This window comes from Psychrobacter sp. 72-O-c (assembly GCF_904846605.1).
GTDB lineage: Bacteria > Pseudomonadota > Gammaproteobacteria > Pseudomonadales > Moraxellaceae > Psychrobacter.
The window spans coordinates 1-115,343 of record NZ_CAJHBI010000003.1; the positions used below are offsets into that span (position 1 = coordinate 1).

Consider the following 115,343-nt stretch of genomic DNA (forward strand, 5'->3'; position numbering starts at 1 on the left):
ACGTTAAGACGATTACCTCTGACAATGGTAAGGAGTTTGCTGAGCATAAAGAGGTGAAAGAACGCCTCTACAGTATGTTCTACTTTGCTGATGTTTATGCGTCATGGCAACGAGGAACAAACGAGAATACCAATGGTCTAATCAGAGAGTACCTGCCTAAAGGCTGTGACTTTAGACAAGTATCCGATGATGAGGTACAAGCCATTGAGGACAGATTAAATAGCAGACCAAGAAAACGATTGGGATTCAAAACACCAAATCAGGTATTCTATGACATCATTTAGCGTTGCACTTGGTGTGTTAATCTAGGATTTAATTGTTATCACGAAGTACTAACTAGTGGGCGACTTTTGCATCAACATGCCAATTGCGAAAATACCAAGAATAGTTCCCGATATCCATCTTTGAATACGCATTGCAAGTGGATTTTTTGATAGGATTGTGCTGACTGATGCTGCCGCAACGAAATAGCGCCATTAATAGTAATAGCTATCACTAGCTGAACCATTCCCAGTTGTATAAACTGTTCAAATGTAGAGCCTGCTGTGGTATTGATAAATTGTGGAATTAGTGCAGCATACATTAGCGCGATTTTAGGGTTCAATAAGTTAGTTACGAAGCCCATGATAAACAAGCGTAGTGGAGAATGGTAGTTAAAGTCTAAAAAAGTAATTAGTAGGTTAACAATAACGTAATTCAACAAACGGTAATGCGAAGGGAATATCATTTATAATATAAATAGCCTAAGCAATAAAATTTAATTACTCGGAATATTTTAACCACTTTATTACTTGTCGAACTCTGTCATATTTATTCCCGCCAATCCGTCGAAACTGCTTGTCATGACGAATCAACTCATTAGCAAAACATACACTTATCTCTTCGCGTTCATGCGGACTATCACGTAAGTCATCAGCGACCCACGGGATGTCGACTTTGGTGAGTAAAATTAAGTCATAATGATGTATTAATGCAGCTTGCGTAATGGCATCAGGGCAATCACCATAATACCAGTTGGCATAAACCATCAGCTCAAACAGACTGGTATCACAAAACAAATAGCCAGTAGTTTGTTCGGTCTGTTTCGCTAGTTTGTTTTCTAAGTCTATTTGACCTTGGGCGATGGGCAATAAATCGTCCCAGGTACAGGTTTTTTGCTCGCTGTCCCATTTTTCCTGCAAATAGGTGCGCATATATTCTGGTACCCAGTGGCTATCAAAATGCGCAGCCAAATCACGACATAAGCTGGTTTTGCCAGTACTTTCTGCGCCCAAGATGGCAATTTTGATCACCGATTTAGGCGTATGCTGCGTTAAATTGAATGCGGTAGCGTCGTTGCCATTCATAATATGCCCAGATTGCAATGAGAGTGAATACTACGTACTGTAGTGCGGTAAAGGTCAGTCCTTTATAAAAATATAGCGGTACTGAAATAGCGTCGGCGACAATCCATACTAACCAGTGTTCGATTTTACGACTTGCCATCAGCCACATCGCCATTAAAAACAGAGCGGTAGTCAGCATATCGGTATAATCGACCCAAGTAAATAAGTGTAGACCTAACACCGCGCCATCAAAGCTAAAGTTGTTATTGATTACTGGTCGGAAATAATAAATTAAAGCGACAAACGCTAATGTTGCAACGGCAAGCCCTGCCAGAATGGGTATGTCGCGTGACTGGATATGCTCAATGCGTACTTTGTTTTGAGACTGTTGGTCTGGCTGTTGACTGTTGCCCTGACTCACTTTGGCTTTCTGACTGATACTGGTTTTGCTCTTTGACCAATTGACCCAGCCATATAAGCTCATTACCGTGTAATAGGCATTGATGAACATATCGCCAAACAGCTGCCATTTCCATAACAAATAAACGAAAATAGCGGTACTCACCAAGCCGATAGGGAAGACCAAAATATTAGTCTTGCGGGCCAGCAGCACACTTGCTATGCCAAACACCACTGCAATCAGTTCCAGCACAATAAACAGCGTGGGATAATCAGAATACTGTCCGAATAGCCAATCAAAAAGCCCTATCATTGCATCTCCTTATTATTATTTGTAAAACCCAAGGTTTTAATTTTTGGTAATTATATAGTAGGCAAGCCAAAATTAAGCCAATCTTTACCCGTTATCTGCTTGAAACAGATTATTTGTAACAAAGTATTAGAAAAAATATAATATTCAGGCATAATAAAGGCATTGATTTTAAGTTTACAGTTATTCACCGAACCATTATTCATTGAAAGTAGCCTGCGCTATTTTCTCTCCCTTTTATGCTTATTCATAAGCAACACAGTAGTAGACAAGGAAGCTTATCATGACGACTTGTATCACCGGCACTGGCCTGTATATTCCCCCTTATAGCATCAGTAACGAAGAGCTGGTATTGTCATTTAACCAGTATGTCGATAACTATAATGAACAACATGCTGACGAGATAGCCGCAGAGACGGTTACGCCGATTCAGCATTCATCGGCTGAGTTTATTGAAAAAGTATCTGGTATTCAATCACGCTATGTGATGGAAAAAGACGGTATTTTAAACCCTGAAATTATGGCTCCAGTTATTGCTTATCGCAACTTAGGCGAAGAGCTTTCCATCATGGCTGAAATGGGTGTAGCAGCGCTTAGAGACGCGCTAGCAGATGCCGGACTAGAAGCCAATGATCTAGACGGTATTATTCTTGCCTGTTCAAACTTCCAGCGTACGTATCCAGCAGTAGCTATCGAGATTCAGAACGAAATCGGTATGATTGGCGGTTTCGCTTATGATATGAACGTAGCTTGTAGTGCCGCGACCTTCGGTTTATCACAAGCACACGGCTCAATAGTATCTGGTCTTGCCAAGCGCGTTGCGGTGGTTAATGTTGAAATTACTTCCGCGCATCTTAACTGGCGCAATCGTGACAGCCATTTCATCTTTGGTGATGTCGCTACGGCCTCGATTGTAGAAGAGCTGGATACGCCAAAAGGTTATGAGATTCTCAACTCTAAGCTATTTACTGAGTTTTCGGTCAATATCAAAAACGAATACGGTTTTATGGATCGTTCAGAGTTTTTAGCGGCCCAGACAGAAATGTATCCGGATATCAAAGAGCCGGTAACAGACAAGCTATTCTTACAGAATGGTCGAAAAGTGTTCCGTGAAGTTTGTCCGAAAGTCTCTGAAGTCATCACCGAGCACTTGCATGAAAATGACTTGCAAGCGAGTGATGTAAAGATGATGTGGCTACATCAAGCCAATGCCAATATGTTGGACTTAATTTTACGCACTGTGGTTGGACGTGATGCGGATAAAGCCATTGCTCCAAGCGTAATTGCTGAATTTGCCAATACCAGTTCAGCCAGCCCAATGATTGTATTCCATCGCTACAAAGATTCACTACAATCAGGTGATTTAGGGGTGATTTGCTCGTTTGGTGCTGGCTACTCGATTGGTTCAGTCTTAGTACGTAAAGTTTAAAATTTGAGACCATAAGCTTAAGTAAGTAACTTACTTACTCGCACTATCAAAACTGAAGCGCACTATCAAAATAGCCAAGAGCAATCTTGGCTATTTTTTATGGTTTGTATTTTTATTATTATTGCATGTTGAGGATAGTTATTGAGCTTATTTAGAGACCTTTAACGATATAAGCGCTAAGTTTACGCAGTGGTTTTAATTTAACCGTAAAAATTTGCTATAATCGCGGTCTTATTTTCATCATTTAGATAAAGTTGAGTTATGAAAGAATCCTTGCGCCTGCGTTTAGACCAAATGGTAGATCGTTATGAAGAGGTTACCGCCTTATTATCCGATCCTGGTGTCATAAGCGATAATAATAAATTCCGTGAATTGTCCGTTGAGCACAGCGATTTGATGGACATCACTACGCTGTGGTTGAACTATGGCCGCGCAGAAGCCGACCAAGCAGACGCCGAAGCGATGTTAGCAGACGCCTCAGATCCTGAAATGAAAGAAATGATGCATGACGAGATTGAAAATGCGCGTGATACCATTGTAGAGATGGAAGAGGCGCTCAACGTCATGATGTTGCCTAAAGACCCCAATGATAAAGTTCCAGCATTTTTGGAGATTCGTGCGGGCACTGGTGGCGATGAAGCGTCGATTTTCTCAGGTGATCTGTTTCGGATGTACCAAAAGTACGCACAGACTCAAGGGTGGACAATGGAAGTACTGTCAGCCAGTGAAGGTGAGCATGGCGGTTATAAAGAGATTATTACCCGTGTATCGGGTAACAGCGTCTATGGCCGCTTAAAGTTTGAATCCGGGGTGCATCGTGTTCAGCGTGTGCCTGAGACTGAAAGCCAAGGCCGCGTGCATACCTCAGCCTGCACCGTCGCGGTAATGCCAGAAGTTGAGATTGATGATACAGTAGATTTAAATCCTGCAGACATTCGTTTTGATACGTTTCGCTCGAGTGGCGCAGGTGGTCAGCATGTCAACACGACTAACTCAGCCGTACGCTTAACCCATATTCCAACTGGTACTGTAGCAGAGTGTCAGCAAGAACGTAGCCAGCATAAAAACCGTGCTCAAGCCATGAAAATGCTGATCTCAAGAATTCAACAAGTCAAAGTGCAAGCTCAGGTGGATGCAGCAGATACCATACGCCGTGATTTGGTCGGTAGCGGCGATCGTAGTGAGCGTATCCGCACTTATAACTTCCCGCAAGGGCGCATGACTGATCACCGTATTAATCTAACGCTATATAAGCTTGATGCCATTTTGGAAGGCGATATGGATGAATTGCTTGATTCACTATTACGTGAGCACCAAGCAGATTTGATGGCCAGTATTGGTGGTGAGTAAGTGCTCTACTTAAGCCGTTCTTGAAAACGCCCTTTTTATTTTATCGTTAACTTTTAAAAATTATTCAACCATTTTGAGAAATTTATGTCAAAGCAAAACAATGAAGAAAAAGTCCCAACTTTAGAAGACGCAAACGAACTTATTGCTCAACTGCAAGCTAAATTAGATGCTATTAGTGCTTCTGGTAAGCAGCCTTACCCCAATCAGTTCAAACGTACCGATTACGCTCAAGACTTACAAACGGCCTTTGACGGTATTCCAAAACAAGAAATTGAAGATAACGCTGCTAAGGGTGAAAAAACTCAGGTTAATATCGCTGGTCGTGTCATGCTCAATCGTGGGTCATTTATTGTTATTCAAGATATGAGCGGTCGTATCCAATTATACGTTGCACGTAAAGAGCTGGACCCAGAGATGCTTGCTAGCATTAAGTCATTAGACCTAGGTGATATCGTTGGCGTATCTGGATATATTGGTCGCTCAGGAAAAGGCGATTTATATGTGCATATCGAAGAATTACATTTACTGACTAAGTCACTACGTCCAATGCCAAACAAATTTCATGGCTTAGCGGATGTTGAAGCCCGTTATCGTAATCGTCATCTAGATTTGATGACTAACGAATCGACTCGCGATACCTTTATTGTCCGTAGCCAAGTAGTAAGCGGCATCCGTCAATTTATGTTGAATGAGCGCTTCATGGAAGTTGAAACGCCAATGATGCATACGATTCCTGGCGGTGCGGTAGCGCGTCCGTTTGTGACCCATCATAATGCCCTAGATATGCCCTTGTATTTGCGTATTGCACCTGAGCTGTATCTTAAGCGTTTGGTCGTTGGTGGTTTTGAAAAAGTGTTTGAGATTAACCGCAGCTTCCGTAATGAAGGGGTTTCAACCCGCCATAACCCTGAATTTACTATGATTGAGTTTTATCAAGCGTATGCGGACTACCATGATTTGATGGGTTTAACTGAGCGCTTGTTTAACCAGCTAGCGACTGATATTTTGGGCAGTACTGAGCTGACTTATCAAGAAGAGAACATCAGTCTAAAAGCGCCATTCGCACGCATATCAATGTCTGATGCTATCGCGCAATATGCTGAAGGTTTTGATATGGCGCATATTGATGACCGCGATTACTTAGCCGACTATGTATCGAATACGCTTAAGCAGCAAGTGAAAGACGTCTTTGGGGCTGGTAAATTAAAAACGATCGTTTTTGAAGAAACGGCTGAGCATCAATTGCGTCAGCCTACCTTTATTACGGAATACCCAGCTGAGACCTCACCGCTGGCTCGCCGTAATGATGACAACCCTGAGATTACCGATCGCTTTGAGCTATTCATCGGTGGTCGCGAATTGGCTAATGGCTTTAGTGAGTTAAATGATCCTGCTGATCAGGCGGAGCGTTTCCGCGGCCAAGTTGCCGAAAAAGACGCGGGCGATGTTGAAGCCATGCACTTCGATGAAGACTATATCGAAGCTTTATCTTATGGTTTGCCGCCAACGGCAGGCGAGGGCATCGGTATTGATCGCTTAGTGATGCTATTTACGGATTCAGCCAGTATTCGCGATGTGATTTTATTCCCGCACATGCGCCGTAAGCCTGCTAAAGATTAAGGTTAGTTAAGCAAATACAAACCTGTTTCAGAGTTAGACTTGCTTAGTGTACGACATTTAAAATCTTGGCTGGTCTTTCTTGTATTAGGTTTATATTTAGTGCACTACGGCACTTAATTATGCATACTTGCTGACCCTTTGTTAAACCTGCTCAAAGCCAGACGTATGCGCTGGCTTTTTGCTATAATAAGCACTCTAAAATAAGTACTCCTAAATAAGCAATCTAAGCCACTTGGCAAAATGGATAGATATGACGCAGCAATATCAAGTTTTAGCCCGTAAATATCGCCCCAAAAACTTCCATGAGTTAATTGGGCAGACGCATGTCTCGCAAGCGTTGATCAATGCGATTGATTACAATCGTCTGCATCATGCTTATCTGTTTACTGGCACGCGCGGTGTGGGTAAGACGACTATTGCGCGTATTTTATCCAAGTGTCTGAACTGTGATATGGGCGTGACCAGCACCCCGTGCGGCGTATGTGATAATTGTGTGGCGATTGATCAAGGCCGCTTTATCGATTTGATTGAAATTGATGCGGCTTCTCGTACCAAAGTTGAGGACACGCGTGAGTTGCTCGATAATGTTCCTTATGCGCCAAGCCAAGGACGTTATAAGGTTTACCTCATTGATGAAGTGCACATGCTGTCGACGCACAGCTTTAATGCGCTCTTAAAAACGCTAGAAGAACCGCCTGAGCATGTCAAGTTTTTGCTGGCAACTACCGATCCGCAAAAACTACCGATTACTATTATTTCGCGCTGCTTGCAGTTTGTGCTGCGTCCTCTGCCGCAAACTCTGCTCAGTGAACATTTGGCAAATGTCTTAACCCAAGAACAAGTCGCCTACACTCAGCCGGCATTATGGCAGCTGGCAAGTGCGGCAAAAGGCTCAGTACGTGATGCTTTGTCATTAACCGATCAGGCAATTGCCTTTGGTCAAGGCGCGCTTGATGATGTGACGGTTAATGCGATGCTTGGTTTGATTGATGCGGCCGACTTGGTGCGCTTAATTACTGATATCTATAACCATGATAAATCTGCAGTTGCGGCCCATATTGAGCAGATGCGTGCGCAAATGGTTGATGCTTCCAGTATGTTTGATGGACTTGCTGAGCTACTGCATCAATTGGCATTAACCCAGCTGCTGCCTAAAGTTGCCCTCAATGTAAATGAAGCACAAGCGCAAACTATAAACACGCTCGCGCAGCATATCAGTCCTGATGTCTTACAGTTGTATTATGAGATTGTCGTAAAAGCGCGCGAAGGTATTAAGCTTGCTAGTACGCCGATGCAAGCGCTTGAGATGTGTATTTTGCGCCTATTAGCGTTTCGTCCGTTGCCTGTTGATGAGATGTTAGTAACCACTGCTACTGAGGTTTCAGATTCTGCAACTTCTACCGGGCATGTCGCAACGTCAGCGCCTGAGTCCCAACCTTACAATGTTGATTATGAAGTTGCTAATAACGTTGAGTATGACGACGTTGCTCATGAAGTTGTTAGGCAAGAGGAAACTAGCGCTACGCCAATAGATGACGTAACAGCGGTAAGTGAAGCAGAATCTAGTTTGTTGACAAGCACTACAGACAATAATGAACATTTAGATATCAGTGATGATATTAGTAATAACATTAGTAACGATATTACGGTTAATGATGAGTCTAATGACATTCATCAAACTGATGAGCCAGCCGCTGATAACGATACTGTAGAACCAGAACCCATTGCAGAACCCATTGCAGAACCCATTGCAGAACCCATTGCAGAACCCATTGCAGAACCCATTGCAGAACCCATTGCAGAACCCATTGCAGAACCCATTGCAGAACCCATTGCAGAACCCAGCGGAAATGATTCTCAGTTAATACAAGAGACTGACGACCCACGTATCTTGTTGCGCTGTTCCCCACAACAAATGACCGGCGAATGGACACCGGAAAAGTGGGATTATTGGCTCCAAACAGCTCGTGAAGACGACATTTTAGCGCAAGATGAGCTGGCCTTAGCGCGCCAAGGTATGATGACAGGTGTATGTAATGGCAAAGCAGTATTTATCACTGGTGTGGATAGTAAGCACTTGCAAGCGACTTTTCAACAGCTTGCGGAAAAATTGCAACAGCAATTTACACAAGCAGAGATTAGTTTGCAAATTGATAGCAGTGTCATGATAGCCGATGACAAAACCCCTGAGCGTCGTCAACGTCAGCGATTGGTACAAGCGACAGCGGTAGCAGAATCAAGGTTACTCAACTCACCCGTGATGCAATACCTGACTGATCGCCGCGAAGGAAAAATGGGCAAGGTTCAGTTATATTAAACAGTCAATAAGGCTTTCAATAGTCCTCTTTTTTAAATTCAATCATAAATGAATGTTTATTTTTGCTATCGACATAGTCTCGTAAATATCTATAACCTTGATATAGTTGACTTTATTTTATATTAAGCACGATAATTATGACGTGAGAGATGTATTTAAAAACTGTAAAATTAATCAAAATCAGCTATAATGGTTAAGTTATATTAAAAACTGTAAAATAGCTTAGGTGAAAGTATGATAGATAATTTACGCGGTATGGCCGTGTTCGCCAGTGTGGTCGGACACGGCTCTTTCAGTGGTTCAGCTCGCGAGCTTGGTATCACAACCAGCGCGGTCAGCCAACAAATTAGAGCACTAGAAAATGAGCTGGGTGTGGTATTACTACATCGCTCGACTCGTAAGCTGAGCCTAACGGAAGCGGGCGCGAGCTTTTATGACGCCGCAAAAGACGTGGTCAGCGCGGCTGAGCAAGGTAGAATTAAAGTTAATCAGCTGCGTGATGAATTAGCAGGTAGTTTACGAATATCTACGACGCCTGAGCTTGGGGTTAATCATATTTTACCGGCTTTATCCACTTGGATGGCGGCACATGACGATCTGAGTATCACTTATTTGGCAGACAATCATTATATTGACATGATTGATGAGCGTATCGATATTGCCGTTCGTATGAGCCCAAATATCAATGACTCAACCTTGAGCAGTCATCCACTAACTGATGTACGTCAAATGCTGGTCGCCTCGCCACAGTATTTACGTCAACACAAAAAGATCGAAAACCCCAAAGATTTAGCCGACCATCACCTAATTTGTATTGATATTATGAAAGATACCAATCAAGTTGATTTGACGCAGACTGAAACAGGCAAAAAAACGCGGGCAAAAATGACTTCGCGTATTCATACCAATAACGTCTTTATGGCGACTACTTTGGCCAAAGAAGGTCATGGTCTGGTTAGAATGATGGAAATGGATGTTAAAAAAGAGCTGGAAAATGGCGAATTGGTTGAAGTGTTGACTGGTTTCCAGCTCCCAAGCTTTGTGCTATATGCCGTCACTTTGAACCGTGAGCAACAACCAGCAAAAATTACTCGTTGCCTAGAAGTATTGAAAAAATACTTTCATGCCAGCTAAATTTATTACCGTTTAACTTAATAGCAGTATTAATAACGAAGAATATATATAAAATGAAAAAAAGCCCCGCAATAATTTTATTGCGGGGCTTTTTTTTGACTAAATTGTCATGAATACTGTCAAAGCCGTTGTTTTGAAAACTTCTATTTAGAATAGGGGTTTTAACAATTCTAGCAAACGATCAACCACTTGTTCGCTTTCATCACGGCTCATATTGAGTGGTGGTAGCAAACGAATGACATGCCCGCCGGTGACGTTGATAATCAGTTTTTGCTCATCACGCGCGCGGTCAACCAGCTGGCTACAATCCATGGTCTCAGGTAGCACAATACCGATCATCATCCCAGCCCCGCGACTGCTGACGCCATATTGGCCTAGCGCATCAGTCATGCTGTCACGGATAAACTGTCCCTCAGTGACAGCATTTTCCATGATGTTACTATTGGCTAATACGTCATAGACACTATGAACTACTCGGCTTGCCAGCGGCGTACCACCATAAGTAGAGCCATGACTACCCGCACCAAACAGGCCATTGGCTCGTCCGCGTACCATACAAGCACCGACTGGGAAACCGTTACCAAGCCCCTTTGCTGTGGTCAATACATCAGGACGAGCATTGCTATATTGATACGCAAAGTATTTTCCCGTACGTCCGTTACCCGTCTGTACTTCATCCAGCATGAACAACCAGTTATGAGCATCACATTCAGTTTGTAATTGTTCTAAATAAGCAAATCCATTGGCAGCGGTATTGAGACCGCCTTCACCTTGAATAGGCTCTACAAATATCGCGCAGATGTCATCGTGTTCTTTCGCTACTTTTTGAATCGCTTCAATATCATCAAAAGGCACACGGATAAAGTCGTCCTCTAAGGTAAAAAAGCCTTCACGCGCCTTAGGGTTGGCAGTCGCTGATAATGATAATAAGGTACGGCCATGGAATGACTGTTCCATCACAATGACTTTAGGACGTTTAAAACCTTGCTGATGGGCATATAATCGCGCCATTTTTAAGGCTGCTTCATTCGCTTCAGCGCCACTATTAGCAAAAAATACACTGTCCATTTCTGCCGCACTACATAAGGCTTCGCCGGCACGCTCTTGCCAATCGATACCAAATAAATTACTGGTATGTACCAAGGTCGCTGCCTGTTGCTGAATAGCCTGCGTTACTTGCGGATGGCAATGGCCCAAGCCGCAAACTGCAATACCTGTCAGCGCATCTAAATACGGCGTGTCATCCTGCGTATAGAGCCAACTGCCCGCACCACGAGTAAAGCTAATCGGCTGACGGTTATAAGTAGGCATCAGATAAGTAGCTGACATAGTAACATCCTTAAGATAGTAAAATGGAATAAGTCATACAATAATAATGATAGCTATAACAGCGAGCTGCTATTTTAGTAGCGGTTATAGCTCATCAGAAAATGGCGTAGAATCGGCAGGTAGGGTATAGTCTTCGTTTGCCCAAGCGCCTAGGTCTATAAGCTTACAGCGCTCACTACAAAACGGCTTGAATTTATTATCTTGCCAAGCTGTTTTCGTACCGCAGCGTGGGCAAGGATAAGTTTTGGGTAGGGGATTGGGGGTCGGTTGGGTCATAAGAAAATGAGAGTATCCTCGGATTCATCAGTGAATAAGAATGGTTATAATAGCACGCGATTATTAAAAGACAAATATAGACAAAACACAAATATAATGCCGCGCCTATATCTTTAATTAGTAACCTTAGCAAGGGTGGCGTAGATAAGGGCAAGTACCTCTTAGGTTTTTCTATTGTACTTGTAAGCGGATGGGAAAGTTTTAGCGATTAACATCGAATGCCAGTTGATATTCAACATAAGCGCTTTAAAAATAAATAGCTGGCATGATAACAGTTCTAGCGGTAGCTCACCTTGCAAAGACTTAGAAGCCATAATAGCCTAAGTAAATAAAATAAAGGCACAAAGGACATGCGATTAGATATAACATCAAAGCCTACCTATATAAAATAGCCTAAGTAAAAAAATGAATTAATAAAAACCGCCGCTAAAGGGCGGTCAAAAAATCTGCCTACTATTATGCTAAAGAAAAGGTTTTACTAGCTTATTTGAGTCAGTGTGGGCATCAATTACCGTTAAAAACGTATAGGCTCCAATAAACTTACGGCTAATAAACATAAACTCTTTGGGAGGTAAATTAAACTCAAAAGATTGTATCGCACGGGTAGCAGACGCTGAAAGTCGTGAATGCAATCTACTACTCGCCCAAATATAACGTTGTTGATCATCCAAGCAGTTAACAGGGATGTCAGGATTGATTACGGAATTACTAAAAGGTTCGGTAGCCAGTAAAAACAACGAGGCGACATCAGTACGGACCTTATCACTCATGCTATCAAAGAAATCATAACCCGTCATAGCTAACGCCATTGCCTGATGATCATGATAGTAACCTGCTCGTAATAGGCCACGCGCAATCGTTAATAGAGTGTTATCAAATTGACGAATAGCACCAAAATCCAGTAAAATTAACTTATCGATCTCAGCATCATCATCTTGGTCGTTATTGCCGATACGCACTAAATAGTTGCCAAAATTTGGATCGGTTTGCATCTCGCCCCACACAAAAATCTCTCGCATCATAATTTCGATGGCAGCTTGACCAATCGCATTGCGACGCTCGTGAGACACTAAGCTCAGCGCTTCAGAAACAACCGAAACTCCTGGCTCATAAGACATACATAATAAACGCCTACTTGAATAAGTACGATTTATTTTGGGAACCACATAGCGCGGATCATCAAGTAGGCGTTCATAAAAACGTTCTGTCGTCGCAGCTTCTGCCTCATAATCCACTTCATGATGGAGTAGATCACGTATTTCCTCAAACCAAGTATCAAGTGAGCGCGTTTGTGGGACGATATTACTTACTTTTAACAAGCGTTTGAACAATGCCAAATCCGAATCAATAGCGTCTGCCACCCCTGGATATTGAACTTTTAACACCACTTGTTCGCCAGTAGCCAACACGGTTGCACGATGAACTTGGGCGAGGGAAGCGGTGCCAATAGGAACAGGGTCAACGTCAAGTTCGCTTAGCTTGTCACCCAAGATACGCTGTAACGTTTGCTCTATTTTTGACCAAGTGAGTGTTGCAGTATCATCATTGAGTGTTTGCAGCGCACGAGTAATTTCAGGCGGCAAGACGTGCTCACCATACATAGCTAACATCTGACCAATTTTGACTACCGAACCTTTGAGCTTGCCAAGCTCTACTGCAACATAATTCGCCTGTGCTTCCATAAAGGCTTGATTGCGTACCGTGCGTGCTTTTTTGTCTAAAAACATACCAGAGACACTATTGCCCGCCCAGCGGCGACCAATATTCAAGGAGGTTTTAGCAATCGACAATCGACGTTCGAACCCTGAAGTTTTTAGGTTGTCAATCGATTGTTTATTATTAGAAGGTTTAGACGGATCATGTGCCATAAAGATCATCATTCATCGGGGTGGTATTGATTTGCGGGTTACAGACCAGCAATACAAGCCAGTAATAAAAAGAATATGCAACGTGAGTATAAGAAATTGTACCATACAAAATGATATCGGTTGATGAGCCTTAGAGGGCTTATAACAGTTACTTTGTAAGCTCAAGTTTTGCTATTGAGACTAGATAAGGCCATCAGACAATTAATAAAATATCAAAAAATTCGACCTAGTATGGTACTAGATCGAATGAGGATTAATTCTAGAAAATCTCACTTTTTATCAAAAAGTATCAAAATGTCAGGAAATGCACTTCTATTAAGTTGTTAATAATTTTCACGTGCGATAGCATGATGACCAATATCACGGCGATAATGAGCACCATCAAAACTAATCGCGCCAGATACAGCGAGTGCTGCTTGCTGCGCTTCCAATATATTGTCTGCCAATGCAGTGATACATAATACACGCCCGCCATTGGTAACAACGGCTTGGTCATCATTTTCATCAATCGCCGTGCCAGCATGAAAAACTTTTACAGTGTTATCACGTTGGGCAGCAAGCTCTGGCAATCCAGTAATGATATCGCCTTTAGGAGACGTTTCTGGATAGCCTTTCGATGCCATCACAATGCCTAATGCAGGGCGTGCGTCCCAATTGGCTTGATTGGGTAACTTACCGGTTAACCCTTGGGCAACCAAATCTACCATTGAGGACTGCAGGCGCATTAAAATTGGCTGCGTTTCAGGATCACCAAGGCGACAATTGAACTCAATCACAAATGGATTACCAGCTTCATTGATCATCAACCCCGCATACAAAAACCCAGTATAAGGATGACCTGCAGCTTTCATGGCATCAACGACTGGCTGAATAACTTGTGCCATTACTTTATCATGGACGTCTTTGGTAACCACGGGAGCAGGGGAGTATGCGCCCATGCCACCGGTATTCGGGCCGGTATCCCCTTCAAAAGCACGTTTATGATCTTGGCTAGTGGCCATTGGTAAAATGCTCTCACCATCAATCATACAAATAAAGCTGGCCTCTTCACCGCTTAAAAATTGCTCGATGACCACGCGGCTACCCGCATCGCCAAATTTGTTGTCCGACAGCATATCATCAATAGCTGCATGCGCTTGTTCAATGGTTTCGGCAACGATGACACCCTTACCAGCTGCAAGACCGTCAGCCTTAATGACAATTGGTGCGCCTTGTTTATCAACATACGATTTAGCGCTGGCAACGTCAGTAAAGCCTTGATATTCGGCAGTGGGAATATTATTTTGTGCCATAAATTCTTTGGCAAAGGTCTTAGAGCCTTCTAATTGTGCACAATAAGCCGTTGGCCCCCATGCTTGAATACCAGCATCACGGCAGGCATCTACAATACCGATGACTAGTGGTGCTTCAGGGCCAACGATGACCATGTCTATGGCATTATTTTGGCAAAAGTCTATGACCGCACTGTGTTTTCCAGAACTAGATTTTCCAGAACTAGGCTCGCCTGCACCAGCAGTAACTTCTAAAATGACGTTTTGACACTTAGGTTCAAGGGCAGTACCTGCATTGCCAGGGGCGACGTAAATGTGCTGTACCTTGTCATCTTTTGCACACTGCCAGGCTAATGCGTGTTCACGACCACCTGAGCCAATCACCAAAATATTCATCATACGTTTTGCCCTTAGCATTAATTGTTAGTAGCCAGTTAGTAAATTACTGTTAAGCATAATGCTGTATTCTAGCAAAAAAGTCGCATTGATTGCCATGAGTATCCCTGCCAGCACGCAAAGGTTGCCGTAGTAACCATTCAGACGGTTCAATAATAGCGTAGACTACTCATTATAGATAAGCCAATAGGTTAATCTTGTTTAACCACCAGCCAGTAATTGTACTAAAACTAGAACTGATGGTGTTATTGATAGATGGTTTCATTAGTAAAGGTTATCGACCTGATGCTGATCCATAAAATGATTGTGCTATTGCTAGGCGAGCAGGTGCGTTACAATTCATCGGACGAGCGCTGTCACTATCATAAGCACTACTATAACCAGTCGCCTGCCAGCATAAGAAAAGAAAACACACGGAAGAATAAGTTATTAGTGAATAACGTTGATCAACAGACGTAACTTTTAAACAAACCTCTTAAATACAACCCTAAGAATCAAACTTATAAAAAAGGAAGAACAGACGCGATGCCAAATTCCCTAAGTATAACAACAGAGCGTATTAGCCAAATAAGCGATATTGCCACCAGTTATGTGCAAAAGGATAAATCGCTACTTGATCATTTTATTCATAGCTATTATCAACCGCTACATCAGGAGACGGCAGGAGCCATCAGTGATGCCGATCTTGCGGGTATGGTGCTGCATCATTTTACCTTGCTAACCGCCTATGATGGCAAAAAGCCGCAGCTGGCGGTTTTAAACCCTATTGCTGAAGAGCAACACTTTCATAGCTCGCATACTATTATCCAAATGGTGGCGTATGATCGGCCATTTTTGGTAGATACTTTATTGATGACCCTCGAGGTGCAGGGTGTCGATGTACATCGTACTTACAATACTATTATCAATGTACAGCGTGATGGTGCCGGTACAATCACCCAAATTGATAGTGCACCCGAAAGCGCGACTTCTCATATGTCATTGATTCATTGTGAGATTGCTTATCAAGATCATGATGAGCTTGCAGCCCTGCGCCAGTTGTTATTAGACAAAGTTGAGACGTTAGATACGGTGGTCGGTGACTGGGAGCATATGCATGCTCAGCTGACGGACATCAAAGCTGAGCTGTTACAAAAACCGCTGCCTGAGGGTTTTTATTCACATCAAGAAATTCAAGCATTCTTAGATTGGATATTAGACGATCACTTTATCTTTTTGGGCTATCGAGAATACCGCCTAGAAGGGGGCAATCATATTGCCGTTAACAACGATAAGACGAATGAGAACAAAAAAGGTGGCGCCAACATGGGTGCTGACCTAGACTTATTTGCAATTGGTAACAGCGGTCTTGGCTTGCTGCGCGGTGCTGAAGAAGACCGATTATCAACCAGTTTTGATAATCTACCTACTGAACTCAAGCAGTTATTGACCGTGCCTCGCGTACTGATGCTATCTAAATCAAGCCGAGTGTCACCTGTCCATCGTTCGGTATATATGGATTTTTTGGGTATTCATAAGTTTGATGACAATGGCAATCTAGTGGGGGAATATCGCTTTATTGGTCTGCTAACGTCACAAGCTTATCAGTTAAGCGTGCAACAAGTCCCACTACTACGCGAAAAGTCCAATAAAATAATGGCCATGGCAGAATTGCCACGTGATGGTCATGCCTATCATAAAATGATGTATGTGATTAATACCTTACCACGTGATGACTTGTTTCAAGCCAGCGTCGAGGAGCTATATCCTATTGTCTCTGGTATTAGCCAACTACAAGACAAAAAAAGTCTGCGTTTATTCAGCCGGATCGACCCTTATCAGCGCTTTGTGTCGTGCTTGGTTTATATTCCGCGCGATAAGTTCAATACTGAACTGCGTATTAAAGTACAAAACGTCTTAAAAGAAGCTTATGGCGGCACGTCATCTGGCTTCACAACTGAGTTCAATGAATCAGATCATGCCCGCGTCCATGTGCACGTGCGTACCGTACCGGGTCACGTTAATGAGGTAGAGAATAGTGTACTTGAGGCCGAGCTGTCAGCACTCATGCAGTCATGGAGCGATCACTATCAAAAAATGCTGCTCGACAATGTAGGTGAACAACAAGCCAATGCTTTAATGCGCCGGTTTTTGCATTACATTCCGGCCGCTTATCAAGAGCGTTTTGATGCCCATACTGGGGTCGAGGATACCAAACGTCTGGCAAAATTGACGGATGAGCAGTCGATGATTTGGCATCTGTATCAGTCAACAGGTGATGCCAGAAACCAGTTACATCTGAAGCTGTATGGTCGTCAACAACCGGTGATTTTATCTAAAGTATTGCCCATTCTAGAAAAATTTGGCGTTTCGGTCATCTCAGCACAAACGTATGAATTTGATTTGCCTGAGCAGTCTATTTGGATGCAAGAGTACGAGTTGACTTTGCAGCATGTGGATACGGTTGATATGCAAGTGGTGCGCGGCCAGTTTGAGGACAGCCTCAAACAAATCTGGGCAGGGCGCATTGAGAGCGATACGTTTAATGAATTGGTGTTAACCTCCAATCTTGATGCTTATAATGTGGTGGTACTGCGTGCGTTATCACGCTATATGCGCCAAGCTCGTGCGCCATTTTCTAAAGATTATATTCAAAAAACAGTGGTGAAGAATAGCGCTATCAGTGTGGCTTTGGTCAATCTGTTCGATGCGCGTATGAATCCTAGATACGGGAATGATGGCCGTATGGAAAAAACAACGCAGATTCAAGCGCAGATTACCAAAGCACTAGCAGGTGTCGATAGCTTAGATGAAGACCGTATCTTGCGCTGGTACTTAGACTTGATTAACGCTATGGTACGGACGAACTTTTATCAAACCGAAGCTGATGGTCAGCGTAAAGACCGGCTGTCGTTTAAGTTCTTAGCAGCAGATATTCCAAATTTACCCAAACCTAAGCCGATGTTTGAGATATTTGTGTATTCACCCCGTGTTGAAGCGGTGCATCTGCGCGGCGGAAAAGTCGCCCGTGGCGGCCTACGCTGGTCAGACCGCATGGAGGACTTCCGTACTGAAGTGCTCGGTCTCGTCAAAGCGCAAATGGTCAAAAATGCGGTGATTGTCCCTGTGGGCTCTAAAGGCGGCTTCATTGTGAAGACCAAAACCATGGCCGACGGTCGTGATGCTTTCCAAGCCGAAGGCATTGCCTGCTATCAGATCTTCCTGCGCGGTATGCTCGATGTCACAGATAATATTGTCGATGGCATCATTGTCCCGCCAGCAGATACCGTGCGTTATGATGACGATGACCCCTACTTAGTAGTCGCGGCAGATAAAGGCACGGCAAGCTTCTCTGATATTGCCAATGCCTTAGCCGCCGAATACAACTTTTGGCTCGATGATGCGTTTGCCTCCGGTGGTTCGGTCGGTTATGACCACAAAGCAATGGGTATCACGGCACGCGGCGGTTGGGAATCAGTGAAGCGCCACTTCCGTATGCGCGACATGGACATCCAAGACCGTGATGACTTCACCGTTGTCGGTATTGGTGATATGAGTGGTGATGTATTCGGCAACGGTATGCTGCTCTCAACCCATATCAAGCTGGTTGCTGCTTTTAATCACCTCCACATCTTTATCGATCCAAATCCTGATACGGCCGCCTCGTATGCAGAACGCGCCCGCTTATTTGAGATGCCGCGCTCGACATGGGAGGATTATGAAAAATCATTGATTAGCCAAGGTGGCGGTATATTCTCACGGAAAGATAAAACTATTGCTATCAGTGCCGAGATGAAAACGCTGTTTGATATTAGCGATGACAGCCTTGCGCCCAACGACTTAATCAGCGCCTTACTGCGTGCACCAGTTGACCTGATTTGGAACGGTGGTATCGGCACTTACGTGAAAAGTACCAATGAAAGTCATGCCGATGTCGGCGACCGTGCCAATGATGTGTTACGTATCAATGGTAATGAGCTGCGCTGCGCCGTCGTTGGCGAGGGCGGTAACTTAGGCTTCACTCAGCAAGGGCGTATTGAATACTCTCAGGCGGGCGGGCGTATCTATACCGATGCCATTGATAACTCAGGCGGCGTCAATTGCTCAGACCATGAGGTCAATATCAAAATTTTACTCGGCAAAGTGGTCGAGCAAGGTGATATGACACTAAAACAGCGTAACGAGTTGCTCGAGAGCATGACCGATACCGTCGCGGAATTGGTATTGCGTCAAAACTATCTACAACCGCAAGCCATTGAGCTCAGTCAAATTCGTGCCGAAGCAAATATCAGCGATCATCAGCGTTTCATTCAGCTGTTAGAAAGTGAGCAGCGCCTTGACCGCACGATTGAATATCTGCCATCAGATGAGGAGATTGTCAAACGCCAAAAAACAGGTGCTGGCTTGACCCATCCTGAGCTGGCGGTCGTCATGGCTTATGGCAAAATGTGGGTCTATGACAATCTGCTATCATCAGATCTGCCTGATGAGCCGTACTTCATCAATGAGCTGCGTAAATACTTCCCCGACGAGTTAGTGGGGCGCTACTTTGATGAGATGACTGAGCACCGGTTACACCGTGAGATTATTAGTACTTATTTGACCAATAGCGTGGTCAACCGCTTAGGTATCGAAGCACTGTTCCGCTTATATGAAGAAACGGATCAATCACTGGCAACCATCATTCGTGCTTATGCCATTACGCGTGATGTCTTTGATGTCTCAGTCGCGTGGAAAATGCTGGAATCACTGGATAACAAAGTCGATGCCAAGCTACTTCTCAATCTTGAGCTGCGTCTGCGTGATGCGCTGGAGCGCGGTGTGGTCTGGTTTATCAACGCCTTTGGGCAAAATCTACAAGTTGCGGATATGATTAACCGCTTTGCACATAGTGTTAAACAGTTGACTACAGTAGGCGGTTTTATTGAACAACAGTTTTCCCATAATCTACAAGAAGATACCGCAGGCTTGACGCAAAATGGACTGACGGATAGCGATGCCACCCTGTTTGCTATGCTGCCTTATCATGTCGATGCCCTTGATGCCGCGCTGCTCGCTGAGCAGTATGAACGGCCGGTTGATGAGATTGCGGCATTATACTTTGAAGCCTATCAAGTCTTGCAACTCGATTGGATGATGGACAACATCGCCACTTTACCGCAGCAAGATTATTGGGATCGCCGCGCCCGTCATGCACTAGTCAATGAGCTATCGCGTAGCTTGCGTCTGCTAATGGATGCGGTATTGTCACAGCCTGATGCCAAACAAGCCTTCAATGATTGGAAATCGCGTTATGAGGCCCAGCTTGTATCCATCACCACTGAGATGCAAAAACTAGATGGAAATGATGAAAAGGTCGTTAGTCTGTCGATGTTGTCGGTACTGATGAGTGAGTTGAGTGGTATCGTGATTAAGTAACCTGCTTACTATAAAGCGCTCAATAAGCTAGAATTTCAATAGTATTAAAAAAACCATCTTTATATGTAAAGGTGGTTTTTTATTGTCTGATCAATTGTCTGATGATGAGCGCGACTATAGCCTAACTTAAGCATGTTTGGTGGTCGCACATGCCAGCAAATATTCGGTAAGTGCATGTACGCTTATTTCCACTTTAACTATTCTTCACTAGCCACTTTAACTCGCGATTTCATGACAGCCTTGACCGGTGATTTCACTAAAACCGCCAGATATTTTCTTCACCTGAATTTGAGTCATGATCCGTTCTTTTAAGGCCTGAACATGAGAGATGATACCGATAAGCTTGCCCTCTTGCTGTAGGCTAGTGAGCGTATCAAGGGCAATATCTAACGACTCTTCATCAAGCGTACCAAAGCCTTCGTCCAAAAACAGCGAGTCCACACGAATATTTTGACTGGCCATCTGTGATAGCCCTAGTGCTAGTGCGAGACTGATAATAAATCCTTCGCCACCGGATAAGTTTTTGGTGCTGCGAATGTTACCGCCTTGATAGTTATCAATAACATTGAGCTCTAGCGCGTTGCTATCATCATGAATAAGGAGATAGCGGTCGCTCATCTTTTGCAGCTGCATGTTGGCATGGCTAATCATCACCTGAAAGGTCAGACCTTGCGCGAAGGTGCGATACTTCTTGCCATCAGACTGACCAATCAGCTGATTAAGCTGCTCCCAAATCTGACTACTTTGCTGCTGCTCATCGATGGCGCGTAGCTGCTCAGTATGACTCTTTTGATTGGCATTATGGTCTGATAGCACTTGTTGTAGACCGCCTATTTTTAGCCCTATATCATCGTATGCTTGCAACATATCTTGCTGCTGAAGCTTTAATGTATCTAGGGACTGGTCTGCCAAGTCCTGACTGTCCTTGTGATTAATGGTTTTTTGATGGAGAGTCGCTTGGTTGTCATCGATACGAGTTTGTAGTTGTGATACGTTATCATTTAATGATTTATCACGCTGTAGCAGCGCATCGCGCTCAGATTTATCTAGCCTTGCTGCTGTAAAGCTACTCTCGTCAGTGAATTTTTGCTCACTGAGTATTTGTACAAACTTATCATTGAGTAATTGTAACTGCGCCTCTGTATTTTTAATGTCTATGACCAGCTTATCCAGAGAGTTGTGCGTATATTGCAGTTTATGGCGAGCATTATCAGCCTGCTGGCGTGTTTGAGCGAGTATATCATTCGCCTGTTTTACAGCGTCTTGTAGCTGCTGCGCTCTGGCATCAATATCTGGCTCTTTGGATAAATGATTGCGCTCGTCAGTAAGCGTATCTCTATGCTGCTGCTCAGTGCTAATCTTATTATCAAGCTCAGTCAGCTGCTCTATTAATTCTGTAACCTGATGCGCCAATGAATCACGCGCGGCGCTTAATACATTAATTCTCTGCGCCGCAAGGTTCAAACCTTCTTGTGCTTGCGTCCACGCTGTAAGTTTGTCTTTTAAGCGGTAATATAACGTTGTAAGCTCAGACATACAGGCGTTAACCGCTTCTAGCTCTAATTCTTTATGTGTTTCTGAATTTTCTAGGAGCTGATTGGGTAAAGCCAATCCCAGTGGCTCTAACAATCCAGCCATCTGTGTTTGTAGGATACTTATTTCATTACCAGTAATCCCGAACGCTTGCTGCTGGCTGTCTATGCGCTGCTGGGCAATAGAGCGCTCAGCTTGAGAGTTTATTTGATCTTGCTTAAGCTGTACCTGTTGTTCCTCTATTTGCTTTAAGCCTAGCTGCTGAGTATCCATCTCGCCTTCTAATTTTTTCCAATCTTCTAAACGTTTATGAATATCAGCCGTTATAAGCGTCAGGCTGTTTTGATCCTCTTTTAGCTCAGCAAGTAGGGCTGTTAGCAATGGATAAGACAGGGGATTGGTATCATCTGACCCCAGTACAGAAGACTGATCTAAGATCTTAAAATTGATGCCTTTATCGACACCTTTATGATCAGCGCCATAATTAATATTTTCAAAACGACTGCTATCGACCTCTAGTTTGAGCTGATTAGTAGCGTCATATGCTTCAGTCTGCGCGGTACTTTGCTGCTCCTGTAGTTTTTTGATCTGTTGTTGCAACGACTGAAGCTCACTTTGAGCACGAATATGCTGTTCTTGATTGCGGCGTAACGCGGCGTCTTGCTTGTCAATATCTTGCTCAAGAGTGGTTATAGCATGAATTACGCGTTGCATTTGTTCATGCTTGGAGATATCTTGACCGAGGCTTGCGGCTTGGAGTACTTGGGCAAATTCAGCGGGCGGATCGTCATGATAAGGATGGCTGGTCGATCCACATAGAGCACAGGGCTTGCCGTCCTGTAGCGCTAAAAAGTAATCTTGTAGTTGAGCCAGCGCTTGCAGGGTCTCTAAGTGATCTTGCTGCGCACGTTTTTGCTGTTGTAAGCTTACAATAGCTGTCTCTAACTGGGTATATTCTTGGCTATACTGCGTGCTAGTAGCGATTAATGGATCGATGTTGGTGGTGGATTTTGTTATATCCTCTGTCAAAGACAGTGCTTGTTGATAATGGCTGTTGATAGTGTCTAATAACTGTCGTTGGCTACCTAAGTGAGTAATATATTGATGGTGCTGGTTGGGTGATTTGCCAGCTAACAAGGCTTGTCGTTTAACTTCAAACTGAGTAAGCCTCTCTTGTGCTTGATTACTGGCAATCTTATTATCGCTAAGCTGAGTAGCTAGAGTAGCAAGCGCCTGATCAAACTCCGTTAACTTTGCACGGTCAGTCTTATTTTCACTCAGGCGCTGAGCATTACTAGTGAGCTGTTTTTTGAGCTCGCCAGCATCACGGCCAAATCCGGCCAGTCCATAGTCGTTATTAGCAAGGATCGCATCTTGTGCATGCTTGGATAAGTAGTCTTGCTGCTGCGCTTGTTGTTTACGTAGGTCTGTCAGCGCGGTTTCTTTGGCCATCAATTCTGTATTGCGCTGGGATAATCGCTCAGACACGCCAGCGCGTTGATGTTGCTTATCCGTTAAAGCTTGGCGGACACCATTTAACTTTTGATCAAGCGTGCGCACTTGAGCAATAATAGGACGTTCACGCTCCCATTGCGTACTGGCTTGCTGTTCCTCATTTTGGGCGCTGACTACCTGATTATCAGCCGCGGTTAACTGGGTTTTCTGCTGTGGAAGCTCAGTTTCAACCGCATGCTTTTGTTGTTGTAAATCTTTTAAGTACACGCGCTGAGCCTGTAGTTTGCCAAAGTCTGCGTCAATCTCTAAGGCACGCATTGCTGCCTGTAATCGGGATGCCTCAGGGGCGAACTGCGCTTTAGCATCCTTAGCATGGGTCAGTTGCGCCTGTTGATCCGCTATGGTCTTATTCAATGCTTCGATATCAGTAAGCCAATTAATATGCTGGGTCAGAACCTCTAATTGGGTTTTATGTTGCTGCTGATCGCGGCGTTGTGTTGCAAGCTCTGCGTTATAATCACTGATCTCAGTAGGCGTTAATAGTTGTAGACCACTAAGTTTGGCTTGCAACTTTCCCAACTCAGATTTTTCGTCGCGCAATTGTTGAAACGTGCGCATAGAGATGGTGGCATAAATATCGGTGCCAGTGATTTTTTCTAAAATATCAGCACGCTCATCAGGCTTAGCCTTCAAAAATGCGGCAAAGCCACCTTGAGCCAATAATATAGAGCGCGTAAATTGCTCAAAATCCATACCCGTAATGGCTTGGATACGTAACTTTGTTTTCTTCAGCGCACTATCTAATATTTTATCAGTATCCGCATCAGCGATTTCATGGGTGGCATCTTGCAAATTACCTTCAGGCTTATCATGCGCGCGGCGCTGTCCCCAGCGGCAGCGATAGCGCGTCTCGTCGATTTCAATCACTACCTCGGCAAAACAATCACCAGTTTGGCGGGTCATGACCTCATTGCTACTTTTACTGATGATTCCAATACGCGGTGTTTGTGCATAGAGTGCGAGACAAATGGCGTCTAAAATAGTGGTCTTGCCAGCCCCTGTTTGCCCTGTAATCGCAAATATGCCGTCATTCAGGTACGCAGGAGTCGTGAAATCAATGTGCCATTCACCTTTTAGCGAGTTTAAATTTTTCAAGCGTAGCTCTAAGATGCGCATGGTAGTCAGTTACTCTATTGCAGTGTTAGGGTTTAAGGATTAAATGGTGAGAGAGGGTAATAAAAAAACCAAGGTAAACAAAGATATTGCAAAAGTACAGGGGCGCATACTTATTCAGCCTTATTCAGCATTGGCATCATTTTGTGCAATCATCTGCAAGATGTGCTGATAGGCATCACGTAGGGCAGGCTTTTGCGTGTCTACAATCTCATGAGCGCTTAGGCAACGCTCAAATACCTCATCGCAGCCCAAATCTTGTAGGGCTTCTTGGTTGTGCGCTTGCATCATGACCCTATCTTTAATTTGCTTGTTACTGATTTTTAACACGACAATTTGACTGTCCGCAACCAAGTCATTAATGCGCTCGCGCAAGTCTGTGACAATCTCCGCACCGTTATAAATGACCTCAAGCCAGATACTTTGTGGTAACTGGACAAGAGCCGTCAGCTCAGCGCTTATTTTCGACCAATCACCACTAATTTGCGCCAGCTTTTGAAAGCAAGGCACAGGCAGAGTGTTTACTTGCATGGCCTTATTAGCGTCATAAAACATCTGTCCAGCGTCTGTTTTAGGCGGTGGCGACTCTTGTTGGTTGTCTTTAGTGACACTGGGGGTATTGATAATATTGGTAGTGCTGCTAGTCTGCTCATCATTGACAACATCAGTGTTTTCTTCAAAATCAGCAAATAGATCTAGCGTCACATACTCAGAACGTATAGCAGCTTTAGAGGTTTTAGGAGACTTGGAGGAAGGAGTAGATACTTTAGAAGTGATGATATTTTCCATGCTTATATTTTTGATGTCAGCACTTGCATCAGTGTTAAGACTATTAACACCATCAGAAATAGCGTCACCAAACTGAATCAGTAACACCTGTTTTTGTTGCCTCGCTTCCCCAAAGCCCATCGCGATTGGCGAGCCGCAGTAGCGAATGTGCTCATAGCCGCCTACTTTTTGCGGGACATGTAAGTGACCCAGCGCCACATAGTCGATAGCAGAATCAAAAATGTTTGCTGATACCGAACCTAACGATCCGACATAAAGATCGCGCACACCATCATCCTCTGTAGTGCGCCCGCCAGCGGCAAATAAATGGCCCGTTGCAACGATGGGTACATGCTGTCCATAAGTCGCAAGTAACGAGGCCTGCTCAGCAAGCGCGCAATCCGTCACCGCCCGATAATGCGCTTCTATACCAGCAATGACATTGGCATCTTTAGTACGGCCAGACTCACCAGCTTGACTGCTACGCACGTCACGATCGCGCAAATAGGGAACGGCGGCAATCAAACATAGTGGCAAGCTATTTTCTGTATCATCAGATGATAATAGTAGCACCTCATCATTGGGGTCTTCGCATGCTGTACCGACTACTTGTACATTTAGTGCTTGTAGTAAGCCTTTTGCTGCATCCAAAAAAGTAGGCGAGTCATGATTACCCGCCACAATGACCACATGCTGGCAGTGTGTTTTTACAATCCGAGTCAAGAAGTCATAATATAAACTTTGCGCGCGATTGCTTGGGGTCATGGTATCAAATATATCACCAGCGATGATTAACACATCAACCTGCTGGGTGCTAATCGTGTCATGGAGCCAGCTTAAGAACGCTTCAAACTCGGCATAGCGCATATGCCCATACAGCCTGCGCCCCAAATGCCAGTCGGAGGTGTGCAATATATTTAAAGGTCTAATATGAGAAGCGGGAGACGAAGATGTAGTAGCGGTAGATACGGACATAAGCAGGCTATAGATATGGTCAATAGAAAGTGTTTATTCTAGCAAGAATTAGCGGGGTTTGCTGTATTGAACTTTGGTTTGGTAGTATTACTACGTTTTGATGACTTAACCCTTTGATAAAAAAACCACACTAGCCCTTCAGCTAGTGTGGTTTTTTATTTATATGGCAAACTTAATCAATCACCAACTGCTCTAAACTGTCATCTTCCTGCCGCTCAGCGATACTGGCTATCATAGACAGCGCATGTGCTTGCTGACTGGTAGGCTGATAATTAGAAGATGTTAACTCTTTGGGCGTGGCAGCCGTACCCCCACGTAGCCAATTGTTAGTAGTATCGCTCACGTTTTCATTGTGCTGCTGATTATGTAGACGGTACCAAGCCAAGTCATGATGTAGACTGACAACGTCACCCATGATTAACAATGCTGGGGTTGGTAATTGGGCTTTTTCTTGTAACTCGGCAATGGTAGCTAGCGTACCCGTTAATACTTGCTGATTGGGCATACTGGCATTGGAGATAACAGCGATAGGAGTATCAGCGCAGCGCCCCGCCTCAATTAGGCCTTCGGTCAAGCGTGGTAGCGAATGTAGTCCCATATAAAACACCACGGTTTCATCGGTATCAAGTAGGTTTTTAAAGTTATCGTTCGGTGCACCCGCCTTTAAGAACCCAGTGACAAAACGTACTGATTGTGAATGGTCACGGTGGGTCAGCGGAATACCCGCATAGCTTGCCGCAGCATTGGCAGCGGTAATCCCTGGAACGACTTGATAGGGTATCCCATGAGCGCGTAAGCTCTCAATCTCTTCACCGCCACGCCCAAAGATAAACGGATCGCCACCTTTTAGCCTTACTACGCGCCGACCTTGCTTAGCTTCATTGACCAATAGCTCATTGATACCTAATTGCGCCACCGCATGATTGCTGCGTTTTTTACCGACGAATACTTTGTCAGCGTCACGGCGACATAAATCTAGCACTTGCGGGGACACCAGCGCATCATAAAACACAATGTCTGCTTGCTGCATGAGTCGTAGTGCTTTAAAGGTTAACAGCTCTGGGTCACCTGGTCCTGCGCCGACGATATAGACTTCACCAACAGGCTGCACTGTTTTGGTCTCTGTGTCAGCATCAACTGTAATAGACGATGCAGCCTGCTCAGTAGTTGGTATGGGAGCAAGTGTAGCGTGGCTATTTTTGTCGATTTGTGCAGCTGTACTGTCCAAGTCTGCTTGTAACTGCGCTGCTGCTTGGGTTTCATTTCCAGCAAACATCAGCTCACTGACTTGACCCTCAAATGCACGCTCCCAAAACTGCCGCCGTCCGGTAAGGGTTGGTATCTTAGTTTTAACCTCAGCGCGAAAGTCACCTGCCAGTTTGGCAAGCTTACCGTAACCCTGCGGGATTAAGGTTTCTAACCGTGCTCGTAATAGACGCGCTAATACCGGCGCTTTACCATTTGATGAGATACCAATAACGATAGGGTTGCGGTCAACGATAGCAGGAAAGATAAAATCACATAAGGGCGGGGTATCGACCACATTGACTGGAATATTCAACTCAGTGGCATCGGCGTGGACTTGATGATTGAGCGTTTCGTCATCGGTCGCGGCTATGATCACGCGAGCGCCTATCATGTAGGTCTTATTATAATTTTCATATACTAATGTGTGCTTGTTATCTGACTCAGTATCTGTTTTGCTATTTGTGAGCAGCGCTTGCAGCTCAGCACAAATGACGGGTGCAAGAACAGTGATACACGCGCCAGCACGGCTGAGCAAATCGGCCTTGCGCAGTGCCACATCGCCGCCGCCAACGATAAGCACTTTGCGGCCTTCTAATTTAAAAAATAGGGGAAAGGTGTTCATAGCGTCACCATTAGTTAGTTGCGGTCAATTACAGTTAATTTATGACACCATTATGGGGCATTGCGCGTGTCTGCTCACGTAGCGTATTGGCATTAGTATATTCTTTTTTGATATGACAACGGTGGTTTTTGGTGAAAAAAGGAATAGCAGTATAAAATAATGACGGGCATAAAAAAACCCGCTTACTGTCATAAGCGGGTATAGGCGAGGTTTTATCAGATTACTTTTCGTCAAATACAATTATGTAGTTGGCTTATTATAGCTGGGTGTGCAAACCACATTCGCGACTTTCTTCTACTTTAGTCGGATCAAAGTAATCAAGCTCATTCGGTAGGCCATGCTCAGTCAGATAGCCATCTAAATCAGCATCGGTTTTTTCGAATAATGGCGCAACTTTTAACACGCCATCTTTTGATAAGCTTAGCACATCAAGACCTTGACGGAATTCGGTTTGATCTTTACGAATGGCATTGAACCAGACGTCAGGCTTTAGTTCGTTAAGCGCACGGCGGAAGGGCTCAAGTTTCACTTGCTCTGTGAACTCATCATGTTGTGGATTATCAATACCTGGGATGCCGTTCATAGTCGCGTCGCGGTGGGCAGCCGTTTGCTTAGGGATATAAGTGACGACATTTAAGTTTAGGTCACGAATAAGCTTGTTAGCAAATTGATAAGTAGCGTCAGTGTTGTAGCCTGAATCTACCCATAGTACGGTGATGTCAGGGCGCTGCTTTGCGACCAAATGTAATATAGCGGATTCATAAGGGCGGAAGTTAGTAGTTATAATTGGGTTTTTAGCTTGGGTAAGTGCCCACGCGACGATTTCTTCTGGCGACTTGCCTTGTAGGTCTTTATTGGCTTGGTCAATATCTAAGTTAGGGTGTAATTGGCTCATTATGTTGTCCTTGATAGCAGTTAAATTAAAGAATTAGTAAACCGTTAGATCAGTAAATAATTAGTATGAAGTTTTGGCATTCTTAAAAATAGAAAACAAAACGCCAAATATGATTATGCACCAGCAAACATCGGTAAAGCGGCGGCATTTTGACCATCATAGGCACTAGCAAGCGCACTAAACGCTTGGCTTATGTCAAAATTAGAGTCAGAGTTCACATCATGTTCGCTCAAAACAAAGCTGTCTGCGCCGACACGTAAAAGGTAGGCAATTTGATCACGGCCAAATGCACCTGCCATCCGAATCTCGCCGGTATAGCCAAGCTGACGTAGCGTTTGCACGAAGCTAAAACCGCGACCATCGGCAAAGGAGGGCACATGAATGACAATCAAGGCTTGCGCCAATAAAAACTCGGTCAATCCTGGCAGCGCATCGGTATCGGTATTTGCGGTAATCCACACACCTAACCGGCTGCTATGCTGGATTAATAACTCATAGACTTGTTGTAATAGTCCGCCGGCAAGTGTGCCTTTGTTGTTCAATAAATCAGTAAGTGGTACCAGTACATCAAGCTTCTCTTGTTTGTGCAGCAGCTCAAGCAAGGTGACGTGCGTAAGCGCAATACCATCTGGCAGCTCAGCAGTGGTAAGCGCATGCCAAGTGTCTTTACTACTAATATCAATGCCGCTGCTATTTAGCACATGATGATTACCCATAGACCTTCTCCTTGAATGGGGCTATGCCAACCCGGTCGATCACATCGCCAAAGCGCTCAACATCGTCTTCACTTTTAGCGCGCAGCTCAAGATAAACGTCCAAAATAACTTGTAAAGTACTGGCAACATCAGCAGCAGGAACGGCTCTGCCTAGTATTTTGCCAATCTTAGCGTCATCGGTGGAGTTACCGCCAAGACTGATTTGATACCAATGTTCGCCTTTTTTATCCACGCCTAAGATACCGATATCACCAACGTGATGGTGGGCACAAGCATTCATGCAACCGGACATATTCAGACGAATATCCCCTAAATCGTATAAGTAATCAAGATCGTCGAACTGCTTTTCGATTTGTTCAGCGATATTGTGGGTGGTGGCATTAGCAAGAGAGCAAAAGTCCCAGCCTGGGCAAACAATCATATCGGTTAAGGTGTTGATATTGGCGCGGGCTAAATTCAAAACCGCTAATTGCTGCCATAATTCGTATAAATGGCTGGCTTGTACATCGGCGAAGACTAAGTTTTGCTCATAGGTAGCGCGCAGCTCACCAAAGCTATACTGGTCAGTCAGATCCGCAAGTGCGTCCATTTGGTCAGCGTTCAGATCACCTGAGGGCACGTACGTTCCATCTACTAAGCCTGCTTTTAAAGAGATAACCACCGCGCGGTAGCCAGCCACTTTATGTGCAACGGTATTTTGGGTGTACCAGTTGGCAAAGTCTTGATCGGCGCTCAATAGTTTTTGCAGCTCAGATTGTACTTGCAGCGCATCGACTGAGATATAATCAGGGGCGCTAAAGTAGCTACTGGCGGTCGCAAAATTATCCTCTGTTAATGTGAGTGCGCCATCTTTGGTATGCGCCTCCCATTCTGCATCGACTAATTTGGCAAAATCATGCCCGCCCATGCTCTCAACCAATATTTTGATACGGGCTTTGTACTTATTATCACGGCGACCATGTAAGTTATAGACCCGCAAAATGGCATCTAAATAGCTGAGCAGATGCTCGCGAGGTAAGAATTCATTGATGACTTTACCAATGATAGGCGTACGTCCTAAGCCGCCACCGACCAATACTTCAAAACCAATCTCACCTTTATCATTGGTCTTTACATGCAGTCCGACATCATGCACTTGGGTCGCGGCGCGGTCATTTTCTGTACCGATAACGGCAATCTTAAATTTACGTGGTAAAAAAGCAAACTCAGGGTGAAAGGTTGACCACTGACGAATAATTTCGCAATACGGACGCGGGTCAGCAATCTCTTCTTGATGAATGCCCGCGTAAGGGTCGGTTGTGGTGTTACGAATACAGTTGCCTGAGGTTTGAATGGCATGCATTTGCACTGAGGCCAGATGCGCCAAGATATCAGGAACATCTTCAAGGTTCGGCCAGTTCAGCTGGATATTGGTACGCGTAGTGAAATGCCCATAACCTTTGTCGTAAAGGCGGGTGATCTCAGCCAATTTGCGCAATTGATAGCTGGCAAGTAGCCCGTATGGAATGGCGATACGCAGCATAGGCGCATGACGCTGAATATAAAGCCCGTTCTGCAAGCGCAGTGGTAAAAACTGCTCTTCTGGCAGTTCACCTGCCAAAAATCGCTGAGTCTGGTCGCGGAATTGTGCAACCCGTTCCTCAACCAAAGCTTGGTCGGCATAGTTATATTGATACATGGCGTAATCTCAATTTCGAATTTTAAAAATAAAAAAAGCAGCGTTAAGTTAATCAGATACAAGATTTAGATATGAAGTTTAGAGGTAAAAATAATTTGTGTATGTAGTGGCGTTTCAAATACAGCCACAAAACAACATAGCTTTACATGATATAAGCTTGAGCGTTGAAACATAAATTCCTTTAAGTCATATCCATATCCAAACACAGCATAAATTTTCATAACGAAAGTTAGGTAGCCTATCCTTATTAAATACACAGCATCATCACTAATATCCCATTCAAGCTCAATACACGATTTTCCTGCGGGGCTCTTTATTATTTAAACCTCTCTTTTTTTCGTTTTTATTTCGTTACTACTTATCTGAGGTCTCTGAGATTAATATGACACAACTTGCATCAGCCGCATCAAAACTCGAGTCTAAATCTAAACTAGTCCCGCCACATGGTAGCGCGACTCTTAAACCGTTATTATTAACCGGTACTGAGCGCGAGCAAGCACTAAAACTTGCCAGTACCTTGCCACAAATTATCTTAAGCTCACGTGAGCGCGGTGATTTAATTATGCTAGGGATTGGTGGCTTTACCCCACTTAATGGCTTTATGAATCAAGCCGATTGGCAAGGGGTGGTCGATGACATGCGCTTGCAAACTGGTGACAACGCTGGCTTGTTTTGGCCCATTCCCATTACTTTATCTGCGCCGAAAGTCACTGCTGATAGCTTAACTCAAGATGACAAAGTGGCATTGGTTGCTGAAAATGGCGAAATCATGGGCGTGTTGACGGTAGAGGAAACTTACACCATCGATAAAAACCATGAGTGCCAGCAAGTCTTTACCACTACTGATAGCGAGCATCCGGGCGTGCAACAAGTGTTGAGCCAAGATGAGGTTAATATTGCCGGTAGCGTAGAAGTGCTAAGTGAAGGCGAATTCCCAACTTTATATCCAGAGATTTATAAAACCCCAGCTGAGACCCGTCAAATATTAGCCGACAAAGGCTGGCAAAGTGTCGCCGCATTCCAAACCCGTAACCCAATGCACCGCTCGCATGAATACTTAGCCAAAATTGCCATAGAAATTTGTGATGGGGTACTAGTGCATTCATTGTTAGGGGCGCTGAAACCCGGTGATATCCCGGCTAATGTACGTCAAGAAGCCATTAAGACTTTAATCGACAATTACTTTAAACAAGATACCGTTATTCAAGCAGGTTATCCGCTAGATATGCGTTATGCCGGCCCGCGGGAAGCGCTACTTCATGCGCTATTCCGTCAAAACTACGGCTGTAGCCATCTGATTGTTGGGCGTGACCATGCGGGTGTGGGTGATTATTATGGCGCGTTTGATGCCCAGACTATCTTTGAGCACTTAGACAAAGACGATCTTATCACCCAACCATTAAAGATTGGCTGGACGTTTTGGTGCGACGCTTGTAATGCGATGGCCTCTGATAAGACCTGCCCGCACGATGCCACGCAACATGTCAAAGTATCAGGAACTAAGCTGCGTAAGGCATTATCGGACGATGAAGACGTACCAGAGAACTTTAGCCGTCCAGAAGTGTTGCAGATTTTGCGCAATTATTATGCAGGTATCGCCCGTGAAGAACGTGCCGAAGTGAAATTAACCGGTGCTTCTGCGGTTTAAGAGACACGTAGCCCTCGTTAAAAAGCTGTTAAAAAAAGGTGCCAGACGGTAAATCTGGCACCTTTTTCTATTTATTGAGTCTTAGCCGTCAGTTTTAGGTCATTTAGCTGATGTTTAAATGACCTTCAAGCTTTTGGTAATCTCCGGCGAGCGTGCCACCACCGGAACAAAAGTAGTTCAACGCATACTTGTCTTGGCTGTCGATAGTCAGCAAGCCATCTTTAAACTGTAAAAAGGTCACGCTATCATTGGCTATAGTCTGAAAGATAACACCGTGAGCGTCATCCTGACCCAGCAGAGTTGCCTTACCATCAAAATGACAACTGGGCTGTTTAATATCGCCCCGAGCGCGAACTTTTACTTCTATCTCGGCAACGCCGTAAGGCTGGATCATAACACCCACCCAATCATAGCCTTGCTGCCTCTTATCGTAACCGTCAGACGCATAATCACCGACCACGGTTTGTACCGCTGGGGTGATCGCTGTTGCGGCCTGAATCTCTGGTACATTCTGGCTATTGGGCGTTACGGTACTACAACCTGTTAAAGCCACAAGGACAGGAGTCGTCAACGTGAAAACCGCAGCAGGAAAAGATAAACGTTGGTACCAAAGTCTGCTCATATAGTTGCCTTGAAATAAATAAGAAAGGGCGCGCTGATGGTCGGTTTCTAAATAAAAGGGGTAGGTACATAATAAATATATGCTTTAGCTAATAGCCCAACCCATACCCCAATTGGCTTATAACCTTGTTACACAACCATTTAACAAACATAGATGTCAAATAATATCTAAAAAAAGTACTTATGCCAAGTTAATAATTTGATAAGCGCTTTCATCACTAAGCGTTGTCCATACAAGCTGATAGCATGGCTGTCATCATTCATAGCGTTATCAGATGTGGTACATCAATAAGTATCGCAATAAAAAACGGTTCAATAAAACTTATATTATAAATGCAACCTTATAGAGAGCTATCATGCAAAAGACAACCGGTTTATCCCGCCAAACTGAAATAGGTATGTTGCCAACTAGCAAGTCACTGACCAGAAGTCTAATGCTTAGTAGCGCATTGTCTGCGGTCATGTTACTTGCTGGCTGTAGCCCTACTAATGCCAACCAAGCAGGCGAGGCGAAAAGCGAAACTAACGACGTTAGCCTGCTGAATGTCTCTTACGATGTCTCGCGCGATTTTTATAAAGAATATAACGACTTATTTAGCAAGGCTTATAAGGCAGAATATCCAAATAGTAATGTCAGTATTAACCAGTCACACGGCAGCTCAAGTAAACAAGCACTGTCCGTTGCCAATGGTTTACAGGCGGACGTGGTGACCTTAAACCAAGAAAGCGATATGAATATGCTGGTGGATAAAGGTCTGGTAAAAACCGATTGGCGCCAAGCTTTTCCTAACAATGCCGTTCCTTATACTTCCACTATGGTTTTGCTGGTTCGTAAAGGCAATCCGAAGCAGATTAAAGACTGGCAAGATTTAGCCCGTACTGACGTCGAGGTGGTTATGCCAAACCCGAAGACTAGTGGCACCGCGCGCTATGCCTTTTTAGGGGCCTATGGTTATGGGCTGCATCACTTTAAAGAGTCTGTCAATCAACCGCAAAAAACCGATGGCTTTATGGAGAAAGTGCTGGCAAATGTTATTACTTATGACAATGGTGCACGCGCCGCTACTACTAGCTTTACCCAGCGCGGGTTAGGCGATGTACTTATCACTACCGAAAATGAGGCGCATTTGGTCGCCACACAACACGCCAAAGATAAGGTTGATATTGTTTATCCTAGTTATTCTATTACTATCCATAACCCCGTTGCTGTGATCAGCTCAGTGACCGACAAAAAAGGCTCCAAGGAAGCTGCAACCGCATATCTCAAAACGCTTTGGGACAAGCCTGCTCAAGAATTGATGGCTCAGATGTACCTGCGACCCAGTGACAAGCAGATTTTGGCTGCTCATGCAGGAACGTTACAAAACATTCAAACCTTTGAGCCAGTTGAAGTCTTTGGTGATTGGGACAGTATTATGGATAAGTTTTTTGTTGATGGTGGACTGTTTGATAAGCTTGCTGTGCAACCCAACAGCTAAGTAAAAACTAAGTAAGGGACTCAGCCTTACCCGTAATGAAGATACTGTTAGTCAAAATCAGCCAGAAATGGGATAGATAAGCGACATGACAGCGGTCTCAGTAAGGATGAAAAGCCCCTATATATTCCATTTTGGCAATAACATACACATATTCGTCATTAAACATAATAAGCTGGCGCTGTTAGCATAACTGCATTACATCTTATATCCCTGTATATAACTTTAGAGGCACTTATGACATCTTACGCAGCAAGCAAAAAGCTCAGTATAAAGAACAGCCCCTACAAAAACAAAGCGCTTAGCGTGTTGAGTATTGCAGGCGTTGCGATGACCTTGGGACTTACTGGCTGTAGCAATAGTGAGCAGGTAGACACGACTGTCAATGCTGATGGCACGCCAGCAGCGGGTCAAAACATCGAGTTGTTAAATGTCTCTTATGATGTGGCGCGCGATTTCTATAAAGACTATAACCCATTATTTGTTGATCATTATAAAACTGAAAACCCCGATACTAATATAACTGTCAATCAGTCTCATGGCGGCTCGAGCAAACAAGCACTATCAGTCGCTAATGGCTTGCAAGCCGATGTAGCCACTATGAACCAAGGCTCAGATATTGAGCTACTTGAGAAAAAAGGCTTGGTTGACGCGGATTGGGAAGGGCAGTTCCCTGATAACGCGGTACCTTTTACCAGCACTATCGTCTTCTTAGTACGTAAAGACAATCCAAAAAATATTCAAGACTGGGAAGATTTAACCCAGCCGGGTCTTGAGATTGTAATGGCCAATCCGAAAGTTACCGGTAATGGTCGTTATGCATTCTTAGGCGCTTATGGCTATGGCCTGCACGCCTTTAATAACGAAGAAGCTCCTGCTAAAAACTACGTTAAAGAGATGCTCAACAACGTCAAAGTTTATGAAAATGGTGGACGTGCAGCAACCACTACCTTTGTCCAGCGCGGTATCGGTGATGTGTTGATTACCTTTGAGAATGAAGCCAACCTTGCTGCTACTGATTTTGGTAAAGGTGAAGTTGACATCATTTATCCTGAGTATTCTATTAAGTCTGAAAGTCCGGTTGCTATTGTGAAAGCGGTCACGGACAAAAAAGGCACCACTGCTGCGTCAAAAGCTTATCTTGATTACTTATGGAGCGAGCCTGCACAGCAATTAGCAGCTGACCTTTACTTACGTCCTAGCGTAAAAAGCGTCCTTGATAAAAATGGTGATAAATTACCACCGATTGATACCTTCCGTCCGAATGACGCTTTTGGCTCATGGGATGAAATTATGGGTACCTACTTCAGCGATGGCGGTGTTTTCGATCAGTTAGCGATTAGCGCTCCGGAGTAGTTATCGTAAGTTATCGTATAGCTGCGCCGCTTTAGAAAAAACACAGTATGGCTGGGAAAAGCTTTTACCAGTTATACGAAACTATATGAAGGACATGGCCACCCGCGCTATGTCCTTTATACCGTAAGCCTTCTAATAATACCTGTACAACAGGGTTTTTACGATAAACACCATCAGTTAGGCAATAGGACATCACTATGAGTGCAACAACTTCTCCTGCCAGCAACAAACCTAATAAAAAAGGCTGGATGACTCGCATGCGCCAGCGTAATGTGCTGCCAGGGTTTGGGCTGAGTATGGGTATTACCGTCTTTAGCTTATCGTTATTGGTGGTACTACCGTTTGCAATGATGGCCTATACCACAACCCAGATGGGCTGGACGGGATTTTGGGAAACCATTACCCAGCCGCGGGTCACCGCTGCTATCAAACTGAGCTTATGGATGTCGTTCTTAGCGATGTTAACCAATATGGTATTTGGTACGCTGGTGGCGTGGGTGTTGGTGCGTTATGAGTTTTGGGGCAAATCCTTGATTAATGCCCTGGTTGATTTGCCTTTTGCGCTACCGACCGCAGTGACGGGTATATCTCTTGCGACTTTATATGCGCCGAATGGTCTTATTGGGCAGTGGTTTGAAAAGTTCGATATACAAGTGGCTTTTACCCCTATAGGTATTTGGTTGGCATTGGTGGTGGTAAGTTTTCCATTCATTGTGCGTGCCGTCCAGCCAGTATTGGCAGAGCTATCAGTTGAATTTGAAGAGGCGTCCGCGGTACTAGGAGCGAATCGCTTAGCTACTTTTCGTAAGGTTCTTTTACCGGAGATGCTACCTGCATTACTGATGGGCGCTGGCATGATGTTTGCGCGCGCAACTGGCGAGTATGGTTCAGTGATTTTTATTGCTGGTAATATTCCAATGGAGTCTGAGATTCTGCCGCTTATCATTATTGGTAAACTCGAGCAATTTGATATTCAAGGCGCCTCAGCAGTGGCGTTATTTATGCTGATGATTTCGTTTGTGATTCTATTAACCATTAATATAGTACAGTGGAAACTGTCGCGACGCGTAGGAGCCCGCTAAGATGCAAATAGCCAATAGCTACGACTACCAAAGCAATCCGGCAACCAAAGACACACCATGGATCAGACGCACCTTTATTGTCATTGCCGTCTTATTTATGATTATCATGTTAGTGGTGCCATTGCTAGCGGTGTTTTATGAGGCCTTAAAAGGCGGCTGGCAGCTTTATATTGCCTCGCTTGTCGACCCAGAAGCGTTACAAGCGATTAAACTAACCCTAATTACTGCGGCTATCGTATTACCTATTAATATGGTGATGGGGGTGGCGATAGCTTGGCTGGTGACCCGTTATCAATTTAGAGGTAAGCAGTTAGTCACGACCTTGCTTGATTTACCCTTTTCGGTATCGCCGGTAGTCGCTGGGTTAATGTTTATCCTATTGTTCGGTCTCAACTCTACCGTTGGTGGCTGGCTGGAAAGCATGGGAATACAAATCATTTATGCGGTTCCTGGCATTGTCTTAGCAACGTTGTTTGTGACCTTTCCCTTTGTCGCTCGTGAGCTGATACCCTTGATGCAAACCCAAGGCGATTCTGAGGAGCAAGCGGCATTGACCCTAGGGGCAACTGGTTGGCAGACGTTTTGGCATATAACTTTACCTAATATTAAATGGGCCTTGTTATATGGTTTGATTTTGACTAACGCACGAGCGATGGGTGAGTTTGGGGCAGTGAGTGTGGTCTCCGGCCATATTCGCGGTGAGACCAACACTATGCCGCTATTGGTTGAGGTTGCTTATAACGATTATAACTTTACCGCCGCCTTTGCCTTATCAAGCTTACTGGCTGGTTTAGCACTGATCACGCTGCTAGTACAGCAATTGATGACTAAGCTACAAGAGCGCAAATTTGCTAAATCTGAGCGGCTGGTAAGTGCGCCTGAGCTACCAGTGAGCGCCAATGCGACGGTTGATAAAAAATAGCGATGCTGACTGAGAGCTTAAAGCATCAACAACAGCTCCGTCCTTAGTCAGTTTTCACACTATTTAACTGTTAATCAAACCATTTGCTAGATCATAAAAGCTAACAAAAGAATCAATAAGAGACATTAAAAGAGATATTGCTATGAGCATCGAGATTAGGAACGTTAATAAAACATTTGGCGACTTCACCGCCCTTAATGATATCAATGTTACCGTACCAACCGGTAAGATGACTACCTTATTGGGGCCTTCTGGTTGTGGTAAAACTACTTTGCTGCGTATCATTGCAGGGTTAGAATATGCAGACTCAGGGCAAGTATTGTTTGATGAAGTCGATGTCACTAATACGCCAGTACAAAAGCGTCATATCGGCTTTATGTTTCAGAATTATGCGCTGTTCCGTCATAAAAATATCGCCGAGAACGTCGCATTTGGTCTGACTTTATTGCCCAAAAATGAGCGACCGAGCAAAGCTGATATTAATAAGCGCGTTGCCGAGCTATTAGAACTGGTACAGTTACCGCAAATTGCCAATGCTTATCCGCATCAGTTATCCGGTGGTCAGCGGCAGCGAATTGCGCTGGCACGTGCGCTCGCGGTAAAGCCGAAGCTATTATTACTCGATGAGCCCTTTGGCGCGCTCGATGCTAAGGTACGTAAAGAGCTGCGCACTTGGCTAAAAGATATCCATCATGAGCTGGGTATTACCAGCATCATGGTTACTCATGATCAAGAAGAAGCGCGTGCCGTATCCGATGAGATTGTGGTCATGAATCAGGGCCGTGTTGAGCAAGTAGGGACTCCAGAGTCATTGTTTCACAATCCATCCAACGCCTTTGTCAGTGACTTTTTAGACTTGACGTAGCTTTTGCTTTAGCGACGAATTTAACCATAAAAAAAGACCTAATTAATTTAGGTCTTTTTTTATGCGGTATAGTTTTTATGCAACGCAGAATAAATGTGCTAAAAGCCTAAGCCAGCCACTTATGTTTATCTGTTTGTTCAAGTAACGTCTGATAAGTGATCTCTAGGACATCTTGACACCATACTGGTAGGTCGTCTGCCACCTCATACCACATCCAGGTACCATCACGAATACAATGAAGAATGCCTAGCTTTTTGAGATGATTCAAGTGCCGAGATATCGTCGGCTGCGGCTGGTCAAGCATATCAACCAACTCACCCACACAGCGTGCTTGTTTTTTGAACAGAATTTGAAAAATCCTTAGGCGAGTTGGATCAGACAACACTTTAAATAAATCAAGAGGCTGAATGGTAAAGTTATTGTCAGGCATAAGAAATTCCAAATATTAGTTGTATTGCAACGCCCAGTGATCTCTTACCATTAGCCATTTTGTCTATCGGTTAAATGACTGGAAAACTCAAGAAGAGAGCGTATCGAATGCGATGAAACATAAAAAATTGTAATGAAGAATATGACGATTGGGATTACTAGATATATTATATTATAGCGTGTAAGACATTTATTAAGCAGTCATACCATAATATTAAACACTAAAACACATATTTATCTATTAATGCTGAACAGCTAATATATCAGCAATAGTGGACAATATCGATTAATAAAGGGTCTAATTTACCTTTTATCGACATATTACTACCTTCTGTCGACATTTCATATCACAACTGTTCACAAAAACAGTGCCACAGTAACATTAACCGCTACTGATAATTAATTGCTCATTACTCTAGCAAGTTTGCGTGAATAACACCCCAGCAAATAGCCGCACTAATGAACGAAAACATTGTAAACGACCCTTTATCACTAACAAGTTTATGATTGATAAATTTGTCATTCGCAACCGATAAATCATCTAAAAGTTATTGTAAATAGTAATAATTATCGTTATTATATGAAACCTAGATTAACAACACTAAGATATTGATAGTTAAGTAACTTATTTTTCTTTAAGCTTTGTCTATATGGTCATTAAGTATCCAATATACAACCTCAGCTTAAAGAATCATCGGAAATAGCACTCAGAGTAGGAGCAAGACCATGTACGTATGCATCTGTAATGACGTAAAAGAAAAGCAAATTCAGGCCGCTATTGCTTCAGGTATCGATACCCTTGATGGCTTAAAAGACACGCTTGATGTTGCAACTTGCTGCGGATGCTGTGAGCCCATGGTCAATGATTATCTAGATGAGCATCATGCCAAACTTGAGGTCTTAGCTTATGCCGTTTAAGCACTCTCGTCTTAGGTCGGCTTAGACTACTACTATCGTCACTTCCTAAATTTGCACTGAGTCTCTATTGGCAACGCTAGCCAATCATGATTCTCAATCGACCTCTTATTGTTAGTTCATAATATTACAAGCTATACAGGGTCTGTATGCTACTATATCTGTCTCATATTGTAAGACGTTTATTGATTTTAATTTTTACTGATCAGTTTACCGACAGTGCTGTTCTTATATGAACTATTATGAATGGAAGGTAATCTGTAAAATAAAAGTATAGGAGTATACGCTATGATTGGCAGCCCAAAAGTTATTGACTATTTAAACTTCTTGTTAGGTGGCGAGCTTGCCGCACGTGACCAGTATTTTATCCATTCTGAGATGTATGCTGAGTGGCATTATGGCAAGCTGTACGATCGTATTAGCCATGAGATGCAAGATGAAACCTTGCATGCACAGGCTATCATCCGCCGTCTCTTAATGCTTGGTGGCACGCCTAAAATGAGCGTTGATGGCATTCATATCGGCAAAACGGTACCAGAGATGTTGCAGCTAGATCTTGATCTTGAATATCAAGTACAACAGCACTTAAAAGACGGTATTGCCCTATGTGAAGCAGAGCGTGACTATGTGACTCGTGAAATGCTGGTTGTACAACTTAAAGATACTGAAGAAGACCATGCACATTGGCTTGAGCAGCAGCTACGTCTTATCGATATGATTGGCCTGCCTAATTACCTACAAAGTCAAATGGCTGAAGTATCGCCTAATCTTGCCTAAGAACTAAAACCTAAATTCCAGATTGTGGGTTTTGCTAGGTGAGTCATGACATTCAAAAGCTGAATTTAAAAGCTAAGGTAATAATAAAGGGAGAGCGATTATGAAAGGTGATAAAGACGTTATTCGCGCACTTAACAAAGTGCTGGGACAGTCACTGATAGCTATTAATCAGTATTTTTTGCATGCCCGAATAGCACGCCATTGGGGACTTGAATCACTTAATGATTCGTTATACCACCAGTCTATTCAAGAAATGAAATGGTCAGATGATTTGATTGAGCGTATTTTACTATTAGAAGGTCTACCAAATTTACAAGATTTGGGTAAAGTTCTCATTGGCGAAGATGTACCAGAGATTATCGACTGTAATTTGCGGCTAGAGAAGCAAAAGTTCGCTATTATCACTGAGGCCATTACGTTATGTGAAGAGCGGCATGATTATGTATCACGCCATCTACTAGTCGAACTTAAAGACGGTAATGAAGAATATGACGATTGGTTAGAGACTCAAGAAGACTTGATTAAAGACCTTGGGGTGCAGAATTATATCCAATCACAGATGGATGATGATAACGCGCCTTAATATTAAAGTGAACTAAATCAGTTAAACTTGCCAGCGAGTGTTTTTATATAAAGCACTAGCTGGCTTTTTTAGGTCTAAAATTTTCTCAATACGGATAAGGGAAGTGGCATTAAACCTTAGAACTTAAAGCCTAGGCTATCAATACAACCCACGGCCATCTTCAGGTTTGAGACGTAAAAAGTACAGCCCTGATAGAATAGTTAGAATACCTAGTACCCAGTAAGTGGTCTGAAATGCCGTCAAGATATCAAGCTGTAGACGCTCACGTAGTAAGTTGAGCATTGCTGCACCAAAAGCAATACCAAAGCTAATGGCCAGCTGTTGGTTAACTGCCATGAGACTATTGCCGCTACTAGTCTGCGTTCCTTCTAGGTCGCCAATGGTAATAGTATTCATGGCGCTAAATTGCATCGAATTACATGCGCCCATTACCGTCAGAACAGGGATGAACCAGGGCCACTGTGAGGCATCACTAAACTGTGCCAAAACAATAATTAATACACCCATTAAAAAGGTGTTATAGACCAGCACCTTGCGATAGCTATAGCGCTGAATGATTTTGCTGACCCAAGGCTTGACGCCTATAGCGCCAACAGCGATAGGGGCTAGTAGCCAACCTGCCTGCGAGGGAGAGTATTCAAACACCACTTGTAGCAACAGCGGCAGTAAAAACGGAACCGCACTGATACCAAGGCGAGTAAATAAATTACCAGTAATACCAATACGAAAGGTACGAATATTAAATAAGCTCAAAGGAAATAGCGGTGCTTGCCGACGTTTGGCATGCCAAATATAGCCACCTATAAGTACCGTTGCTGCTAGTGCTAACAACAAGCCGTACAAGCCACGGCCTGTTTGCGCGCCAAACTCAACCGCTAGCGTAAATCCACAAGCCGCCGCTGCAAATAACAAAAATCCCGCCCAATCCAAACGTTTGGTGTCCTCATATAGTGCCGGTACCAGCTTTTTGGCCATGATAAAACCCACTATGCCCATCGGAACATTAATCAAAAAGATCCAGTGCCAACTGGCATACTGCACTATATAGCCGCCTAATAGTGGCCCTACTAATGGGGCAATCAATGCGGGAATTACCGCAAAGTTCATCACGGTCAACAGCTTATTACGTGGATAGGATTTGACCAAAATCAAGCGGGCAACGGGTGTCATCATAGCGCCGCCAATGCCTTGTACAATACGCGAGCCAATTAATAAGTCTAAAGTAGGTGAGGCGGCACACAGCAGCGAGCCAATACAGAAGATAATAATCGCCGATAAGAACACTCGGCGCGTGCCATATTTGTCTGCTAAAAAGCCACTAATGGGAATAAAAATAGCTAAGGTTAAGGCATAGCTAATCACTGCCCACTGCATTTTTAGGGGCGATTCGCCAAGCGCTTGTGCCATTTGCGGCAGCGAGGTATTTAAGATAGTGGCATCTAAAATCTGCATAAACAGTGCCACTGCTAGCACGTAGGGTAGATATTTATTTTGTGTTGCTGTTAGTGTCACCATACTGACATCACCATCTCTTACATTAAGGCTGTGGCGGTCTAGATATTACGCCAATAAATAATATCTTAATGACCGCACTTTTATAAAACATCATCCTATTAATTGTCCGTAGTATAACAACTTAGGTCTAACTAAAGACAAGCAAAGTAACCGTGTGCTTTGTTTATAAATCCCTACACTAGTTACATGAGAGGACTTTAACAGGCTGGCAGGCATTCGTTATAGTGAAACCTCTGTTTATTTGATAATAAATATAATATAAAAAGCTTTAATTCTCATTAAAACCATAATGCCACCTATAAAATCACAGGATATCTTATGAGTAACGATAACAATCACTCTACCAGCAATACTAATTCACAGGACGATACCTATATGCCGCCTAAGGTTTGGACGCAAGATAAAGACAATGGTGGCAAGTTCTCTAGTATTAATCGTCCAACGGCTGGCGCGCGCCACGAGCAAGGCCTACCGGTAGGTGAGGCGCCGTTGCAGCTGTACTCATTGAACACGCCTAATGGCGTTAAGGTCAATATCCTACTAGAAGAGTTAGCAGAACTTGGGATAAAAGGAGCTGAATACGATGCTTATAAAATAGACATCTCTGAAGGCGATCAATTTGGGTCAGGGTTTGTAGAGATCAATCCCAATTCTAAAATTCCGGCGCTGGTCGATCATTCTGCTGTAACGGATGCTGATACCGATTTTGAAAATAAAGCTGGCAAGCCTATTGAAATTTTTGAGTCCGGGGCGATTTTATTGTATTTAGCTGAAAAATTTGGAAAATTTATACCGATGATGCAAGGCGGGGCGCGGGCAGAATGTTTGTCTTGGCTAATGTGGCAGATGGGAAGCGCGCCGTTCTTAGGTGGTGGCTTTGGGCATTTTTATGCTTACGCACCCGAACCTATGGAATATCCGATTGATCGTTACACCATGGAGACCAAACGTCAACTTGATGTCCTAGATACTCATCTAAAAAATAGCGAGTATATGTGCGGTAATGATGAAGCAGACTATAACATTGCTGATATCATTATTTGGGCGTGGTACGGCCAGCTAGCACTTGGTAAACTCTATGATGCCGCTGAATTCTTGCAAGTTGATGACTATAAACATGTCCAACGTTGGGCCAAGAAAATAGCTGAACGTCCCGCAGTAAAACGTGCAGTAGTATTAGACTTAAAACCTATTGCTTAACTGATAATTAATAGGTTTACATCAGTGATAGTAACGATTTTAACAGTAAGGCTGATAAGTAATCTGCTTATCAGCCTCAATTTTTACAAGCAGCAGATACATATATATTCGTTTATGTGAATATTTATGTATCTGTTGCTTGTTTGCGTTTTTACATAATGCTACATTGGCATAACAGATAGAAACACTGCTGGGTTAAGATAGTGACCCGCTGTCTCTGCAAGGGGCAGGCGTTTGTATTTTCCTTACTTGTGAGTAATGCTTATGAAAGATACTAACCTCGTACCTCCGGGCAAGCGTCTGTACATAAGCTGCCTATTAAAAACTAAAATATTAAATGATAAGCTATTTGAAAATAAAATTATTGCGTCTGCGTTATTGGCTATAAGTTCGGTTGCTATTAGTTCTACGAGTCTAGCAGCCGCGCCTGTCGAATTTACCAGTCAGGATTGGCAAGTGGTCTGTGATAATACGCGCACTTGCCGACTGGCAGGTTATCAAGCTGAGAACAATAGCGAGTTCCCTGTATCCGTATTACTTGTACGCCGCGCAGGCCCCAATGCTAGCGTGGACGGCAGAGTTAAGCTTGGCGGTGCTAAAGAGAACTCCTCTAAAGCCCTAATGCAATTGGGCAACCGTCACCGTATCTCATTATTTATCAACGATAAAAACTTAGGAGAAACCAAGCCCTTCTCAGCGGCTGCTGGTGATGCAGAGCTCACAGAATCTCAAGTAACTGCGTTGCTTGATGCATTGACCAAATCCAGCAAAATTGAGCTGGTACTGCGTAACTCGCGCTGGCAGCTGTCTGATAGAGGGGCAACCGCAGTGATGCTCAAGGCCGATGAAGCACAAGGCCGTATAGGAGCATCAAGCGCCTTTATTAATAATGAGAGCACCAGTAAATCCAATAACAGTGTGTTAGCCGCCGAGCCTGCGCCGTCGCTACGTTTGGTCTTACCTGATGCTAGGCCAACGTCCAGTAGCAATAAAAACTTTAGTATAAAGGCATCACAGTTATCCGCACTACTACAAACGTCAATGAAAGACGCCCGTAATGACTGTCCGAATTTATCTGACAGCTCACCATGGCGTGTCAGTCGCCTAAATAGCACACAGCTATTAGCGCAGCACAGTTGCTGGACGGGTGCATACAACACTGGCACAGGCGTATGGGTTCTAAACGACAGTAAACCTTATAAGCCAACCTTGATCACTACCAGTGCGACAGATTATAGCAAAGGTAAAATAAGCTCAATACAAAAAGGTCGCGGTATTGGTGACTGCTTAAGTAAGGCTTATTGGATGTGGACAGGAACGCGCTTTGCCAAAAGTCATGAAAGCACCACTGGTCTGTGTCGTCTACTAGAGGCGGGCGGGGCATGGGAGATGCCAACTTATGTCACCGAGGTTAGTACGTCAGGCTAAACGCTTAATGAATCAAACAGCAATAAAAATGATAGCTAGTCTAGCTTAACTGCTATTTATATAAACCATTATTTATACGCTATATAACGCCTACTTATAATAATAGTAAAAAATAGCTACTGATAGCGCTTTTGTTATGCTATACTGCGTCGCCACGTTAGCTTGTATCTAACCTTTTTTATTAATAGGATATAATGCAGGACAAACGTGAATTATGAGATTGATAACATCGCCTGCGATTTTGGGTCTAGGATGACTGAAAGTAATTGTTGCCGATGATTTTGTGTACTTAAATAATCCTATTATTTTTGACTCATATCTTATCTACTAGCCCAACATCATGGGGTAGATTGGTTGTTATTTGTATTTATCTGCTTTGGACAAAGCTATGATAGATCGCCTATAGCAGACAAGGATGAGACACTCGGCACTACCACCAAAATACGTCAGACAGCACGCAACACCTTTTATAGAAGTGATACGCTCATTGTAGCCAAACTTCTCATTATTGATACTTTTATTAAGGTTCGATAATTATTAATAAACAGGTGACGTGGTGAACGGTTATCAGTGGTAGGCATCAAGCTTCTGAATGTACAGCAGCTTATACTACCAAGGCTACTCATGACTGACATCTTATCTACAATCGCATCTAAAAACGGTATTATTGAAGACACTAATACCCCAAATAACACTCAAGCGCCTACTACTGACGCTAACACTTCTGAAGAAAAAGAAACTACTTTTACTGACCTAAATATTGCCAAGCCAATTCTTACTGCGCTTGAACGCAGTGGTTACACCAGCCCAACACCTATCCAAGCACAAGCCATTCCTTTTGCTCTAGCCGGTCGCGACTTATTATTGTCAGCGCAGACGGGTAGTGGTAAAACAGCCGCCTTTGTTATTCCATTGCTAGATCGTTTAAGCCGTGCTACTAGCTTCGACAAAAATACCAAAGCCCTTATCTTAACGCCAACACGTGAACTTGCTCAGCAAGTACATGACAGCGTCCGTACTTACTCTAAAGACATGCGTGGTTTGTTTTGCGTGCCTTTAGTTGGCGGCGCACCATACAACGGTCAGATTACTGCTTTGAAAAAAGGCGTGCAAGTTATCGTAGCGACTCCTGGTCGTCTACTTGATCACATCAATGCTGGCCGTGTTGATTTATCACAATTAGAAGTATTGGTACTTGACGAAGCGGATCGTATGCTAGACATGGGTTTTGCTGATGATATCAGTGATATCTTGAGAGCTGCGCCTAGCGATCGTCAAACCATTATGTGTTCAGCTACTTGGGACGGTCCTGTTGGCAAAATTGCTGCTAACTTCACTAAGAACCCTGAGCGCGTTGCTATCAAAGTTGAATCAGCCCATATCGACGAAAAAGTGTACTACTGTGATGACTTTGATCATAAAAACAGAATTTTAGACAAAGTAGTTTGCCAACAAGATGTGGAACAAGTCATTATCTTTGCTGCAACCAAGCGTAGCACTGAAAAACTAGCAAAATCTCTACAAGAAGATGGTCATAAAGCCAGCTTCCTACATGGTGATTTACCACAAAGCAAACGTAACCGCATTGTTCAAGACTTACGTAATGGCAAATGCAAGATATTAGTAGCAACTGACGTAGCTGCTCGTGGTCTTGACGTGCCAGCACTATCACATGTAATCAACTATGACTTACCACGCCAAACTGAAGATTACGTGCATCGTATCGGTCGTTGTGGTCGTGCCGGTCGTACTGGTGTGGCTATCAGCTTATGTAGCATGGATGATCGTCCACAGCTAAACGCTATCAATCGTTATTTAGATCGTAAAATGGAAGTCTGTGTCATTGAAGGCATGGAGCCTAAAAAGACTTATGTTCCTAGCGAAAACAAAGGCAACACACGCGGCCGTGGCCGTGGTCGCTCTAACGGCGGCGGTAACGGTCAAGGCCGTGGTCGTTCAGCGAGCGGTTATGCTGGCAAGCCTAGTGGTAACGGTCAAGGCCGTGGTCGCTCAAGCGATAGCAGCACTGGTACTGGTCAACGCGCTAGCAATGACAGCGGTTATCAAGGTAAGCCACGTGATTCATCTGGTAAGCCAAATGAGCGTTCAGGTGGCAAGCCGTATCAAGGCAAACGTGCTCCTAGCCGTGGTGACGGCGCTAGCGCCCCACGCGGTGATCGCGCTGCAACCGGTCGCGGTCGTCCAAGTGGCAGCCAAGGTCGTACTGGTTCAGGTAATGGCGGTGGCCAAGGCCGTCCAACTGGCGGTAACCGTAACAAAAACTCGTAATAAGCTAGTATTGGTTGGCTAGGATAATTCTGGCCAACCAATTGCTAACAAAGAGTTCGAAATAAGAAAAGCCAGATACTTGTTATCTGGCTTTTTTGTGTCTGCTAAGTTTAAAGGCGCTATCATCCATGCTACTAGAGTCCTTTAAAATCCTTACTTGCGCGTCATTTTGACCTTGTTTATACTGGCAACCCTTTATTAGGGTGCATCACACATAACACTGGTAGTAAGGTATTAAGCGCAAATAGTAGCTCGCTTATCAAAGCAGGCCCAGTAAGCGAGCCCGATACCATATCAGGTCTGTAGTTGTTCGCTATATTTCCCACGATTTGGAGCCATGAGATGCCCATTGTTTCTCATTTAGATATTGCTGAATTAAAGGTAGACAGTTTGCCGTTAGCGTTTGGCATAATTATGGCCATTATTGGGGTGGTGTTCTATACTCAAGGCCTGCCAGGTAAGTTTTGGCGACGCTTTTATGCCGTATTGCCGGGTATTGTACTGTGCTGCTTTATCCCTGCGACTCTAAACAGCCTTGGAGTGTTTGCTGATGGTATCGGCTCGCAGATATATGGCTTTACCGCCACCTATTTGTTGCCGGCAAGTTTGTTGCTGATGACCTTATCTATGGATGTACCCAAGATTTTAGGTCTAGGCTGGAAGGCGATTGCTATGTTTGTCGCCGCTAGTGTGGCGATTGTCATCAGTGGACCGATTAGTTTAGGTCTGGCCAAATGGGTGTCGCCGGAGATGTTCACCGATGATACCTTATGGCGTGGCTTTTCAGCGGTGGCCGGCAGTTGGGTTGGGGGAGCTGCGAACCAAGCGGCCATGAAGGAGCTGTTTGGAGTCAGTGATGACTTATTTGGCATGATGATTTTGGTTGATACTACTAATGCTTCATTGTGGCTGCTGGCTATATTAGTCATGGCCAAGCATAGCGATAAGATAGACCGATTTTTAAAGGCAGATACCAGCAGCATTGATGAGGTCATCAAAGCCGTTGAAAGCTATGAGCGTGATCATGCACGTCCGGCCACCTTAAACGATTTGATGGTCATGTTTGGGCTGTGTTTTGCAATGGTAGGATTGGCGCATTTTGCTGGCGGACAGATTGCTGGATTTTTTGCGCCCTATGATTGGGCAGTGCAATATAGCTTTGCCAGCTCCTTCTTTTGGATGGTAGTGATTATTACCTTAATCGGTGTAGTCTTTTCCTTTACCAAGATTCGACGGCTTGATCATGTTGGCGCGTCCAAAATCGGCACAGTATTTATTTTTATTTTAATTGCGGCTATCGGTATGCAGATTAATCTGGCGGGTATCGTCTCACAGTGGCGACTGTTGCTAATTGGTTTGGTATGGATGAGCATTCACGTGGTGATTATTTTCATAGTCGCTAGAATCATCCGTGCGCCCTTTTTCTTCTTAGCGGTAGGCTCTAATGCCAATACGGGCGGTGCATCCTCAGCCCCGATTGTCGCCACCGCTTTTCACCCGTCACTTGCTCCAGTTGGGGTTTTTTTGGGGATTCTAGGTTACGCGATGGGCACGATAGGCGGCTATATCAGTACACAGTTAATGCGTCTGGTAGTGACTTGACCTGAATAAAGCAACATAAGTAACGTACTATAAATATTGTCTAAAACCTTAAAATAGCTACGATGTTAACTGCGCTTAATGTCATGTACTATTTATAGAGTTAAGCAACAGTCGGTCAATACCAACTCTGTATAAGTAGAGGACGAATAAATGAAAGTCACTAGGAATGATGAAACTGCTGAAAACTCGAAAATAGAGATATATAAATTAGCAGATGGCCAGTCTGATATCCGTGTACATATCGAAAATGATAGTGTTTGGCTAAACCGCCAGGAACTATCAGAGTTGTTTGACCGTGATGTGAAAACGCTGGGTAAGCATATTAATAATGTGTTTAAAGAGGGTGAGCTAGATAAAAATGCAGTTGTCGCAAAATTTGCGACAACTGCCACGGATGGTAAAACCTATCAGGTTGAGCACTATAACCTTGACGTCATCATCTCAGTTGGCTATCGAGTAAAGTCACCGCGCGGTACCCAGTTTCGTATTTGGGCAACCCAGCGCTTACGTGAATATTTGGTGCAAGGCTACACTCTAAATCAACAACGATTTGATAAAAAATCTGCTGAATTACAACAAGCCTTAAACTTAATTAAAAAAACCGCCCAAAGTCCTGAACTGAATACTGACGAAGGGCGCGGCTTGATTGAGATTATCAGCCGTTATACGCAGACTTTTTTATGGCTACAACGCTATGATGAAGGCTTGTTAGATGATCCAGCGGGGCAGTTTGGCGGCGTGTTACCCAGTCCGACTGAAGCTATGGCAGCCTTGAATGATTTAAAATCACAGCTTATGTCTCGTGGTGAGGCGACAGAACTGTTTGCTCAGCCTCGTGGCGACGGTTTGGCTAGTGTGCTCGGAAACTTGGAGCAAACGGTCTTTGGCGAGCCTGCGTATCCTACTATCGAGAGTAAAGCGGCGCACTTATTATACTTTATGGTAAAAAACCACCCCTTTACGGATGGCAATAAGCGCAGCGGTGCTTTTTTATTCGTAGATTTTTTGCATCGTAACGGTCGATTACTCAACGACCAAGGCGACATGGTGATTAATAATACTGGCCTTGCAGCCTTAACCTTATTGGTCGCTGAATCTGATCCCAACCAAAAAGAGACCTTGATAAAACTTATTATGAATATGCTGTCATTGGAGGTCTAAGCAGGGAGTAGTCTCAAATAGGTCCTATTTTTGCTTTCTGCATTTATTTAAGTATCTGCTCGATAATTTCACACACCTTGTTAACATCGTCAGTATTGGTTCGCCAATTGACAAAAGAAGCGCGAATGCCGTGCTTGCCAGCTAAAATCGTAGGGGTCATAAACACAGCTTGAGTAGCGTTGATTTTTTCTAGCAATATTTGGGTATTTATCTGGTTACCATTATCTTGGCAACCTCTATTTCCAATAACCGTCAGGGCACTTAGGTAATTCAATCAAAGTTTGACGTAGCACCTCTGACCACTGGTGACGGATGGTATTAAAATACTCATCGTGCTCATCAATACGGCGACCCTCAGGCAGCGTTAGACTGTCATTTCTATACAGTACAAAATCTAATGGCATACCTACTGACAGATTTGAGTGGATAGTTGAATCAAATGACAACATCAAAGCGCGGGCAGCGTGATTGACGTCAGTGTTGTAGGTGACCGCTCTATCAAGAATAGGCTTACCATATTTACTCTCACCCAACTGAAAGAATGGGGTGTCTTCAGTGGCTCGAATACAGTTGCCCTCAGGATAGATCATGTATAACTCAGGTGGCTGGCCTTTTATTTGGCCGCCCAGCATAAATGAGCTGGTAAACGAGCCGTCGATATCAGCATTAGCGACCGCTTTTGCATGGTTCATGATGCTACGCATACATTCGCCAACCATTTGCGCGGCGTCAAATAATGTTAGTACGGTATTGAGGTTACTCTCTGTACGCTGGTCAATATCATTTTGTAATTTGGTAAAGACTGCTTGCGAGGTGGCGAGACTGCCGGCCGTCTGGAGCACTATGAAGCGCTCACCCTCGATGCCGTACTGATAGAGCTTTTTAAAGGTTGAGATATGATCAACGCCCGCATTGGTACGAGTATCGCTAGCGAAAACCATACCATCTTTTAAGCGAATAGCAGCACAATAAGTCATAACGTATCCTTAAGGAATATAAGATCAATAAACAAGAATATATCTGATACTCAAATATCTGACCCTATGATAATCGTGTGACCAGCACTTGACTGTAAAGATTCTCGTAGCCGCCACCCATTCTGACACCACGTACCGGGGCGGTATCCAAATAATCGCGTCCGATAGCCACATATACATGCGAGTTTGGTTGAAACGCCTGATTGGAGATATCAAAAGTATACCAGTAGCCCTCTAGCCAAGCTTCCGCCCACGCATGACTGGCCATATGGTTTTCGGCATCATCATATAGATAGCCCGACACATAGCGTGCAGGAATCTGCTGATCTCGTAAGAGGCCCAAAAACACATGCGTATGGTCTTGGCACACACCGGCACTACCTTCAAAAGATTCAGCAGCTGTCGTACCTACATTAGTCACATCTTTAATAAAAGGCATTTTCATAATAAGTGCATTAGCCATCGCTTTTAGGCTGTCATGGGTGGGGTCTTTTAGATAAGGCGCTGCAAATTCGCGCATTGCCTCTGAGCATTTGGTCAAGGGAGTTTGTACAGTGAATAACAAGTAGGGAACGTTGTCCATATCCTCTAATCGCTCGGTATCGGTATTGATCTCAACGATACCTGAAGCCTGCATTTGTAAGTTATTATGCGCCTCATTGCGGCTGAGGGTTAGCCAATCATTGCCGAAGCCGTCTTTTTGATTGGTGGCTACCTTTGGAAGCATAACATCCCAGCGATGAATAATTTGGTGCGGTAGTTGCATCGGGGTCATACGAATATACTGTACGCTGCGCTGCGCCAACTCGTCATAATAATAATTAGTTTGGTGGCTGATTTGAAGTTTCATAATATCATCCTTTTGTCGTAGCCATTGTCTGGTCTATTATCCGATCTATTTATATTGTCTTGTCGAACATTCTGACGTCTAGTGTTCCTCACGGGATACCTGTGATCTGGCGCTAGGCTCAACGCCAGACCCAATTTTAAACCCCTTGCCGCAATATAATATTAAACTCTTGGCTTATTAGCTTAAAGTCACTAAATCGCTTTGATCTGATCATCTGGTTGGTCAGGCGCGTCAGCTCACGCCAGCGAGTGTTTTCTGGTAGCTCATTGATCCAATGCTTAAATTCGAGACTGGCTGCCATTGAGTCCTCATTTAATAAAACAGCACGCTCAAGCTGCTCAAAGTGCCGTCCTAATTGCCAAAAACAAGTAACCGTTGCATGCTCTTGTTTCATAGCGGCATTACACGCATAAAGCTGCAAGGTCGCCGCCCGATAAGTACCAGCGCTTGAAAGCCGTTTAATCAAATTATACAATTCAGCCGTGTCTTTGCCGATCACGCCCTTAGCCTCTTGGACATTGGTTTCAATTGATTGCACTACATTGGGTATTATTTTTTGTTCCAAATCAGTCATCATCTGCGCTTTCATCACTTTTAGCGACTCATTTGCATCCGCCTCGAAGCCTAAGTGGTTTATCAGATGCTGTACTTGTGATTTTTTGAGATCACCTTTGATCAGCTGTTTCATTATGCTGTCGTAATAATAGAGCCGCTCACTATATCTACCCAACCATATTAGATGACTGGCGGTGGACAATAGCAGTATCATCGGGGCATCACCCAGATGCTCATATCCGGCTTCTATAGGCTGTACACGATCATAATAGTTGGCGTGATCAGCAGCACCGTTCTCTAGCGACGAATGGTTATGTGAAGATGTTTTGGCAGACGCAGGCAAGGTGTTGTTTGAATTAACAGAGTCTAAATTACTGTCATCAATGACCCAAGTGTCTTTAATACCACCACCTTGGGAGGAATTGACTACTAAGGAGCCCTCAACCATTGCCACGCGAGTTAAGCCGCCGGGCACAATATCTACTGAGCCATCGCCATGACTGAGTATGAATGGGCGCAGGTCGATGTGACGTGGCGCGATACCATCAGCGACAGCGGTAGGGTTAGTGGAGAGCGAGATAGTTGGCTGGGCAATAAAGCCAGCTGGATTGTCTAATAGACGTTTACGATAATCGCTGATTTCTTGTTTGGTAGAAGTCGGTCCAATTAACATCCCGTAGCCGCCTGAGCCTTGGGTTTCTTTTACCACCAGTTTGTCTAAGTTATCAAGCACATAGCTCAACTCATCAGGCTTGCGACATTGATAGGTTTCGATATTAGGCAAGATAGGGTCTTCATCTAAATAAAACTTGATCATATCCGGTACAAAGGGATATAGGCTTTTGTCATCTGCTACGCCAGTTCCGGGAGCATTGACGATAACTACCTTACCGGCTCGATAAGCACTCATCAGCCCTGACACACCCAATATAGAATTAGATTCAAACGCTAAGGGGTCAATATAAGGGTCATCAATACGCCGATAGATAACATCGACCTGAACTTTACCGCGAATACCTTGCATATAAACTTTGCTGTCTTCAACCACTAAGTCGTAGCCATGTACCAGCGGTACATTCATCTCGTGCGCTAAAAAGGCATGCTCATAGTAGGCACTATTAAAGCGTCCTGGGGTCAGGATAACAATTTGTGGATCATATTTGCTGGTCGAGCTGCTAAGACATTTTTTGAGACGCTTTGGGTAATCACTGATGCCCAGAATAGGGGTATGGGTAAACATATCAGACAATAGGGTCTCTGATATGTTGCGACTCTCAAGCATGTAAGAGACGCCAGAAGGAGTACGCAGATTGTCCTCTAATACACAGAATCGACCCGTCTCATCGCGAATCAAATCAATCCCGCTAATGTGCGAGTAGATAGGCTTGTCCAGCTCAATGCCCATCATCCAAGGCTCATAGCAGCCACTAGCATAGACGTAACTGGCAGGGACGATACCGGCCTTCATAATAGCTTGTTCATGATAGATGTCATGCAAAAACGCATTTAAAGCGGTGATACGCTGCTTACAACCCTTTTCTATCAATTGCCATTCGCTAGCAGCAATGATCCGAGGGATAATATCAAACGGTATCATGCGCTCAATATTTTTAGCATCGCTATAGACCGTAAAGGTGACGCCTTTGCGGTAAAATATATTTTCTGCTTGTTCATTTAGATGACTGAGAGCATCAATGTTGATATTGTCTAGCCAGTTGCCAACCGTTTGCGCCACTGGTCGATATTGGCCTTTACCAGTTTGCAACTCGTCAAAGCTTTGTGGTTTTTTTGCATTCTTTTGCGGGGCATTTTTCACGTTGGTATTGGTAGTTTCTGTGGTTGTAGATTTAGTTTGTCCTTGTTCTTGAGCCTGATTTTGGCTTTGGCTGCCATTTTTATCGTCATTTTGAGTCTGATTCTGGGACTGGGTTGATTTCTGATTCATAAATACCTCACTCATCCTTGGTAAAGTCGTACATTATGATTAATAGAACGGGCTACGATAGTCGAACTGACCAGTATAATATTTTAATACCTGTCGTGCAGTACGTGCCCGATACCTGATGTTCAGTTTATGTCCTATCTAGACTATACAACGTCTATAGGGTAGTGCACAACAAGGGTTTGATAATAGATTCTAACAAGTTGTAGATAATCTTGCGTATGCACCCTCGGCGTCGACTCTCTATAGAAACCTATAAATATCTATAAGAGGAGGGTGCTGCGAGGTAGTAAAAGTGCTTTCTTCCACTAATTTAATTTGAAGCTACATCACTACCACCAAACCTTCATCAGGGGCTATCTTGCCATCGCACACGTCTTCGTAAACCTCTGACAGACCATTAATACCGTCAAGTTGTTTGATATTTAACCAAGCGTTAGTTTTTGCTGAGCTTTTCATTACATAGCTCATAGAGCGTTTATTGAATTCATCGCTGCCCCAGTCTTTCATGCGTTGCTGTATGTAGCTGGGTGCAAAAAATTGCTGGCTACGTGCTTGGATAATCCCCTCAACTTGGCGCGGTTCATCCCAGTGGGTTAAACCAACATTGCACGTGTAGCGCATGTTATCGCCCAAATGCGTATGCAATCGACTCAGTACATCGGTATTGGCCGACATGTCTACTATGACAGTCGCCTTGCTGGCGTCAATCTGCTCAAGCCTGTCATAGCTCAAAACACTATCATAGGCATCCATTGAATTTACGAAATCTATGTTGCGATCCGACGTGAGACCGACAACCTGTGGTGCGTTTTTATCATCGGAAAGACCATACGCCAAGCCAGTACTGGTCTTACTAGAAGCACTGATAATCACTACTTGTTCAGCGCCAAACCAATCATTGCTCTTTAATAGATCATGCAAGCAAAATGCGGTTAGGTGCAATACAAACAGCAGCATACGTTGATCGTCATTGGCGCGATCATAACCCGGTTCATGGTTCACTCGCTGATACATATTATAACTAGGGGGTAGCTCTGCACGATGAGCACTACCGTCAATCAAGCTCGCTGGTGTAACCTTCGCAGGTTTTATAACTAACTCATTGGCTGGCGGGAAATAGCCAAACAGTCGTTCGCCGATTGGCAGCTCGTTACTGTTTGATTCGATCACATCCGCAAAACCCCATACCGGAATAATGCCCCATTTTTGGGCCTCGTCACCATTCGGTGGAAAAAACTGCCAATAGCGCAATTGATCGCCCATTACCGCATAGGTAATGTTGTTGGCGGTAAAGGCAAAACGGTCAATTTTGACCAATACTTCGCCATTGCCAATGGTATTAATCGGTGTTTCTACTAGGCGATGTTGGGTTATATCTGCTTTATTAGTTTGAAATTCTTGCATATATTTCTCCTTAAAACTTAGCTACTATAAAACTAACTTAGCAAAGTGAATGATAATACTGTGTAATATGATGTGATGAAAAATTAGAAATTACTTCAAAAAGGATACGACGCAACAACGCCGCTAGGTGAATAGCATGAGATTATGCTACGCTTAGATCAATTTGATAAGGTCTGAATATCAATAAAATAGGAAAAACAGAACATGTTCAGCATGATAAAAGACTGGCGCGAGCAGCGTGTATTGGACAATAGCGAATTTACCAATGGCGACTGGATGCAAGCTGCCGAGCGCATTGTGATACTTGATAGGCTGAACGAGGACGAGATGACCCAGCTGTTCGAGCTTGCCACGTTGTTTTTGGACGACAAGTCGATCACCGGTGCTCAAGGCTTTGTAATCACCGATAAGGTAAGACAATCCATTGCCTTGCAAGCCTGTCTGCCTATTTTGAATCTAAGTCTTGAATGGTACTCAGGCTGGTCATCAATCATCATCTATCCTGGTGCATACACCAGCGAAAGCACCACCGTAGACGAGTTTGGTATCGTCCATGAGGGTCACCAACATCGTAGCGGCGAAGCCTGGGTTCGAGGCCCCGTCATTCTTTCATGGAAGGATGCCAAACATTCAGGCGAGCGCGATGGTCACAATGTCGTCATTCATGAATTTGTACACAAGTTAGATATGCTCAATGGTCGAGCCAATGGCTTTCCACCGATGCAACCCGATATGGATCCTACTAGATGGACTGAGACGATGGAACGCGGGTTCGCTGATTTTCAGAAGCATCGAAAGTCAGGACTGGATCGTTATGGTGCTACTAATCCGGCTGAGTTTTTTGCCGTTCTTAGTGAAGTGTTCTTTGAGACCCCTCAAAAGCTGGTAGACGCTTATCCTGATATTTACGAAATTATGGTGAAGTTTTTTCTTCAGGATCCGCTAGGATCGAAATCGTAAGCTTATGATCTAGAGCAGCAAGCAAAAAGGGTAGTGCATCACCTAAATGGTGTGCTGCCCTTTTTTTAATAATTTATTAGATAACTACTGAATAATCAAAGCTTTAGACCGTCCATTGGTCATTGATAATAGCGATTAGATAACGCTTGCCTTGATAGTCATCAAATACCAAACGCATGCCACGCCAATCCATACCATCGTACTGATCACTACCTTTGTAATAAAAATCAACCACATCTGATTTGGGGTAGACCTCGTTGATGTTGTTAATCATATTACCTCTAGATTCAAAAGTATTAACCGTTATACGAGCGTTATTGTAATTCTTAGCATCAACCCAAGTATCCAAATATGTTGGTAGCGGAACGATTAATAGCTCGCCAGTACCATCCAAGTTACCCCAAGTGAAGCGAATTTTTGATTCTTTTAAATACTGGGCAAATTGCGCGCGACTAAAAACCTTATCTTTGTCTAGATGCACATAGGCATACATTGAGAACCGTACACCGCGTGTCGGATGAATATCATCTGCGATGCTGGCATAGTCTTTGTTGGCCAAGGCCTGCTGAATACGTAACGCTTGCTGGGTGAGCGTTTTCTGGCTAGTATCAGGTTTGATTGGCGTTGACGGGCTATTATTTTGATTGTTGTCTTTATTACTGCTTTGACGATCGCTTTGATTGTTGTCTTTATTACTGCTTTGACGATCGCTTTGATTGTTGTCTTTATTACTGCTGCTTTGATGATTAGGCTTGGGTGCTGATTCAGTAGTTGTTGGAGACTGACAGCTCGTTGCCGTAAGCAGGAAGGCCAAGCAGCTACCAGCTGCTAATTTAGGAATAGAGGCCTTGGTCATAGAAGCATCCTTACTGTATTAGACATTAGTACAAGTTAGGGATATATATCTGTTTAATTACACTAAATAGTATAATAAGGATAAATTAGCAAGTATTATGATAATTCTGTGTAATATGTTGTTTGTATCTTACATCCAAAAGGTAGCTCAAAGACTGTCATTAGCGTCTTTTGAACCAGACTGATACGATAATACAGCAGATGGATGAGATGGATGTGATGTAATACCTTGTAACAGTTGTGACGTCACAGCTTGTAGAGAATACCATGCAAAAATTAGAATCATTTACGCTAATACTTATAATGGGGCTGGTAGCTACCAGTACCGCCACAGCAAATATAGCTGAGCCGTTGCAGCCGAATTCCGCCATGAAATTAGCTACTATCACAAAAATGTACCAACAGGATGTCATTAATCAAGGAATGGATGATCCTGTGGTGCTGCAGCAATATGGCAGTCAAGAGTTACAAGCGACCATGCAACTTGAGCGAGATTAAATCGATAGAAAGCAAATGTCCTGTCATATTGGTTACGATGTGTTGTGGGATTCTCAAGACCCTGATTATGAGCAAAATAAGCAGTTTTCAATGACTGAGCAAGAATTGGTTGAAGTCAGTTTGGCGCAAGAAAGTAAGGTTTATTATGATTTGTCCTGTGATGATGCTTGCCAAGTGACAGATGTTATCTTGGACGAAGATGGCAGCTCATTAAAAGATTATTTAATGGAAGCTTGTAGTTAATCAAAAGCGGTTGCTGAATAAAGTGCTAAGTAAAGTATTAGCCACGATAACCTTAGAAAGCTGTTAGCAATCAATCGTAACTGATTTCTTATAATTGACAGCCAGCAGTAGTAAGCGTTTTTGAAAGTTATAAATAATATAGTACGAATAATTCAGCCATGGAATAAATACAGAGAGATAAATTTAGAAAATCCGTTCCTTAAAAATCATTACATAGAAGTTAATAAATTGGTGACAGTAATTAGTTTTTAGTAATTCTCCCAGATCGTTGGTTTGTTTTCGTATAATGTATATTATGTTAAATAGTAAGTTTTATTGTTATTAGGTTCACTAATTGTTTGACTGACTGACTGATAAATTACCTGATACTTCAATATGTTCCAAAAACTATCTATAGATCATATTATTAAAACCGTTACCTTTGTCGCTCATTTAACCTATAAAGCTAAACGGTTTGATAATCTTGTTCTGCGCATCACTCAACACTGGCTACCTCTATCAAAATGTACAATCAGTCCTTTATTTAGCCTTTCATTCTTAATCGCCATAATCTGCGCATGATAACCGAAAAAGCTGTCATAGGCTTGTTGATAGATTAGCCGACCGAATCTTTAGTATAAATACTTTTGAGTCTTGTTAGATACAGCCAGCCTTCACGTGTTCAGATATAAACGATGTCACTGACCCAAAACTGATTAGGACAGCTGGCATCAAATGCTATAACTTTCTTTGATGCTTATCATCCTATATCACTGCTAAGTGCGCATGCAGGCTCTCATACCCACAATCCTATTTAGTCTGACTGCGAGTCTGGTTTCGATATATTTGATAGTTGCGAATATCATGACCAACCGAGTCGTAACACCTTTTCGCTTTGCGCCACTAAAAAACTCCTCAAGATTAGCAAAGCACTCGGTGGTCTTTTTTAACATCTCTCGCTCCTCCTGAACTATTTTAAGCTAACGCGTTAAAACGCATTAATTTGATATCCTCCAGATTTGCACAGAACAGTACTATGACCTTGATTAAGTTATTCTGTGCAAGCACGAGAGCACGTATTTTTACTTAAACGTGCTCAATTACCCTTTTAACGAACGCAGAGCTTGATAGACCTCCTAACATCTCTGATGTTAATTAAGAATAATGCTACGCACCTCAAGTAAAATATAGCTTACTCCCTATTCAGTCAGTATAATATAATCATCCCCAAGTGAGCCTTGGGGATGATTAGGTCTATAAGCTCCTTATTTATTAGGTTTATAGGATATAAGTTTATAAACAGTGTCCATTCCAGTGTCCAATTATCTTTTTAGTTTATACAGAACATGACTTTCATAAGTCATCATACTTTTGGAAAGTATATTCTCAAGTCAATCTATAATTATTTTGAACAAATCTCACCTGCAACATTTACGGATATACATAATGGCTGTCAACACTGTAAGTGATATCAATAAACTCGAATGCCGAGATAAAGATTATTCAGTAAGTATTTCAGGCACCTCTGGTTTAAGTGTTCGTATCTACCCGAATGGCAAAAAGGAATACTACCTTCGTTATTCCCATCCACATATTGACGGTAAACGACCTAGAATGATGCTTGGCAAGATCGATGATATTAGTTTGTATGAGGTTAAGCATAAAGCAGAGTCCATACTTAACGGTGTCTCAAAGGGTGCTGATCCCAAAGCCATACAGCAACAAGAGCAAGTTAATAAATATACCCATCTAAAAAATGCAACGTTTGCTGAGGTTGCGCAAGCTTGGAGAGATAACAAGATAGCGAGTCGTCATCAAAGTAAATCTAAAAAACCCTCGTTTAGTGAGTCGACCCTCAAATTTTGGGATTTGTGTCTAGGATATATGTGTCATGAAATTGGCGACTTAAGAATGAACGATATTACTAGCGAGATTATATTGAATGTGTGTGAGGCTATTCAAAATAATGAAAATCAAGCGACCTTCGTTGGCGCAAGTACCCGACTTTATACTGAAAAAGTATTTTCATTCGCGGTAGCGCGAGGATTATGTGATAAAAATGTGGCTATGGATACGCGCGGCGAGCTTGCACCTGCCAATTCAGGTAATCATTTGCCAGCCATTACTAAACCCGACCAGTTTGCGACCCTGTTGAATGATATGTCCACCTTTAACAGCGCAAGCAAACTTACATTAGAAGCAATGAATCTGCTACCTTATGTGTTTGTACGTAGTATCGATTTGCGGTCTATGCGCTGGCAGGATATAGATTGGGATAATAAGCTATGGGCGTTCTCTCCTACTAAAGGCGAAGGTCGTGAAGATATGGTATCGCACTTGGTCGTACCATTAGCTACTCAGGTAATTGCGCGTTTACGAAAAATTCAATCAGTCACAGGTCATAAAGAGTATGTATTTGCATCCATGCGCGCTTCAAAAAACCCTTATATTAGCAAAGCAACGCTAGTACAGATATTTCATAGGCTTGGATACAAAGATGTGCAATGCGCTCATGGGTTTAGGGCATCAGCTAAAACCTTGCTTATGGAACAACCTGAATTACGCTATTCGGACATCGTAACAGAGCTACAGCTGGGTCATAAAATCAAAGACACGCATGGTGGTGCTTACAACAGACTGGATGAGATAGATACTAGGGTGCAAATGATGCAAAATTGGGCAAACTATATAGACAAGCTCCGCAACTCTTCTCAGAAGTCACCATAACGTAGTGCTGATGTTGAACGGCCATCACTAACAATAAGAAAATTAGGCGGTTAATTACTCCTACTCGCTCTTTACGTTATGATCCTATTCGTGTCCATAACTGCCGTTTCTTTGCTTTATTATTTTTTTAAACGCAATAGTGATTCACGTTCTCCCTTATATATAAAACATTAAAACCAGTAATAATGTGTTTAACTTAAACATTGCAACCTTCACGTTAACAATGGAAAACTGACTTATGATTACTTTGCACGGGTTCGCCGCTAGTAACTATTACAACCTAGTGAAACACGTTCTTTTGTATAAAGAACTGCCATTCCAAGAAAACCTTGTTTACGGAGGTAGTGACGAGTTACTGAAAGTCAGCCCAGTGGGCAAGGTACCTGCTATCACAACGCCTGAAGGATTCAGTATTTCAGAGTCGAGTGTCATTTGTGACTTTCTTGAAGAGACTTACCCTGACACGCCCCTATATCCTAAAAATGCTGCAGAACGTGCTGTTGTGCGTCAAATTATGAAGATAGCAGAGCTTTATTTTGAGCTGCCAAGCCGCCGACTAATTCCTTATGTATTTTCAGGCACCAACGCCCCTGACTCAGTTAAAGAGGAAGTACGCCAAGTATTAAGCCGCGGTATTATCGCTTTGAATCACTTGTGTCAATTCTCACCTTGGATTGCAGGTGAACAGTTCACGATGGCTGATATCTATGTTCATTACGTTAATACCATTGTCAGCGCCTTTGCCTCTAGCCAACTCGACTGGGATGTGCTGGCAGAAGTATCTGGGATGAAAGAGTGGAACGATACTATGAGTCAATCAGCCATTGCCCAAAACGTGGAGGCAGATCGTTTGGCGAACATGCCTGAATTTATGGAACACGTGAAATCTCAGATACGAGCGGCGAATGCTGGATAGCACTTAGCAATAAACACAACTATGGCGCATTAAACCGTGGCCCTATTACATTAATTCGTAACTTCGGTTTTGCTTGGGGTGTGAATGGATTCTTACTATTCAATGCATTAGGCAAACTAGGTACTAAAACGGTCATGTTGATGCGTCAACGTGTTACAGATAAAATTACCACTACATTTGCGAACCAATACACCCATGAAGTGTCATTGGCAGAGGTATTACAATTACAATCAATCGCCGCTCATTCTAAACAAGCGACAGGTGAGAAATACTTAATTACCCCTCAAAGCCAGTTAAACCTCAAAGATAGCGGCTTCTTAACTAATTGATTTTTAACATATGTTAAGGCAGATACTGATTATAGTATCTGCTTTTTTATTTACTTGCTCGTAATAGAAAACAATAAGCTATGTTTCAAAGGTTATTGTTTTATTGTTAGTGATATTTAGTCTTTAGTCTCACGGTATAAGGTATTCTGTGCCTCTTCCCTAAAATCCTCAGGACTGATATCTATTCCGGTTACCGCACTATTCTCAGTACTATTATCGGTACTATTATTTTTTACCTCATTTTTTTTTGATATCGGCTGTGCGGGCAGTTCTTTGCTTGAGACTGTTTTTGTATTATCCATCTCAGGTTTACTATCATTAACCGTAGCGTCCGCACTTAAAGTATTGCTGTTTGCTGTTTTAGTCGATAGCGCTATGCCAGAGTTATTTGGGTTGGTATTGTCCACATTTGAAGAGTAAGTTTTAGTCGTTGTATTCTGATTAGTCGTTTGTTCACTATTAGCAGTTGGCGCGCTAGCAGGTACTATTTGAGCGCTATTTGGAGCCAAGCTATCGGATAAAATTGCTAAGACGCCAGTAACACTAAGTGTCATTACAATAAGGCCGCTCAATAATAATCCACAAACAACTCCGATGGTCAGTAACTTACCACTGCTGACTTGCTTGTCCCATAATGCGCCAGACTTTTTGTCACTTGACTTAGTACTTAGATTTACTTCTGGTTCAGCCGCTAAGTTAGCATCGCTATGCGTAAGTTCATTATCAGCCGATAGCTTTGATAGATCGGTGACCCCGTCTGCATCCTCTATCACCTCATCCTCATCAGAAAAACTGATATCAATACTGGTAAAGTCTGACTCGTTAGAATCAACATCTCGTTCATGATCTGTAAATAGTAATAGCTCTTCTTCGTTTAAAGGTTCATAAGCGGATGGCTTTTCGACTCTATTAAAGCTCTCCACATTGTTAGCTTCGAGGTTACTAGCATTAGCATCACTATCACTGATATTAGCATTGCTATCAATGCCTTGAACACGATTGAGGAAGCGCTTATAAATATCACTGGTGCGATTATTAGTGGGCTTTTTATAATCAGCCTTAGACAAGCCCGCCTCGTGGTTAACATTGGCAGCATGGTCAGTGTTACTATTGTCCGCGTCTTTCATAGGATGATACCCAGCCAGTTTATGCCACTAACATTAAGTGATGGCTAAAATTAAGTTATTATACTGCTATCTTGCTGAAATGTAACAAATCTGTGTGTGAACAATATAATTGGCTGGTCGACTGTCTTCAAGCACAGTTTGTATCATCAGTAATGATCTATCCGCCAATCAGTAAAAATTATGCAGCAAAGATCATGCCAGTTACGTGAATAGTGTTATACAGGCTAAGTGAAAAACAGCATTGATTATCAGCACTAAACTATAGTGTCTTTAGGATGTAAAAAAATGGATCTAAAACAGCTCAATGCGTTTATTGCCATCGCCGACGCAAGAAGCTTCAGTGCCGCGGCAACCACCACTGGCTTATCACAGCCTACCCTGAGCCGGTTACTTAAACAGCTTGAGGCGGATATGGGCGTGGTATTAGTCGATCGCTATCATAGACCGTTGCATCTGACAGCAGCAGGGGATTTCTTTTATGACAAAATCAGCGCGGTACTGACAGAGATTGAAACCGTTACTAGTATGACCCAACGGCTATCTGCACCAAGTACAGTACTAAACATTGGTTTTGTCCCATCAGTGCTATACGGATTACTCCCAGAAATCATTGCGACTTTAAAACAGCATAGCTCTAATCAAAATGCGGATATCGAGGTCAATCTTAAAGATATCAGCTCCTACCAACAAATTGAAGCGCTTAAAACGGGTGAGATTGATGTTGGCTTTGGTCGCTTTGCTCATCAAGACCCTTGGATACAGCAAATCTTATTACGCCATGAGCGCTATGTGGTGGCTCTCCCTAAAGCACATCCCCTTGCCCATGTCCGTGAGCAACGTTTGATTGATTTGGCAAATAACCGCTTGATCTTATATCATCAAACGCACTTGCCAGCGCAGAGAGCCCCTAATTCTCTTGTGCAAATACCGACTGCTCAGACAGAGAACGTGAGTTTAGCGAACTCAGTCACAGAACCTTTATTGTATTTATTTGCTCAATACGGTATTTCACCGTTTATGACCACTAAGGTCAGTGATTTACAAGTAGCTCTGGGCTTGGTTGCCGCTGGTGAAGGCATTACTTTAGTACCCGCCAGCCTACAAACCGTACGTACTGAGCAGATTAGCTATCAGCGCCTGGTTCATGAAAACGTCACCTCCCCTGTTTATTTACATACCCTAAAAGACTTTGTTCATCCTAAAGTCCCTGATCTGCTTGATGCAACCTATCAAGTCTATGAGCAGCGCGGTATTACTTATAGACGACAGAAATTTGTTTAATTGCTTTAAAATATTAGCTATTGAATACGCATAGTGTTATAAAGAACCGCTAAAAAATACGCTCAATATTGGTGCTTAATACTGAATTTTATTAATAATAAATATTAGGAATAGTAATGAAAACAAACAGTAATAATAATTAGAATAATCATTCTCCTAAATAGCAGCATTGTGCTAAAGTCGGTACAAGATGTATCGTTTTATAGCACCTATCTTATAAAACAATCTCTAATGATCATTGGCAAGCTGACACAGGTAAGTGATAATTTGCCGTTTTAACTATTTTGAGGTATTCATGACCACACAACCACTTAACAACCCTAACCATAACACTGACGCCGCGCCAGAAGGCTTCAGTTGGCGAATTTTTGGCCCTGGCATCTTGATGGCAACCGCTGCTATTGGCGGCTCGCATCTCATTTCATCAACGCAAGCTGGTGCGATATATGGTTGGCAGTTGGCTATTATGATTATCTTAGCCAACGTTTTTAAATATCCGTTCTTTCGTTTCGGTACCGACTACGTTTACGATACTGGCGAGAGCTTGATTGCTGGCTATGCCAAACGCTCAAAAGCCTATCTATGGATATACTTCATTCTCTCTATCTTGTCAGCGGTGATTAGTACCGGTGCCGTCTCCTTGATTGCCGCCGTGATTTTAGGCTTTATGCTGCCCGCTTCTATTGGGCTGTCAACCATCACACTGGCATTGATAGTGACTGGGGTATGTTGGATATTTTTAATAGCCGGCCATTATAAGCTGCTCGACGGATTGACGAAGTGGATTATGATTGCGCTCACTACAGCGACCGTTGCTGCGGTTATCATTGCTGCCGGTAAGCCATCGGTTATGACGGTAGACTTTGTGGCTGCCTCGCCCTGGAATTTGGCTACTTTAGGATTTATTGTGGCTCTAATGGGCTGGATGCCAGCACCGCTTGAGTTTGCAGCGATTACCTCTATGTGGACCTCCGCAAAAATGAAAGCGGATCACACGACCAAGCGTCAAGGCTTGCTAGATTTTAATGTCGGTTATTCAATATCTGCTATTTTAGCGTTATTCTTCTTATCACTCGGCGTCTTTGTCCAGTATGGTTCAGGCCAAGAGATCCAGATTGCTGGTGCTGCTTATATCGATCAGTTGATTAGCATGTATACCAATACCATCGGTGAATGGTCGAGATTGCTGGTAGCCTTCGTCGCCTTTATGTGTATGTTTGGTACTACGATTACTTGTGCGGATGGTTATGGACGTGCCAATGCTGAGTGTTGGCGCTTGCTAAAAGGCGAAAGTGAGATTAACAAAAAACAAATCGCCTTTTGGACCACTTATGCCATTGGTGGCGGTCTAGTGATTGTTAGCTTCTTCGCGGGACAGTTAGGCTCTATGCTTAAGTTTGCCATGATATCAGCTTTTGTTTCTGCCCCTATCTTTGGCTGGTTGAACTACTCGCTCGTCAAAAATCATCAGAAGCTTTCCCCAGGTATGAATGCCTTATCGATTGCAGGTCTGATATTCCTAGGTGGCTTTGCGCTATTATTCTTAGCCAATCTTGCCGGCCTATTTGGTTAAAAGCTTATTGGTTAAAATCTATCTGTTTAAGAATTTATTGTTTTAAAGCCTCTCTAGCCTAGCTATTGAGGCTTCTTTATTTACCCTTTACTATTGGTGTTTTTTATTGATGATATTTAAATATGAAGGTATATAGATAAGGATATTAATCCCCTTGAATACCTCCACTACAATAATCGCTTTACTATTCTAGGGTTAATTGTAACTAAATGTAAAAAATACATGCTTATAAATACTTCATCTTCTATCAATACGAATAATGAACAGGTCAAACTACGTAATATCGGATAGTACTATTTAATAAATGAATTATATTATTATAGATAAACTATATAGTTAGTAATATTAAAGACTAAGTACCAAAAATTCCTTCGCAACTATGGATAACTGAGTATAATCAAGGGTAACAACGATAAGACAAACCCTCCACGCAAGGATTCTCGCATGACCTTACCATCAGCTGGCGCGCGCTTTCGCAGTGCAATCAAACAAAAAAATGATAACAATCTCCCTCTACAAATTGTCGGTACGATTAACGCCTATACCGCTATGATGGCGACCCAAGCCGGTCATCAAGCGATATATCTCTCTGGTGCTGGCGTGGCCAATGCCTCATTTGGTTTACCTGATTTGGGTATGACCAGCCTTGATAATGTATTAGAAGATGCTCGCCGGATTACCGATGCCGTTGATACGCCGTTGTTGGTTGATATCGATACCGGTTTTGGTGGCGCGTTTAATATTGCTCAGACCGTCAAAAAGATGGAAAAAGCCGGCGTCGCAGCGGTACATATTGAAGACCAAGTGGCACAAAAGCGCTGTGGTCATCGTCCCAATAAAGAAATCGTTAGCATCTCAGAGATGGTTGACCGTTTAAAAGCGGCCCTTGATGCCAAAGTTAATAAAGACTTTGTAGTGATGGCACGTACGGACGCCCTATCTGTCGAAGGACTTGATGCCGCTGTTGAACGTGCTGTTGCCTTTCAAGAAGCTGGCGCAGATATGATTTTCGCTGAAGCCTTAACCGATATCGAGATGTACCGTAAATTCACTGACGTGCTTGATATCCCAGTACTAGCTAATATGACTGAGTTTGGTCAGACCGACCTCTACACCACTGATCAGCTACATGGCGTTGGTGTGGACATGGTGCTCTACCCACTATCTGCATTCCGTGCGATGAATAAAGCCGCGCTCAATGTTTACCAACATATCTTATCTGACGGCACGCAAGATAATGTCGTTGATACCATGCAGACTCGTATGGAGCTATATGACTTTCTGAACTATCATGAATTTGAGCAGACTTTAGACAAGCTGTTTGCTGATAACAAGTAAACCATATCTTTTACGGCTTTACAGTTACCGCTATTACTTAGCATCATTGCTTAAAACAATCACTTAACAACAAGCTACCACCAAAAGGAATTTATCATGGCAGCACAAAAAGAACTTTCAGGCGCAGGCTTACGCGGTCAAGTCGCTGGCAAGACCGCTTTATCTACTGTTGGAAAATCAGGCTCAGGCTTAACTTACCGCGGTTACGATGTGTCAGAATTAGCAGATAAGTGCATTTTTGAAGAAGTCGCTTATCTTTTACTTTATGGCAATCTGCCTACACAAAGTGAGCTTGATGCTTATCAAACCAAACTTAAAGGCCTACGTGGTCTATCACAGCCGCTAAAAGACGTGCTTGAACGCATCCCTGCTGACGCGCATCCAATGGATGTGTTGCGTACAGGTTGTTCGATGCTGGGTAACCTTGAAACTGAAATGAGTTTCGATGAAGAAAACGACCAAGCAGATCGTATGCTGGCGGTTTTCCCATCAATCATTAACTACTGGTATCGCTTTACCCATGATGATGTGCGTATCGAAACTGAAACTGACGATGACACCATGGGCGGTCACTTCTTACATTTGCTTAAAGGCGAGAAGCCAAATGAGCTACATACCAAGGTGATGAACGTATCCCTTATCTTGTATGCTGAGCACGAATTCAACGCCTCAACCTTTACCGCGCGTGTCTGTGCCTCTACTCTATCTGATATCCATTCTTGTATTACCGGCGCGATTGGTTCACTACGTGGTCCTTTACATGGCGGCGCTAATGAGGCGGCTATGGATATGATTGAAGGCTTTAGCTCACCTGATGAAGCTGAAAAAGAAATGATGGGCATGCTGGCACGTAAAGACAAAATCATGGGCTTTGGTCATGCGATCTATAGCGACTCAGATCCGCGTAACGTAGTCATCAAAGGTTGGGCTGAAAAATTAGCCGCAGACGTAGGTGATGAGGTATTGTATCCCGTATCTGTGCGCTGTGAAGAAGTCATGTGGCGCGAGAAGAAATTATTCTGTAATGCTGATTTTTTCCATGCTTCAGCTTATCATTTCATGGGTATTCCCACCAAACTGTTCACGCCAATCTTTGTTATCTCGCGTCTTACAGGCTGGGCATCTCATGTATTTGAGCAGCGTGCCAATAACCGTATCATTCGCCCAAGTGCGGAATATATCGGCGAAGAACTACGCTCTGTACCAGATATGAGTGAGCGTTAATATTTTTTAGTTTTAGATTTGTAGGGTGTGCTCTGCGCACCCTACACTTATTTTCAATTTTCAAAAAGTTTTTTTAGCAAAGCCTGCCAGCATTACTGATGACTATCACGTTAATGACAGCAACATTTAGAACAACAACGGCATAACAATGATTTTGCTAAAAGAATCACCCTTTCTTATTGAACTTAACCCTCAGTTTAACCAGCCAACAGCCAAAGGTACTCTATGGACAACCTAATTCAGCCCATGAATGAGCAATTCAAAAAGCCACTACCCGATACTGACCTGTATTACTTCGATACCCGCGAAGCCGTCGAAAATATCGAAGTGGGCGCGTATGACAAACTACCGTACTCATCAAAAGTACTGTGTGAAAACTTGGTTCGTCGTTGCCCACCTGAAGACTTGACCGCAGCATTGACCCAGCACATTCAGGGTAAGCAAGATCTTGATTTTCCTTGGTACCCGGCTCGTGTGGTTTGTCATGATATTTTAGGCCAGACTGCCTTTGTTGACTTAGCTGGACTTCGTGATGCTATCGCTGAGCAAGGTGGTGACCCCTCTCAGGTTAACCCCATTGTCCCAACACAATTAATCGTTGATCATTCGCTTGCGGTTGAACATGCCGGCTTTGAAGAAAATGCATTTGAGAAAAATCGTGCGATTGAAGAGCGTCGTAATGATGACCGCTTTCACTTTATCAACTGGTGCGAGTATGCTTTTGATAACGTCAACGTCGTACCGCCCGGTAACGGCATCATGCACCAAATCAACTTAGAGAAAATGTCACCAGTTGTACAAGTAGTAAAAGGTAGAGACGGTCGTGAAGTGGCCTTTGCTGACACGCTCGTTGGTACTGACAGTCATACCCCCATGGTTGATGCGTTAGGTGTTATCTCTATCGGTGTTGGCGGTCTAGAAGCTGAAAGCGTTATGCTAGGAAACCCATCGTATATGCGTCTTCCTGACTTCGTGGGCGTTAAGCTAACGGGTAAAGTACAAAATGGCGTTACCGGTACCGATTTAGTACTTGCCATGACCGAATTCCTACGCGATGAAGGCGTGGTTTCGACCTATATTGAGTTCTTCGGTGATGGTGCCCGCCAGCTGACCGTTGGTGATCGCGCTTCTATCTCTAATATGACCCCTGAATATGGCGCCACGGCAGCTATGTTCTATATTGATGAGCAAACCATCGATTATTTACGCCTAACGGGCCGTAGTGAACCGCAAATCAAACTGGTCGAGCAGTATGCCAAACAAACCGGCCTATGGGCTGATGGCATGGAAAAAGCTGAGTATGCGCGCGTACTTGAGTTTGACTTGTCAGCAGTAGTACGTAACCTCGCTGGCCCTTCGCGTCCGCATGCAAGGGTTTCAACCACTGATTTGGTTGCCAAAGGTATTGCCCACGGCGCTGATGAAAAATTACCTGAGCCCAAAGAAGGCATGATGCCAGATGGTGCGGTTATCATTGCTGCCATTACCAGCTGTACCAATACCTCTAACCCGCGCAATATGGTTGCAGCTGGTCTAGTCGCCCGTAACGCCAATGCAAAAGGCTTATTACGCAAATCTTGGGTAAAAACATCACTGGCCCCTGGTTCTAAAACCGTAAAAATGTACCTAGAAGAAGCAGGTCTGATGTCTGAGATGCAGCAAATAGGCTTTGATGTGGTCGGCTTTGCTTGTACCACTTGTAATGGTATGAGTGGCGCGCTTGATCCTGATATCGAAAAAGAAATCATTGATAATGACTTGTTCACTACTGCCGTATTATCGGGTAACCGTAACTTTGATGGACGTATCCATCCGTACGCCAAGCAAGCATTCTTAGCGTCACCGCCTCTGGTTATCGCTTATGCTATCGCGGGTAACATTCGCTTTGATATCGAAAAAGATTCATTAGGCCAAGACCAAGATGGCAATGAGGTTTACCTAAAAGATATCTGGTTCGACGATGACGAAGTGGATGCTATCGTGGCAGAAGCGGTGAAGCCCGAACAGTTCAATGCCGTCTATATTCCGATGTTTGATGAGGCCAAAAAAGACACGGGTAAAGCTCTAAGCCCATTATATAACTGGCGTGATCAGACTACTTATATACGTCGTCCGCCCTATTGGGAAGGCAAAATGGCGAAGAAAAACGCATTGTCTGGTATGCGTCCATTAGCAGTACTCGGTGATAACATCACGACCGACCATATGTCACCGTCGAACGCTATCTTGGGTGATTCAGCCGCTGGTGAATATCTTGATACCATGGGCTTACCAAGCGAGGACTATAACTCGTACGCCACCCATCGCGGTGATCACTTAACCGCTCAGCGTGCGACTTTTGCCAATCCGAAATTGCTTAATGAAATGGTACGCGACGATAAAGGCGATATTATCCAAGGCTCACTGGCCAAGGTTGAACCTGAAGGCCAAGTCATGCGCATGTGGGAGGCGATTGAAACCTACATGAACCGCGAACAGCCACTTATCATCATCGCAGGTGACGGCTATGGCCAAGGCTCGAGCCGAGACTGGGCTGCTAAAGGTGTGCGTTTAGCTGGGGTAGAAACGGTGGTTGCTGAGGACTTTGAGCGTATCCATCGCCAAAACTTAGTCGGTATGGGCGCGCTACCACTCCAGTTTGAAGAAGGCGTAAACCGTCATACTTTAAACATTGATGGCTCAGAAGTGTTTGATGTCACTGGCGAAGTATCCGCTGGCGGGCTCATGACCTTAGTTATTCACCGTACTGATGGTAGCATCACTGAGGTACCAATAATCTGCCGTTTAGATACTGCTGATGAAGTAAAAATGTATAACGCTGGCGGGATGTTACAGCGCTTTGCCAAAGAGTTTATCGATGGCACTTTAGATATTGCTTAAGCGTTTACTGAAATAACAGTACAAATCATAAAAGAGTCGATGCTGTATAGTTAGTTTATATGGCACTGGCTCTTTTTCTATCTAAGGATATTAAGCTAATTATATTGAGATTTACTCGTAAATAACGTAACATGTACTATTAACGGTACAAGTAACGGAGCCTATTATGAGAGTTATTAGCTTTTCAGAAGCTAGAAAGCACTTAAAAGCCGTTTTAGATACGGTAAATGATGATGCTAACGCCACTATCGTTACCCGTCGTGATGCTGATGATGCGGTGGTAATGTCACTTGATTACTATAATAGCCTGATGGAAACGGTCTATTTATTAAAGTCCCCTGCCAATGCTGCCCATTTGGCAAAATCTATTGCTCAGTATCAAGCTGGTAAGACAATAGTGCATGAGCTAGCTGATGATACCGACGATATTGATGTTAATGTCGACAACGCCAATACCGAAGACGCTTAATTGATGGTTAATTTAAGTGACACTATGAGTGAGAAACCATGAGTAAGCAATTAGCGTGGACGGACGCCGCGTGGAAGGATTATTTATATTGGCAGACGCAAGATAAAAAAACGCTAAAACGTATCAACAAACTCATAACGGACTGTATGCGCACGCCTTTTGAAGGTATTGGTAAACCTGAACCGTTAAAGGAAAATCTATCGGGGTTTTGGTCACGGCGTATCGATGAGGCTAATCGGTTGGTTTATGCGGTCGATGACAACTACCTGACCGTTATTTCGTGTCGGTATCATTATTAGCTGTAGGCTTGTAGAGATGGCTTTACGTTCTAAAACTCATATGGCTCAACCTTACCAGCATCAACTTCTGCCTGAGCAAATAATAACTGACTAACGAACTCATACGATAAATCTGGATTGCCCTCCATAATCTGATTAATAGTCGCTGAATCTACGTTTGGCTCTGCTAGCGTTGTAGGTATTGTATGTGTCGAATTTTCTATTGTCATAATGCTCTCACCTTAAATGAAACAACTAATATCATTCTATATTACCAAAAAAATCATAAGCATAAAAAGGACTTCTTCTAATGACCCAATCAAATTCTAAACCAAAACAATCTTTCGCCCCACAAATCTCTGTCCCAGCGACTTATATGCGCGGTGGTACTTCAAAAGGTACTTTCTTTAAACTGTCTGATTTACCGGAACGCTGTCAGGAAGCAGGTCAAGCCCGTGATAACTTCTTATTACGCGTGATCGGTAGCCCAGATCCTTATGGTAAGCAAATAGATGGCTTAGGTAATGGCAGCTCTAGTACCTCAAAGACCGTTATTTTATCTGAACCATCTAGCGACGACCACGACGTGACCTATCTTTTTGGACAAGTTAATATTGCTAAGCCCATGATTGATTGGGGCGGAAACTGTGGCAACTTAACGGCAGCGGTTGGCGCTTGTGCTATTAATATGGGACTAGTAGCAGCCGACCGCATTCCTACTAACGGCATCTGTGCGGTTCGAATTTGGCAAGAGAACATCGGTAAGACTATTATTGCTCACGTTCCTGTGTATACAGATGAGCATCAAAACGTACAGGTACAAGAAACTGGCGACTTTGAATTGGATGGCGTTACCTTCCCAGCCGCCGAGGTTAAAATTGAATTTATCGACCCTGTTGACGCCACCAGCGACATGTTTCCTACCGGAAATCTAGTCGATGATTTTGATGTCCCTAACTGTGGCTTGAGCGCTGATAGTGTAAAGGCGACCTTTATCAATGCCGGAATCCCTACTGTTTTCTTGAAGGCTGAAGACTTGGGCCTCACGGGTACTGAGCTACAGAGTGATATTAATAGTAATGCTGATTTACTTACCAAATTTGAGACCATTCGCGCGCTTGGCGGTGTCGCTATGGGATTGTTCAAAGACGTAAGTGAGGCGCAGGCAAGCCAACATATCCCCAAACTTGCTTGGGTCGCTCCTGCTCAAAGTTACACCGCGTCCAGTGGTAAGACAGTCAATGCCGACGATATTGATTTGGTCGTGAGGGCGATGAGTATGGGTCAATTGCACCATGCCATGATGGGCACAGCAGCAGTAGCGATTGCCGCAGCAGCGACGACTCAAGGGACACTGGTCAATCAAGCCGCAGCAGGCGCTGGCCAATCCACAAAACAGTTATCTGAGGTGCGCTTTGGTCATCCCTCTGGTACATTACTGGTTGGCGGCAAGACCGAACAAGTCGATGGACGCTGGCAAGCCAAAAAAGTTTCGATGAGCCGTTCAGCACGTCGGATTATGGTTGGTGAAGTATTTGTGCCAGCGGATGCTTTTTAATTTAGACCAGCTATTAGTGAAGAAGAGAACCTTAATGAAATATACGTTCTTAACACTACTAAGTTGAACAAATTAGCCAAAAAATTAACAAGTCTAAGGACCCAAAAAAGTAGCATTTGTTTTAAAATATAAATCTAACTTTTTATATTAATTCTATGCCAAATTCTACCCAACCGAGCCGCGTGTCCTTAGATAAGCCATTCCCAAATAAGCCTCCACTCAAAAAAACTGAGCGCCGGGCTTTGCTGTGGGATATTCTAAAAAAGCTGGCGGTATTTGCCGCGCCTTACAAAACCTTAATTATCGCCACGCTAATCTTAACGGTGTTTGGCTCATTTACCGCGCAGGTCAACGCTTTTGTATTGCGTTATACCGTAGATACCTTAACCGAGATTGCGACCTTAGCTGACCCTTGGCAGGCAGGTTTGCGGATGTTAGGTATCATTAGCGTTGTTCTATTAACCAAAGAGGTGTTATCAATATTTATCTCTTTTGGACAACGCTACTTTGGTGAAAAAATTCGTATTAATCTATCACGCGATTTATCACAACGTATTATCGAGCGCATCCTCACATACCGTATGGCCTTTTATACCAGTCAGGATAACGACAGCGGTAAGTTGCAAACTCGTATTGATTATGGTGTCAGTAGTCTCACCAGCTTAGTGCAAAACTTCTTTATTGATATGCTGCCGCTGTTTGCCAGTGCCTTTGTATCGCTGATTATTATGTTTTTGACCAACTTTTGGATTGGTCTAGTTGGTCTTATTATCATACCGATATATTTCTTTATCAGTCAAAAACAAGCACGGCGCTTGCAAGGCTACCGTAGACAGATGCGCGGGTTTAGGGAGGCCAAAGGTGGCTTGGTCATTTCACTGATTAACTCGATTAGTGTGGTCAAGTCCTTTGTCCGTGAGTCTATCGAGGCTGAGAAGCACTTAAAGATTCAAAAAGAGATGACTGACAATCAGCTTAGAATTCGCAGCATAGGTTTTATTTATGACGCCATAAAGACGTTTATTGAGCAAATTGGTGTGGTGGTGATTATCGTACTGACCGCCTACTTTGTATTAAAAGGTGAGATGACCATCGGGATGATTTTATTTCATGTGTTACTCTTTCAAAATGTCGCCGCCCCTATCCGTCAATTACATCGTATCTATGACCAAATCAATAACGCATTGACCTATGCCGAAGGTTTTTTTGAGATATTAGAAGATGAGGAACAAGTTGAAAATATAGACGGGATAAGTAGCAAAGATCTAAAAGGTCATATCGAACTCAAAAATGTCGATTTTACTTATCCTAATGGCACGCAAGCATTAAAAGACGTCAGCTTTACCATCAAACCCAATCGCATTACGGCATTGGTTGGCTTAAGCGGCGCTGGTAAAAGTACGATTATTAGTTTACTGGTGAAGTTCTATGAGCCAGATGCTGGCACGATATGCTTAGATGGACATGATTTGGTAGATTGCGATACTCATGAGTTGCGTCAGCGCATAGGGTTGGTGTTACAAAGCAATCATATTTTCTCAGGGACTATCAGTGAAAATATCCGTTATGGTGATATAAATGCCAGCACTGAGGACATTATTGTTGCTGCCAAAAAAGCCTCTATTCATGAGCAAGTCGTATCTTTAGCTAATAGTTATGAGAGCGAAGCCAAGTCTTTATCAGGCGGTCAGCAGCAGCGTATTGCTTTGGCTAGGATGTTTTTAAAGGATCCACCGATTGTGTTTTTGGATGAGCCAACTGCGAGCCTTGATGCAATCGCCAGTCAACAAGTCAAAAAAAGCTTGGATTTGATTAAAAAAGACCGTACGGTGATTATGGTCTCACATAATATTGCCCAAATTATCGATGCTGATGACTTAGTCGTGATAGAGAACGGCTGTGTGGTTGAGACTGGTACTCATGAAGAGTTGTATAATAAACGCGGCAAGTATTTTGAGATATTCAGCGCTATGTCTGATAGTTTGAATTTGGATAAAATCAGCCAAACTTTATCTATCAAACCTTAAACAGTTAATAGAGGCTAAAAAGATGTTGAGACAGTCAAACATCGTATAATGTCCGTCGTTTTAAAAGTCATTTACCACCCTTACTACTTCCATTCCATTGTTAGAAGCCCCTTAATTATGTCCTTTGAATTTTCTATAAAAACCTTTGATGAGCTGACTTCAGTTGATCTATATCATATTTTAAAAGCACGCTCGCAAGTATTTGTGGTTGAACAAAATTGTGCTTATCAAGATATGGATGAAGTGGATTTTGATTGTCTACATTTTATCGCTCATCAAAATGAAGCCCTTGTCGGTTACTGCCGAATCATTCCTCCTGAATTCAATAAGATGAGATCTAATCTTTCAGTAGCTGACTCTGCCAACAAGTTTTCAGCCAATTCATCTGTGCCTGCTATAGGTAGAGTATTAGTATTGTCAGAACATCGAGGTAATGGCTTAGCACGGCGAATTATGACTCAGGCTATTGCCTACTGTCATAAAAAATTCGGTAAAAAAAGACCTATTATAATCTCAGCACAGACCTATCTGATCCGCTTCTATGAGTCATTAGGGTTTGTTCCTGAAGGCGAATTCTATCTTGAAGATGGTATTGAACATGTGAAGATGGTTTTATTTATAGTCAAAAAAGTTAAAGTGAAAAAACAGGGTTCAAGTACCAGCAATATTCTGAGTTTTCTGCTGTTGGTGTTAGCCCTTTTATTCATCGCAGGTTTGATTTACTTAATGGTTTAAACGGCTTTTAACGAATAGAGTGTTGAGCATATTCACATGGTTTTGGACAAACGAGAAGCTCAAATAGTTTAATTAAAACGTTACGGCTATTAACTGATAAATGAATAATTCATCCTCGTCGTTGTACACTATCTCACTGTTGTTTTACATAGAGTATGTTACCTTTTATATAGTAATAATTATCAGTAGTAGCCGTAAAATAGTAATTGTAAAATAATAGGTAGGACAACTCACTTAAGGAAAAGGATATAACCATGACTGACACAGGAAAAATGACAGTAGAAAGTAACGTCCGCCCAGAATATGACACCGAGATTCAAAAAATTGCCGATTATGTCTTAAATTATTCTATAGATGACGACTCTCCTAACAGTGATGTGGCATGGAGTACGGCACGCTACTGTCTGATGGATACTCTAGGCTGCGGCCTACTCGCGCTACGGTTTCCAGAATGTACCAAGCATTTGGGGCCCGATTGTGACGATCAAATCACGCCTAATGGTGCGCGTGTTCCCGGTACCTCTCATCGACTTGACCCCATTAAAGCCGCCTTTGATATTGGTTGTATGGTGCGCTGGCTAGATTATAACGACACTTGGCTTGCTGCTGAATGGGGACATCCCTCAGATAACTTAGGCGGTATTTTAGCGGTAGCCGATTATATCAGTCAGAAAAACGTCAGCCAAGGACGCGCTGCGCTTACCATGAAGACCGTGCTTGAGGCCATGATTATGGCGCACGAGATTCAAGGAATATTGGCGTTAGATAACTCCTTTAACCGCGTTGGCTTAGATCATGTGTTCTTAGTCAAATTGGCATCAACTGCGGTGGTCGCCAAGCTATATGAGCTGCCACGCGAACGCATGATGGCGGCGATCTCACAAGCTATCGTCGATGGTCAAGCACTACGTACTTATCGTCATGCGCCCAATGCCGGTAGTCGCAAATCATGGGCGGCAGGCGACGCCACCAGTCGAGCTGTGCGCTTAGTAGACATTACTAAACGCGGCGAGATGGGAATCCCAGGGGCACTAACAGCGCCGCAGTGGGGATTTTATGATGTGCTGTTTAGCCATACCAATAAAGACTTAGCTACTAAGCCTGAAAACGAACGTCGCTTTACCTTTCAACGAGACTTTGGTAGTTACGTGATGGAAAACATCTTATTTAAGATAAGCTTTCCGGCTGAGTTCCATGCGCAGACCGCGTGCGAGGCCGCAGTAATTTTGCACCCACGAATCGAAGATAGAATTGACGATATCGAAAAAATTGTACTGACCACTCATGATTCAGCTATTCGCATCATCTCGAAAGAAGGGGCGCTGGCCAATCCTGCCGATCGCGACCACTGTTTACAATATATGGTTGCCGTGCCCCTGCTAACGGGTGATCTTATGGCAGAAAACTACGAAGATGACTATCATGAACAGCATCTATCAATCGATGAGCTGCGTAGCAAAATGGTCGTGGAAGAAGATACGCGTTATTCGAAAGATTACCATGACCCCAGTAAGCGCTCGATTGCTAACGCCATTCAAATATTCTTTAAAGATGGCACCAGTACCGATAAGGTCGCTGTTGAATACCCTATCGGCCACAAACGACGCCGTGAGGAAGGTCTACCGGTACTAGAGGCCAAATTCCAAGCCAATCTTGCCACGCGTTTTATAGACAGTCGTTGTGAGGAAATTTTCGCGCTATGTGACGACCAAGCGCAGTTAGAACAAACGCCAGTGAATGAATTTATGGATATGTTTGTTACTAACTGATTGGTATGAATAAATGCCCGGCTTGTTAATAAACAATCCGGGCATTTAGACAGCTTTTAACGGTCAGTCAACCTAACAGCTACCAAGGTATCGACTCACCTGCCCAATCAACGAAACTGCCTGATTGGGTAGCGGTCATGCTGGCCAGCACTTCTAATAAGCATTCAGCGCTATAGGCTGGCGAGAATAAATGTCCATCAGCGACATTTCCTTGGAAGGGTGCGGACAGTTGGGTATTTACCGTTCCCGGCTGCATGACCACCACGCAGACATTTTTGAGCGACCTTCCCCATTCAATACTAAGATTTTTCATACCCATATTTAACGCCGCTTTACTCATTCGGTAGCTATACCAACCGCCCATTTGGTTATCACTAATACTGCCCACACGTGCTGAGATAGTCGCGAATATCGCTGGCTGGTCAATACTTCGCTCTGCTTTGGTCAGTAACGGCTTTAAATGCTTAGCAATAAGTAGGCCGGCTAAGGCATTAACTTGCATATTTTGTAAGAAGAACTCGGCTTCAACTTGTCTGAGCGCTTTTTCTGGTTGCGATTGCTCGGTATGCAGTAACCCCACACAGTTGATAATCCAATCGAGATGCGTGCTCTGTTGTCCAATAATCTCAGCCGCCTGCTTGATACTGTCCTCATCACTGACATCCATTTGGAGCCAGTGTAAATTTTCTGCCTCAAAAGCAGGCACGCTGCGATGATAAGTGGCGAACACCCGAACACTGTTGTTTTTCTCGCTGGCTGCACTCGCTACCAATTGTTTGACCATTGCTTGTCCGATACCACCGGTACCGCCAATGATCAGATAAGTTTTAATGTTCATAAGGCATCCTTCCCTCTTGTACTGTTGTTTATAGGCTATTATCTATAATAGGCTGTTGCTCTATTTTGACTTAATTTTTTAACATTTACCATGTGTGCTGTTGTGAATATTCCGATGCAATTGTTGGGACTTTGGAGTATGTATCGACTGATGTGACATTAATGCCAAAATAATAGTGCTGTGAAATGCGCTACAATACCCAATAGCCTCTATTCACCCTTTAACCGAACGCTTTTATACGGATATTACCTCATCATGCTATCGCCCCAAGACCAACTGACTGAGCTGGTACGAACTCTTGAAATACAGCAGCACGTCTTTGCAACCGATCCGCTACTGGTCACCGAAAAATTGCAAGTAGAAGACGGGTCACCTATTCAAAAGCTGCATCGGCGAGCCACGCGTATTGATAGTAATGGTGCGCTGGCACGGGTGTTGGGTAAGATTGATGGACGTATCAAAGGCATCATGATGGTCATGAGCGTCGTCTGGTGCGTATCAGGTTTTCTGGGTTTATTTACTTTACTACAGACCAATGTGGTCAATTTCTTTTATGTATTGGTCTGTCTGCTAGGTTTTCATACCATTATGTTGGTTGGCTGGCTAGTATTGACACTGATGAATCAGGGCAAGCAGTCCTCAAACTGGTTTGCAAGTTTTGTGAGCCCAAGTCACTTGATTCGCGGTAAAGACGATATCACGCAAGCGGCGGTTGGCTTATATGAGCAGCAACTCCAGCATAGTGGAATGCGCTGGTATCTAGGAAAATTCAGCCATCAGTTGTGGCTTGCGACCTTAACGGGTATGCTTTTTGCCATTATATTTTTGTTAATCGTACGGCAGTATAGTTTTAGCTGGGAATCGACATTATTATCTGATCAGGCCCTCATCACCCTCACCCACGTACTGGGCTGGTTACCCAGTATGATGGGTTTTGATGTGCCTAATAATACCGCCATTGTACAAAGTCGCTTAGTGACTGATGCCCTGCCCTTATCGGTAGCAAGGCAATGGGCAAGCTTACTGGTCGGTAGTCTACTGATGTATGGCATCGTACCGCGCGCGATAGCATGGGCGTTTTGTGCGCTGATGTTTCGTCGTAAAAAAATTCGCTTAGATATCAAGCTACCCTATTATCAAAAAATCCTAAATTTCTGGCAGCGTCAAGTGGTGGATGCGGATGACTTCACTGAGGTCGCCGCGCCAGTAGCACCAAAAGCGACCGTTAGCGCTGGCAAGAAGCTAGTAGCGCTACTTGAGTATCCCTCTAATACAGAAACTTGGTGGCAGACAGATTTAATAGCTACCGATAATGATTACCGCACAGACGAGGTAGAGGATTTTGGTATTGTTGATGATCGCGATGATATGGCACGTTTAACGGCTTATTTAGATACCCATCCCGTACAGGTGTTATTAGGCATTCATAATAAAGCGCTACCAGATCGCGGGACGCTACGAAAATTAGACCAAATTGCCACTCATGCCAAGCATGGCTTGATTGTGCAGCTATTAAGCAACGATAATGTTCCTAATACGCCTGTATCAGAGACAGAATTGACATCATCACAAGCTATTCGTCAGCAACAATGGCAAACGGCTCTTTCTGCGCGAAAAATTGGCTTAGTAAATAACAATTAAAACCTAGTATTTAATTTATCAATTTTTTATTCATACCGAAACTGTGGGTAAGTTCCCAAAATGGGTCGAATACGTTTTTGATAGCCCATCCAATCACCGCGCCCATCAAGGTACCAATGGTAATTATATCGACTAAAACTATGGCGGGGTCATTATTATTTTTGATCGCTGGTTTGGTACATACGCGGAAGAAGATTCCATTAATAATACTGTCGCTTATGGTGCCGTTGGCGAAGCCAGTCATAATAATATTTTTAGATTAATATTTTCGGTGTTCTATTGCATTTGGCAGCGATTCTTTCAGACAAAAGGACTTAAAAATAATCCTAAAGTGCTATTTAGCCCACTAGGTACGGTTTAACACCAAACATATCTGTGTTCAGCCTTCAATTGGTGCTATTTTCTTACTTAAGCTAACCTTTAATAAGACTTTTAACTTTTAATACTAATAATGTAAGACACTATTATGAATCGTGATGATAATAAAGATGTGGGCATGAATAACAACAATGCCAATCCGCCGAAAAGTCTCTTTGCGGATAAGGCCTATTCTGCGCTGTCTGCACCAAATCATGAGCAGGCACCATTGGCAGATACAGACCGTTTAAATAAAGAGCCGTCTATCAATATTGATAAAAACCAAAAGACAGTTAACACTGCTGATGGCAATCATTCCTCATCGACAATGGAACATAAATCCCGTAATAAAACTACCATTGCCAGTGGTGAACCTTTAAAGTTAGCAGTCGTTGGCCATACCAATACTGGCAAGACCTCAGTATTGCGCACCCTACTACGTGATGTATATTTTGGTGAAGTGAAGAACGAAGCTGCGACCACTCGCCATGTTGAGCGTGCTCAGCTGACCGACAGTCAAACGGGTGAAGTATTGGTGGCTTTATATGATACACCCGGATTGGAAGATGCCTCCGGATTGATGGATTGGTTAGAGGATAATACCGCCAGTCGTCGAGATGGTATTGAGCGTTTACAACAATTTTTGGCAGCAGATATTGCGTCTGGTGCTAACGGTGCTGACAGATTAGACGATCATGGATACGATGACTATAGCCAAGAGGCAAAGGTTATCCGGCAGCTGCTGGCAAGTGATATGGCCATTTATGTGGTAGATGCGCGGGAGCCGGTACTGGGTAAGTATAGGGACGAATTGGCTATTTTGTCATGGGCAGCGATTCCTGTCATGCCCGTATTTAACTTCACGGACAGCCAAGATGCCAATATCGATGAGTGGCAGACCATGCTGGCACGTCGTAACTTGCATATTTCAACCCGTTTTGATTCCGTAGCTTTTGAGTTTTCAGATGAAATACGACTGTGGCAAAACTTGGCAACCATGCTTACTCATGCAGAAATGCTCGAGCAGTTGATGCAACGCCGAACTGAGGATTGGGCTGAGTTATATGATGAAGCCAACATTATCATTGCAGACTTCTTATTAAATGTCGCCGCCTTTGTTCGCGAGATTAGCGATGATGATGACCCGCTACCGATATTACAGCAGATGCAAGAAGCGGTACGTCAAAGTGAGCGTGCTATGCAGAACAAGCTGTTAAATTCATATAAGTTTTATGACAATGCGGTAGCAGCAACCCCGCTTGAGCTACAAGCCTATCAGCAAGACCCCTTTGACCCCGAATTGCTTAAGAGCTATGGTATTCGTACGACTTCAGGCGCTGCTGCTGGTGCTTTATTGGGATTAGGGTTTGATGCTGCTGCTTTAGGCACAACATTGGGGTTGGGCGCTGCATTGGGCGGTATCGCTGGCGGGTTATTGTCTAATACCAGCAGTATTGCCGATAAAATCACGGGGGTTAAGCGTTTATACATTGACCCTGCTACAATAACCTTGCTGGCTACTCGCGCGATAGATCTACTCACCGCCCTACGCCATCGTGGACACGCTGCTACTGATGCCACCCAAATGTTGTATAGCGGTGAGCAAGATAGCACTAAGCAAAACAGCGGCCATGACGGTGACAATCATATTGATGATGAACATACTGTTGATGACACTACTCTAATAACTCCGTGGCCAACACATAAGCTACCCAGTGAGCTCAAAAAAGCACGGGGTAAGCCACAATGGTCGTCATTGAGCAGTGGCAAGTCTGAGCAAGCACAAAGTTTGCGTACTGATGCGGCTTGGTCATTATCACGCAAACTTTAGTCACGTAGGCTAGAATCACGCAAACTTAAATCAAGTAAGCGCGAACGGTCATAAAACAACGTGTTGCTGCTAAGTTAATAGGTTACTTTAATCACTTACTTAGTATCTTAGGTTAATAATGCGCTTAACGCCTCAGTCCCTCGTACATCCGTTTGCTGTAGGTAGATCGGATATACAGGGTAGTCAGTAAAGCTTTGCTCGATATCACCCATTAGTTTTTGCTGTCTATCGGCACGTTGTTGCCAGAACTCATCCTTTTGTGTCGGTATGATCAGCTGATTGACTACGATTGCCGCTGGCGTGAGCTTAGTTTCCTCTAATTGCTGAATGGCACGCTGGGTTTCTGCTAAAGGTAATACATCAGCAGTCATTACTTGCACAATTGCCGTTTGCGCGCGGTCATGGAGTAGCTGCCCTGCCTGACGAAACAACTCTTTGCGTTTTTCTAACACTGATACTGCTTGCTCCCAGCGATCTGGTTTGTGCTTGGCAAACGGGTTCGGTACGTCTTTTTTATCATTACTAGCTTTAGCCTTACTGGTATTAGTATCTAAGTGAGTGGCAACCGAACGCAATTTAGCTTGCCGCCGCTGCTGCGCCAAAAGCCCATCCGTCCACGCACCCATCATTTCAGGCAACACCAATAAACGTAAAGTATGCCCTGTGGGTGCCGTATCAAAAATAATATGGTCATAACCAGCATCGGCTGCCGCTACTAAGTGTTGACACATCGACTCTAACATTGCCGCTTCCTGAGCCCCTGGAGCTGACTTTGAAAGACGCAGATGCTCACGAATTTTAGGCATCATATCAGGGTTGGTATAAGCCTTAATGGTACGCTCGACTTGTACAAAGTGAGCATCAACGATGATGTCAGGATTCAACTCGATAGCATCAAGGTAAGGCGTGATAGCCGTTTTTTCATTGTTCAGGCGTACGTTTAATACATCACCTAAGCTATGCGCGGGATCGGTTGAAATGATCAGCGTTTTTTTTTGCTGAGTAGCATAATGACTGGCAAGTGCTGCTGCGGTAGTGGTCTTACCTACCCCACCTTTACCACCAACAAATATAATAGGTTGCGAAGAAAGTTGCGTTACTAACGAGCTCAAAGGTTGTAGTGCCATATTCTATATCTCAATTATTATTATTTTACTATTAATTATTAGTACGATTAACAACAGCCAACATGATCGAAGGGACATCTATCCATTCCCATACGGGTATGCCATTCATGAAAGTTCTCTAAGAATAAAGGCTGTAACTCAAGGGTGTAAAAGCTGGCTGGATTATCGATTCCCAAGCTCTCAGCGAACATCAATAGCATGAAAAAGTCTTCTTCATCACGTGCGGCGCGCGCCATTGTTTGCCGATAAGGAGCGTGATAGAACTCATTAAGACCCTCTACAAAACGTTGCCACCACGGGGCGCTATATTCACTGTCTTCTGCTGCTGTGCTAATAAAATTATTGACACTATCTAGAGTCTCATCTAATGATTTATCATGTTTTTTATTGTCCATATTCTTACCTAGTTTTATCATCGTAAACAATCTTAATTCTTCATATATATCACTGTTTAAAATATATCACGTCTGCTTCAATGATAGTTATAGTTTGCTTTTCTTTGATTTCCTGTGCAAAAACCAGTTATCACTCAATGACATAAAAAAACGCCAGCAATTGCCAGCGTCTTCTTTTAATGTAACCATTAGTTTTAATGATTATGTTTGATAAATGGTTAGGTATTAATTTATATTTTTACCTTTATGCTCCGACCATTCACGGCGTAATACCGACAAACTCTCGAAGGTGACCAATATGGTAGCAATCAGGATAATAATATCCATAGTAATAAGTAACCAATTGCCATCAACATAGAAGGTTTTGAGCTGGATTAATAGAGCAAACACCGTCATCACCAATAAGAATGATAATGGCGCTAAGGTATACCAGACCGGCTTGCCTTTACGTAATAAGATAACAGTCACAATCATTAAGGTTAATGCGGCCATTAACTGGTTAGTAGTACCGAATAAAGGCCAGATGATCATACCACCCGCACCATCGATACCGCCGGCACCAAATGCTAACAGCAAACAGGTTCCTACTGCTAGAAGCGTAGCTACTACACCTTTGGTTAATACTGGAATGTTATAAAACTCGCCAAATTCTTGGAAGATATAACGTTGCAAGCGCACCCCAGTATCCATGGTGGTACCCGCAAATAGTGCTGCCATAACCGTTAACATGGTTTGTGACAATACCATATCAATACCAACACCAGCATTCAATATCGCAGCGCCACCGTCAATAAAGGCACCAATAGAGCCGTCACCGAATTTTTGATAAACAGCTTCCCAATCACCAAGTGTGGCAAAACCTGCGGTCGCTGCAAGAATCGCACCTAACGCTAGCATACCTTCACCAAGCGCACCAAAGTAACCCACGAAACGCGCGTCTTCTTCTTTATCAATTTGCTTAGATGTTGTACCTGTTGCGACCAAACCATGGAAGCCTGAAATAGCCCCACAAGCAATGGTAACAAAGAGCAGTGGCATGATTGATGGTGTGTCCATTGGTAAGTTAGTATTAATCGCCGGTGCCACAATAGTAGGTGTTGAGATAAAGATGGCGGCATATAATAAAATCAAACCGACAAATAACTGCAAGCCATTAATATAATCGCGTGGCTGCAATAACATCCATACCGGTAATAATGAAGCAACTGCCGCATAGGCAAATAAAATGATAATCCAAATGGCATTATCAGGCAGACCAAAAACGGTCTCAGGGAAGGCGAATGGGAACATAGGACCAAGGTAAATAAGCCCATATAATGCACTTACCCCAATTATTGATACCCAAACTAAATTCATCTTATAGCGATAAATACACTGGCCAATAATTAAAGCAACAATTAACGCGCCCCACACTGGCAATACAGCTGAGGGGGTTTTAATCATCATATTGGCAATAGCCACACCGAATACAGCATTGACCATGAGCAATAGTAAGAAGATAACGACCATCATCAAACTACGTACGCGCGTACCCATAACCGTACCAGCGATGGAGCCAATGGACTGACCTCGATTACGCATACTTGCCCATATGGCTGACATATCATGAACGCCTGCCATAAAAATCGTACCAAAAACCACCCAAATTACAGCGGGTAACCAACCCCAAATTACCGCAATACCGGGACCAATAATCGGTGCGGCGCCGGCAACTGAAGTAAAGTGATGCCCCCACAATACATATTTATTGGTGGGAACATAATCTACCCCATCTTTCATGGTGTGTGCTGGCGTGGGACGGCTATTATCTAATGCTAAAATTTTGGTGGCGATAAACTTCGAATAAAAAACATAACCGCAGAGCATCGCGGCGACGCCAAGTAACAACACAATGGCACTGTTCATCTTATCTCTCCCTAGATAAAGCGAGGGTGGAAAATCACCACGTCCTCTTATCCTTATTTTTTATTCCATAGTAAGCGCTGGCAGGCAAGTCACATGATGACTATCATCCTACCTATCTTTGAGCGACGCTCTATATAGTTGTTACTGTTGAATACAAGCCTTTGTCATTAAACGCTTGCGATTACGATAAATTAGAATACCAACCAGAAATTTACACTCGATGAGCATAAACAAAAACGTTAACATTAAAAACAATAGACTTGATTGTGATCTGCATCTGTAAGAGTCGAAGTTTAGTCTATGGCAAGGTATTAATATTCTGTATGGAGTGTAGCCGATTTGACACAAAATGTAACGTCTAATATACATCAGGCAACAACACAGTGCCAAAATTAAGATGATAAAATAGTTGTTTAAGGTTGTTTTGAATGAGAATCTAATGCTGACTGGTTTTTTGATTCATTCATGAGCAAGTAAGCATAGAAATCATGCAAATATATCAAGATATTTTAACCGTTAGAATTTAGCTATACTAACGAGGTAGACAATAATTAGCTAAGTGTTAAAAACAAATGAGTATTAAATAAAGGGACTTCAATGGCATACTATTTCGGATTTATACCCTCAGATAAACTCAACAACATGATTGATGAGGCGGAACGTACCATCGGCTCACAGGAGAAAACCGATTACTATCCTTATCGTAATGAGTTAACACAGCAGATTGCTCGTGAACTTACTGATAACTTACTAGTAAGTCTAATAGACGTGATTCCAAACCCTGAACGGCAAGCATCTATGCGCAAAATTGTTGGGACCATTGAGCGTACAACTGAAACGTTACTTAATGTCCTTCTTGGTAAAGATGAGAACAAAGATGTCATGCCCAGCTTTAATTTTTTAAAAAACCAGACTATGTTCATAGACAACCAAGGATTACGCCGCGTAGGGTATGAGCTCCCTGATGATTCTGCACAAACGATCACCGAAGGTTTGGAAGCAGTTACTCCGGATTCGGTAGACAAAGTCCAGTTTAGAACGGCGCTTGAAACCATGAATGAGGAAGCACTTACCCACTTTATCAGTCGTTTTACTGAAACGCTTAAGCTTGGTATGATTAAACGCAAGTCTATTCCCATGGCCAAAGCCGCTATTGAAAAAGGGTTAGGTATGGCACTTAACAAACTACTGCCGCAGCTCCCTGACGATGGTCTGAATCGTTTGGCCTCTTTTTATCGACCTTTTTTTGTAGAAATAACGGACTAATAAAGTATTGATAACAATATAAGATTAATTTTGCCCTAAAAGTCACGTGACATTGGGAAAATTCACTAAAACTTGCTAAAATAAGCAGCACTTTTCATCGAAGGCACAACCAATGACTCAGATCAGCAACCAAGAAATCGAAAAAACTCTACGCAATTCAGAGTGCCTTATTAGTAGTATTGAAGTGTCGGCTGCTTATGAGCGTCTTGCTGCGCAGCTCAACTTACATTATGCTGGGCTAAACCCGATTGTCATGGTCGTTATGAACGGTGGACTTATTCCAGCCGGTCAATTACTTACCCATCTTACGTTCTATCATCGCATGCACTATATTCATGCTTCACGCTATCGTGATAACGAAGGCACCAATGAGCTAGATTGGAAATTCAAGCCTGATGTTAATATCGCCGGCGAGCATGTGTTGCTGATTGATGATATTTTTGACGAAGGCATCACCTTAAAAGCCATCGTCGAAGAACTAAGTAAAGAAAAACCTGTTTCTATTGAGTCTTGTGTACTGTTGAATAAACAACACGATCGTAAAATAGACGGCTTCGATGTTGATTTTGTAGGTATTGATGTCGCTGATCGTTATGTTTATGGCTGCGGTATGGATTTTCATGGGTACTTGCGTCATCTACCCGGTATTTATGCCATTAAAGAAGATAAAGTTTAATCTTTACTGCTCTTTATTGACCGAATTTTATAAAATAAAAAGCATCCAATAAGGATGCTTTTTTACTACCTAAATTCTGCTACAAATAAGAATGATTTTAATAACTATCAGACGTTCTATTAAGCTGTGCAAATTGTAACCCTAGCCCTGTTTGTCTTTCAGTTGGCGTTGATAGTGCGCGCGTGAAGGCGGAAGCGGTACTAAAAATAGAGACCTGCTTTTTGGCACGTGTAACAGCGGTATAGATAAGTTCCTGACTGAGTAAACGCCCATTTTGATCGTCAAAGCTAATCGCTACATGTTCAAACTCTGATCCTTGTGACTTATGAATAGTTATTGCATAGGCGGTTGCAATCATCTCATCATTAAGCATGTTAGTAGCCATTCCTTGTACTTTATTCTCAAAAAATACTTGTAAGCGGCCTTTCTCTGTCTCTAAACAAATACCAATATCGCCATTAAATAGACTCAGTTCATAATTATTTTGCAATACCATTACTGGGCGTCCGTGATACCAAGGAGATTTGGATAGTGGCAGTTTTAGCTGCTTCCGGTGCTGTTCACTCAGATAGCGATTAATATAATGGTCACCGCAGCGACCGTGATGGCCAGCAGTAAGCACTCTAAATTGATTGAGTAAAACTATTAGTCCGTTAAAATAGCTAACATATTTTTCTGTTGGCACAGATTTCGCTATTTTTATATTTGCTAGCACCTTCTGAGTTTGAATTATATAACCATGATAGCTATCTGAGATTTTTTTAAAAAATTTATAATTACTTAGGCTATTTATTATTACACTATTGGGAGCTTTATTGTCATTGCTTCCTGTACTCTCAGATACGGTGCTGGTTAAATGATGAAAATTTAAGGCGTCATCTTCATGTAATAATTGCCAGGCCGCTGACATATTTTGATCTGTGGGCTGGTGTTTGTCTGCTTGGTTAATTAATCGCGCTAATTTACCAATACCAGAATCCGCAGTGAAGCGCCGACTCATCTCAAGACGTTGATGAACGTCCTGTAGCGCAGGTATTCGGCATAGATCAGCCAGTACCGCTCCCGCATCGACCGCTGCCAATTGATTGGCATCCCCTAATAGAATAAGCCGTGCATTAGGTTTTATCGCGCTGACCAAATAATTGGCCAACTCTACTCCGAGCATAGACGCCTCATCAATAATGATAATGTCTTCACTGAGTGGATTGTCAGCATGATAGCGAGGCTGACCACCCTGCCCGATACCAAGCAGGCGATGAATGGTCTTCGCCTCTGGCAATTGTATAGACACGCCAGCCTGTTGTATCGCGTCCTGTAACGACTCTTGCATGCGCTGCGCAGCCTTACCCGTTGGCGCAGCTAAAGCTAGATTCGCGCTTCCTGCATCCCCTGTTTTTTCTTTCCTTGTGCCTACTTCTTGAGGTTGTGTCTGCTGTAACGCAATGACTAACTGAGCAACGGTAAACGTTTTCCCGGTACCTGGACCGCCAGTGATGATACTAAAAGCGGATTGATTCGCCATATGAATAGCATCTTGTTGCTCAGTGTTCAAAAGTGGATTGAGTGTTATCGGTAGTTTATTAACCTTTTGAGCTTTGATGCGAATAATGTGGTGAGCAAGCGCATACTCAGCCTGCCATGTACGGTGTAGCCATAAGGTTACCTTATTATGGCTATTATTTGGACTTTGCTCTGAGTGAAAAATAATGGGCCGATTGGGCCCACTTTCATTGTTAGGGTCGTCGTTTTTGAAAAGTGGCTGATGGCTTAAAATATTTTTGAACTTACTTAGGCTATTTTCCTTAGGGCTAGAAGTTGCCGCCATCTGCTGTAAATAGCGATAAAGTTGACCGCATACGTTATACCGCTGCTCTAATATTAGCTTTTCATATTCAGGCAAAGTGGATTGGCGCATTGCGGTATCCCATAACGCCGTATGCTCCATAAGCTCAATGTCAATCACAGCCGCTGATGTGCCTTCCAATACTATGAATAACGGTTGCAACAGTGGTTGCAATAACTGCTGCTGCCAGCCGAAAAGTTCAGCGCCTTTGACTGATAGATCAACACTGCTTTCTATATCAGTACTGTTGCGCATATAAGTGTTAGGATAATTATCCTCCAACACTAATACGGTATGCCCCTCTTCCAAACGCTGTACCAGCACCTCAAATACCGCTTCAAATAACCAATCCTGTGTATCGTTACCTTCAGCATATACAGCGTCAGGTTGTAGTTGAGTATGATAGGCCAGTTGAGTCTGCTTGCGGCGCTGTAATAGATACCGACTGATTGTGGTGGGCCAACTACTCCCAACATCGCTATTAGCGTTGCCTTGAACGCTGCTCTGGTGCTTGCCTGCCTGCCCCTGTTGAGAGGCTGGTATATTTTTTGCCGAACTGTTTGCGTCTTGAGTTACTTTTTCAGCGGTTTCTTGCTCAACGTCATTATTATTGTTCATCATTTATCCATTTATTTTTTTAGCGATATCGATTATGAAAGGTAGCTATCAGCGCCATAAGCTAATTTAACTACTTATCAAACCATCACGTTTTACTTGATGTATTAGGCTAGGCACTGGGCGTACCAAACATCTCATCCAATACTTTTACCAATGCGAACGGAATTTGCCATTGTATGCGACCATAATTATGCGTCCCTTGGGTACTAATGCCCCGTAAGAACACATACTCTACTGCGCCTAAATATTGCGTTTCATTACCTTCATAGTCAGGCAAACGTAAACCTAGAAAACGGTGTAAAGCAACTTGGTAAATAGCAGCTTGCAACCAGTAGCCTGCTTTATTCATCGCAGCACTTAAATTTTTATCATTATAGTCGCTTAGGCTATTTCCTAAGTAGTTACTTTTATAGTCCACCACATAGTACTTGCCTGCATATTCATAGACCAAGTCAATTTCGCCACGTAAATAGCGATAGATATGACCAGAGTGTTGGGCGGTAAGCTCAATGTGCTTCTCAGGTTCATCAGGCAGATATGTCGTAAAAACGTCATTAATACCTTCAGGGGTAAAGTCTTCTGACAACCCCATATTAAATCCCAGCTCGGCAATACGCTGTTTAATTGGTATTGCTTGTAGTGGCTGGCCCGATGCTAGCAAGGGTGCGCTCAGGACTTCTGCTATCCACTCTATCAACTCATTATGGTCTGTTGCTATCTGATTATCGGCAGTCGTTAGTAACTCAGTATCGTTATCTAATACTTCCTCATTCTCTGATAACCCTATTGGTGATGATAAAATCGGCGTTTTATTTTTCGCTAACCGTTGTTGATAGTCAGCACTGCTATAACTAACAGGCAGCTGATACTGACGAAGGCTTTGGTCAATAATGGTTGACCATTTACTCTGGTTAGTAAAATCTATTTTTTCAAAAACTTCATGCAAAAACGTACCAGCATTAGCACCTTTAACAAAGCGAAAACGAATGTCATCTTCGGAGATTATATCGTTAATATCATCATCGCCTTGGTAAATAGAAGAGGACCTGTTGTTTAGCAATGCCATGCTATCAGTCAAATCCAGCTCGTCCTCGATACCATCATCAAAAATAGCGAGCGCTTGGCTTTGTTCGCCCAGTTGCCGTGACAAGGCGGTAAAGCTGGTCTTTGCCCAACCCTTGAAATAGCGTGATTGAATTTGTGCATAGGCATTTTGATAGTCAACCCACATCACCATGGGCGCGCTGGATTCAGACTGAGCATTAGTAGTGCCTTTTGATTGTTTGTTGGACTTTATCAGCGCTTCAGCGTTGGTTTCAATGGTCTCATATTCCAGCCAGCCAATTTGATTCTGTAATCGCTCTGGCAACACAAATTTATGACTCTCACAACTTAGCCATTTCAGGCTTGGTTTACGCTCAGCATCGGTTTTATTATAACCATCCTTAAGCACCATATATAACTGCTCACTAGCACGGGTAAACGCGACATAGGCCAGCCGTCTCAGCTCTTCATAGTTTTCAGTGGTTTCAAACTGGGCGTAGTAGTCCGTAGGTTTATCGCCTTTTACGGACTGACTGTAAGGCTTGCCAGCACTAGCCGATAGCCGTCGCTGCGTTTTTTTACCCTCAATATCATGATCATATAAATATAGTTTATGCTTATTACGACCACCGGTTTTAGAGCTGGCATCAGGACTCGCACCGTCCATACCTATGACATAGACTACCGGAAACTCCAAACCTTTAGACTTATGAATAGTCATGAGCTGCACACCGGACTCAGTCGGTAGTGGCTGCTGGCGCGCCCATTCCGGTATACGGCTACTATTCATATTTTTCTTATACCATGCCAGTAATTCATACTCTCCAATATGCATACCGTGCTGCGCCAAAATATCTAGCAAATGGCGCAAATCCATCAGATAACGGGCACCGTCTTCTAAATCAGCAAGACCCACCCACACGTTTTGGTGTGCGCTCTGTTTATTTTTTGCTTGACCATCCTGCTTAGACTTCTCTTTAGCCATAGGGTTATGAGCAAACAAGTAATGCAGGGCTGACAAAACACCATTATGCTGCCAATGCGTAGCGGCGGTCTTGAGATAGGTTTGGAAATCTTGGTAGCGCTGCTTGAGTTGTGCCTGCTTAGCATCTGAATGTTCTGGTACTGTATTGCCTGGTTCTACGTTTACTGGCGCTATATGTTCGTCATCCGTACTTAGCATCAGTGCTTGCACATCGTTGAGAGTTAACTGATAAAAATGACTGGTCAATACTCGGTTAATGATATCGCGGCGATGCGGTTTTAGCATCGCTTCTAATAAGGCCGCTAAATCACCAGCAATAGGTGTGTCAAAAACATTGTTTTCTGCAGTCTCAAGAGTAGGCACACCAAGTTTACTCAGCATATCTTCAACTTGCTTTAACTCATGCTTACGGCGGCCCAGTACACCGATATCATTTGGCTGTAATGTTCGGCCCTTTATGGTTTGCTGACTGGCCAGCAAGGCGGCAATATGCAGCGCTGTCAGCTCATAAGCATCGTATTTTGCTTGTTTGTCATAAGGCAGATGAATAATGCTGACCGGACTGTTGGGTAATATATTGGGTAGAATCGCAGCTGTTTCCGCTAACACCGCTGCGGATACACTGGCTGGCTCTGCTGTCGTTGAATGTTTTGTAATGTCTGATACTGCTTGCTGCCATGATGCATGGTTGTCAGTATTTTTTGCAGTGATGTGCTGATAATAAATATCCTTACCCAATTGCGCTAATTGGTCCGCACTTTGTGAGTTTGACGGATCATTACCATTAACCACTGATTCAGCTCTACCAAACCAATGATTTAACGCGGTAATCAATCGCTGATTTGAGCGCCAATTAACATCAAGGCTCATCATATGCCTATCATCAAACAGCGCTTTCATGGCATTATAGTTGGCAACATCTCCACCACGAAAACCATAGATTGCTTGTTTGGGATCTCCTACTAGCAACAAAAATCCACGATGGGTATTTTTAACATTAGAGTCTTTACTGCCTTTAGTATCCTTAAGATAAATCCGCTCAATCATGCGTGCCTGTTCGCCATTGATATCTTGCGACTCATCAATCAGTGCCACCGGATAATGATGACGGATATAACGTGCCAATCGCTCTCCTTGTTTACCTGATAGTGCCTGGTTTAAGCGTACCATTTGCAACCCAAAGGTAGTCTCGCGCCGTGCCTCTAATATCGATGGCAGCTTTTGACGGACTTTAATGGCAATATCACGGTTCAACTTCTCATTTAGTGCATCGAGATAAAGCTCAATCTGTTCGGCATAATCACGCAGCGTCTTTAGTGCTTGCATACTATCAAGGTTAATAAATACTAAACGCTCGGCTTCTTTACCTTTATTAAAAACCTTTCCACCCTCTTCTTTACTAATAAAAGCATTGGGTAGTTCGGTGTATAGAATGTCAGCCTTGCCCTCTAAGTGGGTAAAAAACGTGGCACCATACTGGCGAATAACTTGTTGAATCGTGATGATAGATGCTATGTTTTTACCGATCTTACCTGCTTTGCCAAACCCTTGCGCCGTACGGTATTCAATATCAAAATAAGGCTCAACATCCTTTAAATCACACTTTGCAAAATTATCCAATGCCTGCTGATAAGCGCTAAAATCAATTGCTGCGCCCAGCTCAACCTCTGCAATCGGAGTTGATATAAACTGTAAGGCCTTTTGCGCAACAGATAAATGATCAGCAGGGGCAGTTAAGCGCTTGGTATGCTGTAATAGGGCATAAATCTCTGGTTGCTGGTAATACATATGACTTTGATGCGCGCGCACAGCATCGTGAATGATACTTTCTATGACTACTTGCTCATGATCGCTGATTTGCATACCTTGCTGGTGACCAGTCTCGGCACTGTACTCAGACAACCACTTCTGTGACAGACTGTCCAATGTACCCACAAACAGCTTATCCAAGGTAGTAAGCACCAAGGCACAGCGTCTAATAGCATCAGCTAATGGATAGTCTGTCGTATTATCTAACAAATACACCAGTAGATAGCTATTGACAGGATCCTTCATGAGATCGGCATTACCTGCCAGCTGCGCTTGCTCATCAAGCCACTCTTGTCGTTTTTGACGCTGCTCAGCGGTTATCTTATTGTTGGGTAATTCAGGTTTCTTAGCACCTTTATTGTCTTTAGCAACTGTATCTGTATCTTTTTTAACACTATCAGCGGTTTTATCTTCAGAGCTTTTGACACTATTTTTTAACTGCGGGTAAATAATATCGTGGGTAATAGGATTAACGGGTAGTTTATTAAACCATTGTAATAATTGATAAAAGTCAACCAAGCGTTCATTGATACGTTGACGCATCTCAGCAGCAGCGGCACGAGTAAAGGTTGTGGCAATAATCTGCTCAGGTGGCCGCTTTGCTTCAATTAATAGGCGCAGTACAATACCGGTCAGTGTCCAGGTCTTACCTGTACCCGCTGAAGCCTCAATCAAATATTTACCGTTTAACGGTACACGTATCGCCGGCGGTTGCTCGGTCTTGTTAATCGCATTGACAGGTGGAACTTTAGCCGTACTACTGGCATCAATGCTATCGTTATTAGGCTGATCCATAAACTTATCCATAAAAGGCACTTGTTCAAAGTCGTACAGTTTGCATATTTTTTATTGCTATTTAGAGCAAAGCTCACTTAAAAAATAATGACTAAAGAATTTTATAACGGCTTTAAGGCGTCATTCATTGTGCCAAACAACGGCTTAGCCAATGCTGGTAAAGCATCCATCAACTTAGTAAAGACGTCTTGTTTATAAAGCATGTATTGCCATAACTCATGTTGTGAGCAGGTATCATAGATCACATCACTGTTATAACCTGACCATAGCCAGCTGTCAAAATCACTACGTTTGGGCTGATAATTGGACTGGCTGGCGTCATGATTATGGTTATGAGTATCGTCAGCAGCATCACTATCATTATTTTTAGGATCATTCATTTTATCAAGATACGTCATGGCATGAACCGGCAATATCGTCATTGGCGTCTTGCCAGCGATATGAGCAAACCTGACCCATTTAAGCAACTCCGTCAAGGCAGCATCATAAGCGATGGGCGCTAGTGAAAAAGCAGTCTTACCTTTATATTTACTGTGTTCATCGCTAGGCTTATTAAAGCGCCAAATACTCTTACCGTCATCAGCCGCTACTTGCGCTTCAGTGGTACGCCGCGCTACCTGCCAATAGACATGTGATAACCAAAAACGTAAAAGGTACTGCGTGCGCGCGCTATTTGGCAGGATATTTAACCAAAGCTTAGGTGATGTTAGTTCTGACTCTGATTCCAATGGTGGCGATACTTCTAATAGCGTTGACTTAGCACTATTAACTGGATTAATTTCTGTTGGAACGGTCCCTTTAATTTGTAATTGACCATAAGTATTTATATCAGCGGCATGAACAGTAATCATAGTTTCAGTAGACGGTGTCAATAACATGCTGCTGATATTTTCATTGCCATTACTATTGATATCAATACCCAGTTCAGACAGCTGTTCGGCGAACTCTTGGCACTGCTGGGCCATTTGAAGCTGTTGATAATGCAAGGTTGATTGACGAGCGACACCTGCTGGCATGACAGGGTCATACAAGAGAGCATTTAGCAGGTCAGTCTCTTGATTGCTTATACCTTTCTCAGTAACTTCGACGTTGTCTGCAGCATCAACTTTAGAGCTATTTTTAGAATTGGTTTCAGTATTGGTTTGTAGTTCACTGAGCAGCTGCGCATTTACCTTATAAGCACCCAAGCCTGATAAGGATAAAGGCTCTTGATGCACTATGTCCTTATCAGGTAATACGATATGCACTTGCTGTTCTTTTAAGAAGTGCTTTGCCGGATGACGGACTTGATAATATAAAGACTGCATATCGACTTGAGTGATATCAAAGCGAGCGTCAGCCTCATGATCTGACTCAATCCGCTGAGCAATATGGGCATAGTCCTCTTTGCTCGGTAGCTCGACTTTAACAGGGGGCGATATATCAGAACCATCTTGGGCTTGCAGGCGCTCAAATACATCATGCCAAACTCTCGCTGGAGCATTGGTTTGTTTCTGACTTAGTTTTTCTTTTTGCATGGCACGGCCTAGTAACCGTATCATTTCTTGTCCACTATCTTGTTCGCTATTTTTCTCAGACTCTGAGTTCTTTGAACTCTTAGCTGCTGGTGCACTCGACCCTTCCGACACTTCAGGCTGGATAAATACTTCGGTCGCAAATGGCAATGCCGGATGGCGGGTGACTAACCACTGTTCGATAAGTTTGGGCAGATAACGCTGCACCTGGGCGGTTAATACATCACTGCTGTCAAGATTGTTAGCATGTTGCTTACTATCTAAATCATTTAAATCATCTAATTTTTTTTGCTCGTCTATTAATGGATTCCATTGCCACGTCACTTCACCTTGTAAAAAGTGCAATAACTCACTCACGGGATTGGCAGGCAAGTGCTCATGGGTATCGGTTAAACGTTGCCCATTATAAAAAATCCAGCAGGCATTACGCGCGCACAATAAAGCGTCTAAAAACGCCCCATTATCATCATCTTCACTAAACCTGTCACCACGTTGTGCTAACCCGGCTTTCATTAAGTCATAACGATTATCACGGTCGCGACTGGGAAACTCAGATAAGTCCATATTGAGCATAACCACTAAGCCAAACGGTACGTTACGCAGTGCACCAAAACGCCCAAAAGTAATCACCCCAGTGGGCTCGGCACTAACTTGTTGGCTCTCAAGTTCATCCTCAATGCTGTCAAGCATAAAGCTCAGCTTTAGCGGTAAGGTACTAACTTGCGACAGCTTGGACTCAACTTGGTTGGCCTCGTTCTGTATGGCAGTTGATGAATCAAATGCATCATTCGGCGTAGAATTAGCCTGAATATCACTGTTTGCATGATAACGCTGGTAGTGACGATTGGCGCGTAGACTACTCTTAAAGCCGTTCATCGCATTAAAAATAGCACGCATAGGGCGTGTCTGATCAAGTGCACCAAAATAAGGATGGATAATATGATTCTCAATATTATTTAGCCAATCCTCAGCCTTATGACGGGCTTGATACTCATTTCGACACCCATCAAGTCCAGTATGAACACGGCATAGCGCCTCAATAATCGGCGCATCGCCCAAGCTAATCGCTGAGATGGGCACTGTTTTCTCAGCTAAGGTATTATCCTGCCAATGCTCAGGATACAAACAATCACTAATACTCGCTTCTGGCATTACCAAACCTAACGCCATTTGATCTAAAGCATAAGCAAAACTAAAACGATAATCATAATCTTGTGGGTCAAGCGTCTGCTGTAGATGCGCCTCATCAAATCCACGCACAAAACCTGCTTGCTCTAACAAGTCGCAAGCCCGACGCATCTGTTCATGGGTCAGCCCAAGACTCTCGTACAGTGGTGGTAGCATCAACCAATCCAACACTTCAGCGACCTCAAATCGTGCCGTGTCACTACCTAGTAAGCCATAAAAACCACGTATCGCTTCCCATAATTGTCGAATAGACTTATCGACCACCCCTGTCACCTTCGCCGGTAACGTCAGGCCATCCTGCCCTTCTCCGTTGACAAATACCGAGTTAATCAGTTCATGGTGACGATCAACGTCAGGTAATAGCACGACGATATCAGACAGATGACGCGGTCTACCGCTATCACTAGGCTCGTTGAGCCAACGCCCAATCATGCCGCGCAATACTTCAAGTTGGCGTTGTAAGTTATGGCAAGAATGAATACTTAGGCTATTATCATATTGCGACAATTGCCATTCACGAGATTGTTGGTTACGCTTACCTTCTAAAGTAGCATCGTCGTACCAGCCATCATTATTATTTTCATTGTTGCTTAGGCTATTTTTATCCTCTAACTCGTTTGCTGATATCTTTGAATTAGGTGACATCTGCGCGCCCAAGGCCGCACTCAATCGTCCAGCAGTCGTTTGCTGGGTTGCGCTCTCATCCAGCATCAATACATCCTGCTGTAAATGTGCGAGTAGACTAAGTGGTTGAGCACTGTTTTCTGAGTCAATATACTGAGCATCTTCATCGAACTTATCTTGCCAAACCAGTTCAAAGTCGTTTTGGCTTTCGTTACCAGAGAGACCTGCCAGCATCGCAAAAGTCTCACGCGATTGCTTGCCCAGACGTGACAGCAAGGTATGTCCATGATCTCGTAAAAACACGCTTTCAGGATTAATCACCTGTTGCCGCTGCAGCCACTGCTTATCGACAATATCTGCCCAGAATAATTGCGAAGGATTGTAATGGAGTAAGGTAATATTAATGTGCGTTGATAGGCGCTGCAAAAACGTCAGCTCATTTGGCGGCAACTGCTGAATGGTAAAAATATGCAGCTGGCTAGGTAATATGGCTTCAATATCTATCGCTGCGTTGTTAACCTTGTCCGACATAATCTGCCAAAACCTAGTCTCAATAGACGCACGATGCTCATAAACAGCAGCAAATAAAAGGCGCCATAGGTAGCGTTGTGCAGCTTCAAGCTCAGTATAATGAGCGACCAGCCAATCCGGGGTATCAGTAGCATATTTATCAAATTTCTTAGAGAGTTCGTCCTTTGCCGCCACCAATACCTCTACCTCTACTGCTTTATTTACCGACCACAGATCTAACCAATCTTCACGATGGTTTAGATAACGGCTAAATACTCGTGAGAAATCAGTGGCCAACGACCACAATCGTACATCTTGCTGGCTACGATCCGCTTCTGCATCCAATAACGCTGACAGCAGTGGATATAAGGGATGGCTGTCATTCGCCATAATGTCATTTTGGTAATAGGTAAAATAGCCAAATAACCGCCATTGCATGACTGAACCCGTTAGCACGGCGACCTCAGGTACGGTGATAGTCTCTTGTTCACGCTGTACGCTTTCAAGCCACGAATTATACTCAGCCAAAACTTTTTGCATCAATGTCCACTGATACTGCCCCCAAAACTTGGTGGTGACTAAGGTACTAATACCGGCTTGGCTAGCAATAGACTTATCCAACCAATCACCCAATACCATTGAAGGTACAATGACAATAAACTCTTCAAAAATAGGCTGATTTTTAGATTTATAAGCAATCAGTAATTGCTCAACCAAGCGTTCGGTACGGTGCGACTGAATAATCGTAAACATAGACAATAATCTGATTAAAATAGCGAGGTGGAAGAAAGAGTGACAAATACTAGTGGTTATAGGCGTAATGACAAGCGTCATTATTAAAGAGTTTTGTTAGGAAAGCTGATAAAAACGATGATACGCGCAGCACATAAACGAAGCAATAGACAACAATTATCAATCTATATTTAGCGGTCGTTCCTGCACACTATTTCTGCTAAAATGACGACCATAAAGACTATAACAATAGCGACAACTAAGCATAAATACCGATAAAACAGCAAGGTCCTCACTGATTAGTGTGCCACCGATTGTTGTGGTTTACCAGTATATAAGCTGGGAGTATAATGACTATACGACAATTAGTGTCGCATAGTCATTCAGGATTAATCATTACTATAATAACGACGCATCTGTATATTCCTTCAACGCTTTTAACAACGAGACAATTTAATATTATGCCCTTGCGTCCCATCGATGCCATTTTTTTTCACCCTGAGCGACGTCTCTATGTCGTATATTATCGTGGGGAGTTATGGCAATTACCGCGTATGAAAATTGATGATACCTCATGGCAACGTCGGCGGCCTTATAATGGGGCAATGAATGCGCTTTATCTCAGTAGCCATCAAGCGATCAATGATCCTGTATTAGCACAAAAATTACGAACATTGAATCTACCTCACGCGTTACGCGGTTGCACCTTACTGCGCTTTGAGGCATGGTGGGAAACACATGGTTTTGAATGGCTTAAAGATCAGTTGACTACAGGTCAGTCACCATTAGCCGCGCATGCAAAAACCGCTGACAATCAGTCTACGTCTAGTCTAAGTCACAAACCTGACCAACCTAATAGCGCTACTGATACTAATACTGCCAATCATACCAGTAACGACCAAAAGACCGCTCAAGCCCCATCAACAGATATCTTTGCCGATATGCTGGCAGACTTAGCGGATGAAGTGATGCATCAGCACCTTTAAGCCAAATAAAACGTCACAATCATTCAAGTTTTCGATTACACTGTTTTCGATTAAACTGATTAAAAAACGAGCCGTTAACTATGAAAGACTATAAGCTGCTATTGATTGGGCTCATCTTACTGCTGCTGATTGTCTTTATTGGTGTCTTCACATGGCTATGGCAAAGCAATCGCAAAAATATAGACCCACTACCGATTATGGCAAACGAAGACGCGAATGGTCAATTGTCTACCAATGCTTCAGAGGAGCCAGAGACAATTGACTCTAATATCTTATATATACAAGCAGAAAACAAACTACAAGTCCCCTTAGATGATGTCATCATAAGCTTTGAAAAGCGCTATCCAGATATGCAAGTCCTAGCCCGCTACGTACCCACCAAGAGGCTGCTTACTTTACCGGACACCAGCACCTCTGATAATAAACCCTCGCGCTTTCTCGTTAATATTGACCTCATTGTGGCTGATGATAGTTTCACCCAAACTCAGTTATCACCCCTACAGTCTTTAATTAATGAGGCTCAAACCAAGCTTAACCAAAGTAAAGTCAACGCCAATGGTATCGCGCAGGATGACACCGCTAATAACGAAGCACGCAATCTAGCTTCATTTAGCTATGCGTTAAAAGGTGAACAAGCCGTCGATGGTGTTATTTTGACCGATAACCCTATTGCTATTAGCTTTCGTAATTTTTTGCTTTCGAGTGTTGGGCAAGACATATTGAAAAAGTATGACTACAACAATATTGATGGCTATAAAAACAGCATGGATGACTTATTTAACCCCACATCACGCGCAAAATCAACGGTAGGTGAAAGTTCAGTAAACGTTGCTGATGCCCTCAGTAATGGCAAATAATACCTATTTACTTTTCGTTGATTGCTTTTTTAGATATTTTTTTCTACAATGGCACTCCTTAATGCGCCTATAGCTCAACAGGATAGAGCAGTTGCCTCCTAAGCGATCGATCCGAGTTCGAGTCTTGGTGGGCGCACCAATCATTGTATTTAGACATAACCTCGCATTACCTCAAACCCCCTGAACCCCTATCACACCTAGTTATCAGTCTTTATTAGACACTTGTCATTACCTCGTGTCACCTTTACAATGTTGTACATACTGATGTACATACATGAAATTATGATTATTTTGTTGTACACAAATCACTTTATTGTTGTACATGGTAATTAATAATTGTGGCTAATCGAGGTGTGGTAATGGCTGAGCGCAAAAACTATCTATTAAATGTCAACGGTGTAAAAGCAATTGCTAAGCTTGTGCCACCAGCTAAACGTAAAAGATATAGCGATGGTGATAGCCTTCATCTAGTACACGACCCAAAGGGTTCGCTGTACTGGGTAATGACATATCGTTATCAGTCAGATAAAGATATTAAGCCCAAACAAAAAACCTTTCACATTGGAACATATAGATCATCTAAGCAAGATGTTGATACCGTGTTCAAACCTGATGTTAGCCTTAAACAAGCCCGTTCTTTGCGTGATAAAGCTAAGGCATTACTTGCTGATGGTATTGACCCCGCCATTGATAAGAACAAGCTCAAGAATAGCGTTGAGCAAAAAGACTTATTCAATGTGATAGCGCAAAGCTATATCAATGATAAGTCGGACACCACACCCAAAAACGTGCAAAAACTACAGACCTACCTTGATAAGCATGTAGCGCCACATATCGGTGACTACCCTATTCAAGCTATCACGGCTCAAGATGTGATCAAGACAGGCTTAGCCGTACAAACGTACTTTGAGCAGCAAGGTAAATTGACAACAGACACCGCCCACAAGAGCGTGGCGTTTATAACGTCAGTGTTTGAGTATGCTATCAATACATTAGGCTATGACATTATCAATGTGGCTTACGGACGTAGTAAGGCGCTTAGAACCCATAAAGCTGAGCGTATGAAAGCTATTGAGCAACACCAATTCTCAGAGCTATTACGCAATATTGACAATTATGGTAAAGATAACCCGAACGGGCATGTGCAAACGATGGCAGGTATGCAGCTGATGACGCTATGCTTTGTCAGAACTAAAGAGCTACGTTTCTTCGAGTGGTCTGAGATTGATTATCATAAAAATGTGTGGCGCATACCAGCGCATAAGATGAAAATGCGTCAAGACCATATTATTCCGTTGTCACCACAAGCAATGGCTATCATTGAGCGTATGCGCCCACTAACGGAGCAGACAGGTTATGTATTCTATAACTTTGAGCGCAGTCAGCCCTATAGTGAGGTGTGGTTCAATCAAGCACTTAAGCGCATGGGTTATACAGGCGACCCTTACCCTAAGATGACAGGACACGGCTTTAGACAGCTTGCCAGCACGGGTCTATACGAGCTGCAATTCAATGATAATTTAATCGAGATACAGTTAGCACACCTCGAACAGTCGAGCGTCAAGAAGCGTTATGACTTATCAGCACATCTAGCTGAACGCCAAATGATGATGAATAAATGGGCGAACCATCTTGGTGACTTACGGGCTGGGAAGGCGGTTAGCTTTGATTTATTGACCCCTGATGAACTCGCTAAAGAAATGGATAGCCGTAATGAGCAAGCGAATGATATAGCACTGCATGATAAAGATATTTTGATAAAGAGCTTACGGGCACAAGGTGTATCGGCGGAGGTATTGGCTAAACTTGCCGAACAGCTTTAACAACATTATTCAACAAAACCGCTTCACTACTTATCGTCAGCATTGGACTGGCAAGCCGACATTGATAGCGTTAATCGCTGTCATAACCGATTGCAAGGCTAGGACTAATTACCCGAACGATAGCTAACGCATCCTTAAGCTGTCACTGCCTTGCACCTATTTTTATTTTAAGGGTGTAGAGGGTGCGATTGTGAGTTTAGTAGATAGGCTTATAGAGCCGACAAAAAACTATATTAATTTTAGAGACTTCATATTTCATTTATCAAGCGTCAATAATGAACCACTGTATGAAGTGGTCACTTATTTACTTCATCATAATTTAAACAATATAGGTTTTTATAATATTGATACAGACTATAAAATCATAAGGTTTGATTCCTATGAGTTTAATAGTGTCACAGAGTTTTTAGAAGAGATTCAAAAGGCTCTTTCGTTCAGTGCTGAGGAATGGATATTCAATAGTAGCGAGAGTTTAGATGAATTAGCAGACAACGATAGAAGAAAAATAACAAATACTGTCATGAAAGCTGTGCAATCTTTTTTAAAAAAATCCGAGCTTTCAAGTTTTGAGCCGTTAGAGGGTTTATTGCATTTTGACAGTGATGTAAATAACGATGTTACTGCTAATTTGAACAATAATAGTCTAGCCAGCTACTTGACGGAATATAACTTACCGCAAGTAGTAGCATTGATTTTAAATATTGATTTAAGTGATATAACTGTAAACCGAAACAATAGTTATATCAACAATAAGACTGATTACGATGAAACTTACTACCATAAGTTTGAAAACTTATTACAGTCTTATTCAATAGCGGCACTTAACCATAAACCAGATGGGATAAACTTAGTTGCTCGTAGAGACGAAATACTTCAAGGCTTGACTAGACCTTATGCAGACCTCGAAGAAACTAATATCAGCAGAAACAAACTTGCAGATTATTTAGTTAGCATAGGATATAAGCTAGATAAACTGATTGCTAAGCAAAAACCACTTCATATAAAAGATAACAGTTATGAAATAGAAAGTAACGACTTAGACAAGCCAGATATATATTATCAAAAGCGCATAGCTGAACTTGAACAACGACTAGCAGACAAAGAAGCTGATAGCATCTTTGTGATGAGCAATGCAACAGTAGAGCAAGCGGAATCAAAAGCCAATCAACAGGTTATTAACGAGCTTAGAGAACAGTTAGAAAATGTACAAACTGATAATAACGACTTGAGTAATAGATTGAACACCGTTAGAAATACTTATAGGCTTCAAAAAATCGAAATAGATGACCTCAAAGAGCAACTCAAGGAAGTGAACGCTGGCAATGATCAGCTAAGCCAGCAAGTAGACAAACTGGCTGATACAGCACAAGATCATCTATATGACTGGCAAGAAATGGATAAAAATCAATATCCTCCAGAACTACATTTAACTATTGAGGTATGGAAAGAATACTATCAAGCTGATGTTATAAAACATATCACACAGTTTGATACTAGCAAATTTAATAAGATAGCCACTGGACATAAATTAATTAACGGAAACTTAAAAGATAGAATTAGAACTCTTTTGACACCTTTAGATCGCAAGACGAAAGCACCGCAACTTATGAAGTCTTTGAAGGTTATTGATCTTATTCACACTGATAAATTAGAGCAGGATTAAACAAGGTAGCACCTTAACTAGATGCCACTGCCTTAACTAAGCACCATTGCCTACCACCATAGCCCTTCCCTTAACATTCACTTCATAGCAACCAGCCATTACCGGCTATTCCCTTAACCGCTATGGAGTGAATTATTATGACCTTAGTTGATCAGTACCTAAGAATGGCAAACCTTGCCAATCAACCCGCTCGCACCGCTAAGACCTACACCACCGCAGCAGGTCAACAGCGCACCGTCACCGCCAAAGCTGCTACCCGCGGCATTACCGGTTTTTCTGCTAAACACATCTATCATCTAATCAATCAAAACCAATTCCCAGCCCCTGTGAAAATCGGGCGCGCTAGTATATGGCGCTTGTCTGAAATTAATGAGTGGTTAGACAGTCACACCACACAAGCAGACGTCCAGTCCAACGACATGGCGAGCGTGTAACTATGAGCCAATTTAATGAACGCTTAGCACCTCGCCTAGTGGCAGCCGATAGTCATACTTTGTCAGTAGTGGACGACTATATTCAGAGATTCTCAGATGACTTTGAAAATCTATCAATGGCACTTAATACAGTTATTGCAGACGACCCAGCAAGCAATGGCGTGTTAGTCGCGGTAAGAACTGCCTTACTCGCTAATAGTGAAAAAGCTGTTGGCTTGAGCGAAGGCATTATGGAGCAGCTTATTTTATTGCCTGAATTGGAGGTGAACCCTTATGAGTAGCAATGACCACAATAGCAATTCAAATAAGTCTAAACCCTACGCTGGCAAGTTGATCGCTAAACGTATATCAGTGTATGCACCAATCCTTTCAATACTATTACTAGCGATAGCATCTTGTCCTCAGGCACGAACAACTACTAATCCTATAGTGAGTGATAACAGCCCTGCTACTCAATATTTAGGAGCTAGCCATTATGGATAATTCAATCAGCACGAGCCAAAAAAATAACAGGTCTACTCTTAACACTGCCACTAATCGCGCCTTAGACGGCGTATCTGATAATGGCTTGTCTATTGCTCAAACCAGCAAACGTAAGGTTATCGACTTGACCATCCCGCATGACGACGAAGTGATTTTAATGCCGTCGATGATGCTATCTGATATTGCTTGTGGTATTGATGGCGTAAACCGTCATTTAGATAGTGTTGGTCATTTGCTCTACCTAATCTATCAACGCCAAATTACAGAGCCGCAAGCTATTGCTATGGCAAGTTTGGCTCATGATTCAGTCAATACGTGGTCGAACCTGCTTTACAATCAATTGGAAGCAATTAAAGAACCATTGGCCCAAAGCGCCTTTGGTAAGGTGAATGCTAATGACTGATTTTATCCGCTTGCACTTATCCCAAATTAGACAGCAACAACAAGCTACTAGACCGACTTATCAATCACAACAGCGCGGTATTATTAGTAAGTCACGCCTACCGAATACGTATGAATTTTATAGTCGTTTCGATATCACTATCAAAGGTAGCAAAGGGTGGCAGTTGGTCAAGTGTGCGTTTCATAACGATACCCACGCATCAATGGGTGTGAACCGTGAGCATGGCGGTTATAAATGTCACGCATGCGGCGCTAGTGGTGACCGCATTGGTTTTTATATGCAATGGCATAGCACTACATTTATCGAAGCATGTAAGGCGTTAAATTTGATTGAGGGAGCACAATGACTATGGATAATAATGACATAATTAGACAGGTAGAAACGTACGTAGCTAAGATAAGTAAACCCCAAATAGATAAAGGTTTTACACGTAAAATCCTACATATCTACGCTGACGCCGATAGTAAATTCATTTATGGCAAACTACGATTGAAGAATTTAACTACTGGTGATAAATATATTCGCTCTATCAGTCAAGACAGCGCCGGCATGTGGCAGATGAAAGATCCTGATTTTAAAGAAGTCTATTCAGAGGGTGGCGGCAAAAAGCCGCTTTATCGTCGGCATGACCTTGCTTGTGATACTGAAGCCGTGGTTTATATATTTGAGGGTGAACAAAAAGCCGATCTCGCTAATGAGTTTGGTTTTATCGCCACTACATCCGGTGGCAGCACACAAGTTAATAACTATCACTGGTTGCCATTAGCAGGGCGTGATATCTGTTTATGGGCTGATAATGATGCAGCTGGAGTGCAATGGCTAGAAGGTGTTTACAAAGAACTAAATGCCATAGGTGCACGTATTAAAATTATTGATATTGATGTGTTGGGACTTGCTGAAAAAGGCGATATCGTGGACTGGGTAGAGTTGCAGCGACAAGCTGATCCTGATATTACCCATCAACAATTGGCAGGCAAAATAAAAGAGCTGGACACCCTGACAGATGAGCAGCTCTCAATAATTCTAGCAGATGACCTACCAGAGCCATCAAGCGATAGTATAGCAGTAAGCTATCCAGAATGGCGTAAAGATACCCAGCTCAATGAGCCCATGGTTCATGAAGGCGGGCGTTTTGAACTATACTCCGACGGGCTATTTTTTGTGAAGTATGATGACAGCGACCCTACTAACATTTTGTTTAAGTTAAAAATGTTTATTTGTTCGCCGCTTGAAGTTATAGCTACAGCGCGTGATGCTAGTAACAAAAACTGGGGGCGACTATTAAAATGGCATGATGCTGATGGTGTAATACATCAATGGTCAATGCCAGTGGCTTTACTACAAAGTGATGCGCGAGAGTACCGTCGCGAGCTTGCGAGCCAAGGCTTAAATATTACTATCAATCGCAAGCAGCGTGATTATCTAGACGCCTACATTCAAGACTATCCAAGCAAAAAACGAGCGCGATGCGTCACAAAACTAGGCTGGCATGGTGAGCAATATGTATTACCAGATCACACGCTAGGCGGCGCTGTTGACGCTAATGAGGTGATTGTCTATCAGTCAGCACATGCAATCGACAGCACATTATCGCAACAAGGAGAATTAGCTCAATGGACTGATAAGGTATGCAAACCAATGGCAGACCAAAGCCGTTTGGTTTTCTCTCTTTGTTGCGCTTTTGCAGGACAATTACTGGAGCCCCTAGGCAGTGATGGAGGTGGCTTTCATTTTATGGGCTCATCAAGTATGGGCAAATCAATATCGCTTAAATTAGCGGCTAGTGTCTGGGGAAACCCTGAAAGATACGTTAAGACATGGCGTACTACAGACAACGCATTGGAGGGAACTGCAAGCGAATATAACGATAGCTTTTTAGGGCTTGATGAAATTAGTGAATGTGACCCAAAGAAAATAGGCAATATTATTTACATGCTATCCAATGGACAGGGTAAAGGCAGAAGCACTACTACAGGGCAGAATCGTACAGCCAATAAATGGCGGCTTATATTCTTATCTAATGGTGAAAAGTCCGTACAGCAACAAATGGCAGAAGTAGGACAGAGTACCAACGCAGGCATTGAGATACGCACCGCCCATATCGATGCAGACGCTGGCAAAGGCTATAAGATGTTTGATAGTCTAGTATTGGCAAACAGTGGCGCAGCACAAGCCGATAAGCTGACAGAGCTATCAAGCACTTATTATGGAACTGCTGGCATCGCTTGGCTTGAATATATTACTATGGATAAGGCAGCGACCACCATCACCGCCAAGGCATTGATTGATGACTTTATGAACCAATACGACAATCTAGCACCACAAGCCCATAGAGTGGCTAAACGCTTCGCTATCGTGGCTGCTGCTGGGGAAATGGCAACGCTAGCAGGTATTACAGGCTGGCAAGCAGGACAAGCGGCGGCGGTTAAGGTATGCTTGGACAATTGGCTTGATAATTATGGCCGTGATGGTGAGCAGGAGCAGCGCCAAATCATTAAACATATTCAGGCCTTTATTGAACAGCATGGGTCAAGTCGCTTTGAACCGCGCCGTAGTCACCGATGCCCAGATTTTGAACCTAAAACCTCTAACCGTGTAGGCTATCGTAATACTAATACAGGTGATTATTTATTCTCAGTGAATACCTTTGATATGGAAATCTGCCCACCTTTTAATGCTAAAAAAGTTTTACAGGTATTAGATGAGGCCGGTCTTTTAATACGTAATCAAGGTGACCGCAAAGCATACAAATCACCAAAAACACTTTTTATAGAACGCGATCCCTTTTATGCGGTTAAAGCGCACATATTAAGTTACGAAGGCGATAAAGCCACTGGGACAGATGGGACAAACGGGACAGCCCATATACAGCAAGCTTTAGACACTGTCCCACATCTTAAAACCCCACTGAGACCGTTGGGACAACTAGAGCCGCACCGTGATGAAGCGTCCCAATTGTCCCATAGCCAAAAAAGCACTGGGACAGCCATAAACCCAGTAATCACGGGCACTGTCCCGCTGTCCCAAGCGTCCCAGTCTAAAAAGGTAGGTACGGTAAAGCCGCAGTCATTTATCAATGAGCCTGATAATGAGATACCACCATTTGGTAGTGTAGGTAATTACTCATAAGCTATTAGACGTACACCATGATGGTGAACCCTGATCATAAACCTAAAAGGTAGGCTTTAATTGCCTGCCTTTTTTTATAATTGTTAACAGATGGAAAGGTATAGTTCAAAGCTGATGATAAGTAGGTATTTAAATAAACACATTCCTTTACGAGTAGTAGTCACCGAAGCCCGCATACTTGCCAGCGAACTGTTATTGAGAAGGTAAAACTAAAAAACCTTACTCATTATAACTATCACAGCCAGCCTGTTCTCTGTTGTCACAATATTTACTAAACCAATCGTTTGCCTTTTTATAATCTTGCTTAACTCCTCTACCATTTGCATATAAAGAGCCAAGACGATATTGAGCATCAGCATCATCTTGATTGGCTGCCTTCAAATACCATTCGCGTGCCTTGGCATAATCCTGACGTACAACTTGACCTTCATCGTACATAAATCCAAGATTGTATTGAGAATCAACGAACCCTTGGTTGGCTGACTTCCTAAACAACTCAATTGCTTTAGCATAATCTTGACGCACACCTTCGCCTTCGGCATATATTATGCCAAGATTATGTTGAGAATTGGCTAATCCTTGGTCAGCCGATTTCTGAAACCATTTAGCTGCCTTAACATAATCCTGATGAACGCCATCGCCATCGGTATACATCATACCAAGATTATGCTGAGCACTAGCTAATCCTTGGTCAGCGGCTTTTTGAAACCATTCAACGGATTTGGCATAATCTTGATGCACGCCATCACCATCGGCATACATCATGCCAAGATTATGTTGAGCACTGTCTAACCCTTGATCAGCTGCTTTTTGAAACCATTTGATTGCTTCAACTGAGTCTTGAGGAATACTAATGCCTTTATAATACATCATTCCAAGATCGTGTTGGGATTTGGCATAACCTTGATCAGCTGCTCTCTGAAACCATTCGACTGCCTCAGTATAGTTACGACTAACACCGCTACCATCCATATACATAAATCCAAGTTCAGACTGAGCTTCGGCATTACCTTGTCCCGCTAAAGCCCTAGTCTCCTCATATTCTGATGAACACGCTGATAATATTATTCCAAACGATAACACCAAAAATATTAATCTATTTATAAAACTTTGCTTAGGTGGATTCATAGTCGTTGATACCCTTAAAAACTAGTTTTGCTTCTGATTTAATATTCGATAATTATCACAGCCAGCTTGAAACTCATTATCACAAGCTTTACCAAACCATTCTTTAGCTTGAAGTTTATTTTGATTAACACCTACTCCTCGGAAGTACATCACACCAAGGTTGTACTGAGCATGCGCTTGTCCTTGTTTAGCCGCCTTTTGTGTCCAGTAGAACCCTTTAGAGTAGTTTTGATGAAGACCTATAGTTTCACCGTATATTACTCCAAGATTACTCTGAGCTAGCACTTCTCCTTGATTTGCTGACTTTTTCAGCAAATCAATAGCTTTACTATAGTCCTGACGGACACCTTCACCGGTATAATATAACCATCCAAGATTATTCTGCCCTAATGCATTATCTTGATCAGCTGATTTCTGATAGAACTTAAATGACTTAGCATAATCTTGAGGAACTCCTTTACCGTTATAATATATTAATCCAAGATTATTCTGAGCTGATGTATTGCCTTGATCAGCTGCCCTTTGATACCAATTAACTGCCTTAACGTAGTTTTGGCTAACTCCTACACCGTCGTTGTACATTCTTCCTAGTAAGTACTGGGCTTCCGCAAGCCCTTGGTCAGCTGCTTTTTGGTACCATTCAGCTGCTTTAAAGTAATCCTGACGAATACCTTGGCCATTGTAGTACATCACACCAAGGTTATTTTGAGCTTCGCTCCGTCCTTGATTAGCTGCCTTTCGATACCATTCAGCCGCTTTAGTATTATTTTGGCTAACGCCTTGACCAATAGCGTACATCAACCCGATATTATGTTGAGATTTTGCGTGTCCTTGATTGGCTGCCTTTTGAAACCACTCGAATGCCTTTACATCATTTTGGCTAACACCTTTGGCTTTATCGTATGACACTCCAAGATTATATTGGGCATGAATATGCCTTTGATTAGCCGCTTTTCGATACCATTCAACGGCTTTAACATCATTTTGATGTACTCCAAGGCCCTTCCTATACGAAACACCAATATTATATTGTGCTGCCGCCTCCCCTTGGTCAGCCGCCTTTTGGTACCATTGAAAGGCTTTCGTAAAGTCCTGCTGAACACCTTGGCCAGCAGCGTACATTGCCCCAATATTATACTGGGCTCTAGCATATCCTTGGTCAGCAGCTTTTTGATACCATTCCAAAGCCTTGGTGTAATCTTGACGAACGCCTTTGCCATAGTTATAGGATATCCCAAGATTAAATTGAGATATCCTATTTCCCAAATCTGCTAGTGCATTTTCTGTAATGAACGATGTTTTAACTTCATTGGTAGCTAAATCTTCTGCTACAGTTGCCCAAGCTGAAACCGTCAGTCCAAACGATAACCCCAAAAATACTAGTCTATGTATAAACAGCTTATCCAGTGATCGCATGGTCTATATCTTCCTCAAAAATCACTTTAACTTCAAATTTAATATTCGGTATTCATCACAGCCCTTCTGGCTACCATTATCGCAGGACTTGCCGTACCACTCTTTTGCTTGAACATTACTTTGACGCACGCCATTACCATGGTAGTAGAAGTTGCCAAGGTTAAGCTGAGCTGAGCTGTCTTGTTGAGCAGCCGCTTTTCTATACCATTCAACTGCCTTAAAGTAATCCTGACGAACACCCTCACCCTCAGAGTATAAAACTCCAAGATTATACTGAGCTGTTGCATGCCCTTGGTCAGCCGCTTTTCTATACCATTCAACTGCTTTAAAGTAATCCTGATGAACACCCTCACTCTGATAGTAGAAATTACCAAGACTATACTGGGCTTCCATAAGTCCTTGGTCAGCTGCCTTTTTATGCCATTCAGCCGCTTTAGTATTATTTTGGCTAACACCTTGACCAATAGCGTACATCAATCCAAGGTTGAATTGAGCGTCAGCATAGCCTTGAGCAGCCGCTTTTCTATACCATTCAACTGCCTTAAAGTAATTCTGACGAACACCATTACCGTTAGAGTATAAGTATGCAAGATTAAATTGAGCGTCAGTATCGCCTTGGTTAGCTGCCTTCTCATACCATTCAATTGCCTTAAAGTAATCTTGACGAACACCATTGCCATTATCGTACATCCATCCAAGATTGAATTGAGCGTCAGCATCACCTTGTTCAGCTGCCTTTTGGTACCATTTAGCTGCCTTAACATAATCCTGACGAACACCATTGCCATTATCGTACATCCATCCAAGATTGAATTGAGCGTCAGCATCACCTTGGTCAGCTAATATCCTAGTGTTTGAATGATCTATAGAGTATGCGTTCGCTTGATTTAACTCTTCTGAGGCACTAAGAACTACCGCTTCAGTTGTAGCTGCTATATTTGCCCCAGCAGAAGCAGCTGTTAACTTATTTTGAGCTGAAACTGACAATTCTGACCAAGCTGTTCCTATTGACCAAGCTGGTACCATCAGTCCAAACGACAAACCTAAAACCATTACCCTACAAATAAAAGTCTGCTTCAATACTCTCGTGATCATCACATTTCCTTTAAAGATACGGAAGTGGCATTTATCTAATACTTAAGGCTTGGACACTATCATATGTGAGCATGTTGTTTGTGATAAAGGTACTAAACCAGACATTTGAGCGCTTAATAAAATTTAATAGCTCATAACTTCTCTTTTTATGATGTTCAAAAATTCAATGAATATCGAAATTTAGGGAATTTATGAACAACTACTGCGCGTAAAGATAGTTTATGAAACGGTACGCGCATAAATCAACTACACAGCTGGAAGCTGGAAGCTGGAAAACATTAAACTTATTAATGTTAAAGTACAGGTTGCTATTAATTCAACACTATAAACTCTCTTTTGTAATATCCAAAAACGCTAACAGGGGGATAAATGAATAAGG

At 43.1% G+C, this 115,343-nt stretch carries 87 protein-coding genes and 1 tRNA gene (1 of these 88 running past the window's edge); 54 read left to right on the forward strand and 34 right to left on the reverse strand.

Translation table 11 applies throughout. The features are described 5' to 3' along the window. A partial coding sequence (locus JMX97_RS01280; RefSeq protein WP_201554351.1) for an IS30 family transposase occupies nt 1-284 on the forward strand: 284 nt, incomplete at its 5' end. Between the two features lie 477 nt (nt 285-761). Here JMX97_RS01280 and JMX97_RS01285 read toward each other — a convergent pair. Then, on the reverse strand, nt 762-1,346 hold the full coding sequence (locus JMX97_RS01285; protein WP_201554353.1) for an AAA family ATPase: 585 nt from the start codon (nt 1,344-1,346) through the stop codon (nt 762-764). Continuing rightward, a complete protein-coding gene (gene pnuC / locus JMX97_RS01290) occupies nt 1,297-2,037 on the reverse strand; it encodes a nicotinamide riboside transporter PnuC (RefSeq protein WP_201554356.1) in 741 nt (246 codons plus the stop codon). Before pnuC ends, JMX97_RS01285 begins: the two co-directional genes overlap by 50 nt. Nucleotides 2,038-2,317: 280 nt before the next feature. On the opposite strand from pnuC, the gene JMX97_RS01295 reads away from it, so the two are divergent. The 5 genes from JMX97_RS01295 (at nt 2,318) to JMX97_RS01315 (ending at nt 9,884) form a co-directional block, all read left to right on the forward strand. After that, nucleotides 2,318-3,463 carry a beta-ketoacyl-ACP synthase III gene (locus tag JMX97_RS01295; protein ID WP_201554358.1) on the forward strand — a complete coding sequence of 382 codons (1,146 nt, stop codon included), beginning with the start codon at nt 2,318-2,320 and terminating at the stop codon, nt 3,461-3,463. A 261-nt stretch (nt 3,464-3,724) separates the two neighbouring features. Continuing rightward, nucleotides 3,725-4,813: a peptide chain release factor 1 gene (gene prfA / locus JMX97_RS01300; protein WP_201554360.1), complete on the forward strand. Its 1,089-nt coding sequence runs from the start codon at nt 3,725-3,727 to the stop codon at nt 4,811-4,813. 84 nt (nt 4,814-4,897) lie between these two features. Beyond that, nucleotides 4,898-6,433, forward strand: a complete 1,536-nt coding sequence (gene lysS / locus JMX97_RS01305) for a lysine--tRNA ligase (protein ID WP_201554361.1) — start codon at nt 4,898-4,900, stop codon at nt 6,431-6,433. A 250-nt stretch (nt 6,434-6,683) separates the two neighbouring features. Further along, a complete protein-coding gene (gene dnaX / locus JMX97_RS01310) occupies nt 6,684-8,750 on the forward strand; it encodes a DNA polymerase III subunit gamma/tau (RefSeq protein WP_201554362.1) in 2,067 nt (688 codons plus the stop codon). 234 nt (nt 8,751-8,984) lie between these two features. Continuing rightward, nucleotides 8,985-9,884 (forward strand): LysR family transcriptional regulator, encoded by a 900-nt coding sequence (locus JMX97_RS01315; RefSeq protein ID WP_201554363.1) that lies wholly within the window; start codon nt 8,985-8,987, stop codon nt 9,882-9,884. Nucleotides 9,885-10,031: 147 nt separating this feature from the next. On the opposite strand, the gene JMX97_RS01320 is transcribed toward JMX97_RS01315, so the two are convergent. The 4 genes from JMX97_RS01320 to purD form a co-directional block, all read right to left on the reverse strand. Continuing rightward, entirely contained in the window at nt 10,032-11,213 is a 1,182-nt protein-coding gene (locus JMX97_RS01320; RefSeq protein ID WP_201554364.1) for an aspartate aminotransferase family protein, read from the reverse strand. A gap of 84 nt (nt 11,214-11,297) precedes the next feature. Continuing rightward, nucleotides 11,298-11,489, reverse strand: coding sequence for a DNA gyrase inhibitor YacG (locus JMX97_RS01325; protein ID WP_201554365.1), 192 nt, complete (start codon nt 11,487-11,489; stop codon nt 11,298-11,300). A 461-nt stretch (nt 11,490-11,950) separates the two neighbouring features. Then, the gene (locus JMX97_RS01330) at nt 11,951-13,357 is read right to left on the reverse strand and encodes an ABC1 kinase family protein (RefSeq protein ID WP_201554366.1); all 1,407 of its coding nucleotides are present in this window, start codon (nt 13,355-13,357) and stop codon (nt 11,951-11,953) included. Nucleotides 13,358-13,680: 323 nt separating this feature from the next. Beyond that, the gene (purD, locus tag JMX97_RS01335; protein ID WP_201554534.1) at nt 13,681-15,024 is read right to left on the reverse strand and encodes a phosphoribosylamine--glycine ligase; all 1,344 of its coding nucleotides are present in this window, start codon (nt 15,022-15,024) and stop codon (nt 13,681-13,683) included. A 285-nt stretch (nt 15,025-15,309) separates the two neighbouring features. Between purD and JMX97_RS01340 the strand changes: the two genes are divergently transcribed. Continuing rightward, on the forward strand, nt 15,310-15,483 hold the full coding sequence (locus tag JMX97_RS01340; protein ID WP_201554367.1) for a hypothetical protein: 174 nt from the start codon (nt 15,310-15,312) through the stop codon (nt 15,481-15,483). 66 nt (nt 15,484-15,549) lie between these two features. After that, on the forward strand, nt 15,550-20,421 hold the full coding sequence (locus JMX97_RS01345) for an NAD-glutamate dehydrogenase (protein WP_201554369.1): 4,872 nt from the start codon (nt 15,550-15,552) through the stop codon (nt 20,419-20,421). Between the two features lie 216 nt (nt 20,422-20,637). Here JMX97_RS01345 and JMX97_RS01350 read toward each other — a convergent pair whose 3' ends face one another. From JMX97_RS01350 to JMX97_RS01375, 6 genes are all read right to left on the reverse strand, one after another. Continuing rightward, on the reverse strand, nt 20,638-24,585 hold the full coding sequence (locus JMX97_RS01350) for an AAA family ATPase (protein WP_227671417.1): 3,948 nt from the start codon (nt 24,583-24,585) through the stop codon (nt 20,638-20,640). Nucleotides 24,586-24,705: 120 nt separating this feature from the next. After that, nucleotides 24,706-26,325 carry an exonuclease SbcCD subunit D C-terminal domain-containing protein gene (locus JMX97_RS01355; RefSeq protein WP_201554373.1) on the reverse strand — a complete coding sequence of 540 codons (1,620 nt, stop codon included), beginning with the start codon at nt 26,323-26,325 and terminating at the stop codon, nt 24,706-24,708. A 172-nt stretch (nt 26,326-26,497) separates the two neighbouring features. After that, a complete protein-coding gene (gene cobA / locus JMX97_RS01360) occupies nt 26,498-28,195 on the reverse strand; it encodes a uroporphyrinogen-III C-methyltransferase (RefSeq protein WP_201554381.1) in 1,698 nt (565 codons plus the stop codon). A gap of 256 nt (nt 28,196-28,451) precedes the next feature. Continuing rightward, the gene (locus JMX97_RS01365) at nt 28,452-29,090 is read right to left on the reverse strand and encodes a phosphoadenosine phosphosulfate reductase family protein (RefSeq protein ID WP_201554388.1); all 639 of its coding nucleotides are present in this window, start codon (nt 29,088-29,090) and stop codon (nt 28,452-28,454) included. Nucleotides 29,091-29,203: 113 nt separating this feature from the next. After that, nucleotides 29,204-29,806, reverse strand: coding sequence for a DUF934 domain-containing protein (locus JMX97_RS01370; protein WP_201554391.1), 603 nt, complete (start codon nt 29,804-29,806; stop codon nt 29,204-29,206). Further along, the gene (locus JMX97_RS01375) at nt 29,799-31,484 is read right to left on the reverse strand and encodes a nitrite/sulfite reductase (RefSeq protein ID WP_201554392.1); all 1,686 of its coding nucleotides are present in this window, start codon (nt 31,482-31,484) and stop codon (nt 29,799-29,801) included. Before JMX97_RS01375 ends, JMX97_RS01370 begins: the two co-directional genes overlap by 8 nt. Before the next feature lie 382 nt (nt 31,485-31,866). Between JMX97_RS01375 and sat the strand changes: the two genes are divergently transcribed. Then, complete coding sequence (gene sat / locus JMX97_RS01380) at nt 31,867-33,132, forward strand: sulfate adenylyltransferase (RefSeq protein WP_201554393.1); 1,266 nt, start codon at nt 31,867-31,869, stop codon at nt 33,130-33,132. A 103-nt stretch (nt 33,133-33,235) separates the two neighbouring features. On the opposite strand, the gene JMX97_RS01385 is transcribed toward sat, so the two are convergent. Next, on the reverse strand, nt 33,236-33,754 hold the full coding sequence (locus JMX97_RS01385) for a hypothetical protein (protein ID WP_201554394.1): 519 nt from the start codon (nt 33,752-33,754) through the stop codon (nt 33,236-33,238). Between the two features lie 355 nt (nt 33,755-34,109). On the opposite strand from JMX97_RS01385, the gene JMX97_RS01390 reads away from it, so the two are divergent. The 5 genes from JMX97_RS01390 (at nt 34,110) to JMX97_RS01410 (ending at nt 39,453) form a co-directional block, all read left to right on the forward strand. Further along, on the forward strand, nt 34,110-35,231 hold the full coding sequence (locus tag JMX97_RS01390) for a sulfate ABC transporter substrate-binding protein (protein ID WP_201554395.1): 1,122 nt from the start codon (nt 34,110-34,112) through the stop codon (nt 35,229-35,231). A gap of 234 nt (nt 35,232-35,465) precedes the next feature. After that, complete coding sequence (locus tag JMX97_RS01395; RefSeq protein WP_227671418.1) at nt 35,466-36,584, forward strand: sulfate ABC transporter substrate-binding protein; 1,119 nt, start codon at nt 35,466-35,468, stop codon at nt 36,582-36,584. A 248-nt stretch (nt 36,585-36,832) separates the two neighbouring features. Continuing rightward, nucleotides 36,833-37,666, forward strand: coding sequence for a sulfate ABC transporter permease subunit CysT (cysT, locus tag JMX97_RS01400; protein WP_227671429.1), 834 nt, complete (start codon nt 36,833-36,835; stop codon nt 37,664-37,666). Between the two features lies 1 nt (nt 37,667). Continuing rightward, nucleotides 37,668-38,588: a sulfate ABC transporter permease subunit CysW gene (gene cysW / locus JMX97_RS01405; RefSeq protein WP_201554397.1), complete on the forward strand. Its 921-nt coding sequence runs from the start codon at nt 37,668-37,670 to the stop codon at nt 38,586-38,588. Nucleotides 38,589-38,730: 142 nt separating this feature from the next. Then, complete coding sequence (locus tag JMX97_RS01410; protein WP_201554398.1) at nt 38,731-39,453, forward strand: sulfate/molybdate ABC transporter ATP-binding protein; 723 nt, start codon at nt 38,731-38,733, stop codon at nt 39,451-39,453. A gap of 106 nt (nt 39,454-39,559) precedes the next feature. Here the strand turns inward: JMX97_RS01410 and JMX97_RS01415 are convergent, their stop codons facing one another. Next, a complete protein-coding gene (locus tag JMX97_RS01415) occupies nt 39,560-39,883 on the reverse strand; it encodes an ArsR/SmtB family transcription factor (RefSeq protein WP_201554400.1) in 324 nt (107 codons plus the stop codon). Nucleotides 39,884-40,608: 725 nt separating this feature from the next. On the opposite strand from JMX97_RS01415, the gene JMX97_RS01420 reads away from it, so the two are divergent. The 3 genes from JMX97_RS01420 (at nt 40,609) to bfr (JMX97_RS01430) (ending at nt 42,157) form a co-directional block, all read left to right on the forward strand. After that, nucleotides 40,609-40,800, forward strand: a complete 192-nt coding sequence (locus JMX97_RS01420) for a bacterioferritin-associated ferredoxin (protein WP_201554402.1) — start codon at nt 40,609-40,611, stop codon at nt 40,798-40,800. Between the two features lie 285 nt (nt 40,801-41,085). After that, entirely contained in the window at nt 41,086-41,574 is a 489-nt protein-coding gene (gene bfr, locus JMX97_RS01425; protein ID WP_201554404.1) for a bacterioferritin, read from the forward strand. A 100-nt stretch (nt 41,575-41,674) separates the two neighbouring features. Next, complete coding sequence (gene bfr / locus JMX97_RS01430; RefSeq protein WP_201554408.1) at nt 41,675-42,157, forward strand: bacterioferritin; 483 nt, start codon at nt 41,675-41,677, stop codon at nt 42,155-42,157. Nucleotides 42,158-42,295: 138 nt separating this feature from the next. Here bfr (JMX97_RS01430) and JMX97_RS01435 read toward each other — a convergent pair whose 3' ends face one another. Continuing rightward, nucleotides 42,296-43,672, reverse strand: coding sequence for a DHA2 family efflux MFS transporter permease subunit (locus tag JMX97_RS01435; protein WP_201554409.1), 1,377 nt, complete (start codon nt 43,670-43,672; stop codon nt 42,296-42,298). A 318-nt stretch (nt 43,673-43,990) separates the two neighbouring features. Here JMX97_RS01435 and yghU point away from each other — a divergent pair, with 318 nt between their 5' ends. The 3 genes from yghU (at nt 43,991) to JMX97_RS01450 (ending at nt 48,589) form a co-directional block, all read left to right on the forward strand. Further along, nucleotides 43,991-44,872: a glutathione-dependent disulfide-bond oxidoreductase gene (yghU, locus tag JMX97_RS01440; RefSeq protein ID WP_201554410.1), complete on the forward strand. Its 882-nt coding sequence runs from the start codon at nt 43,991-43,993 to the stop codon at nt 44,870-44,872. A gap of 264 nt (nt 44,873-45,136) precedes the next feature. Then, nucleotides 45,137-46,300, forward strand: a complete 1,164-nt coding sequence (locus tag JMX97_RS01445) for a DUF1176 domain-containing protein (RefSeq protein ID WP_227671419.1) — start codon at nt 45,137-45,139, stop codon at nt 46,298-46,300. Between the two features lie 624 nt (nt 46,301-46,924). Beyond that, nucleotides 46,925-48,589: a DEAD/DEAH box helicase gene (locus JMX97_RS01450; RefSeq protein WP_201554412.1), complete on the forward strand. Its 1,665-nt coding sequence runs from the start codon at nt 46,925-46,927 to the stop codon at nt 48,587-48,589. 179 nt (nt 48,590-48,768) lie between these two features. Here JMX97_RS01450 and JMX97_RS01455 read toward each other — a convergent pair whose 3' ends face one another. Next, nucleotides 48,769-48,939, reverse strand: coding sequence for a hypothetical protein (locus tag JMX97_RS01455; protein ID WP_201554413.1), 171 nt, complete (start codon nt 48,937-48,939; stop codon nt 48,769-48,771). On the opposite strand from JMX97_RS01455, the gene JMX97_RS01460 reads away from it, so the two are divergent. Beyond that, a complete protein-coding gene (locus tag JMX97_RS01460; RefSeq protein ID WP_201554414.1) occupies nt 48,932-50,191 on the forward strand; it encodes a DUF819 domain-containing protein in 1,260 nt (419 codons plus the stop codon). The genes JMX97_RS01455 and JMX97_RS01460 overlap by 8 nt on opposite strands. Nucleotides 50,192-50,341: 150 nt before the next feature. Then, nucleotides 50,342-51,352 carry a virulence protein RhuM/Fic/DOC family protein gene (gene rhuM, locus JMX97_RS01465; RefSeq protein ID WP_201554415.1) on the forward strand — a complete coding sequence of 337 codons (1,011 nt, stop codon included), beginning with the start codon at nt 50,342-50,344 and terminating at the stop codon, nt 51,350-51,352. A gap of 236 nt (nt 51,353-51,588) precedes the next feature. Here rhuM and JMX97_RS01470 read toward each other — a convergent pair whose 3' ends face one another. From JMX97_RS01470 to JMX97_RS01485, 4 genes are all read right to left on the reverse strand, one after another. Next, complete coding sequence (locus tag JMX97_RS01470; RefSeq protein ID WP_201554416.1) at nt 51,589-52,329, reverse strand: peptidase; 741 nt, start codon at nt 52,327-52,329, stop codon at nt 51,589-51,591. Nucleotides 52,330-52,393: 64 nt separating this feature from the next. Continuing rightward, nucleotides 52,394-53,179 (reverse strand): transglutaminase family protein, encoded by a 786-nt coding sequence (locus JMX97_RS01475; protein ID WP_201554417.1) that lies wholly within the window; start codon nt 53,177-53,179, stop codon nt 52,394-52,396. Nucleotides 53,180-53,315: 136 nt separating this feature from the next. Then, on the reverse strand, nt 53,316-55,679 hold the full coding sequence (locus JMX97_RS13975; RefSeq protein ID WP_201554418.1) for a circularly permuted type 2 ATP-grasp protein: 2,364 nt from the start codon (nt 55,677-55,679) through the stop codon (nt 53,316-53,318). A gap of 321 nt (nt 55,680-56,000) precedes the next feature. Continuing rightward, entirely contained in the window at nt 56,001-57,083 is a 1,083-nt protein-coding gene (locus JMX97_RS01485; protein WP_201554419.1) for a DUF2855 family protein, read from the reverse strand. A gap of 204 nt (nt 57,084-57,287) precedes the next feature. Here JMX97_RS01485 and JMX97_RS01490 point away from each other — a divergent pair, with 204 nt between their 5' ends. Continuing rightward, a complete protein-coding gene (locus tag JMX97_RS01490; protein WP_201554420.1) occupies nt 57,288-58,043 on the forward strand; it encodes a zinc-dependent peptidase in 756 nt (251 codons plus the stop codon). Between the two features lie 103 nt (nt 58,044-58,146). On the opposite strand, the gene JMX97_RS01495 is transcribed toward JMX97_RS01490, so the two are convergent. After that, nucleotides 58,147-58,899, reverse strand: coding sequence for a hypothetical protein (locus tag JMX97_RS01495; protein ID WP_227671420.1), 753 nt, complete (start codon nt 58,897-58,899; stop codon nt 58,147-58,149). A 266-nt stretch (nt 58,900-59,165) separates the two neighbouring features. On the opposite strand from JMX97_RS01495, the gene JMX97_RS13710 reads away from it, so the two are divergent. The 5 genes from JMX97_RS13710 to JMX97_RS13720 all read left to right on the forward strand — a co-directional run bounded on the left by JMX97_RS13710 (nt 59,166) and on the right by JMX97_RS13720 (nt 63,590). Further along, complete coding sequence (locus JMX97_RS13710) at nt 59,166-59,396, forward strand: hypothetical protein (protein ID WP_227671421.1); 231 nt, start codon at nt 59,166-59,168, stop codon at nt 59,394-59,396. Between the two features lie 15 nt (nt 59,397-59,411). Then, on the forward strand, nt 59,412-59,639 hold the full coding sequence (locus JMX97_RS13715) for a hypothetical protein (RefSeq protein ID WP_227671422.1): 228 nt from the start codon (nt 59,412-59,414) through the stop codon (nt 59,637-59,639). A 1,425-nt stretch (nt 59,640-61,064) separates the two neighbouring features. Further along, nucleotides 61,065-62,345 (forward strand): tyrosine-type recombinase/integrase, encoded by a 1,281-nt coding sequence (locus JMX97_RS01505; protein ID WP_201554421.1) that lies wholly within the window; start codon nt 61,065-61,067, stop codon nt 62,343-62,345. 238 nt (nt 62,346-62,583) lie between these two features. After that, nucleotides 62,584-63,261, forward strand: a complete 678-nt coding sequence (locus JMX97_RS01510; RefSeq protein ID WP_201554423.1) for a glutathione S-transferase family protein — start codon at nt 62,584-62,586, stop codon at nt 63,259-63,261. A 140-nt stretch (nt 63,262-63,401) separates the two neighbouring features. Then, nucleotides 63,402-63,590, forward strand: a complete 189-nt coding sequence (locus JMX97_RS13720; RefSeq protein ID WP_227671423.1) for a hypothetical protein — start codon at nt 63,402-63,404, stop codon at nt 63,588-63,590. Nucleotides 63,591-63,706: 116 nt separating this feature from the next. Here the strand turns inward: JMX97_RS13720 and JMX97_RS01520 are convergent, their stop codons facing one another. Continuing rightward, nucleotides 63,707-64,717 carry a hypothetical protein gene (locus JMX97_RS01520; RefSeq protein ID WP_201554425.1) on the reverse strand — a complete coding sequence of 337 codons (1,011 nt, stop codon included), beginning with the start codon at nt 64,715-64,717 and terminating at the stop codon, nt 63,707-63,709. Between the two features lie 285 nt (nt 64,718-65,002). Between JMX97_RS01520 and JMX97_RS01525 the strand changes: the two genes are divergently transcribed. The 7 genes from JMX97_RS01525 to JMX97_RS01555 all read left to right on the forward strand — a co-directional run bounded on the left by JMX97_RS01525 (nt 65,003) and on the right by JMX97_RS01555 (nt 73,781). After that, nucleotides 65,003-65,998 (forward strand): LysR family transcriptional regulator, encoded by a 996-nt coding sequence (locus JMX97_RS01525; RefSeq protein ID WP_201554427.1) that lies wholly within the window; start codon nt 65,003-65,005, stop codon nt 65,996-65,998. Nucleotides 65,999-66,293: 295 nt separating this feature from the next. Further along, nucleotides 66,294-67,571, forward strand: coding sequence for an NRAMP family divalent metal transporter (locus tag JMX97_RS01530; protein WP_201554429.1), 1,278 nt, complete (start codon nt 66,294-66,296; stop codon nt 67,569-67,571). 444 nt (nt 67,572-68,015) lie between these two features. Continuing rightward, nucleotides 68,016-68,909 (forward strand): methylisocitrate lyase, encoded by an 894-nt coding sequence (gene prpB, locus JMX97_RS01535; protein WP_201554431.1) that lies wholly within the window; start codon nt 68,016-68,018, stop codon nt 68,907-68,909. Nucleotides 68,910-69,005: 96 nt separating this feature from the next. Further along, complete coding sequence (prpC, locus tag JMX97_RS01540) at nt 69,006-70,133, forward strand: 2-methylcitrate synthase (RefSeq protein ID WP_201554433.1); 1,128 nt, start codon at nt 69,006-69,008, stop codon at nt 70,131-70,133. A gap of 246 nt (nt 70,134-70,379) precedes the next feature. Further along, nucleotides 70,380-73,013 (forward strand): Fe/S-dependent 2-methylisocitrate dehydratase AcnD, encoded by a 2,634-nt coding sequence (gene acnD, locus JMX97_RS01545; protein ID WP_201554545.1) that lies wholly within the window; start codon nt 70,380-70,382, stop codon nt 73,011-73,013. A 166-nt stretch (nt 73,014-73,179) separates the two neighbouring features. Then, nucleotides 73,180-73,482: a type II toxin-antitoxin system Phd/YefM family antitoxin gene (locus tag JMX97_RS01550; protein ID WP_201554435.1), complete on the forward strand. Its 303-nt coding sequence runs from the start codon at nt 73,180-73,182 to the stop codon at nt 73,480-73,482. A gap of 38 nt (nt 73,483-73,520) precedes the next feature. Continuing rightward, entirely contained in the window at nt 73,521-73,781 is a 261-nt protein-coding gene (locus tag JMX97_RS01555) for a Txe/YoeB family addiction module toxin (RefSeq protein WP_201554437.1), read from the forward strand. Nucleotides 73,782-73,810: 29 nt separating this feature from the next. Here JMX97_RS01555 and JMX97_RS01560 read toward each other — a convergent pair whose 3' ends face one another. After that, the gene (locus tag JMX97_RS01560; RefSeq protein ID WP_201554580.1) at nt 73,811-73,990 is read right to left on the reverse strand and encodes a hypothetical protein; all 180 of its coding nucleotides are present in this window, start codon (nt 73,988-73,990) and stop codon (nt 73,811-73,813) included. A gap of 80 nt (nt 73,991-74,070) precedes the next feature. On the opposite strand from JMX97_RS01560, the gene prpF reads away from it, so the two are divergent. From prpF to JMX97_RS01580, 4 genes are all read left to right on the forward strand, one after another. Further along, entirely contained in the window at nt 74,071-75,318 is a 1,248-nt protein-coding gene (prpF, locus tag JMX97_RS01565) for a 2-methylaconitate cis-trans isomerase PrpF (protein ID WP_201554439.1), read from the forward strand. Between the two features lie 155 nt (nt 75,319-75,473). Beyond that, entirely contained in the window at nt 75,474-77,345 is a 1,872-nt protein-coding gene (locus tag JMX97_RS01570) for an ABC transporter ATP-binding protein (protein WP_227671425.1), read from the forward strand. A gap of 117 nt (nt 77,346-77,462) precedes the next feature. Beyond that, a complete protein-coding gene (locus JMX97_RS01575) occupies nt 77,463-78,080 on the forward strand; it encodes a GNAT family N-acetyltransferase (protein ID WP_201554441.1) in 618 nt (205 codons plus the stop codon). 254 nt (nt 78,081-78,334) lie between these two features. Beyond that, nucleotides 78,335-79,849, forward strand: a complete 1,515-nt coding sequence (locus JMX97_RS01580) for a bifunctional 2-methylcitrate dehydratase/aconitate hydratase (RefSeq protein WP_320157734.1) — start codon at nt 78,335-78,337, stop codon at nt 79,847-79,849. A gap of 79 nt (nt 79,850-79,928) precedes the next feature. Here JMX97_RS01580 and JMX97_RS01585 read toward each other — a convergent pair whose 3' ends face one another. Then, nucleotides 79,929-80,687, reverse strand: a complete 759-nt coding sequence (locus JMX97_RS01585) for an SDR family oxidoreductase (RefSeq protein WP_201554442.1) — start codon at nt 80,685-80,687, stop codon at nt 79,929-79,931. 255 nt (nt 80,688-80,942) lie between these two features. On the opposite strand from JMX97_RS01585, the gene JMX97_RS01590 reads away from it, so the two are divergent. Next, a complete protein-coding gene (locus JMX97_RS01590) occupies nt 80,943-82,328 on the forward strand; it encodes a DUF2868 domain-containing protein (RefSeq protein WP_201554443.1) in 1,386 nt (461 codons plus the stop codon). A 10-nt stretch (nt 82,329-82,338) separates the two neighbouring features. On the opposite strand, the gene JMX97_RS13865 is transcribed toward JMX97_RS01590, so the two are convergent. Next, nucleotides 82,339-82,572, reverse strand: coding sequence for a hypothetical protein (locus JMX97_RS13865; protein ID WP_201554445.1), 234 nt, complete (start codon nt 82,570-82,572; stop codon nt 82,339-82,341). Between the two features lie 441 nt (nt 82,573-83,013). On the opposite strand from JMX97_RS13865, the gene JMX97_RS01600 reads away from it, so the two are divergent. Next, nucleotides 83,014-84,516: a DUF3482 domain-containing protein gene (locus tag JMX97_RS01600; protein WP_201554564.1), complete on the forward strand. Its 1,503-nt coding sequence runs from the start codon at nt 83,014-83,016 to the stop codon at nt 84,514-84,516. A 107-nt stretch (nt 84,517-84,623) separates the two neighbouring features. Here JMX97_RS01600 and JMX97_RS01605 read toward each other — a convergent pair whose 3' ends face one another. The 3 genes from JMX97_RS01605 to JMX97_RS01615 all read right to left on the reverse strand — a co-directional run bounded on the left by JMX97_RS01605 (nt 84,624) and on the right by JMX97_RS01615 (nt 87,943). Beyond that, nucleotides 84,624-85,643, reverse strand: coding sequence for an ArsA family ATPase (locus JMX97_RS01605; protein WP_201554447.1), 1,020 nt, complete (start codon nt 85,641-85,643; stop codon nt 84,624-84,626). A 47-nt stretch (nt 85,644-85,690) separates the two neighbouring features. Then, on the reverse strand, nt 85,691-85,978 hold the full coding sequence (locus JMX97_RS01610; RefSeq protein ID WP_201554566.1) for a cory-CC-star protein: 288 nt from the start codon (nt 85,976-85,978) through the stop codon (nt 85,691-85,693). A gap of 285 nt (nt 85,979-86,263) precedes the next feature. Then, the gene (locus tag JMX97_RS01615; RefSeq protein ID WP_201554449.1) at nt 86,264-87,943 is read right to left on the reverse strand and encodes a carbon starvation protein A; all 1,680 of its coding nucleotides are present in this window, start codon (nt 87,941-87,943) and stop codon (nt 86,264-86,266) included. Nucleotides 87,944-88,540: 597 nt separating this feature from the next. On the opposite strand from JMX97_RS01615, the gene JMX97_RS01620 reads away from it, so the two are divergent. Together JMX97_RS01620 and JMX97_RS01625 are read left to right on the forward strand one after the other, a co-directional pair. Further along, on the forward strand, nt 88,541-89,209 hold the full coding sequence (locus tag JMX97_RS01620) for a hypothetical protein (protein WP_201554452.1): 669 nt from the start codon (nt 88,541-88,543) through the stop codon (nt 89,207-89,209). Between the two features lie 112 nt (nt 89,210-89,321). Further along, nucleotides 89,322-89,885 (forward strand): hypoxanthine-guanine phosphoribosyltransferase, encoded by a 564-nt coding sequence (locus tag JMX97_RS01625; RefSeq protein WP_201554453.1) that lies wholly within the window; start codon nt 89,322-89,324, stop codon nt 89,883-89,885. 97 nt (nt 89,886-89,982) lie between these two features. On the opposite strand, the gene recD is transcribed toward JMX97_RS01625, so the two are convergent. From recD to JMX97_RS01640, 3 genes are all read right to left on the reverse strand, one after another. Next, nucleotides 89,983-92,346 carry an exodeoxyribonuclease V subunit alpha gene (gene recD / locus JMX97_RS01630; protein ID WP_201554455.1) on the reverse strand — a complete coding sequence of 788 codons (2,364 nt, stop codon included), beginning with the start codon at nt 92,344-92,346 and terminating at the stop codon, nt 89,983-89,985. A 109-nt stretch (nt 92,347-92,455) separates the two neighbouring features. After that, nucleotides 92,456-96,979 carry a UvrD-helicase domain-containing protein gene (locus JMX97_RS01635; RefSeq protein WP_227671426.1) on the reverse strand — a complete coding sequence of 1,508 codons (4,524 nt, stop codon included), beginning with the start codon at nt 96,977-96,979 and terminating at the stop codon, nt 92,456-92,458. A 101-nt stretch (nt 96,980-97,080) separates the two neighbouring features. Further along, nucleotides 97,081-101,568 carry an exodeoxyribonuclease V subunit gamma gene (locus JMX97_RS01640; protein WP_201554459.1) on the reverse strand — a complete coding sequence of 1,496 codons (4,488 nt, stop codon included), beginning with the start codon at nt 101,566-101,568 and terminating at the stop codon, nt 97,081-97,083. A gap of 440 nt (nt 101,569-102,008) precedes the next feature. Here JMX97_RS01640 and JMX97_RS01645 point away from each other — a divergent pair, with 440 nt between their 5' ends. From JMX97_RS01645 to JMX97_RS01690, 10 genes are all read left to right on the forward strand, one after another. Then, on the forward strand, nt 102,009-102,533 hold the full coding sequence (locus JMX97_RS01645) for a hypothetical protein (protein WP_201554461.1): 525 nt from the start codon (nt 102,009-102,011) through the stop codon (nt 102,531-102,533). Nucleotides 102,534-102,613: 80 nt separating this feature from the next. Beyond that, complete coding sequence (locus JMX97_RS01650) at nt 102,614-103,390, forward strand: hypothetical protein (protein WP_201554463.1); 777 nt, start codon at nt 102,614-102,616, stop codon at nt 103,388-103,390. A gap of 63 nt (nt 103,391-103,453) precedes the next feature. Beyond that, nucleotides 103,454-103,529 (forward strand) — tRNA-Arg (locus JMX97_RS01655). Between the two features lie 220 nt (nt 103,530-103,749). Continuing rightward, nucleotides 103,750-105,213, forward strand: a complete 1,464-nt coding sequence (locus JMX97_RS01660; RefSeq protein ID WP_201554471.1) for a tyrosine-type recombinase/integrase — start codon at nt 103,750-103,752, stop codon at nt 105,211-105,213. A 190-nt stretch (nt 105,214-105,403) separates the two neighbouring features. Then, complete coding sequence (locus JMX97_RS01665) at nt 105,404-106,876, forward strand: coiled-coil domain-containing protein (RefSeq protein ID WP_201554473.1); 1,473 nt, start codon at nt 105,404-105,406, stop codon at nt 106,874-106,876. A 137-nt stretch (nt 106,877-107,013) separates the two neighbouring features. After that, nucleotides 107,014-107,310: a helix-turn-helix transcriptional regulator gene (locus JMX97_RS01670; protein WP_201554474.1), complete on the forward strand. Its 297-nt coding sequence runs from the start codon at nt 107,014-107,016 to the stop codon at nt 107,308-107,310. Nucleotides 107,311-107,312: 2 nt separating this feature from the next. Beyond that, nucleotides 107,313-107,591 carry a hypothetical protein gene (locus JMX97_RS01675; RefSeq protein WP_201554475.1) on the forward strand — a complete coding sequence of 93 codons (279 nt, stop codon included), beginning with the start codon at nt 107,313-107,315 and terminating at the stop codon, nt 107,589-107,591. Nucleotides 107,592-107,785: 194 nt separating this feature from the next. Continuing rightward, complete coding sequence (locus tag JMX97_RS01680; protein ID WP_201554476.1) at nt 107,786-108,196, forward strand: hypothetical protein; 411 nt, start codon at nt 107,786-107,788, stop codon at nt 108,194-108,196. Next, nucleotides 108,189-108,542, forward strand: coding sequence for a CHC2 zinc finger domain-containing protein (locus tag JMX97_RS01685; protein ID WP_201554477.1), 354 nt, complete (start codon nt 108,189-108,191; stop codon nt 108,540-108,542). The genes JMX97_RS01680 and JMX97_RS01685 overlap by 8 nt, the downstream gene beginning before the upstream one ends. A gap of 2 nt (nt 108,543-108,544) precedes the next feature. Beyond that, a complete protein-coding gene (locus JMX97_RS01690) occupies nt 108,545-111,325 on the forward strand; it encodes a DUF927 domain-containing protein (RefSeq protein WP_227671427.1) in 2,781 nt (926 codons plus the stop codon). 219 nt (nt 111,326-111,544) lie between these two features. On the opposite strand, the gene JMX97_RS01695 is transcribed toward JMX97_RS01690, so the two are convergent. From JMX97_RS01695 to JMX97_RS01705, 3 genes are read right to left on the reverse strand one after another with little or no spacing between them, the layout of a single operon-like run. Then, complete coding sequence (locus JMX97_RS01695) at nt 111,545-112,453, reverse strand: tetratricopeptide repeat protein (protein ID WP_201554478.1); 909 nt, start codon at nt 112,451-112,453, stop codon at nt 111,545-111,547. Between the two features lie 21 nt (nt 112,454-112,474). Continuing rightward, complete coding sequence (locus JMX97_RS01700) at nt 112,475-113,869, reverse strand: tetratricopeptide repeat protein (RefSeq protein ID WP_201554479.1); 1,395 nt, start codon at nt 113,867-113,869, stop codon at nt 112,475-112,477. A 21-nt stretch (nt 113,870-113,890) separates the two neighbouring features. Further along, nucleotides 113,891-114,964, reverse strand: coding sequence for an SEL1-like repeat protein (locus tag JMX97_RS01705; RefSeq protein ID WP_227671428.1), 1,074 nt, complete (start codon nt 114,962-114,964; stop codon nt 113,891-113,893). A 369-nt stretch (nt 114,965-115,333) separates the two neighbouring features. Between JMX97_RS01705 and JMX97_RS01710 the strand changes: the two genes are divergently transcribed. Further along, nucleotides 115,334-115,343, forward strand: partial view of a hypothetical protein gene (locus JMX97_RS01710; protein ID WP_201554480.1) — the beginning only. It continues 359 nt past the right edge of the window; the window shows 10 of its 369 coding nt (coding positions 1-10); it begins with the start codon at nt 115,334-115,336; its stop codon lies beyond the right edge, outside the window.

Excerpts from the sequence above, each read along its gene's own strand:
- JMX97_RS01285 (WP_201554353.1), bottom strand. The coding sequence starts at position 1,346 with ATGAATGGCAACGACGCTACCGCATTCAATTTAACGCAGCATACGCCT.
- pnuC (WP_201554356.1), bottom strand. The coding sequence starts at position 2,037 with ATGATAGGGCTTTTTGATTGGCTATTCGGACAGTATTCTGATTATCCC.
- JMX97_RS01295 (WP_201554358.1), top strand. The coding sequence starts at position 2,318 with ATGACGACTTGTATCACCGGCACTGGCCTGTATATTCCCCCTTATAGC.
- prfA (WP_201554360.1), top strand. The coding sequence starts at position 3,725 with ATGAAAGAATCCTTGCGCCTGCGTTTAGACCAAATGGTAGATCGTTAT.
- lysS (WP_201554361.1), top strand. The coding sequence starts at position 4,898 with ATGTCAAAGCAAAACAATGAAGAAAAAGTCCCAACTTTAGAAGACGCA.
- dnaX (WP_201554362.1), top strand. The coding sequence starts at position 6,684 with ATGACGCAGCAATATCAAGTTTTAGCCCGTAAATATCGCCCCAAAAAC.
- JMX97_RS01315 (WP_201554363.1), top strand. The coding sequence starts at position 8,985 with ATGATAGATAATTTACGCGGTATGGCCGTGTTCGCCAGTGTGGTCGGA.
- JMX97_RS01320 (WP_201554364.1), bottom strand. The coding sequence starts at position 11,213 with ATGTCAGCTACTTATCTGATGCCTACTTATAACCGTCAGCCGATTAGC.
- JMX97_RS01325 (WP_201554365.1), bottom strand. The coding sequence starts at position 11,489 with ATGACCCAACCGACCCCCAATCCCCTACCCAAAACTTATCCTTGCCCA.
- JMX97_RS01330 (WP_201554366.1), bottom strand. The coding sequence starts at position 13,357 with ATGGCACATGATCCGTCTAAACCTTCTAATAATAAACAATCGATTGAC.
- purD (WP_201554534.1), bottom strand. The coding sequence starts at position 15,024 with ATGAATATTTTGGTGATTGGCTCAGGTGGTCGTGAACACGCATTAGCC.
- JMX97_RS01340 (WP_201554367.1), top strand. The coding sequence starts at position 15,310 with ATGCTGATCCATAAAATGATTGTGCTATTGCTAGGCGAGCAGGTGCGT.
- JMX97_RS01345 (WP_201554369.1), top strand. The coding sequence starts at position 15,550 with ATGCCAAATTCCCTAAGTATAACAACAGAGCGTATTAGCCAAATAAGC.
- JMX97_RS01350 (WP_227671417.1), bottom strand. The coding sequence starts at position 24,585 with ATGCGCATCTTAGAGCTACGCTTGAAAAATTTAAACTCGCTAAAAGGT.
- JMX97_RS01355 (WP_201554373.1), bottom strand. The coding sequence starts at position 26,325 with ATGTCCGTATCTACCGCTACTACATCTTCGTCTCCCGCTTCTCATATT.
- cobA (WP_201554381.1), bottom strand. The coding sequence starts at position 28,195 with ATGAACACCTTTCCCCTATTTTTTAAATTAGAAGGCCGCAAAGTGCTT.
- JMX97_RS01365 (WP_201554388.1), bottom strand. The coding sequence starts at position 29,090 with ATGAGCCAATTACACCCTAACTTAGATATTGACCAAGCCAATAAAGAC.
- JMX97_RS01370 (WP_201554391.1), bottom strand. The coding sequence starts at position 29,806 with ATGGGTAATCATCATGTGCTAAATAGCAGCGGCATTGATATTAGTAGT.
- JMX97_RS01375 (WP_201554392.1), bottom strand. The coding sequence starts at position 31,484 with ATGTATCAATATAACTATGCCGACCAAGCTTTGGTTGAGGAACGGGTT.
- sat (WP_201554393.1), top strand. The coding sequence starts at position 31,867 with ATGACACAACTTGCATCAGCCGCATCAAAACTCGAGTCTAAATCTAAA.
- JMX97_RS01385 (WP_201554394.1), bottom strand. The coding sequence starts at position 33,754 with ATGAGCAGACTTTGGTACCAACGTTTATCTTTTCCTGCTGCGGTTTTC.
- JMX97_RS01390 (WP_201554395.1), top strand. The coding sequence starts at position 34,110 with ATGCAAAAGACAACCGGTTTATCCCGCCAAACTGAAATAGGTATGTTG.
- JMX97_RS01395 (WP_227671418.1), top strand. The coding sequence starts at position 35,466 with ATGACATCTTACGCAGCAAGCAAAAAGCTCAGTATAAAGAACAGCCCC.
- cysT (WP_227671429.1), top strand. The coding sequence starts at position 36,833 with ATGACTCGCATGCGCCAGCGTAATGTGCTGCCAGGGTTTGGGCTGAGT.
- cysW (WP_201554397.1), top strand. The coding sequence starts at position 37,668 with ATGCAAATAGCCAATAGCTACGACTACCAAAGCAATCCGGCAACCAAA.
- JMX97_RS01410 (WP_201554398.1), top strand. The coding sequence starts at position 38,731 with ATGAGCATCGAGATTAGGAACGTTAATAAAACATTTGGCGACTTCACC.
- JMX97_RS01415 (WP_201554400.1), bottom strand. The coding sequence starts at position 39,883 with ATGCCTGACAATAACTTTACCATTCAGCCTCTTGATTTATTTAAAGTG.
- JMX97_RS01420 (WP_201554402.1), top strand. The coding sequence starts at position 40,609 with ATGTACGTATGCATCTGTAATGACGTAAAAGAAAAGCAAATTCAGGCC.
- bfr (WP_201554404.1), top strand. The coding sequence starts at position 41,086 with ATGATTGGCAGCCCAAAAGTTATTGACTATTTAAACTTCTTGTTAGGT.
- bfr (WP_201554408.1), top strand. The coding sequence starts at position 41,675 with ATGAAAGGTGATAAAGACGTTATTCGCGCACTTAACAAAGTGCTGGGA.
- JMX97_RS01435 (WP_201554409.1), bottom strand. The coding sequence starts at position 43,672 with ATGGTGACACTAACAGCAACACAAAATAAATATCTACCCTACGTGCTA.
- yghU (WP_201554410.1), top strand. The coding sequence starts at position 43,991 with ATGAGTAACGATAACAATCACTCTACCAGCAATACTAATTCACAGGAC.
- JMX97_RS01445 (WP_227671419.1), top strand. The coding sequence starts at position 45,137 with ATGAAAGATACTAACCTCGTACCTCCGGGCAAGCGTCTGTACATAAGC.
- JMX97_RS01450 (WP_201554412.1), top strand. The coding sequence starts at position 46,925 with ATGACTGACATCTTATCTACAATCGCATCTAAAAACGGTATTATTGAA.
- JMX97_RS01460 (WP_201554414.1), top strand. The coding sequence starts at position 48,932 with ATGCCCATTGTTTCTCATTTAGATATTGCTGAATTAAAGGTAGACAGT.
- JMX97_RS01455 (WP_201554413.1), bottom strand. The coding sequence starts at position 48,939 with ATGGGCATCTCATGGCTCCAAATCGTGGGAAATATAGCGAACAACTAC.
- rhuM (WP_201554415.1), top strand. The coding sequence starts at position 50,342 with ATGAAAGTCACTAGGAATGATGAAACTGCTGAAAACTCGAAAATAGAG.
- JMX97_RS01470 (WP_201554416.1), bottom strand. The coding sequence starts at position 52,329 with ATGACTTATTGTGCTGCTATTCGCTTAAAAGATGGTATGGTTTTCGCT.
- JMX97_RS01475 (WP_201554417.1), bottom strand. The coding sequence starts at position 53,179 with ATGAAACTTCAAATCAGCCACCAAACTAATTATTATTATGACGAGTTG.
- JMX97_RS13975 (WP_201554418.1), bottom strand. The coding sequence starts at position 55,679 with ATGAATCAGAAATCAACCCAGTCCCAGAATCAGACTCAAAATGACGAT.
- JMX97_RS01485 (WP_201554419.1), bottom strand. The coding sequence starts at position 57,083 with ATGCAAGAATTTCAAACTAATAAAGCAGATATAACCCAACATCGCCTA.
- JMX97_RS01490 (WP_201554420.1), top strand. The coding sequence starts at position 57,288 with ATGTTCAGCATGATAAAAGACTGGCGCGAGCAGCGTGTATTGGACAAT.
- JMX97_RS01495 (WP_227671420.1), bottom strand. The coding sequence starts at position 58,899 with ATGACCAAGGCCTCTATTCCTAAATTAGCAGCTGGTAGCTGCTTGGCC.
- JMX97_RS13710 (WP_227671421.1), top strand. The coding sequence starts at position 59,166 with ATGCAAAAATTAGAATCATTTACGCTAATACTTATAATGGGGCTGGTA.
- JMX97_RS13715 (WP_227671422.1), top strand. The coding sequence starts at position 59,412 with ATGTCCTGTCATATTGGTTACGATGTGTTGTGGGATTCTCAAGACCCT.
- JMX97_RS01505 (WP_201554421.1), top strand. The coding sequence starts at position 61,065 with ATGGCTGTCAACACTGTAAGTGATATCAATAAACTCGAATGCCGAGAT.
- JMX97_RS01510 (WP_201554423.1), top strand. The coding sequence starts at position 62,584 with ATGATTACTTTGCACGGGTTCGCCGCTAGTAACTATTACAACCTAGTG.
- JMX97_RS13720 (WP_227671423.1), top strand. The coding sequence starts at position 63,402 with ATGCGTCAACGTGTTACAGATAAAATTACCACTACATTTGCGAACCAA.
- JMX97_RS01520 (WP_201554425.1), bottom strand. The coding sequence starts at position 64,717 with ATGAAAGACGCGGACAATAGTAACACTGACCATGCTGCCAATGTTAAC.
- JMX97_RS01525 (WP_201554427.1), top strand. The coding sequence starts at position 65,003 with ATGGATCTAAAACAGCTCAATGCGTTTATTGCCATCGCCGACGCAAGA.
- JMX97_RS01530 (WP_201554429.1), top strand. The coding sequence starts at position 66,294 with ATGACCACACAACCACTTAACAACCCTAACCATAACACTGACGCCGCG.
- prpB (WP_201554431.1), top strand. The coding sequence starts at position 68,016 with ATGACCTTACCATCAGCTGGCGCGCGCTTTCGCAGTGCAATCAAACAA.
- prpC (WP_201554433.1), top strand. The coding sequence starts at position 69,006 with ATGGCAGCACAAAAAGAACTTTCAGGCGCAGGCTTACGCGGTCAAGTC.
- acnD (WP_201554545.1), top strand. The coding sequence starts at position 70,380 with ATGAATGAGCAATTCAAAAAGCCACTACCCGATACTGACCTGTATTAC.
- JMX97_RS01550 (WP_201554435.1), top strand. The coding sequence starts at position 73,180 with ATGAGAGTTATTAGCTTTTCAGAAGCTAGAAAGCACTTAAAAGCCGTT.
- JMX97_RS01555 (WP_201554437.1), top strand. The coding sequence starts at position 73,521 with ATGAGTAAGCAATTAGCGTGGACGGACGCCGCGTGGAAGGATTATTTA.
- JMX97_RS01560 (WP_201554580.1), bottom strand. The coding sequence starts at position 73,990 with ATGACAATAGAAAATTCGACACATACAATACCTACAACGCTAGCAGAG.
- prpF (WP_201554439.1), top strand. The coding sequence starts at position 74,071 with ATGACCCAATCAAATTCTAAACCAAAACAATCTTTCGCCCCACAAATC.
- JMX97_RS01570 (WP_227671425.1), top strand. The coding sequence starts at position 75,474 with ATGCCAAATTCTACCCAACCGAGCCGCGTGTCCTTAGATAAGCCATTC.
- JMX97_RS01575 (WP_201554441.1), top strand. The coding sequence starts at position 77,463 with ATGTCCTTTGAATTTTCTATAAAAACCTTTGATGAGCTGACTTCAGTT.
- JMX97_RS01580 (WP_320157734.1), top strand. The coding sequence starts at position 78,335 with ATGACTGACACAGGAAAAATGACAGTAGAAAGTAACGTCCGCCCAGAA.
- JMX97_RS01585 (WP_201554442.1), bottom strand. The coding sequence starts at position 80,687 with ATGAACATTAAAACTTATCTGATCATTGGCGGTACCGGTGGTATCGGA.
- JMX97_RS01590 (WP_201554443.1), top strand. The coding sequence starts at position 80,943 with ATGCTATCGCCCCAAGACCAACTGACTGAGCTGGTACGAACTCTTGAA.
- JMX97_RS13865 (WP_201554445.1), bottom strand. The coding sequence starts at position 82,572 with ATGACTGGCTTCGCCAACGGCACCATAAGCGACAGTATTATTAATGGA.
- JMX97_RS01600 (WP_201554564.1), top strand. The coding sequence starts at position 83,014 with ATGGAACATAAATCCCGTAATAAAACTACCATTGCCAGTGGTGAACCT.
- JMX97_RS01605 (WP_201554447.1), bottom strand. The coding sequence starts at position 85,643 with ATGGCACTACAACCTTTGAGCTCGTTAGTAACGCAACTTTCTTCGCAA.
- JMX97_RS01615 (WP_201554449.1), bottom strand. The coding sequence starts at position 87,943 with ATGAACAGTGCCATTGTGTTGTTACTTGGCGTCGCCGCGATGCTCTGC.
- JMX97_RS01620 (WP_201554452.1), top strand. The coding sequence starts at position 88,541 with ATGGCATACTATTTCGGATTTATACCCTCAGATAAACTCAACAACATG.
- JMX97_RS01625 (WP_201554453.1), top strand. The coding sequence starts at position 89,322 with ATGACTCAGATCAGCAACCAAGAAATCGAAAAAACTCTACGCAATTCA.
- recD (WP_201554455.1), bottom strand. The coding sequence starts at position 92,346 with ATGAACAATAATAATGACGTTGAGCAAGAAACCGCTGAAAAAGTAACT.
- JMX97_RS01635 (WP_227671426.1), bottom strand. The coding sequence starts at position 96,979 with ATGGATCAGCCTAATAACGATAGCATTGATGCCAGTAGTACGGCTAAA.
- JMX97_RS01640 (WP_201554459.1), bottom strand. The coding sequence starts at position 101,568 with ATGTTTACGATTATTCAGTCGCACCGTACCGAACGCTTGGTTGAGCAA.
- JMX97_RS01645 (WP_201554461.1), top strand. The coding sequence starts at position 102,009 with ATGCCCTTGCGTCCCATCGATGCCATTTTTTTTCACCCTGAGCGACGT.
- JMX97_RS01650 (WP_201554463.1), top strand. The coding sequence starts at position 102,614 with ATGAAAGACTATAAGCTGCTATTGATTGGGCTCATCTTACTGCTGCTG.
- JMX97_RS01660 (WP_201554471.1), top strand. The coding sequence starts at position 103,750 with ATGGCTGAGCGCAAAAACTATCTATTAAATGTCAACGGTGTAAAAGCA.
- JMX97_RS01670 (WP_201554474.1), top strand. The coding sequence starts at position 107,014 with ATGACCTTAGTTGATCAGTACCTAAGAATGGCAAACCTTGCCAATCAA.
- JMX97_RS01675 (WP_201554475.1), top strand. The coding sequence starts at position 107,313 with ATGAGCCAATTTAATGAACGCTTAGCACCTCGCCTAGTGGCAGCCGAT.
- JMX97_RS01680 (WP_201554476.1), top strand. The coding sequence starts at position 107,786 with ATGGATAATTCAATCAGCACGAGCCAAAAAAATAACAGGTCTACTCTT.
- JMX97_RS01685 (WP_201554477.1), top strand. The coding sequence starts at position 108,189 with ATGACTGATTTTATCCGCTTGCACTTATCCCAAATTAGACAGCAACAA.
- JMX97_RS01690 (WP_227671427.1), top strand. The coding sequence starts at position 108,545 with ATGGATAATAATGACATAATTAGACAGGTAGAAACGTACGTAGCTAAG.
- JMX97_RS01695 (WP_201554478.1), bottom strand. The coding sequence starts at position 112,453 with ATGAATCCACCTAAGCAAAGTTTTATAAATAGATTAATATTTTTGGTG.
- JMX97_RS01700 (WP_201554479.1), bottom strand. The coding sequence starts at position 113,869 with ATGCGATCACTGGATAAGCTGTTTATACATAGACTAGTATTTTTGGGG.
- JMX97_RS01705 (WP_227671428.1), bottom strand. The coding sequence starts at position 114,964 with ATGATCACGAGAGTATTGAAGCAGACTTTTATTTGTAGGGTAATGGTT.